At 73.4% G+C, this 114,124-nt stretch carries 102 protein-coding genes, 5 tRNA genes and 3 riboswitches (2 of these 110 cut by a window edge); of the genes, 51 read left to right on the plus strand and 56 right to left on the minus strand.

The genetic code is table 11. The annotated features are described in order from the left end of the window. The 6 genes from mrdA to M3673_RS12485 all read right to left on the minus strand — a co-directional run. Positions 1-90 carry the start of a penicillin-binding protein 2 gene (gene mrdA / locus M3673_RS12460; RefSeq protein ID WP_251534086.1) on the minus strand. Its footprint begins 2,088 nt before the window's first position, so only the first 90 of its 2,178 coding nucleotides appear in the window; it begins with the start codon at positions 88-90; its stop codon lies off the left edge, out of view. Then, positions 87-602: a rod shape-determining protein MreD gene (mreD, locus tag M3673_RS12465; RefSeq protein WP_056863752.1), complete on the minus strand. Its 516-nt coding sequence runs from the start codon at positions 600-602 to the stop codon at positions 87-89. Before mreD ends, mrdA begins: the two co-directional genes overlap by 4 nt. Then, entirely contained in the window at positions 599-1,609 is a 1,011-nt protein-coding gene (gene mreC / locus M3673_RS12470) for a rod shape-determining protein MreC (protein WP_251534087.1), read from the minus strand. The genes mreD and mreC overlap by 4 nt, the downstream gene beginning before the upstream one ends. Beyond that, complete coding sequence (locus M3673_RS12475; RefSeq protein WP_056863751.1) at positions 1,609-2,637, minus strand: rod shape-determining protein; 1,029 nt, start codon at positions 2,635-2,637, stop codon at positions 1,609-1,611. Before M3673_RS12475 ends, mreC begins: the two co-directional genes overlap by 1 nt. Positions 2,638-2,797: 160 nt before the next feature. Further along, positions 2,798-3,205 carry a nucleoside-diphosphate kinase gene (gene ndk / locus M3673_RS12480; protein WP_251534089.1) on the minus strand — a complete coding sequence of 136 codons (408 nt, stop codon included), beginning with the start codon at positions 3,203-3,205 and terminating at the stop codon, positions 2,798-2,800. After that, positions 3,202-3,924 (minus strand): pyridoxamine 5'-phosphate oxidase family protein, encoded by a 723-nt coding sequence (locus M3673_RS12485; protein WP_251534091.1) that lies wholly within the window; start codon positions 3,922-3,924, stop codon positions 3,202-3,204. Before M3673_RS12485 ends, ndk begins: the two co-directional genes overlap by 4 nt. A 21-nt stretch (positions 3,925-3,945) precedes the next feature. Between M3673_RS12485 and M3673_RS12490 the strand changes: the two genes are divergently transcribed. Continuing rightward, entirely contained in the window at positions 3,946-5,331 is a 1,386-nt protein-coding gene (locus M3673_RS12490) for a PLP-dependent aminotransferase family protein (protein WP_251534092.1), read from the plus strand. 12 nt (positions 5,332-5,343) lie between these two features. Here the strand turns inward: M3673_RS12490 and M3673_RS12495 are convergent, their stop codons facing one another. The 3 genes from M3673_RS12495 to M3673_RS12505 are packed head-to-tail and all read right to left on the minus strand — an operon-like array spanning position 5,344 to position 8,138. Then, positions 5,344-5,718 carry a DUF4233 domain-containing protein gene (locus M3673_RS12495; protein ID WP_228942296.1) on the minus strand — a complete coding sequence of 125 codons (375 nt, stop codon included), beginning with the start codon at positions 5,716-5,718 and terminating at the stop codon, positions 5,344-5,346. Next, entirely contained in the window at positions 5,715-7,154 is a 1,440-nt protein-coding gene (locus M3673_RS12500; protein ID WP_193661370.1) for a folylpolyglutamate synthase/dihydrofolate synthase family protein, read from the minus strand. The genes M3673_RS12495 and M3673_RS12500 overlap by 4 nt, the downstream gene beginning before the upstream one ends. A 12-nt stretch (positions 7,155-7,166) precedes the next feature. After that, the gene (locus M3673_RS12505) at positions 7,167-8,138 is read right to left on the minus strand and encodes a GNAT family N-acetyltransferase (protein WP_251534094.1); all 972 of its coding nucleotides are present in this window, start codon (positions 8,136-8,138) and stop codon (positions 7,167-7,169) included. Between the two features lie 90 nt (positions 8,139-8,228). Here M3673_RS12505 and valS point away from each other — a divergent pair, with 90 nt between their 5' ends. After that, positions 8,229-10,877 (plus strand): valine--tRNA ligase, encoded by a 2,649-nt coding sequence (gene valS / locus M3673_RS12510; RefSeq protein ID WP_193661372.1) that lies wholly within the window; start codon positions 8,229-8,231, stop codon positions 10,875-10,877. 79 nt (positions 10,878-10,956) lie between these two features. On the opposite strand, the gene clpX is transcribed toward valS, so the two are convergent. The 16 genes from clpX to M3673_RS12590 all read right to left on the minus strand — a co-directional run bounded on the left by clpX (position 10,957) and on the right by M3673_RS12590 (position 25,923). After that, a complete protein-coding gene (gene clpX, locus M3673_RS12515) occupies positions 10,957-12,240 on the minus strand; it encodes an ATP-dependent Clp protease ATP-binding subunit ClpX (protein ID WP_056863746.1) in 1,284 nt (427 codons plus the stop codon). 202 nt (positions 12,241-12,442) lie between these two features. Next, entirely contained in the window at positions 12,443-13,048 is a 606-nt protein-coding gene (locus M3673_RS12520) for an ATP-dependent Clp protease proteolytic subunit (protein ID WP_056863745.1), read from the minus strand. Positions 13,049-13,052: 4 nt separating this feature from the next. Continuing rightward, the gene (locus tag M3673_RS12525; protein WP_056864552.1) at positions 13,053-13,655 is read right to left on the minus strand and encodes an ATP-dependent Clp protease proteolytic subunit; all 603 of its coding nucleotides are present in this window, start codon (positions 13,653-13,655) and stop codon (positions 13,053-13,055) included. A 149-nt stretch (positions 13,656-13,804) separates the two neighbouring features. After that, positions 13,805-14,293: an SRPBCC family protein gene (locus M3673_RS12530; RefSeq protein ID WP_251534096.1), complete on the minus strand. Its 489-nt coding sequence runs from the start codon at positions 14,291-14,293 to the stop codon at positions 13,805-13,807. Between the two features lie 51 nt (positions 14,294-14,344). Beyond that, positions 14,345-15,529: a triacylglycerol lipase gene (locus M3673_RS12535; protein ID WP_251534098.1), complete on the minus strand. Its 1,185-nt coding sequence runs from the start codon at positions 15,527-15,529 to the stop codon at positions 14,345-14,347. A gap of 136 nt (positions 15,530-15,665) precedes the next feature. After that, positions 15,666-17,084, minus strand: a complete 1,419-nt coding sequence (gene tig / locus M3673_RS12540; protein WP_251534103.1) for a trigger factor — start codon at positions 17,082-17,084, stop codon at positions 15,666-15,668. 60 nt (positions 17,085-17,144) lie between these two features. Continuing rightward, positions 17,145-17,217: transfer RNA gene (locus tag M3673_RS12545), tRNA-Pro, on the minus strand. A gap of 37 nt (positions 17,218-17,254) precedes the next feature. After that, positions 17,255-17,325, minus strand: a tRNA-Gly gene (locus tag M3673_RS12550). Positions 17,326-17,426: 101 nt separating this feature from the next. Continuing rightward, a complete protein-coding gene (locus tag M3673_RS12555) occupies positions 17,427-18,281 on the minus strand; it encodes an Fpg/Nei family DNA glycosylase (protein ID WP_251534105.1) in 855 nt (284 codons plus the stop codon). Next, entirely contained in the window at positions 18,281-18,799 is a 519-nt protein-coding gene (locus M3673_RS12560) for a ribose-5-phosphate isomerase (protein ID WP_251534111.1), read from the minus strand. Before M3673_RS12560 ends, M3673_RS12555 begins: the two co-directional genes overlap by 1 nt. A gap of 42 nt (positions 18,800-18,841) precedes the next feature. After that, positions 18,842-19,771 (minus strand): alpha/beta hydrolase, encoded by a 930-nt coding sequence (locus tag M3673_RS12565; RefSeq protein ID WP_251534113.1) that lies wholly within the window; start codon positions 19,769-19,771, stop codon positions 18,842-18,844. Between the two features lie 8 nt (positions 19,772-19,779). After that, positions 19,780-20,349 carry a hypothetical protein gene (locus M3673_RS12570; RefSeq protein WP_056863738.1) on the minus strand — a complete coding sequence of 190 codons (570 nt, stop codon included), beginning with the start codon at positions 20,347-20,349 and terminating at the stop codon, positions 19,780-19,782. Between the two features lie 18 nt (positions 20,350-20,367). Next, complete coding sequence (metG, locus tag M3673_RS12575) at positions 20,368-22,164, minus strand: methionine--tRNA ligase (protein ID WP_251534118.1); 1,797 nt, start codon at positions 22,162-22,164, stop codon at positions 20,368-20,370. A 37-nt stretch (positions 22,165-22,201) separates the two neighbouring features. After that, positions 22,202-23,563 carry an N-acetylmuramoyl-L-alanine amidase gene (locus tag M3673_RS12580; protein ID WP_251534125.1) on the minus strand — a complete coding sequence of 454 codons (1,362 nt, stop codon included), beginning with the start codon at positions 23,561-23,563 and terminating at the stop codon, positions 22,202-22,204. A gap of 67 nt (positions 23,564-23,630) precedes the next feature. After that, positions 23,631-24,233, minus strand: a complete 603-nt coding sequence (locus M3673_RS12585) for a DsbA family protein (protein WP_251534136.1) — start codon at positions 24,231-24,233, stop codon at positions 23,631-23,633. 76 nt (positions 24,234-24,309) lie between these two features. Beyond that, positions 24,310-25,923, minus strand: a complete 1,614-nt coding sequence (locus tag M3673_RS12590) for a CHAP domain-containing protein (RefSeq protein WP_251534142.1) — start codon at positions 25,921-25,923, stop codon at positions 24,310-24,312. 170 nt (positions 25,924-26,093) lie between these two features. Here M3673_RS12590 and pepN point away from each other — a divergent pair, with 170 nt between their 5' ends. Next, a complete protein-coding gene (gene pepN / locus M3673_RS12595; RefSeq protein WP_251534146.1) occupies positions 26,094-28,637 on the plus strand; it encodes an aminopeptidase N in 2,544 nt (847 codons plus the stop codon). 101 nt (positions 28,638-28,738) lie between these two features. Here the strand turns inward: pepN and M3673_RS12600 are convergent, their stop codons facing one another. Then, positions 28,739-29,125: a DUF5130 family protein gene (locus M3673_RS12600; protein WP_056864551.1), complete on the minus strand. Its 387-nt coding sequence runs from the start codon at positions 29,123-29,125 to the stop codon at positions 28,739-28,741. Next, positions 29,112-29,477 carry a hypothetical protein gene (locus M3673_RS12605; protein ID WP_056863732.1) on the minus strand — a complete coding sequence of 122 codons (366 nt, stop codon included), beginning with the start codon at positions 29,475-29,477 and terminating at the stop codon, positions 29,112-29,114. The genes M3673_RS12600 and M3673_RS12605 overlap by 14 nt, the downstream gene beginning before the upstream one ends. Before the next feature lie 167 nt (positions 29,478-29,644). Here M3673_RS12605 and M3673_RS12610 point away from each other — a divergent pair, with 167 nt between their 5' ends. The 4 genes from M3673_RS12610 to M3673_RS12625 all read left to right on the plus strand — a co-directional run bounded on the left by M3673_RS12610 (position 29,645) and on the right by M3673_RS12625 (position 33,731). Further along, positions 29,645-30,670, plus strand: coding sequence for a mechanosensitive ion channel family protein (locus M3673_RS12610; RefSeq protein WP_251534147.1), 1,026 nt, complete (start codon positions 29,645-29,647; stop codon positions 30,668-30,670). Positions 30,671-30,704: 34 nt separating this feature from the next. Further along, a complete protein-coding gene (locus M3673_RS12615) occupies positions 30,705-31,076 on the plus strand; it encodes a globin (protein ID WP_156697838.1) in 372 nt (123 codons plus the stop codon). Positions 31,077-31,837: 761 nt separating this feature from the next. After that, a complete protein-coding gene (locus M3673_RS19670) occupies positions 31,838-32,392 on the plus strand; it encodes an RNA polymerase sigma factor (RefSeq protein ID WP_056903599.1) in 555 nt (184 codons plus the stop codon). 160 nt (positions 32,393-32,552) lie between these two features. Then, positions 32,553-33,731 carry a hypothetical protein gene (locus M3673_RS12625; protein WP_251534149.1) on the plus strand — a complete coding sequence of 393 codons (1,179 nt, stop codon included), beginning with the start codon at positions 32,553-32,555 and terminating at the stop codon, positions 33,729-33,731. A gap of 14 nt (positions 33,732-33,745) precedes the next feature. Here the strand turns inward: M3673_RS12625 and M3673_RS12630 are convergent, their stop codons facing one another. Together M3673_RS12630 and M3673_RS12635 are read right to left on the minus strand one after the other, a co-directional pair. Beyond that, the gene (locus M3673_RS12630; RefSeq protein ID WP_251534151.1) at positions 33,746-34,648 is read right to left on the minus strand and encodes a thioesterase family protein; all 903 of its coding nucleotides are present in this window, start codon (positions 34,646-34,648) and stop codon (positions 33,746-33,748) included. Between the two features lie 25 nt (positions 34,649-34,673). Then, positions 34,674-34,853, minus strand: coding sequence for a hypothetical protein (locus tag M3673_RS12635; protein WP_193661387.1), 180 nt, complete (start codon positions 34,851-34,853; stop codon positions 34,674-34,676). A 151-nt stretch (positions 34,854-35,004) separates the two neighbouring features. Here M3673_RS12635 and M3673_RS12640 point away from each other — a divergent pair, with 151 nt between their 5' ends. The 3 genes from M3673_RS12640 (at position 35,005) to M3673_RS12650 (ending at position 37,494) form a co-directional block, all read left to right on the plus strand. Further along, positions 35,005-35,595, plus strand: a complete 591-nt coding sequence (locus M3673_RS12640; protein WP_251534153.1) for a TetR/AcrR family transcriptional regulator — start codon at positions 35,005-35,007, stop codon at positions 35,593-35,595. Between the two features lie 73 nt (positions 35,596-35,668). Next, the gene (locus tag M3673_RS12645; protein ID WP_056903595.1) at positions 35,669-36,883 is read left to right on the plus strand and encodes an acetyl-CoA C-acetyltransferase; all 1,215 of its coding nucleotides are present in this window, start codon (positions 35,669-35,671) and stop codon (positions 36,881-36,883) included. 92 nt (positions 36,884-36,975) lie between these two features. Further along, positions 36,976-37,494, plus strand: a complete 519-nt coding sequence (locus M3673_RS12650) for a MarR family winged helix-turn-helix transcriptional regulator (RefSeq protein ID WP_251534161.1) — start codon at positions 36,976-36,978, stop codon at positions 37,492-37,494. A gap of 36 nt (positions 37,495-37,530) precedes the next feature. Here M3673_RS12650 and ettA read toward each other — a convergent pair whose 3' ends face one another. The 5 genes from ettA to M3673_RS12675 form a co-directional block, all read right to left on the minus strand. Then, a complete protein-coding gene (gene ettA / locus M3673_RS12655) occupies positions 37,531-39,213 on the minus strand; it encodes an energy-dependent translational throttle protein EttA (protein ID WP_056863723.1) in 1,683 nt (560 codons plus the stop codon). A gap of 58 nt (positions 39,214-39,271) precedes the next feature. Beyond that, on the minus strand, positions 39,272-39,694 hold the full coding sequence (locus M3673_RS12660; RefSeq protein WP_251534165.1) for a single-stranded DNA-binding protein: 423 nt from the start codon (positions 39,692-39,694) through the stop codon (positions 39,272-39,274). 142 nt (positions 39,695-39,836) lie between these two features. After that, entirely contained in the window at positions 39,837-41,477 is a 1,641-nt protein-coding gene (locus M3673_RS12665) for a GTPase (RefSeq protein WP_251534166.1), read from the minus strand. Positions 41,478-41,556: 79 nt separating this feature from the next. Beyond that, positions 41,557-43,323 (minus strand): dynamin family protein, encoded by a 1,767-nt coding sequence (locus tag M3673_RS12670; protein WP_251534167.1) that lies wholly within the window; start codon positions 43,321-43,323, stop codon positions 41,557-41,559. Beyond that, entirely contained in the window at positions 43,320-44,441 is a 1,122-nt protein-coding gene (locus M3673_RS12675; RefSeq protein WP_193661390.1) for a PrsW family intramembrane metalloprotease, read from the minus strand. The genes M3673_RS12670 and M3673_RS12675 overlap by 4 nt, the downstream gene beginning before the upstream one ends. 56 nt (positions 44,442-44,497) lie before the next feature. Here M3673_RS12675 and M3673_RS12680 point away from each other — a divergent pair, with 56 nt between their 5' ends. The 6 genes from M3673_RS12680 to M3673_RS12705 all read left to right on the plus strand — a co-directional run bounded on the left by M3673_RS12680 (position 44,498) and on the right by M3673_RS12705 (position 50,293). Next, complete coding sequence (locus tag M3673_RS12680) at positions 44,498-45,934, plus strand: aminopeptidase P family protein (protein WP_251534168.1); 1,437 nt, start codon at positions 44,498-44,500, stop codon at positions 45,932-45,934. Positions 45,935-46,041: 107 nt separating this feature from the next. Next, positions 46,042-47,385 carry a hemolysin family protein gene (locus tag M3673_RS12685; RefSeq protein WP_193661392.1) on the plus strand — a complete coding sequence of 448 codons (1,344 nt, stop codon included), beginning with the start codon at positions 46,042-46,044 and terminating at the stop codon, positions 47,383-47,385. Beyond that, a complete protein-coding gene (locus tag M3673_RS12690) occupies positions 47,382-48,419 on the plus strand; it encodes a hemolysin family protein (protein WP_056863719.1) in 1,038 nt (345 codons plus the stop codon). Before M3673_RS12685 ends, M3673_RS12690 begins: the two co-directional genes overlap by 4 nt. A gap of 13 nt (positions 48,420-48,432) precedes the next feature. Next, entirely contained in the window at positions 48,433-49,494 is a 1,062-nt protein-coding gene (locus M3673_RS12695; RefSeq protein WP_251534169.1) for a zinc-binding dehydrogenase, read from the plus strand. A gap of 67 nt (positions 49,495-49,561) precedes the next feature. Then, a tRNA-Arg gene (locus tag M3673_RS12700) sits at positions 49,562-49,635 on the plus strand. Between the two features lie 40 nt (positions 49,636-49,675). Next, positions 49,676-50,293, plus strand: coding sequence for a hypothetical protein (locus M3673_RS12705; RefSeq protein ID WP_251534170.1), 618 nt, complete (start codon positions 49,676-49,678; stop codon positions 50,291-50,293). Here the strand turns inward: M3673_RS12705 and M3673_RS12710 are convergent. The 3 genes from M3673_RS12710 to M3673_RS12720 all read right to left on the minus strand — a co-directional run bounded on the left by M3673_RS12710 (position 50,224) and on the right by M3673_RS12720 (position 53,413). Next, entirely contained in the window at positions 50,224-51,933 is a 1,710-nt protein-coding gene (locus M3673_RS12710) for a SpoIIE family protein phosphatase (RefSeq protein ID WP_251534171.1), read from the minus strand. The genes M3673_RS12705 and M3673_RS12710 overlap by 70 nt on opposite strands. A 92-nt stretch (positions 51,934-52,025) precedes the next feature. Then, positions 52,026-52,694 (minus strand): response regulator transcription factor, encoded by a 669-nt coding sequence (locus M3673_RS12715; RefSeq protein ID WP_193661395.1) that lies wholly within the window; start codon positions 52,692-52,694, stop codon positions 52,026-52,028. Between the two features lie 71 nt (positions 52,695-52,765). After that, entirely contained in the window at positions 52,766-53,413 is a 648-nt protein-coding gene (locus tag M3673_RS12720) for a response regulator transcription factor (RefSeq protein WP_251534172.1), read from the minus strand. Between the two features lie 70 nt (positions 53,414-53,483). On the opposite strand from M3673_RS12720, the gene M3673_RS12725 reads away from it, so the two are divergent. Further along, complete coding sequence (locus M3673_RS12725) at positions 53,484-54,302, plus strand: PIG-L deacetylase family protein (protein WP_251534345.1); 819 nt, start codon at positions 53,484-53,486, stop codon at positions 54,300-54,302. Here the strand turns inward: M3673_RS12725 and M3673_RS12730 are convergent. Together M3673_RS12730 and M3673_RS12735 are read right to left on the minus strand one after the other, a co-directional pair. Continuing rightward, a complete protein-coding gene (locus M3673_RS12730) occupies positions 54,275-55,348 on the minus strand; it encodes an adenosine deaminase (protein WP_251534173.1) in 1,074 nt (357 codons plus the stop codon). The two genes, M3673_RS12725 and M3673_RS12730, sit on opposite strands and share 28 nt — an antisense overlap. Further along, positions 55,345-56,070, minus strand: coding sequence for a thioredoxin domain-containing protein (locus tag M3673_RS12735; protein WP_251534174.1), 726 nt, complete (start codon positions 56,068-56,070; stop codon positions 55,345-55,347). Before M3673_RS12735 ends, M3673_RS12730 begins: the two co-directional genes overlap by 4 nt. Positions 56,071-56,178: 108 nt before the next feature. Between M3673_RS12735 and orn the strand changes: the two genes are divergently transcribed. The 4 genes from orn (at position 56,179) to M3673_RS12755 (ending at position 58,555) form a co-directional block, all read left to right on the plus strand. Beyond that, entirely contained in the window at positions 56,179-56,805 is a 627-nt protein-coding gene (gene orn, locus M3673_RS12740) for an oligoribonuclease (RefSeq protein WP_251534175.1), read from the plus strand. A gap of 49 nt (positions 56,806-56,854) precedes the next feature. Then, a tRNA-His gene (locus M3673_RS12745) sits at positions 56,855-56,927 on the plus strand. 151 nt (positions 56,928-57,078) lie between these two features. Then, complete coding sequence (locus tag M3673_RS12750; RefSeq protein WP_251534176.1) at positions 57,079-57,750, plus strand: Type 1 glutamine amidotransferase-like domain-containing protein; 672 nt, start codon at positions 57,079-57,081, stop codon at positions 57,748-57,750. A gap of 31 nt (positions 57,751-57,781) precedes the next feature. Next, positions 57,782-58,555 carry a hypothetical protein gene (locus M3673_RS12755; RefSeq protein ID WP_251534177.1) on the plus strand — a complete coding sequence of 258 codons (774 nt, stop codon included), beginning with the start codon at positions 57,782-57,784 and terminating at the stop codon, positions 58,553-58,555. Positions 58,556-58,559: 4 nt separating this feature from the next. Here M3673_RS12755 and M3673_RS12760 read toward each other — a convergent pair whose 3' ends face one another. Next, entirely contained in the window at positions 58,560-58,700 is a 141-nt protein-coding gene (locus tag M3673_RS12760) for a hypothetical protein (RefSeq protein WP_251534178.1), read from the minus strand. A 115-nt stretch (positions 58,701-58,815) separates the two neighbouring features. Continuing rightward, positions 58,816-58,948, plus strand: a riboswitch (cobalamin riboswitch). 74 nt (positions 58,949-59,022) lie between these two features. Between M3673_RS12760 and M3673_RS12765 the strand changes: the two genes are divergently transcribed. From M3673_RS12765 to M3673_RS19675, 3 genes are read left to right on the plus strand one after another with little or no spacing between them, the layout of a single operon-like run. Beyond that, the gene (locus M3673_RS12765) at positions 59,023-59,931 is read left to right on the plus strand and encodes a nitrite reductase (RefSeq protein ID WP_251534179.1); all 909 of its coding nucleotides are present in this window, start codon (positions 59,023-59,025) and stop codon (positions 59,929-59,931) included. Continuing rightward, positions 59,928-60,596 (plus strand): precorrin-8X methylmutase, encoded by a 669-nt coding sequence (locus M3673_RS12770; protein ID WP_251534180.1) that lies wholly within the window; start codon positions 59,928-59,930, stop codon positions 60,594-60,596. Before M3673_RS12765 ends, M3673_RS12770 begins: the two co-directional genes overlap by 4 nt. Next, a complete protein-coding gene (locus M3673_RS19675) occupies positions 60,593-62,182 on the plus strand; it encodes a precorrin-2 C(20)-methyltransferase (RefSeq protein WP_251534181.1) in 1,590 nt (529 codons plus the stop codon). Before M3673_RS12770 ends, M3673_RS19675 begins: the two co-directional genes overlap by 4 nt. Positions 62,183-62,188: 6 nt before the next feature. On the opposite strand, the gene cobM is transcribed toward M3673_RS19675, so the two are convergent. Together cobM and cbiE are read right to left on the minus strand one after the other, a co-directional pair. After that, positions 62,189-62,959: a precorrin-4 C(11)-methyltransferase gene (gene cobM, locus M3673_RS12780; protein WP_251534182.1), complete on the minus strand. Its 771-nt coding sequence runs from the start codon at positions 62,957-62,959 to the stop codon at positions 62,189-62,191. Beyond that, complete coding sequence (gene cbiE / locus M3673_RS12785) at positions 62,956-64,287, minus strand: precorrin-6y C5,15-methyltransferase (decarboxylating) subunit CbiE (RefSeq protein ID WP_251534183.1); 1,332 nt, start codon at positions 64,285-64,287, stop codon at positions 62,956-62,958. Before cbiE ends, cobM begins: the two co-directional genes overlap by 4 nt. Before the next feature lie 17 nt (positions 64,288-64,304). Continuing rightward, a riboswitch (cobalamin riboswitch) is annotated at positions 64,305-64,461 on the plus strand. Positions 64,462-64,483: 22 nt separating this feature from the next. Here cbiE and M3673_RS12790 point away from each other — a divergent pair. The 5 genes from M3673_RS12790 to M3673_RS12810 are packed head-to-tail and all read left to right on the plus strand — an operon-like array spanning position 64,484 to position 70,223. Next, positions 64,484-66,523, plus strand: coding sequence for a VWA domain-containing protein (locus tag M3673_RS12790; protein WP_251534184.1), 2,040 nt, complete (start codon positions 64,484-64,486; stop codon positions 66,521-66,523). Further along, a complete protein-coding gene (gene cobO / locus M3673_RS12795) occupies positions 66,523-67,140 on the plus strand; it encodes a cob(I)yrinic acid a,c-diamide adenosyltransferase (RefSeq protein WP_251534185.1) in 618 nt (205 codons plus the stop codon). Before M3673_RS12790 ends, cobO begins: the two co-directional genes overlap by 1 nt. Then, the gene (locus M3673_RS12800) at positions 67,137-68,504 is read left to right on the plus strand and encodes a cobyrinate a,c-diamide synthase (protein ID WP_251534186.1); all 1,368 of its coding nucleotides are present in this window, start codon (positions 67,137-67,139) and stop codon (positions 68,502-68,504) included. The genes cobO and M3673_RS12800 overlap by 4 nt, the downstream gene beginning before the upstream one ends. Then, positions 68,497-69,543: an Rv2231c family pyridoxal phosphate-dependent protein CobC gene (gene cobC / locus M3673_RS12805; protein WP_251534187.1), complete on the plus strand. Its 1,047-nt coding sequence runs from the start codon at positions 68,497-68,499 to the stop codon at positions 69,541-69,543. The genes M3673_RS12800 and cobC overlap by 8 nt, the downstream gene beginning before the upstream one ends. After that, positions 69,540-70,223 (plus strand): hypothetical protein, encoded by a 684-nt coding sequence (locus M3673_RS12810; RefSeq protein ID WP_251534188.1) that lies wholly within the window; start codon positions 69,540-69,542, stop codon positions 70,221-70,223. Before cobC ends, M3673_RS12810 begins: the two co-directional genes overlap by 4 nt. A 13-nt stretch (positions 70,224-70,236) precedes the next feature. Here M3673_RS12810 and M3673_RS12815 read toward each other — a convergent pair whose 3' ends face one another. Continuing rightward, positions 70,237-70,470 carry a hypothetical protein gene (locus M3673_RS12815; RefSeq protein WP_193661407.1) on the minus strand — a complete coding sequence of 78 codons (234 nt, stop codon included), beginning with the start codon at positions 70,468-70,470 and terminating at the stop codon, positions 70,237-70,239. A gap of 88 nt (positions 70,471-70,558) precedes the next feature. Further along, positions 70,559-70,647, plus strand: a riboswitch (cobalamin riboswitch). Positions 70,648-70,705: 58 nt separating this feature from the next. Here M3673_RS12815 and M3673_RS12820 point away from each other — a divergent pair. The 4 genes from M3673_RS12820 to M3673_RS12835 all read left to right on the plus strand — a co-directional run bounded on the left by M3673_RS12820 (position 70,706) and on the right by M3673_RS12835 (position 73,675). Further along, the gene (locus tag M3673_RS12820) at positions 70,706-70,942 is read left to right on the plus strand and encodes a CbtB-domain containing protein (RefSeq protein WP_251534189.1); all 237 of its coding nucleotides are present in this window, start codon (positions 70,706-70,708) and stop codon (positions 70,940-70,942) included. Positions 70,943-71,035: 93 nt separating this feature from the next. Continuing rightward, on the plus strand, positions 71,036-71,839 hold the full coding sequence (locus M3673_RS12825; RefSeq protein ID WP_251534190.1) for a CbtA family protein: 804 nt from the start codon (positions 71,036-71,038) through the stop codon (positions 71,837-71,839). Continuing rightward, the gene (gene cobT, locus M3673_RS12830) at positions 71,836-72,927 is read left to right on the plus strand and encodes a nicotinate-nucleotide--dimethylbenzimidazole phosphoribosyltransferase (RefSeq protein ID WP_251534191.1); all 1,092 of its coding nucleotides are present in this window, start codon (positions 71,836-71,838) and stop codon (positions 72,925-72,927) included. The genes M3673_RS12825 and cobT overlap by 4 nt, the downstream gene beginning before the upstream one ends. Further along, entirely contained in the window at positions 72,920-73,675 is a 756-nt protein-coding gene (locus M3673_RS12835; RefSeq protein ID WP_251534192.1) for an adenosylcobinamide-GDP ribazoletransferase, read from the plus strand. The genes cobT and M3673_RS12835 overlap by 8 nt, the downstream gene beginning before the upstream one ends. A gap of 5 nt (positions 73,676-73,680) precedes the next feature. Here M3673_RS12835 and M3673_RS12840 read toward each other — a convergent pair whose 3' ends face one another. Beyond that, positions 73,681-74,229 (minus strand): bifunctional adenosylcobinamide kinase/adenosylcobinamide-phosphate guanylyltransferase, encoded by a 549-nt coding sequence (locus M3673_RS12840; RefSeq protein ID WP_251534193.1) that lies wholly within the window; start codon positions 74,227-74,229, stop codon positions 73,681-73,683. Positions 74,230-74,243: 14 nt separating this feature from the next. Between M3673_RS12840 and M3673_RS12845 the strand changes: the two genes are divergently transcribed. Next, positions 74,244-75,179, plus strand: a complete 936-nt coding sequence (locus M3673_RS12845; protein ID WP_251534194.1) for a cobalamin biosynthesis protein — start codon at positions 74,244-74,246, stop codon at positions 75,177-75,179. On the opposite strand, the gene M3673_RS12850 is transcribed toward M3673_RS12845, so the two are convergent. The 7 genes from M3673_RS12850 to M3673_RS19680 all read right to left on the minus strand — a co-directional run bounded on the left by M3673_RS12850 (position 75,130) and on the right by M3673_RS19680 (position 85,673). Beyond that, a complete protein-coding gene (locus M3673_RS12850; RefSeq protein ID WP_193661413.1) occupies positions 75,130-75,855 on the minus strand; it encodes a cobalt-precorrin-6A reductase in 726 nt (241 codons plus the stop codon). The genes M3673_RS12845 and M3673_RS12850 overlap by 50 nt on opposite strands. Beyond that, positions 75,852-77,309: a cobyric acid synthase gene (locus tag M3673_RS12855; protein WP_251534195.1), complete on the minus strand. Its 1,458-nt coding sequence runs from the start codon at positions 77,307-77,309 to the stop codon at positions 75,852-75,854. The genes M3673_RS12850 and M3673_RS12855 overlap by 4 nt, the downstream gene beginning before the upstream one ends. Beyond that, positions 77,306-78,118, minus strand: a complete 813-nt coding sequence (gene cobF, locus M3673_RS12860) for a precorrin-6A synthase (deacetylating) (RefSeq protein ID WP_251534196.1) — start codon at positions 78,116-78,118, stop codon at positions 77,306-77,308. The genes M3673_RS12855 and cobF overlap by 4 nt, the downstream gene beginning before the upstream one ends. Then, positions 78,115-81,738, minus strand: coding sequence for a cobaltochelatase subunit CobN (gene cobN / locus M3673_RS12865; protein WP_251534197.1), 3,624 nt, complete (start codon positions 81,736-81,738; stop codon positions 78,115-78,117). The genes cobF and cobN overlap by 4 nt, the downstream gene beginning before the upstream one ends. 174 nt (positions 81,739-81,912) lie before the next feature. Beyond that, on the minus strand, positions 81,913-82,635 hold the full coding sequence (locus M3673_RS12870; RefSeq protein WP_251534198.1) for a ferredoxin: 723 nt from the start codon (positions 82,633-82,635) through the stop codon (positions 81,913-81,915). 36 nt (positions 82,636-82,671) lie between these two features. After that, a complete protein-coding gene (locus M3673_RS12875; RefSeq protein ID WP_193661417.1) occupies positions 82,672-83,619 on the minus strand; it encodes a pirin family protein in 948 nt (315 codons plus the stop codon). A gap of 44 nt (positions 83,620-83,663) precedes the next feature. Then, positions 83,664-85,673 carry an ATP-binding protein gene (locus M3673_RS19680; RefSeq protein WP_251534199.1) on the minus strand — a complete coding sequence of 670 codons (2,010 nt, stop codon included), beginning with the start codon at positions 85,671-85,673 and terminating at the stop codon, positions 83,664-83,666. Between the two features lie 165 nt (positions 85,674-85,838). Between M3673_RS19680 and M3673_RS12885 the strand changes: the two genes are divergently transcribed. Both M3673_RS12885 and M3673_RS12890 read left to right on the plus strand, forming a co-directional pair. Continuing rightward, entirely contained in the window at positions 85,839-87,443 is a 1,605-nt protein-coding gene (locus M3673_RS12885) for an NAD(P)/FAD-dependent oxidoreductase (protein ID WP_251534200.1), read from the plus strand. A 65-nt stretch (positions 87,444-87,508) separates the two neighbouring features. Further along, positions 87,509-87,584 (plus strand) — tRNA-Lys (locus tag M3673_RS12890). A 62-nt stretch (positions 87,585-87,646) separates the two neighbouring features. Here the strand turns inward: M3673_RS12890 and M3673_RS19685 are convergent. The 3 genes from M3673_RS19685 to M3673_RS12905 form a co-directional block, all read right to left on the minus strand. Further along, positions 87,647-88,783, minus strand: a complete 1,137-nt coding sequence (locus tag M3673_RS19685; RefSeq protein ID WP_251534201.1) for a tyrosine-type recombinase/integrase — start codon at positions 88,781-88,783, stop codon at positions 87,647-87,649. A 1,174-nt stretch (positions 88,784-89,957) separates the two neighbouring features. Next, positions 89,958-90,914 (minus strand): hypothetical protein, encoded by a 957-nt coding sequence (locus M3673_RS12900; protein WP_251534202.1) that lies wholly within the window; start codon positions 90,912-90,914, stop codon positions 89,958-89,960. Positions 90,915-91,928: 1,014 nt separating this feature from the next. Then, entirely contained in the window at positions 91,929-92,948 is a 1,020-nt protein-coding gene (locus tag M3673_RS12905; protein WP_251534203.1) for a helix-turn-helix domain-containing protein, read from the minus strand. Positions 92,949-93,070: 122 nt separating this feature from the next. Here M3673_RS12905 and M3673_RS12910 point away from each other — a divergent pair, with 122 nt between their 5' ends. The 6 genes from M3673_RS12910 (at position 93,071) to M3673_RS12935 (ending at position 98,560) form a co-directional block, all read left to right on the plus strand. After that, entirely contained in the window at positions 93,071-93,391 is a 321-nt protein-coding gene (locus tag M3673_RS12910; RefSeq protein ID WP_148615818.1) for a 2Fe-2S iron-sulfur cluster-binding protein, read from the plus strand. A gap of 15 nt (positions 93,392-93,406) precedes the next feature. Continuing rightward, positions 93,407-94,798: a cytochrome P450 gene (locus tag M3673_RS12915; protein ID WP_251534204.1), complete on the plus strand. Its 1,392-nt coding sequence runs from the start codon at positions 93,407-93,409 to the stop codon at positions 94,796-94,798. Between the two features lie 28 nt (positions 94,799-94,826). Continuing rightward, positions 94,827-96,005: an FAD-dependent oxidoreductase gene (locus M3673_RS12920; RefSeq protein WP_251534205.1), complete on the plus strand. Its 1,179-nt coding sequence runs from the start codon at positions 94,827-94,829 to the stop codon at positions 96,003-96,005. Positions 96,006-96,150: 145 nt separating this feature from the next. Beyond that, positions 96,151-96,834: a transglutaminase family protein gene (locus M3673_RS12925; RefSeq protein ID WP_251534206.1), complete on the plus strand. Its 684-nt coding sequence runs from the start codon at positions 96,151-96,153 to the stop codon at positions 96,832-96,834. Between the two features lie 94 nt (positions 96,835-96,928). Then, entirely contained in the window at positions 96,929-97,957 is a 1,029-nt protein-coding gene (locus tag M3673_RS12930) for a BtrH N-terminal domain-containing protein (protein WP_251534346.1), read from the plus strand. Positions 97,958-98,005: 48 nt separating this feature from the next. Continuing rightward, positions 98,006-98,560 (plus strand): PaaI family thioesterase, encoded by a 555-nt coding sequence (locus M3673_RS12935; protein WP_251534207.1) that lies wholly within the window; start codon positions 98,006-98,008, stop codon positions 98,558-98,560. A gap of 12 nt (positions 98,561-98,572) precedes the next feature. Here M3673_RS12935 and M3673_RS12940 read toward each other — a convergent pair whose 3' ends face one another. After that, the gene (locus M3673_RS12940; protein WP_148615813.1) at positions 98,573-99,205 is read right to left on the minus strand and encodes a TetR/AcrR family transcriptional regulator; all 633 of its coding nucleotides are present in this window, start codon (positions 99,203-99,205) and stop codon (positions 98,573-98,575) included. Between the two features lie 193 nt (positions 99,206-99,398). On the opposite strand from M3673_RS12940, the gene M3673_RS12945 reads away from it, so the two are divergent. From M3673_RS12945 to M3673_RS12985, 9 genes are all read left to right on the plus strand, one after another. Further along, a complete protein-coding gene (locus M3673_RS12945) occupies positions 99,399-100,577 on the plus strand; it encodes a cytochrome P450 (RefSeq protein ID WP_251534208.1) in 1,179 nt (392 codons plus the stop codon). A gap of 80 nt (positions 100,578-100,657) precedes the next feature. After that, the gene (locus M3673_RS12950; protein WP_251534209.1) at positions 100,658-101,140 is read left to right on the plus strand and encodes a hypothetical protein; all 483 of its coding nucleotides are present in this window, start codon (positions 100,658-100,660) and stop codon (positions 101,138-101,140) included. A gap of 692 nt (positions 101,141-101,832) precedes the next feature. Then, a complete protein-coding gene (mobF, locus tag M3673_RS12955) occupies positions 101,833-104,391 on the plus strand; it encodes a MobF family relaxase (protein WP_374108199.1) in 2,559 nt (852 codons plus the stop codon). Between the two features lie 467 nt (positions 104,392-104,858). Further along, positions 104,859-105,143, plus strand: coding sequence for a hypothetical protein (locus M3673_RS12960; RefSeq protein ID WP_251534210.1), 285 nt, complete (start codon positions 104,859-104,861; stop codon positions 105,141-105,143). 52 nt (positions 105,144-105,195) lie between these two features. After that, positions 105,196-105,417 (plus strand): helix-turn-helix domain-containing protein, encoded by a 222-nt coding sequence (locus tag M3673_RS12965; protein WP_251534211.1) that lies wholly within the window; start codon positions 105,196-105,198, stop codon positions 105,415-105,417. Further along, positions 105,414-105,665 carry a helix-turn-helix domain-containing protein gene (locus tag M3673_RS12970; protein ID WP_148615808.1) on the plus strand — a complete coding sequence of 84 codons (252 nt, stop codon included), beginning with the start codon at positions 105,414-105,416 and terminating at the stop codon, positions 105,663-105,665. Before M3673_RS12965 ends, M3673_RS12970 begins: the two co-directional genes overlap by 4 nt. Before the next feature lie 775 nt (positions 105,666-106,440). Beyond that, positions 106,441-108,168, plus strand: coding sequence for an HNH endonuclease signature motif containing protein (locus M3673_RS12975; protein WP_251534212.1), 1,728 nt, complete (start codon positions 106,441-106,443; stop codon positions 108,166-108,168). An 84-nt stretch (positions 108,169-108,252) separates the two neighbouring features. After that, on the plus strand, positions 108,253-109,356 hold the full coding sequence (locus M3673_RS12980; protein ID WP_251534213.1) for a C4-dicarboxylate ABC transporter: 1,104 nt from the start codon (positions 108,253-108,255) through the stop codon (positions 109,354-109,356). 157 nt (positions 109,357-109,513) lie between these two features. After that, on the plus strand, positions 109,514-110,068 hold the full coding sequence (locus M3673_RS12985) for a type 1 glutamine amidotransferase domain-containing protein (RefSeq protein ID WP_056863687.1): 555 nt from the start codon (positions 109,514-109,516) through the stop codon (positions 110,066-110,068). Positions 110,069-110,146: 78 nt separating this feature from the next. Here the strand turns inward: M3673_RS12985 and M3673_RS19280 are convergent, their stop codons facing one another. Next, positions 110,147-114,124, minus strand: the 3' portion of a protein-coding gene (locus M3673_RS19280; RefSeq protein WP_285839329.1) for an Ig-like domain-containing protein. It continues 171 nt past the right edge of the window; 3,978 of the gene's 4,149 nt are visible here — the last part of the coding sequence; its start codon lies off the right edge, out of view; its stop codon occupies positions 110,147-110,149.

A 114,124-nucleotide genomic window follows, 5' to 3' on the forward strand; every position in this document is an offset into this window, starting at 1 on the left:
GACCACGAGGCGCAGCCGGCTGCGCCGGGTGCCGGCCTGCTCCTCGCCGTTGACGGTCAGGCCGGTGGGACGGCCGGGGCGCACGCTCACAGCAGGGCCGCCCGGCCGGGCTCGAGGCGGCGGAAGGCGGCCATGAGGGGAGGCAGCACGAAGGGGGTGAGCAGGACGTCCCAGACCAGGGCGACGCCGATGACCTGGATCATGTCGCCGACCCCGAGCACCGGGTCGCGCAGCAGCAGGCCGCTGATCGCGAAGACCGACGTGCCGACGAAGGACGAGGCGGCGACGGTGCCGACCACGGTGACCGCGGTGGGTCGCACGTCCTGGCGCACGAGCCCGGCGACGTAGCCCACGACGAGCAGCGCGAGGGCCCAGCGGCCGGCGACGTGGTCGGCCGGCGGGGCCAGGTCGAGCAGCAGGCCGGCGGCGAAGCCGAGCACCATCGCGAACTGCGGGCCCCGCGTCAGCGCCGCGGCCACGACGACCAGCAGGCACAGGTTGGGCACGATGCCCTGCCAGGCCAGGTGCGGGAAGAGGGCGACCTGGAGGGCGAGGGCGACCAGCACGGCCAGGCCGGCCACCGCCGCGCGCAGCGCGCTCATCGCAGCTCCCCCTCGGCGTCGATGACGGCGCGGTCGCTGTCGGTGCCGGCGGGCACGATGACGCCCACCAGGTCGAGGGAGCTGAAGTCGACGAAGGGCTCGACCACGGCGCGCTGCGAGGTGTCGCGCAGCGAGCTGTAGACCTGGGTGACACGGCCGACCGGGATGCCGGAGAGGTAGGGCGCGCCCGCGTCGCTGCCCCACGTGACGACGTTGTCGTCGCGCGCCGGCACCGACTGGTCGTCGACCAGCTCGAGGTCGAGCCGACCGCCGTCGCCGAAGGAGCCGCGTCCGCGCAAGAAGCCGACCTCCATGCTCTCCCCCGCGCGGGCGCCGACGGTCGACTCGGAGTCGATGACCAGCACGACCGTGGCGGTGGTGCTGGTGACCCGCAGGACGCGGCCCACGAGCCCGTCGTTGTTGACCACCGTCATGTCGGGGGCGAGCCCGGCCTGGGAGCCGGCGTCGAGGGTGACGGTGCTGGAGAAGGACTGGGCGGGCCCGACGCCGACCACGCGCGCCGGGACGAGCGTGTGGCCCAGGTCCTCGGCGGTGCGGGTGAGCCCGTCGTACTCCGCCAGGCGGTTGGCGTCGAGGCCGGCCGTCGCCAGCTCGCCGCGCAGCAGCGAGTTCTCGGCCTCGAGGGCGTCGAGGTCGTCGCGCAGCGATCCCTGCGTGCGGAACCACTCCGGGATGCTCGCGAAGGGGCGGACCACCGCGGTGGCGCCGGTCTCCGCGGGGCCGAGGGCCTCGCCCACGACGCGGCGTGCCGGCTCCAGCGGGGAGTCCTCGCCGCCGGTGCGGTCGAGCACCATCAGGCTGGTGCTGGCCAGCACCAGCGCCAGCAGCAGGGCGCGGGAGGGGCGACGCTGCGGCCCACGGCCCGCGCTCCAGCGACGCTCGCGCTCGGAGCGGGAGCGGACGGTCGACCCGGAGCGGCCGGGCAGGCCGGACGCGCCGGGCTGGCCGGAGCCGTCGGGGGTGCGCACGCGCTCGAGCAGGCTCATCAGTAGCGCCTCGGGTCGCTCACGAGCACCTGCTGGAGGGCCTCGAACTCCTCGACGCACTTGCCGGCGCCGAGGGCCACCGAGGTGAGCGGGTCCTCCGCGACGTGGACCGGCATGCCGGTCTCGTGGCGCAGCCGCTCGTCGAGGCCGCGCAGCAGCGCGCCGCCGCCGGTGAGGACGATGCCGCGGTCCATGATGTCGCCGGCCAGCTCGGGCGGGGTCTGGTCGAGGGTGGCGCGCACCGCGTCGACGATCGCGTGCAGCGGCTCCTCCAGGGCCAGGCGCACCTCGGCGCTGGAGACCACGACGGTGCGCGGCAGGCCGGAGACCATGTCGCGGCCCCGGATCTCGGCCTCGGGCTCGTCGGGCAGCGGGAACGCCGAGCCGAGGGTCATCTTGACCTCCTCGGCGGTGCGCTCGCCGAGCATGAGCGAGTACTCCTTCTTCATCCACGCCACGATCGCGGCGTCGAGGTCGTCGCCCGCGGTGCGGATCGACAGGCTGGTCACGATGCCGCCCAGCGAGATCACGGCGACCTCGGTCGTGCCGCCGCCGACGTCGACCACCATGTTGCCGGTGGCCTGGTGCACCGGCAGGCCCGCGCCGATGGCGGCGGCCATGGGCTCCTCGACGATGTAGACCCGGCGGGCGCCGGCCTGGTAGCCGGCCTCCTTCACCGCGCGCTGCTCGACCGCGGTGATGCCGCTGGGCACGCAGATGACCATGCGGGGCTTGGCCCACGACCGGCGCCGGTGCACCTGCTGGATGAAGTAGCGCAGCATCTGCTCGGTGGCCTCGAAGTCGGCGATGACGCCGTCCTTGAGGGGGCGGATGGCGGTGATGTTGTCGGGCGTGCGCCCGATCATCCGCTTGGCCTCGTGGCCGACCGCGAGGATCTCGCCGGTCGAGGCGTTGAGGGCCACCACGCTGGGCTCGTCGAGCAGGACGCCCCTGCCGCGGGCGTAGACCAGCGTGTTGGCGGTGCCGAGATCCACGGCCATGTCCCGGCCGAAGAAGCTGTTCGCCATGACTCGTGCCTCGCAGTGCGCTCGTGCCGTGCAGGGGAAGGAGGGCACGACGGACGGGTCGACCCTCACCCGAGGGTAAGGACGACCCCGCCCGGTTCGGCGCAGGCACGCCGAGGCGCGTGGTGCGTGTGTGACTCGTGGGGTGGCGACCCCGGTGGGCTCAGAGGGCGGGGAACCAGATCCCGATCTCGCGCTCGGCGGACTCCGGGGAGTCGGAGCCGTGCACGAGGTTCTCGCGGTTCGACAGCGACAGGTCGCCGCGGATGGTGCCGGGGGCGGCCTTGCGGCCGTCGGTGGCGCCGTTGAGGGCGCGCACGACCTCGATGGCCTCGTCGCCCTCGAGCACGAGTGCGACGAGCGGGCCGCTGGTGACGAAGGTGCGCAGCGGCGGGTAGAAGTCGCGCTCGACGTGCTCGGCGTAGTGCTCGTCGGCCTTCGCGGCGTCGATGAGGCGGTGCTCCATGGCCACGATGCGCAGGCCCTTGGCCTCGAAGCGGGAGAGGACCTCCCCGACCAGTCCGCGCTTGACGGTGTCGGGCTTGAGCAGGACGAGGGTGCGCTGGGTCATGCTTCGCACCCTAGCGAGGCCCGGCCCGCCGCCACCCGCCGGAGCACGTCGGCGGGCACCGGGGCGTCGGTGAGGGGGTCGCTGACGGCCTCCCCCAGCCGGCGTACGACGGGCACGTGCCCGCCCCACGTGCCGGCCTCGACGTCGGCCTCGTCGTCGACGGGCCCCTCGGCGCGCACCTTCATCGAGGCCTCGTGCAGCGGCACGGCGAGCACCGCGGTGGCGGCGACCTCCTTGCGGGTGCTGGGCCGCAGCGTGGCCGCGCGACCGGGCACCATGTGGTCCACGGTGAGGTCGAGGGCACGCGCCTTCTCGGCGGGGTCGGTGACGATCCGGGCGGGGCCGACCACGACCACGGAGCGGTAGTTCATGGAGTGGTGGAAGGCCGAGCGGGCGGTGACGAGGCCGTCGACCTCGGTGACCGTGACGCAGACCGTCGCCCCCTCGGAGCGGGTGAGCCAGCGGGCCGCGACCGAGCCGTGCACGTAGAGGGTGCCGTCGCGGTCGGGCCCGTCGAGGTCGACGGCGAAGGCGACCGGCAGCACCAGCGGGTGGTCGCCCACGTCGACGCCGAGGTGGGCGACGAGGGCGTCCTGGAGCAGCGCGTGCATGGCGGCGCGGTCCTCGACCGCGCGACTGCGACCGCGGGTCACGGTGGTGCGCGGCGTGGGCGAGAGCGGGGCGGGCGAGCGCGGGGCGGCAGGGGCAGGCGTGGACACGACGTCCAGCCTCGCCGTTGAATGGCCCTCGCACACGTGCCACTCCTCGACCAGATCGGCAGGCCACTCGTGACGACGACACTGCCCGTGCACCTCGACCGCCGCGCCGCCGACCCGCTCGGGGTGCAGCTGGGCGACCAGGTGCGGGCGCTGGTCGCGCGGGGAGCCCTCTCCCCCGGCGACCGGCTGCCCAGCAGCCGCGCCCTGGCCGCCGACCTCGGGGTGGCGCGCACGGTCGCCGAGCAAGCCTTTGCCCAGCTCGTGGCCGAGGGCTGGCTGGAGGGACGCCACGGGTCGGGCACCTTCGTCACCGCCCTGCACGCACGGGCCGCACCGCCGCCCGCGCGGCCGGCTCCCGCACCCCCCGGCCCGGCGCTGGTGCGCCTCGACGCCGGCACCCCGTGGATCGACCCGCGCCACCGGGCGGCCTGGCGGCGCGCGTGGCGCGAGGTGTCGGCGAGCGTCCCACCCCGCGGCTACGACGACCCGCGTGGCCTGCCGGAGCTGCGGGAGGCCCTGGCCGAGCGGCTCGCCCGCACGCGGGGCCTGGTGCTCGACCCCGACGAGGTGCTCGTCACCGCCGGCACCACCGACGGGCTCCGCCACCTCCTGGGCGTCCTCCCGCCCGGCCCGGTCGGCGTCGAGGACCCCGGCTACCGCGCCGCGGTCGAGACGGTGCGCGGCACCGGCCGCCAGGTGCGTGACCTCCCCGCGCTCGCCCCCGTCGACGACCTCGCCGGCTGCGCCGCCGCCTACGTCACCCCCGCCCACCAGCACCCCCTCGGTCCGCCGATGCCCGCCGCGCACCGGCTGCGCCTGCTCGAGGCCGCGCGGCGCGCCGACGCCGTCGTGGTGGAGGACGACTACGACTCCGAGTTCCGCTACGACGTCGCGCCCATCCCCGCCCTGGCCGCGCTCGACCGCGACCGGGTTGCCTACCTCGGCACCACCAGCAAGACCGTCGCCCCCAGCCTGCGCCTGGGCTGGCTGGTGCCGCCGGCCCACCTGGTCGCGGCCGTGTGCGAGCGCCGGGCCGCCACCCACGACGCGGCCTCCTGGCCCGCCCAGCGGGCCCTGCTCTCGCTGCTGCGCGACGGCTACGTCGACCAGGTCGTCCGCTCCGCGCGCCGCACGTACGCCGAGCGCGCGGCCCGCGTCGTGGCCGCGCTGGCGCCCCTCGGGGAGCCGGCCGGCCCCCCGGCGGGCATGTACGTCACGGTGCCGCTCGACGCCGACCGCGCGCAGGCCGCCCAGGACGCGGCGCGGGCCGCGGGCTTCGACGTGCCGCTGCTGGCCGACTACGCCCGCGGCTCGGGGGCGACCGGGCTGGTGGTGGGCTTCGGCGGCTGCACCGACGCCGAGCTCGACCGGGCCCTGGCCGCGCTGGCGGGTGCGGCCCGGGGGTGACGCCCGGGAGCGCTAGACCGGCTCGGGTCCGCCGTCGCGCTCCAGGGCGGCGTAGGCCGCGGCGCGCTCGCGCTCGATCTTGACCCCGAGGAGGACGGCGGTGCCCCACAGCAGCGCGAAGACCGCGCCGAGGAAGAACATGATCGGCACCACGAAGCCGAGCAGCACCGCGGCCGCCTGCACCACCCAGCCGGCGGTGTAGGCCCACTCCGCGCGCAGCATCCCGGCCAGCAGGACGCAGGCGACGGCGAGCCCCAGGCCGATGGCCAGGCCGACGCCGGTGGAGACGTCGGTCAGGGTCAGCAGCACCGGGGTGGTGAGGCCGAGGGTGATCGCCTCGAGGCTGAGGATCGCGGCGCACATGCCGCGCTTGGGCGAGCGCTTCACTGGTCGTCCTCCTGCTCGAGCTGCTGGTCGATCTCGCGGCGGGCCACCCGCTGGGCCTGCGTGCCGCGCTCGCTGACGAGCAGGCCGCGGGCCTCGCCGGCGGTGACGACCGAGCCGGTCACCAGCACCGCGCCGGAGCCGAGCGGGTCGCCGAAGGCCTCCCCGGCCTCGGCGAGCGCGGCGGCGGCGTCGAGGGCCTCGGCCAGGCGGGGCACGACGGTGACCTGGTCGTCGTCGAAGATGCCGCGCGCGATCTCGGCGAGGTCCTCGGCGGGCAGGGCCCGGTCGGTGGAGCTCTGGGTGCACACGACGTGGGAGAGGTGCGGCTCGAGCGCGGAGAGCAGGCCCTCGGCGTCCTTGTCGCCCATGACCCCGACGACCCCGATGAGCGGGGAGAAGGTGAAGGAGTCGTCGAGCGCGGCGGCCAGGGCCTCGGCGCCGTGGGGGTTGTGCGCGGCGTCGAGCACGATGGTGGGGCTGCGGCGCACGACCTCGAGACGCGCCGGCGAGGTCACCTCGGCGAAGGCCGCGCCGACGAGGTCGGCGTCGAGGGGCTGCTCGCCGCCGACGAAGGACTCGACCGCCGCGAGCGCCACGGCGGCGTTCTGGGCCTGATGGGCGCCGTGGAGCGGGAGGAAGACGTCGTCGTAGCGCGCCCGGAGGCCCTGCAGCGAGAGCACCTGGCCGCCGACGGCCGGGGTGCGGGCGGCCACGCCGAAGTCGAGGCCCTCCTGCACGACCTCGGCACCGACCTCGGCGGCGCGCGCGAGCAGCACCGCCGCGGCCTCCGGCGTCTGCTGGGCCAGCACCACGCGCGAGCCGGCCTTGATGATGCCGGCCTTCTCGGCGGCGATGGTGTCGGGCCGGTCGCCGAGGTACTTGGCGTGGTCGACGGCGACGGGCAGCACCACGGCCACCGCCGCGTCGGCGACGTTGGTCGCGTCCCAGGCCCCGCCCATGCCGACCTCGAGCACCGCGACCTCGACCGGGGCGTCGGCGAAGGCCGCGAAGGCCATGCCCACCACGGTCTCGAAGAACGACAGCGGGTGCAGCTGGTCCTCGTCGACGAGGTGGGTGTAGGGCGCCACGTCGTTGAAGGCGCGCACGAAGGCCTCGTCGTCGAGCGGCTCGCCGTCGATGCTGATGCGCTCGTTCATCCGCTCCACGTGGGGGCTGGTGAAGCGGCCGGTGCGCAGGTCGAGCTTGCGCAGCAGGGTGTCGATCATCCGCGACGTGCTGGTCTTGCCGTTGGTGCCGGTCAGGTGCACGACGGGGTAGGAGCGCTGCGGCTCGCCGAGCAGCTCGGTGAAGGCGGCGATCCGGTCGAGCGAGGGCTCGAGGCGGGTCTCGGGCCAGCGCGAGAGCAGGGCGTCCTCCACCTCGGAGAAGGTCTCGGCGAGGCGGGGGACGTCGGGTGTCGCAGGGGTCTGGGTCATCGCCCTCCCAGTCTAGGAGGTGGCCCCGGTGGGATCGCCGCCCGCCGCGGGCACCGGGTCGGGCCCGCGGTCGGGCTCCACCAGCAGGTTGGCCATGTCGACGACCGGCTCGAACCCCAGGGCGGTGTAGACGTGGTTCGAGACCGGATTGGCCCGGTCGGTGAAGAGGCAGGGCCGGTGCCCGTGGTCCAGCGCCCGTGCCGCCACGGCGGCCACCGCGGCGGCGGCGTACCCGTGGCCGCGGTGGGGGGCCGGGGTGTAGACCGGGCCGATGCGCAGCACCCCGTGCGCCGGGGCGTTGTGGCCGGTGAGGTGGACGACGCGCCCCTCGGCGTCCTCCCAGACCCACAGCAGACCCGCCTCCGTGCGGCGGGCCACCTCGGCGCGGTCGACCACGTCCACCGTGTCGTGCTCGGGCGTGCGGCCCGCCTGCGCCGCCGCGTCGACGTGGAACGCCGCGAACCAGCCCGCCAGCAGGTCGAGGTCCCGCGACGTCGCGGCCCGCAGCCGGCCCACGGGAGACCGGGGCGCCACGAGCTCGCGCAGCTCGAAGAGCCGGGTCTGCTCGTGCACCCGCACCTCTCCCCCGCCCCCGGCCGCCAGCACCTCGCACAGCACCCGGGTCGCCGGCAGCGCACCGTTGGCCGCGCGCACCTCCTCGCCCCGCTCGAGCAGCAGGCCGGCGAGGGCCCGCGCGGCGACCTCGCTCATGGGCAGCACGAAGAGCGGCCAGGGCGCGAGCGGCGCGGTGCGCATCGCGGCGGAGACCACCGCACCGTCCTCGCGCACGAGCGCCCACCAGCACGGCCGGCCGGTCCCGGTCCAGGGCTCGCCGCGCTCGGCCGCCTCGACGGCCCGGCGGGTCACGGAGGCCACCACGGTCGCCACCACCGGGTCGGCGGCGAGCACCGGCTCGGCCGCGGCGAGGAAGGCGGCGGGGTCGGTGAGCAGCTCCACCGTCGTGCGGACGCTCGCGTCGGACATGCCCGGCAGGCTAGGACGGTGCCGCTGACCAGCGCTAATGGTTTCGGGAACCGATTTCAGGGTGACGACCGGCACCCGTAATCTGGGGCCATGACCGAGACCCAGTCGCCCCAGGCCCCCGACACGACGAGCGCGACCCGCGCCGTCGTCGTACCGGACAAGCCTGCCCTGGAGGGTCTCGAGGCCTCCTGGAGCCAGCGGTGGAAGGCCGACGACACCTACGCCTTCGACCGCACCCAGCCGCGCGAGAACGTCTTCTCCATCGACACCCCGCCCCCGACGGTGAGCGGCAGCTTGCACGTCGGCCACGTCTTCTCCTACACCCACACCGACCTGGTCGCCCGCTTCCAGCGCATGCGCGGCAAGTCGGTCTTCTACCCCATGGGCTGGGACGACAACGGCCTGCCCACCGAGCGCCGGGTGCAGAACTACTACGGCGTGCGCTGCGACCCCTCGCTGCCCTTCGACCCCGACTTCGAGCCGCCGGCCAAGCCCGACGCCAAGAAGCAGGTGCCGATCAGCCGGCCCAACTTCATCGCGCTGTGCGAGCGGCTGGTCGAGGAGGACGAGAAGGTCTTCGAGACCCTCTGGCGCACCCTCGGGCTGTCGGTGGACTGGAAGCAGCACTACACGACCATCGGCCCGAAGGCCCAGACCGTCAGCCAGCGCGCGTTCCTGCGCAACTACGCCCGCGGCGAGGCCTACCTGCAGGAGGCCCCCACCCTGTGGGACGTCACCTTCCAGACCGCCGTCGCCCAGGCCGAGCTCGAGGCCCGCGAGTACGCCGGCGCCTACCACCGCGTCGCCTTCCGCACCGTGGCCGCCGACGGCTCGCCCGGCGAGGCGGTCCACATCGAGACCACCCGGCCCGAGCTGATCCCCAGCGTCGTCGCCCTCATCGCCCATCCCGACGACGAGCGCTACCAGCCGCTCTTCGGCACCCACGTCACCAGCCCCGTCTTCGGGGTCGAGGTGCCGGTGCTGGCCCACCCCGCCGCGGAGATGGACAAGGGAGCCGGCATCGCGATGTGCTGCACCTTCGGCGACCTCACCGACGTCACCTGGTGGCGCGAGCTCGACCTGCCGGTGCGCACCGTGGTCGGTCGCGACGGACGCTTCCTGCGCGAGACCCCCGAGTGGCTGGCGAGCGAGCCCGCCGCCGCGGCGTACGCCGACCTGGCCGGCAAGACCGCCTTCAGCGCCCGCGAGGCCGTCGTGGCCAAGCTGCGCGAGTCCGGCGACCTCGACGGCGAGCCCCAGCCCACCCAGCGCATGACGAACTTCTACGAGAAGGGCGACAAGCCGCTGGAGATCGTCGCCACGCGCCAGTGGTACGTGCGCAACGGCGGACGTGACGCCGGCATCCGCGAGGAGATGATCGCCCGCGGCGGCGAGATCACCTGGGTCCCGACCCACATGAAGCACCGCTACGACAACTGGGTCGGCGGCCTCAACGGCGACTGGCTGATCTCGCGCCAGCGGTTCTTCGGCATCCCCTTCCCGGTGTGGTACCCCCTCGACGACTCCGGCGAGCCCGACTACGCCCACCCGCTGCTGCCCACCGAGGCCGAGCTGCCCGTCGACCCCTCCACCGACGCCCCCCGCGGCTACGACGAGGCCCAGCGCGGCCAGGCCGGCGGCTTCATCGGCGACCCCGACGTCATGGACACCTGGGCCACCTCCTCGCTCACCCCGCAGATCGCGGGCGGCTGGGAGTCCGACGACGACCTGTGGCAGCGCGTCTTCCCGATGGACCTGGCCACCCAGGCCCACGACATCATCCGCACCTGGCTCTTCTCGCGCGTCGTGCGCAGCCACTTCGAGCACCACGCCGCGCCGTGGACCCACGCGATGATCTCCGGCTTCATCATGGATCCCGACCGCAAGAAGATGTCGAAGTCCAAGGGCAACGTCGTCGTGCCCGACGAGATCCTCACGAAGTTCGGCGCCGACGCCGTGCGCTGGCGCGCCGCCATGGCCCGCCCCGGCCTCGACTCGCCCTTCGACGAGAGCCAGATGAAGGTCGGGCGCCGCCTGGCCATGAAGGTGCTCAACGCCTCGAAGTTCGTCCTCGGCGGCGTCGGCGCCACGACCCTCAACGCCTTCGAGGTCTCCGAGCCCGTCGACTGCGCGCTGCTCGGTCGCCTCGCGATCGTCGTCGAGCGCGCCACCGAGGCCTTCGAGGCCTACGACTACACCACGGCGCTGGAGACGGTCGAGAAGTTCTTCTGGGAGTTCTGCGACGACTACCTCGAGCTGGTCAAGGAGCGCGCCTACGACGAGTCCGGCGGCGCCGGCGCGGCCTCGGCCAAGGCCGCGCTCGCCCTCGCGCTCGAGGTGCAGCTGCGCCTGCTCGCGCCCTTCCTGCCCTACGTCACCGAGGAGGTCTGGTCGTGGTGGCACCCCCGCGGTGACGCCGACGGCTCGATCCACCACGCGCCGTGGCCCACCGCCCTCGACCTCGGCGCACCGGCCGCGGCCGACCCGTCGACGCTGGACGCCGTGGCCCAGGCCCTGATCGGCGTGCGCGGCGCCAAGTCGCAGGCCAAGGTCTCGATGCGCGCCGAGCTCTCCCGCGTCGAGGTCGTGGGCCCCGAGGCCCTCGTGGTGGCCGCCGAGCGCGCCGCCGACGACCTGCGCCGCACCGGTCGCATCACCGGCGAGCTGGTCTTCCGCAGCGACCCCGAGGCCACCGCGATCTCGGTGCGCGCCGAGCTCGCGGCGCCCACCGAGGGCTGAGCGGGCCCCACGCACGACGAGAACCGCCCCGGACCGACGGTCCGGGGCGGTTCTTCGTGCGTCGGGGTGCGACCCGGGATCAGGCCGACTTCTTCTTCTTGGTCTCGCTCTCGCGGGGCACCAGCGTGGGTGCCTCGTCACCGGTGACGACCGCTCCGGTGACGACGACCTTGGCGACGTCGCCGCGCGAGGGCACGTCGTACATCACGTGGAGGAGGACCTCCTCGATGATGGCGCGCAGGCCGCGCGCGCCGGTGCCGCGCTCCATGGCGTTGTCGGCGATGGCCTTGATGGCGTCGTCGGTGAACTCCAGCTCGACACCGTCGAGCTCGAAGAGCTTCTGGTACTGCTTGACCAGGGCGTTGCGGGGCTCGGTGAGGATCTGCACGAGCGCGGCCTGGTCGAGCTTGTTGACGCTGGCGATGAGGGGCAGGCGGCCGATGAACTCGGGGATCAGGCCGAACTTGGTGAGGTCCTCGGGGCGCACCAGCGCCAGCAGGTCCTCCTCCTTGCGCTCGGCCTGGGTGCGGACCTCGGCGGTGAAGCCCAGGGTCTTCTTGCCCACCCGCTGCTCGATGATGTGCTCGAGACCCGCGAAGGCGCCGCCCACCACGAAGAGGATGTTGGTGGTGTCGATCTGGATGAACTCCTGGTGCGGGTGCTTGCGCCCGCCCTGCGGAGGCACCGAGGCGGTGGTGCCCTCGATGATCTTGAGCAGGGCCTGCTGCACGCCCTCGCCGGAGACGTCGCGCGTGATCGAGGGGTTCTCCGCCTTGCGGGCCACCTTGTCGATCTCGTCGATGTAGATGATGCCGGTCTCGGCCTTCTTGACGTCGTAGTCGGCGGCCTGGATCAGCTTGAGCAGGATGTTCTCGACGTCCTCGCCGACGTAGCCGGCCTCGGTCAGCGCCGTGGCGTCGGCGATGGCGAAGGGCACGTTGAGCATGCGGGCCAGGGTCTGGGCGAGGTAGGTCTTGCCGCAGCCGGTCGGGCCGATGACCAGGATGTTGGACTTGGCGACCTCGACCGCCTCGTCCTTGCTGTGCTTGCCCGAGACGGGCTGGAGGCCGGCCTGCACCCGCTTGTAGTGGTTGTAGACCGCGACGGCCAGCGACTTCTTGGCCTGCTCCTGGCCGATCACGTAGGAGTTGAGGAACTCGAAGATCTCGCGCGGCTTGGGCAGCTCGTCGAGGCTGACCTCGGCGCCCTCGCTGAGCTCCTCCTCGATGATCTCGTTGCACAGGTCGATGCACTCGTCGCAGATGTAGACGCCGGGGCCTGCGATGAGCTTCTTGACCTGCTTCTGCGACTTGCCGCAGAAGGAGCACTTCAGCAGATCGCCGCCGTCACCGATACGTGCCACGGGGTCATCCTCCTCGTTGCCGGCGCCGGGGCCGGGGTCCTACCTGTGCTGTCTGCCGGGTGCTGGGTGGAGCGGTGTGCTGCTGGGTCGGGCGCCGGCCGGGACCGGCCGGGGCGACCCGACGACGGTACTCCCCCGCCGCCGCCACGAGGGCGGTGACACGAGGGTGGCCGTCGGGTCGCTCCGGGTGGAGCGGGGTGGCTCAGGCCAGGGCCGGGCTCTTGAGCGACTCGAGCACCGAGTCGATCAGGCCGTACTCCACCGCGGCCTCGGCGGTGAGGATCTTGTCGCGCTCGATGTCGCGGCTGACCTGCTCGATGTCCTTGCCGCTGTGGTCGCTGATCATCTTCTCGAGCAGCTCGCGCATGCGGATGATCTCGTTGGCCTGGATCTCGATGTCGGAGGTCTGGCCGAAGGTGCCCTCGGTGTAGGGCTGGTGGATCAGGATGCGGCTGTTGGGCAGCGCCATCCGCTTGCCCGGGGTGCCGGCGGCGAGCAGGATCGCGGCCGCGGAGGCGGCCTGACCCAGGCAGACCGTCTGCACGTCGGGCTTGATGAAGCGCATCGTGTCGTAGATCGCCGTCAGCGCGGTGAAGGAGCCACCGGGGCTGTTGATGTAGATGCTGATGTCCTGGTCGGGGTTCATCGACTGCAGGCACAGCAGCTGGGCGATGACGGCGTTGGCCACGTCGTCGCTGATCGGCGTGCCGAGGTAGATGATGCGCTCCTCGAACAGCTTGCCGTAGGGGTCGATGCGGCGGAAGCCGTAGGAGGTGCGCTCTTCCCACTGCGGGATGTAGTAGTTCATGTCGTCAGTCCTTCTGCCGGGCCGGGCGGCCGTCGTCGGCGGCTTCGCGAGCGCTCTTGATGACCTGGTCGACCAGGCCGTACTCCTGGGCCTGGTCGGCGGTGAACCAGCGGTCGCGGTCGGCGTCGGCGATGACCTGCTCGACCGGCTGGCCGGTGTGCTCGGAGATGAGGTCGAGGAGCACCTTCTTGATGTGGAGCGACTGCTGGGCCTGGATCTTGATGTCGGAGGCCGAGCCGCCCATGCCCGAGGAGGGCTGGTGCATCATGATGCGCGCGTGCGGCAGGGCGTAGCGCTTGCCCTTGGTGCCGGCGCAGAGCAGGAACTGGCCCATCGAGGCGGCCAGGCCCATGCCGACCGTCGCCACGTCGTTGGGGATGTAGTTCATCGTGTCGTAGATCGCCATGCCGGCGTCGACCGAGCCACCCGGGGAGTTGATGTGGAGGAAGATGTCCGCCTCCGGGTCCTCCGCCGAGAGCAGCAGGAGCTGGGCGCAGATCGCGTTGGCGTTCTGGTCGCGCACCTCCGAGCCGAGGAAGACGATCCGCTCGCGCAGCAGGCGCTGGTAGATGTGGTCGTCGAGGACGTTGAGCCCGGCCCCGCCCATCGTGGGGCCGTGCGCCGAGGAGCTGGAGTTCTGGTTCACGTTGGCGACCCTAGCCCGTGCCACGGACACATCCACGCCTTATCCACCCCTGTTCGCCGACAGCGGATTTATGACCACCCGACGGGGTCCTGCGGGGTCCGGCGGGGGCCTCAGCCGCCCTCGGCGGCGACCCGGAGCAGCTCGACGCCCTCGCGCATGCCGGCCTCCAGCTCGTCGGCGTGCCCGGCCGCGCCGCCCAGCAGGGCACCCGCGAACAGCCCGCTGACCCGGGTCAGCGCACGCGGCACGGGCCGACGGTGGACCACCCGGGTGCCACCCGCCTCCGGGGCCAGCTCCCAGATCCAGCGCGCGCCGCTCGACGGGGTGTCCCAGGCGAGCACGCGCGGCGCCTCGACGGTGGCGACGACCGACCGGGTGGGCCACACGACGGGGCCGCGGCGGTTGACGCCGACGTACCACTGACCCGGGCGCAGGCCCCCGGGCTTGAGCGGCAGCATCCTGACGAGCTCGGGACTGCGCCGGGCCATGGCCCCGAGATCGGTCAGCAGCGCCCAGACCCGCTCCGGCGGGGCGGCGACGAGGGCCTCCGCGCGCAGCTCGCGGGCGGCGCCGGTCGCGGTGCTGGCCTCGGCATCCATGACGCGCAGCCTGCCACGCCGGCGGTGCCGGCGTCAGCCCTCCGACCGGGGCTACGACAGCCAGGTGGCGAGAGCGCCGTGGACGTCGGGGTGGTTGAGCAGTCCCCAGTGGTCGGTGCGCCCGACGTGGAGCACGTCGGCGTCGGGGAAGAGGGTGCGTCCGCGGGCGTCGCGGCCGTAGGCCGAGCGCGGGCGCACGAGCAGGTCGCCGACGAAGCGGCCCACCGGGTGGCCCTCCGACCCGCTCAGCGTGGCGGCGACGAGGTGGTAGCGGGCGTGCGGCAGCGGCGGCACGTCGTCGGTGAGCCCCGCGACCAGGTCGTGCACGCCCGAGGAGCGCCAGTCGAGGATCCGACCGAAGGCGGCGGTCTCGGGCAGCAGGCCCAGCCCGCGGCTGCCGTGGCCGACCCCCTTGGCCACCGGCGCCCCCAGGTGGGGGGTGCCGAGGGTGACCACGTCGCTGACCAGGCCCGTCCACGGCTGCGGGTGGTCGGCCGCCACCGCGCCGGCGGCGCGGATGACCAGCCCTCCCATGGAGTGGCCCACCAGGGCGATCCGCGTCACCGGCACGGGCCACGCCTCGACGAGTCGCTGGAGCAGCGCCGTCATGGCCACGCCGTTCTCCCGCAGCGGCAGACCGGTGTTGGCCCGCAGCACGATCGGGGTCCACCCGGTGGCGGCCAGCGCCTCCGGGTAGGTCTGGCGGCCCTCGTCGCGCCCGCGGTCCCAGTAGGAGTCGTCCTCGCACAGTCCGTGGAGGAACACCACGAGGCGCCCGGTGGCGTCGGGGAAGGCCGCCGACAGCCCGGCCTCGTCGACCTCGACGTCGCTGCCGTCGCGGCGCACCGCGAGCGGGATGGCCATCTGCGGGCGCTCACGCAGCAGCTTGTCGCCGATGAGGCCGTTGACCGCGGCGCTGAGGAAACGGCCCTCGGGCCGTGACTCCAGGCGCGGCCCCGCCCCGGTGGCGGCGACCCGGTCGAGCCCGGTCGACGCGGCGCGCAGCCCGGCGCTGAGGCCGCCGTAGATCCCGCCGGCGATGCCACGGTGGGCCCGCTCCACGACCCCCGGCCCGCCCTGGGTGACCGCACGGCCGATGCCGTGGACCCGGTCGAGCACGGCCACGTGGGTGTCGCGGACGCTGCGCACCACCAGCTCGTCGGCCACCTCGCACAGCAGCGAGGCGGCGTCGAGCACCGAGGGGCCGGGCGCCGGTGTGACGGGGACGGGGCTCATGGCGCCCATGCTACCCGTCAGTGCACACCTGTGCACTCTCCTGGGGGGACGGGGGTACGCCGAGAGCCCGCCGGTCGCGACCGGCGGGCTCTCGGGGTGCAGCGGGTGGTGCCGTCGCCGGGCGACGGCGTCGGCCTCAGGCCTCGGACTTCTCCGCGTCGGCCTCGGTGACCTCGGGGGCCTCGTCGTTGGCCTCGTCGGTGGCCTCGACCTCGGCCTCGGGCTCACCGATGGTGCCGTCGGGGCGCAGGTTCTTCAGCTCGACGGTGTTGCCGGAGGCGTCCTTCACCACGGCCGACTCGACCAGGGTCGCGAGCGCCTTGCCGCGCAGGATCTCCTGGACCAGGTCGGGGATGTGGTTGTGCTGGAACATGTGGTTCGCGAACTCCTGCGGGTCCTGGCCGGACTGCTGGGCGCGGCGCACGAGGTGCTGGGAGAGCTCCTCCTGGTTGACCCCGAGCTCCTCCTTCTTGGCGATCTCGTCGAGCAGGAACTGCGCGGCGACGGCGTCGCGCACGCGGCGCTCGAGCTCGGCCTCGAACTCCTCCTGGGTCTGCTCCTCGTCCTCGAGGTAGGAGGCCATGGTGATGCCGGCCATCGCGAGCTGCTGCTCGATGTTCTGCCGGCGCGCGGTGAGCTCGTCGGCGACCAGGCTGTCGGGCAGCGGCACCTCGACCTTCTCCAGCAGGGCCTCCAGCACGGCGTCGCGGGCGGCGGCGGCCTGCTCGAGGCGCTTGCCGCGGCCGAGCCGCTCGCGCACGTCGGCGGTGAGCTCCTCGGCGGTGTCGAACTCCGAGGCCTCCTGGGCGAAGTCGTCGTCGAGCTCGGGGAGCTCCTGCTCCTGCACCTGGGTCACGGTCACCGCGACCTCGACCTCCTCGCCGACGAGGTCGCCGCCGACGAGCTGGGAGGAGAAGGTCTTGTCCTCGCCGGCCGACATGCCGGTGAGCGCCTCGTCGAGGCCCTCGAGCATGCCGCCGCGACCGACCTGGTAGGACATGCCGGACACCTCGGCGCCCTCGAGCACCTCGCCGTCCTTGGTCGCCTTGAGGTCGATGACCACGAAGTCGCCGTCGGCGGCCGGGCGCTCGACGTCGCTGAGGGTGCCGAAGCGCTCGCGCAGGGCGGTCACCTGCTCCTCGACGTCCTCGTCGCTGACCTCGACGTCGTCGACCTCGGCCTCGAGGCCCTCGTAGGCCGGCAGGTCGATGGCGGGCTTGATGTCGACCTCGGCGGTGAACTCCACCAGCTCGTTGTCCTCGAGGCGGGTCACCTCGATCTCGGGCTGGGCCAGCGGCTCGAGGGAGTTCTCCTGCAGCGCCTCGACGTACTTCTTCGGCAGGGCGTCGTTGATGGCCTGGTCGAGCACCGCGCCACGGCCGACCTGACGGTCGATGACCATCGGCGGGACCTTGCCGCGGCGGAAGCCGGGGACGTTGATCTGCTGGGCGATCTGCTTGTACGCCGCGTCGAGGCTCGGCTTGAGCTCCTCGAAGGGCACCTCGACGGTCAGCTTGGCCCGGGTCGGGCTCAAGGTCTCGACGGCGCTCTTCACAGGGTGTCTCCTCTATCAATCGGGGGTCTGCTCACCGGACGGTGAGGGGTGTGGCTGTCGTCGGGGCGACAGGACTCGAACCTGCGATCTCCTGCTCCCAAAGCAGGCGCGCTAGCCACTACGCTACGCCCCGCCAAGAGGCGCCCCGGCGGACCGTGACGCTCCCTGAGAGCGGATGACGGGAATCGAACCCGCGTAATCAGTTTGGAAGACTGAGGCTCTACCATTGAGCTACATCCGCGTGGCCGTGACGCCCTCTGCTGGGCAGGGTGGAGCGCCGTCGGACCGGGCCACATCGTGCCACACCGCGCCCGCCACGCCCCAACCGCCGTTCGCCCGCCGCTAGCCCGCCGCGGCCGCGCGTGAGCGGAACCGTCGCTGGCACCCCGGGCACCAGAACAGGTTGCGACCGGCCAGCTCGGTGGTCCTCACCCGCGCCCCGCACACCAGGCAGTCCTGGCCGTGACGGCGGTAGACGTAGACCTCTCCCCCGTGGTCGTCCACGCGGGCGGGACGCCCCATCGCCTCGGGGGTGTGCTCGGGTCGCACGGTGTCGATGCGACCGGTGCGCACGCCCTCGGCCATGAGCACGACGAGGTCGTCCCACATCGCCTGCCACTGCCCCACCCGCAGGGTGCTGCCGGGCCGCAGCGGGTCGATGCGGTGGCGGAAGAGGATCTCGGCGCGGTAGACGTTGCCCACGCCGGCGAGCACCGTCTGGTCCATGAGCAGGCCGCCGATGGGGGCCCTGCTGCGGCGGATCCGCTGCCAGGCGCGGTCGGGGTCGGCGTCGGGGCGCAGCGGGTCGGGCCCCGAGCGCTCCACGACCGCGTCGCGCCCGGCCCGCGTCAGCAGCTCGCACGTCGTGGCCCCGCGCAGGTCGGCGTACGCCGCGCCGCGCGCGTCGTCGGCCACCAGGCGCAGGCGCACCTGGCCCACGGGGTCGGGCACGTCGGCGACGTCGGGGTGCACGGCGAAGGTGCCGTAGAGCCCGAGGTGGACGTGGACGAAGACCTCGCCGGGGAAGGCGACGAAGAGGTGCTTGCCCCACGACTCCGCGCCCGCGAGCACCCGGCCATCGAGCAGGGTGGCCGAGTCGGCGAAGCGCCCCTGGGGGCTGCCCACCGCGACCACGCGCCCGGCGAAGGCCGCGCCGAGGTCGGCCGCCAGGCGGTGGAGGGTGTGGCCCTCAGGCATCAGTGCGCGGCATCGGAGGGGCCGAGGCCCTGCGCCGACTCCGGCAGCGGGGGCAGCTCGCGGGTCTGCTCGTAGGAGCCGAGCTGACCGATGCGGCGCACGTGGCGCTCGTCGCCGCTGAACGGCTCGGCGAGGAAGACCTCCACGAAGCGGGTCATCTCCTCCAGGGTGTGCATCCGCCCGCCGACCGAGACGACCTGGGCGTCGTTGTGCTCGCGCGCGAGCCGGGCGGTCTCCTCCGACCACACCAGCGCGCAGCGGATGCCCAGCACCTTGTTGGCGGCCATCTGCTCGCCGTTGCCGGAGCCGCCGACGACGACGCCGAGGCTGTCGAGGCCGCGCTCGCGGTCGGCCGCGACGCCCTCGGCGGCGCGGAGGCAGAAGACGGGGTAGTCGTCGAGGGCGTCGTGGACGAAGGGGCCGTGGTCGACCGGCTCGTAGCCGTGGTCGCGCAGCCACGCGACGAGGTGGTCCTTGAGGTCGAGGCCGGCATGGTCGGAGCCGAGGTGCACGCGCATGGGCCGCATCCTCCCAGAGCGGCTGCCGGCCCCGTCGCCGGGCTAGCGGTGCTGGTCGGGGCGGTGCTGGTCGGGGCGGTGCTGGTCGAGGAAGGCGGCCACCTGGCGCATCAGCGGCTCGGCGGCGTCGAAGACGTCGACGTGGCGCCAGAAGCCGTGGACCTGCCCGAGGTAGCGCGTGGCGACGACCGCCACGCCCTCGGCGGCCAGCCGGCGGGCCAGCTCCTCGCCCTCGTCGCGCAGCGGGTCGTGCTCGGCGGTGACCACCAGCGTCGGCGGCAGGGCGCCGAGGCCCTCGGAGCGCAGCGGTGCGAGGTCGGGGTGCTCCAGGTCGGCCGGGGTCGCGGCGTACTGCTCCCAGTACCAGGCCGCCTCGCGGGGGTCGAAGCCGTCGGCGGCCGTGGCGTAGCTGTCGAAGGACGCGGTCGGGTCGAGGAAGGGGTAGATCAGCGCCAGGGCCGTGAAGCGTCCCGGGTGGCGCAGCGCCGCGACGAGGGCGAGGTTGGCGCCGGCGCTGTCGCCGTGGCCGTACGTCGGGCCCGCGACCCCCAGCGGGTCGCCGGGCCGCGCGGCCTGCTCCTCGAGCCACGCCAGCGCGGTGCTGACGTCGTCGGGCGCCGCGGGGAAGGGGTGCTCCGGCGGTCGGCGGTAGTCGACGCTGAGCACCGCGGTGCGCGACCGGTCGGCCAGGCGGCGGGCCACCGCGTCGTGGACGTCGACGTCGTGCATCACGAAGCCGCCCCCGTGCACGTGCACCACGACGCCCGGGCGGGCCCCGGCGGGTCGGTAGAGCCGGCAGGGCACGCCGCCGGCGTCGACGTCGAGCACCTCGGCGACGTCCTCGCGCGGCTGGGCGGCGGCCAGACGGCGGGCCTCGAGCCGGGCGGCAGCGACGTCGAAGCCGGCCTCGAAGACGCGCGGCTGACCGGCGGCGGCCTCGACGGCGCGCCGCGCCTGCGGGAAGAGCACCACCGCGGGACCTACCGCTGCATCAGGGCGTCGAGGCCCACGGCGACGGCCGCGGCGACCCGGAAGTCGACGCGCTGGTCGGGCACGTGCACGGTGTACTTGTCGCGCACCGAGCCCTGGCGCTCCACGCCCAGCAGCGGCTGGCCGTCGGCGGTGGTGAAGTCGAAGTGGATCGGCAGGAAGGGGATGTCGGTGAAGCGGCGGATGAGCGCGATGGCCTGGCTGCGCTCCTGGCCCGTGCCGGCGTAGCCCGGGCCCTCGATCTGGAAGGTGGAGCGCATCAGGCTGGCGCCGAAGTCCTTCTTGAAGAAGCCGAGCGGCTGGCGGGCCTCGTCGACGATGTCGTAGCCCGAGCCGAGGTCGATGCGCTTGCGCGCCTTGAAGCTGAAGACCGCCCGCGACTTCGAGGCGTCCTCGTAGAAGGTGACCTCCTCCTTGAAGGCCATCCGCTTCTGCTCCGCCAGCCCCATCAGCTGCCCGAAGGAGCCGTCGGGGCCGGCGGCGTAGAGCTCGTAGCGGTTCGTCGTCATGGCGAACTTCTGCTTCACGAAGAAGGTGGGGAGGTACATGCCCGCGGTCATGCCCGGAAACCTAGCGGCTCACGCCTGCGCGAGGCGCCCGAGCTCCTCGTCGACCACCGACGGGTCGAGCTTGGTGAAGATCGGCGAGGGCTTGGCCACCGGTGTGCCGACCGCGATCGGGTGGCGCCGCCAGGTCGGCACGCCGGTGTAGTCGCCGGTGAGCACGGGGTAGCCCGCGCCTCCGTCGAGGTCCTCGGCCTCCTCCAGGCGCGGCATCGGGGCCACGGTGCCGGCGCCGCCGAGGGCCTTGTCGACCTCGTTGGCCGAGAACGGCAGGAAGGGGGCGAGCACGAGGTTGAGGTCGGCCACGCACTGCGCCACGACGTGGAGCACGGTGGCGAGGCGCTCGCGCTGCTCCTCGCCCTTCAGCTTCCACGGCTCGGTGTCGGAGACGTACTTGTTGACCTCGGCCACGGTGCGCATCGCCTCGCCGATGGCCTGCTTCTGGCGGTGCCGGCCGATGAGGTCGCCCACGACGCCGAAGGCGGCCTCCACCGAGTCGAGCAGGCGCTGGTCGGCCGGCTCCAGGGCCCCGGCCGCGGGCAGCTCGCCGAAGTTCTTCGCGATGAGGGTGGCGGTGCGGTTGACGAGGTTGCCCCACCCGGCGACGAGCTCGTCGTTGGTGCGGCGCACGAACTCCGACCAGGTGAAGTCGGAGTCCTGGTTCTCCGGCCCCGCGGCGGCGACGAAGTAGCGGAAGGCGTCGGGCTGGTAGCGGCTGAGCAGGTCGCGCACGTAGATGACCACGCGCTGGGAGGAGGAGAACTTGCGGCCCTCCATGGTGAGGAACTCCGAGCTCACCACCTCGGTGGGCAGGTTGAGCTCGCCGTACTCGCGCGGCTCGCCGCCCCTGCTCCCCTTGCCGGAGTAGGCCAGCAGCTCGGCGGGCCAGATCTGGCTGTGGAAGGTGATGTTGTCCTTGCCCATGAAGTAGTACGACAGCGCCTCCGGGTCGTTCCACCAGCGGCGCCAGGCCTCCGGGTCGCCGGTGCGCCGCGCCCACTCGATCGAGGCCGAGAGGTAGCCGATGACGGCGTCGAACCACACGTAGAGCTTCTTGGTGGGGTTGTCGCGCCAGCCCTCGAGGGGCACCGCGATGCCCCAGTCGATGTCGCGCGTCATGGCGCGGGGGCGGATCTCCTTGAGGATGTTCTGGCTGAAGCGGATGACGTTGGGCCGCCACAGGCCCGTGGCCTCGCGGCCGTCGAGCCACTCCCCCAGGGCCTCGGCCAGGGCCGGCAGGTCGAGGAAGAAGTGCTGGGTCTCCACGAACTCCGGGGTCTCGCCGTTGATCTTCGAGCGCGGGTCGACGAGGTCGTGGGGGTCGAGCTGGTTGCCGCAGGTGTCGCACTGGTCGCCGCGGGCCCCGCCGGCGCCGCAGATGGGGCAGGTGCCCTCGATGTAGCGGTCGGGCAGCGTGCGGCCGGTGGACTGCGAGATGGCGCCGTAGGTGGTCTGCTCGACGAAGTAGCCGTTGGCGTGCACGCCGAGGAAGAGCTCCTGCACCACCGCGTGGTGGTTGCGGGTGCTGGTGCGGGTGTAGAGGTCGTAGCTGACGCCGAGGGCGCAGAGGTCCTCGGCGATCACGCGGTGGTTGCGGTCGGCGAGCTCCTGGGGGCTCACCCCGGCCTCGTCGGCGGCGATGAGGATCGGGGTGCCGTGCTCGTCGGTGCCGGAGACCATGAGCACGTCGTGGCCGGCCATCCGCATGTAGCGGGAGAAGACGTCGGAGGGCACGCCGAACCCGGCGACGTGGCCGATGTGGCGGGGGCCGTTGGCGTAGGGCCAGGCGACTGCGGACAGCACGGTGCTCATGGGGTGATCCTAGGGAGCACCCGGCCCGGGGCCGGGGTCAGGCCCCGAGGGTGCCGTCCTTGAAGCGCGCGATCCGCTTGCGGGTGCGCTTGCGGATGAGCGGCAGCTGGGCGTAGAGGAGCGAGCCGGGGCAGGCGGTGTCGTTGGTGTCGCGGTGGCCGTCGATCACCGGGAGCTTCACCGTGGCGCCCGCGGAGTAGCGGTCGCTGCCGGTGGAGCGCACCGTGGCGGTGCCCGCGGGCTTGCGTCCGTGCATCTCCAGCTTCCAGGCCGCGACCCGCGTGACGGCGAAGACGACCGCCTTGGAGGGCCGCGCGGTCTCGAAGTTGCCGATGACCGAGACGCCGGTGGAGGTGTCGTTGAAGCCCAGGGTGTGCGCCCCGCGCACGTTGCGGCCCGGGCCGCCGGCACGGCCGACCCAGATCCGGCCGAAGCGGTCGACCAGGAAGTTGTAGCCGATGTCGGACCAGCCCAGCGACTTGGTGTGGTAGCGGTACATGCCGCGCAGCAGGGCCGGGGTCTCGGCCTTGGAGTAGTCGTTGGCGTTGACGGTGTGGTGCACGTGCACCTGCTGGAGCGTGGCGTTGCGCGTCGGCGTGCCGCTGCGCCAGGACTCGTCGGCGCCCCAGGTCTTGCGCGAGTAGAGCTTGGGCCACAGCGTGGCCGTGCTCGCCGCGGGCACCACGCCCGCGTCGTCGGCGGCGTCGTCGGTGGCGTCGTCGGCCCGCGCGGAGACGGTCGACGAGACGGTCGCGGAGACGGTGGAGGCGCCGGAGGACCCGCCGGAGGCGGTCGTGGGCGGCTCGTCGGGCACGACGGTGGCGTCGGTCGGGCGACCGGCGGGGTCCAGCAGCACCAGGCGCAGGTCCTCGGGGCGGGGGCCGTCGACGGCCACCTCGACCCCGTCGCAACGGCCGACCCAGGTCACGTCGGTGGCGCGCAGCGAGCTGTCGCCCTCGACGCCGGCGTCGGGGCCGTCGGCCAGCGCGGGGGTCGAGCGCCAGGGGGCCCAGGCACCACCGCTGCGGGTCCGCACCCGCAGCACCGGGTCGCTGCCGCGCCAGGTGAGGCCCAGCATCGCGAACGACGTGGTCTCCAGCGGGCCGGTGCTCCAGGTCTCGGCGCCGGCGACGCGGCGTCCCGAGGGAGCACCGCCACCGCCGTCGTCCTGCACGACGCGCCCCGAGGCGTCGACCGGGCGGAGCCGGCGGTCGTCGAGGGCGACCTCGAGCTCGCCGACGTCGGAGCCGTCGTCGGCCGAGAGCATGAGCCGTCCGTCTGGGGTGGTCGGCTCCTGGCCGGGGCCCCAGCGGGCGAGGGCGGCGATGGCCGGCACGGCCACCACCCCCGCTCCGGCGGCGATGAGCAGCTTGCGTCGACCTGCATCAGCGTGAGACATCACGAAACATCATGCGTCACACGCGCACCACAGGTCGAGCCGACAGGCCCAACGACCCGCCGGACGATCAGCTGAAGTCGAGCTCCGCCGTCCGCGAGCGCTTCAGCTCGAAGAAGAAGGGGTAGGACGCCATCGCGACGGCGCCGTCCCAGATCTTCCCGGCCTCGTCGCCGCGCGGGATCGACGACAGGACGGGCCCGAAGAAGGCCGCGCCCTCGATCGCGATGGTCGGCGTGCCGACCTCGTCGCCGACCTGGTCCATGCCCAGGTGGTGCGAGGCCTTGACCGCCTCGTCGTAGCCGGCGTCGTCGAAGGCCTCGACCAGCTCGGCCGGCAGCCCGACCTCGGCCAGGGCCTCGGAGACGACCTCCTTGCTGACGCCGCGCCCCTCGTTGTGGATCCGGGTGCCCATCGCGGTGTAGAGGGGCAGCAACTGCTCGCGACCGTGCGCCTGCTCCACCGCCGTCACGACGCGGACCGGGCCCCAGGCGTCCTTGAGGGCCTCGCGGTACTCCGCGGGGATGTCCTTGTCCTGGTTGAGGTAGCCCAGGCTCATCACGCGCCAGGTCACCTCGATGTCGCGCACCTGCTCCACCTCCAGGATCCAGCGCGAGGTGATCCAGGCGAAGGGGCACAGCGGGTCGAACCAGAAGTCAGCCTTGGTGGTCATGACGGGCCAAGGCGCCGGGCGCCCGAAACATTCCGCCGCGCTGCGGCCGCGCGCGGCCGCAGCGGGCTCAGCGGGCTCAGCGCGTGACCCGCACGGCGTCGACCACGCGGCGCGCCTCGACGACGGGCGTGCCGGAGTAGAGGACACGGACCCGCTTGCGCCCCGCGCCGAGCCCCGTCAGCACCAGCCTGGCCCGCCCGGCGACCAGCCGCGCCGACTCCTCGTGGGTGCCGATCCTCACCGTCACCCGCCCGCCGGGCCGGGGCACGCCCGGGGCGGCCACGCGCACCGCGACGACCGCGCGGCGCGGGCCACCGACCGGGTCGACGTCGACCCCGGGTCGGGTGGTGATGCGCGCGGGCGCCGGCAGGGTCAGGGTGCGCGGCTCGTAGCCGGGGCGGGTGATCCGGGCACGGACCGCCAGGGTGGCCCCGGCGTCGGCCGCACGCACGGCGTACGACGCGCCCTTGCCGCCGTCGATCGGGCGGCCGTCGCGCACCCAGGTGTAGGTGACGTCGGCGTCGCGCGGGGTGGTGGCGCCGCGCTCCACGCGCAGCCGCTCGCCGACCCGCGTGGTGCCGGTGACCGCGAAGGTCCCGTCGGTCCCGATCCGGCCGCGCTGCACCGTGGTCGGGTCGGCGGCCACCACCAGCGGGCGGTAGCCCTCGCGCACGGCCCGCACCTTGGCGGTGACCGTGCGACCGACCAGGCCGGGGCGCAGCTCGAGGCGCCCGGTGGTGGCGTCGGCGAGCGGCTTGCCGTCGGCGTACCACTGCACGGTCGTGGCGTCGGGGCGCGGGGAGAAGGACCCGCGCACCGCGGCCAGGGTCTCCCCGACCCGCGGCGTGCCCGCCAGGTCGGGCGCGGAGGGGTTGGCGAGGATGCCGCGGCGCACCTTCATCGTCGACCCCGACCGCACGACACCGGTCTTGTAGCCGCGCTTCTTCGCGGTCACGCGCACGCTGAGCCGGTGGCCCAGCACCGCGGGGGTCGGGGTGAAGGTGCGCGAGGTGGCCCCGGCGATCGCCTTGCCGTCGCGGAGCCACTGCACGGCCACCGACGCCGCGGGCTTCCACGTGCCGGTCCGGGCGGTGAGCCGCTCCCCCACCCGTGCAGCCCCCTCGGTGTCGACGGGGGTGGTGGTCTCCACGGCCTTGTCGGCCAGGTGGATGAAGCCCGAGGGCCACCCGGTGCCCTTGGTCATGCGACGCCAGTGGAAGTCGCCGCCCCAGCTGTCCTCGGAGATGACGATCTCGGTGGCGGAGATGACCCGCTCGACGTAGGCCACGTGGCCGGCCGACCCGGCCCCGGGCACGTCGGCCTTCCACCACGCCACGGCGCCGACCATCGGGGTCTGGTCGGTGCGCCCGGCGAGGTGCTCGCCCCAGTACTCCGCGTTGCCGCCGCCGACCCACGGCCGTGTGGTCGACATGCCGGCCTGCACCATCCGGTAGGCGACGTAGTTGGTGCAGTTGTGGCCGGAGTACATCTGCCACCACATCTTCTTGCCCTCGGTGCGGTAGCCGTGGTGGGAGTAGCCGGCGTCCTTGCACGCGGCGTAGCCGGTGCACAGGTACGTCGAGGCCGCCGCGGCCGGTGGCACCGAGACCGCAGGGAGCACGACCAGGGCCGCCGCGAGCGCGACGAACCCCACGAGGACGGGTCGGAAGTGGTGCAGCAGCCGAGTCACGGGGCGCTATGTAACACCACGTCAAGCACCGACACGCCGGTACGTCACAAATTTTCACATTCGTCCCACGCGTCCCGGCGGCCTCTCAGGCCCCTCCCGCGTCGTGGTGGAGCACCCTGCGGCACGGTGCGATGCACGTCACCCCGCGCGCCGGTGGCAGGATGCAGCGCATGCCTGGAACCAACCTGACCCGGGACGAGGCCGCCACCCGCGCCGCCCTCCTGGACGTCTCGTCGTACTCCGTCGACCTGGACCTCACGACGAGCGAGACCACCTTCGCCTCCACCACCACGATCGAGTTCACCTGCTCCGAGCCCGGTGCCGAGACCTTCGCCGACCTCGTCGACGCGACGGTGCACAGCATCACGCTCAACGGCGAGTCGCTCGACCCCGCGACGGCCTACGCCGACAGCCGCATCGCGCTCAGCGGGCTGGCGGCGACCAACACCCTCGTGGTGGTGGCCGACTGCACCTACTCGCGCACCGGCGAGGGCCTGCACCGCTTCGTCGACCCCGTCGACGACCGGGTCTACCTCTACTCGCAGTTCGAGGTGCCCGACGCCCGCCGGGTCTTCACGACCTTCGAGCAGCCCGACCTGAAGTCGGTCTTCACCTTCGTCGTGCGCGCTCCCGAGCAGTGGAAGGTCGTCTCCAACTCCCCCACGCCCGCCCCCACCGCCCTCGGCGACGGCACGGCGCGCTGGGAGTTCGAGCCCACCAAGCGCATGTCCACCTACATCACCGCGCTCGTGGCCGGTGAGTACCACGAGGTCCAGGACGTCTACCAGGGCAAGCACGGCGACATCCCGCTGGGCCACTACTGCCGCCAGTCGCTGGTCGAGCACCTCGACCGCGAGGAGCTGGTGAAGCTGACCAAGCAGGGCTTCGAGTTCTTCGAGGAGGCCTTCGACTTCCCCTACCCCTTCGGCAAGTACGACCAGCTCTACGTGCCGGAGTACAACATGGGCGCGATGGAGAACGCCGGCTGCGTGACGCTGCGCGACGAGTACCTCCCCCGCAGCCGCCAGCCGCGCTCGTTCTACGAGTTCCGCTGCTCGGTGATCCTGCACGAGATGGCCCACATGTGGTTCGGCGACCTCGTGACCATGAAGTGGTGGGACGACCTCTGGCTCAACGAGTCCTTCGCGGAGTGGGCCTGCTACCACGCCGAGGTCGAGGCCACCGAGTACACCGACTCCTGGACCGGCTTCGCCAACGCGCGCAAGCAGACCGGCTACCGCCAGGACCAGATGCCCTCGACCCACCCGATCGCGGCCGACAACGTCGACCTGCAGGCCGTCGAGGTCAACTTCGACATGATCACCTACGCCAAGGGCGCCTCGGTGCTCAAGCAGCTGGTGGCCTGGGTCGGGCTCGACGACTTCATGGCCGGTCTGCGGCAGTACTTCAAGGACCACGCCTACGGCAACTCCGAGTTCAAGGACCTGCTCGCCGCGCTCGAGAAGGCCTCGGGCCGCGAGCTGGCGGGCTGGGCGAAGGAGTGGCTGCAGACTGCGGGCGTCAACACGCTGACCCCCGAGTTCGCGCTCGACGGCGAGGGCGCCTACACCCGCCTGGCCGTGCGCCAGAGCGCCCACCCCGACTGGCCCACCCTGCGCCGCCACCGCCTCGGCATCGGCCTCTACGACGACCGCGACGGTCGCCTGGTGCTGCGCCGCAGCGTCGAGGTCGACGTGGAGGGCGAGCTCACCGAGATCCCCGAGCTCGTCGGCGAGACCCAGCCCGACCTGCTGCTGCTCAACGACGGCGACCTCACCTACGCCAAGATCCGCCTCGACGAGCGCTCCCTGGCCACCGTGGTCGACGGGCTCTCCAAGCTCGACGACTCCCTGGCCCGTGCGCTGGTGTGGGGCGCGACCTGGGACATGACCCGCGACGCCGAGATGGCCGCGCGCGACTTCGTGACCCTGGTCCTGGCCAACATCGGCGCCGAGACCGACGCCTGGGGCGTCAGCCGGATCCCCACCTACGCCGCCCAGGCCGTGTCGACCTTCTCCGCCCCCGAGCACCGCGACGAGCTGCGCTCGCGCTGGGAGTCGGGCCTGCGCGAGCTGGTGCTGGCCGCCGAGCCCGGCAGCGACGCCCAGCTCACCTTCGCCCGCTCCTACGCCGCGGCGGCCCGCTCCGAGCAGGCCGTCGGTGACGTCGAGGCCCTGCTCGACGGCGGCCTGGAGATCGACGGTCTCGCCGTCGACCAGGACCTGCGCTGGTCGCTGGTCACCTCGCTGGCCGCCTCCGGCAACGCCGGGGAGCGCATCGAGGCCGAGCTCGAGCGGGACCGCACGATCTCGGGCCAGGAGCACGCCGCCGCCGCCCGGGCCGCCCGGCCCACCGCGGAGGCCAAGGCCGAGGCCTGGGAGGTCGCGATGGTCTCCACCGAGACCCCCAACGAGACGCAGCGCTCGGTGGCCATGTCGTTCCAGCGCTCGGGCCAGGACGACGTGCTCGCGCCCTACGTCGAGCGCTACCTCGCCGCCGCCGACGACGTGTGGGACCGCCTGGGCAACAAGCGCGCGTCGACCGCGCTCGAGGCGATGTTCCCCCGCCAGCTGGCCAGCCAGGAGCTGCTCGACCGGGCCGACGCCTGGCTCGCGCGCACCCCGGCTCCCCCGGCCGCCAAGCGCTACGTCGCCGAGGGCCGCGCCGACGTCGCCCGCGCCCTCGCCGCCCAGGAGCGCGACGCCCGGGGCTGACCCCCGGCCAGCGTGCAGAAGGCCCCCACCGCGTCGCGGTGGGGGCCTTCTGCGTGATCAGGTGCTGCTCGAGCCGTGCTCGAGCCGTGCTGGAGCGGCGCTCAGGCGCCGGCGTGCAGCGTGTTCTGCGGGCGGGCGTAGTCGGCGAGCATCCGGATGCCGGCGCGCAGACCGCCCACGAGGTCGCCGGTGGCGAAGTCGGCCTGCATGTGCAGCGCGACCAGCTCGACCTGCTTGTCCGACAGCGTGCGGCGCACGTAGCCGCCGGTGACGATCTCCAGCACGCGCAGCGTCGGGTCGACCATGATCAGCACGCTGCGCGAGGGGGCGACCAGGGAGTTGTGCAGCCGCGTGGCGAAGGCCCGCGACTCGCCCTCGACGTTGCCGACGAAGACCGAGAACTCGACCCGGCTCAGCTCCTCGGCACGACGCACGGCCTCGTCGAGCGCCGCGCGCTCGGCGTGGGAGAACGGGTCACCAGCGGGCACGTGCGCCACCGGCCTGCGACTCGTCGGTGTCGGGGGCGGCCAGCTCGGCGGTGGTCTTGCGAGGACCGCCGATCCACTGGTTCTGCACCGGCGGGGCCCCCGGGGCGATCCGCTCGCCCCGCACCAGCGGCGGCACGTAGATCATCGCCACGAGGGCGATCAGCATGAGGAGCGGGATGCCGCCGAGCACGAGGATGGCGTGCAGCGGGTCGACCGCGTCGGGGTCGGACCAGCCGACCGGCACGTCGGCGGAGGCCGGGCCGGCCAGGGCCACGCCCCCGAGCACACCGACGAGGGCGGTCGTGCCGACCACGGCGGACCGACGGAGCAGGGCGGCGAGGTGATGCGTCACACCACGAGGATATCGGCTCGCCGACGCCCACCCGGACGCGGACCGGGTCGACTGGGTCACATCCGCCGGCGGCGCGGGCCGCAGGCACGGCGTACGGGTGGGTGGGGTGGTGACGAGCCCCCTCCGCCGGGTCGAGGACTCCCGGTGGCGTGTGTTTACTGGGCGCCATGTCCGCTCTTGCCACGTCCCCCTGCGAAGCAGGCCAACAGGTCTGCGACTTCGTGCTCGACCAGACCGACAACGACACCCTGGCCCGGATCTCCGACCTCGTCATCGGCAAGCCCTCGGCCCTGGTCGGCCTCTTCGTCCTCGGCCTGGTGATCCGCTGGCTGGCCCACCGCGCGGTCGACCGGATCGTGCTGCGCGCCGCCGACGGCGTGCTGCCCGACCGGGTCGGGCGCCTCTCGCGCATCCACGGCCGGGGCGGCAAGGCGGGTGGCGCGCCCACCCGCACCGACGTGGCCGCGAGCACGCGCCGGGTGCAGCGGGCCAAGACGATGGGCAGCCTGCTCAAGTCGATCATCACCGGGCTGGTGCTCGCCGTCGTCGGCACGATGATGCTGAGCGAGATCGGCGTCAACATCGCCCCCATCATCGCCAGCGCCGGGATCCTCGGCGTCGCCATCGGCTTCGGCGCCCAGTCGCTGGTCAAGGACTTCCTGTCCGGCATCTTCATGATCTTCGAGGACCAGTACGGCGTGGGCGACGAGGTCGACCTCGGCGAGGCCGTGGGCGTGGTCGAGGCGGTCAGCCTGCGGGTCACGCGACTGCGCGACATCAACGGCACCGTCTGGTACGTCCGCAACGGCGAGATCCTGCGCGTGGGCAACATGAGCCAGAACTGGGCGCGCACGGTGCTCGACATCCAGGTCGGCTACCAGGAGGACCTGGTCAAGGTCCGCCGCGTGCTCGAGGACGTGGCCCACGACGTGTGGGAGGACGAGGACTTCACGGGGCGCGTGATCGAGGAGCCGTCGGTCTGGGGCGTCCAGGACCTCGGCATCGACGGGATCTCGGTGCGGGTCGCGCTCAAGACCGCCCCGGGAGAGCAGTGGGCCATCGCCCGCGAGATGCGCCAGCGGATCAAGGCCCGCTTCGACCACGAGGGCATCGAGATCCCCTTCCCCCAGCGCGTGGTGTGGCACCGCGAGGAGCAGAAGGCGGCCGCGGCGGGCCAGCAGGCCCCCGAGTGAGCCGCCCGCCGGCCCGAGGCGCGAAGATGGTCCCGTGACGTTCTACGACGAGATCGGCGGCCTCGAGACGATGCGGCGCATCGTGGCGACGTTCTACGAGGGCGTCGCCGAGGACGAGGTGCTGCGCCCGCTCTACCCCGAGGAGGACCTCGGGCCGGCGGAGGAGCGCTTCCTGCTCTTCCTCGTGCAGTACTGGGGCGGCCCGACCACCTACTCCGACACCCGAGGTCACCCGCGCCTGCGCATGCGCCACGCGCCCTTCGCCGTGACCCCCGAGGCCCGCGACCACTGGCTGACCCACTTCCGCGCCGGGCTCGACGCGGTCGACCTCACCCCGGAGCAGGACGCGCAGTTCTGGGAGTACGTCACCCACGCCGCCCAGTTCATGGTCAACACCTTGGAGTGACGTCCAACGCGGGAGCGCACCACCGATCTAGGTTCGGGGACCGCACCGTGTAACGCCGCCCCGTCGCCGTGACAGGTAGGGGGTGCCGGCGCACCACCCAGCCCGAGCCGAGGAGGCGAGATGGACCGACGCGACCTGCGGGTCCCGGCGCCCGACCTCGAGCCCGAGGACTGGTTCGTGGAGCAGCTGGCCCTCCTCGCCCGGGAGAGCGGGGCGACGGGCACGAGCGACCTGCCGCGCAGCGGCTGGCGGGTCGCGGTCGTGACCGCCCTGGCGGCCGCGGTGCTCACCGCGACCGCCTGGCTCGCCGGAGCGCTCCCGGGTGGCTCACCCCTCGGCGACCCGGACCCCGGCCCGTCCCCGTCGCCGAGCGCCCCGGGCACGCCCGGCACCACGCCGTCCCCGTCACCGACCACCGGCGGGGCGACGCGCCCAGGCGGTCCGGCCGGACCTGGGAGCGGGAGCAGCCCGGCGCCGCCGTCTCAGTCTCAGGACGACGGCGCCGGGTCGCCGCAGTCGTCGGGGCCGACGTCATCGGGCGGGTCCCCCGGCACGTCGGTGCCCGGCTCGTCGGTGCCGACGCCCAGCGACCTCCCCACGCCCTCCGACATCACTCCCGGAGCCGGGAGCCGCACGCCGGGTGGGAAGACGACCGGGAAGCCGTCGATCGGCGCCTCGGCCAGCGCCTCGGTCAGTGCCTCGGTCAGTGCCTCCGTCCGAGGCTCCCTGCGGGCCTCCGTCGGCGACGCGGGGCCGCTCGGGTGACGACCCCCACCGACGACCTCGTCCGGCGTGCCCGCACGGGCGACGCCGAGGCCTGGCGTGCGCTCTACCGCGCCCACGCCGGGCGGCTCGTGGTGTGGCTCGGCACCCGCCCCACCGGCGACGCCGCCGTCAGCGCCGACGACGTCGCGGCGGAGGCCTGGCTGGTGGCCGCGCGCCGGATCGCGGAGTTCGACGGTGACGACGAGGAGTTCGCCGGCTGGCTCTTCGGCATCGCGCGCCGGGTCGGGTTGAACCTCCACCGGCGCAGCGCCCGCCGCGGCACCACCCCCACCGAGGCCCCGCCCGAGACGAGCCACCACGAGGGTCCCGAGGAGTCGCGCGTGGCGATCGACTGGGCGCGGCAGGTGCTCCAGCGGCTGCCGCCGCGCGAGCGCGACGTCGTGGCCTGCACCGAGGTCGTCGGTCTCGACGTCGCCACCACGGCCCAGGCCCTCGGCATCAGCGCCGTCGCGGTGCGGGTGGCCCGCCACCGCGGGCTGCGCCGGCTGCGCGACCAGCCCGACCTCGCGGGCGTCCGCCCGCGCCCCTGACCCACCCGTCACCCCGGGCGCGACCCCGGCCGGGGGCTGTGCCCGTGAGGCCGTGAGGCCGTGAGGGAAACGTGACGGGGGCCGGCCACGGGCGAAACACCCGGGCGGCGGCACGGGTGGTCGACTGCAGGTCCACCGACCGCCGGACCGAGGGGCACCCATGACCGACCTGTTCTCGCCGTACGCACTGAAGGGCGTGACGCTGCGCAACCGCATCGTGATGTCACCGATGACGATGTACAACTCCGTCGACGGCCGCATGGACGACTACCACACGATGTACCTCGGCGCCCGGGCCGCCGGGGGCTTCGGGCTGGTCTTCCCCGAGCAGGTCGCCATCACCCCCGACGGCCGCACCACGACGTCGTGCGCGGGCCTGTGGAGCGACGAGCAGGTCGAGGGGCACGCGCGGGTCACCGCGATGATCCGCCGGATGGGGGCGGTGCCCGGGATCCAGCTGGGCCACACCGGACGCAAGGGCAGCGAGCTGCCGCCCCACAAGGGCGTCAACGAGCAGGGCTCGTGGAAGGCGCTGCCGCCCGACCACCCCGACGGCTGGACCTGTGTGGCCCCCGACGCGATCCCCTACGGCGGCGACCACTCCTACCCCGTCCACCCGCTCACCGTCGCCGAGATCGCCGACCTGCACCGCAGCTACGCCGACGCCGCGCGGCGCGCCCTCGACGCCGGCTACCAGTGGCTGGAGATGCACTTCGCCCACGGCTACCTGGCTGCGAGCTTCTTCTCCCCGCTGGCCAACCAGCGCACCGACGAGTACGGCGGCAGCGTGCGCAACCGGGCGCGCTTCCTGCTCGAGGCCCTCGACGCCGTCCGCGAGGTCTGGCCCGAGGAGTACCCGCTCACCATGCGTCTGGGGGTCGACGACCTGCACCCCGACGGCATCCGGCTCGAGGACTCCATCGAGGCGATCGGCTGGATGAAGGAGCACGGGCTCGACCTGGCCGACGTGAGCATCGGCTTCAACACCGACGACATGGTCGAGCCCCCGCTCGGTGACAGGGGGTTCATGCTCGAGCGGGCCGCCCGCATCAAGCGCGAGGTGGACATCCCCGTCGCCACGAGCTGGAACCTCGGCGTGCCGCAGAACGCCGCGGCCGCGATCGCCAGCGGGGCCATCGACCTGGCCTTCCTGGGCCGGCCCGCCCTGTCGAACCCGCACTGGCCGGTCTGGGCCGCGCGGGAGCTGGGCCACGAGGACCCCTTCGGCCTGGTGCCGGCGGACTGGGCGTGGTGGCTGCGCAACTTCCGCGGCCACGACGCGAGCATCGGCCTCCCCGCCCCCTCGGCCCCGGCGCCCGACCTCCGGGCGGCCGGCTGAGGGCCCGGGCGGACTCAGCCGGTCGGGCGCGCGGTCCAGGAGCCGTCGAGGGCGGCGAGCAACGGCGCTCGCACCTCCTCGCTCGGCTGCACCGAGCGACCGGTGGCGGTGTCGAAGAAGACCAGCACGACGCGGGCCCGGGCCAGCACGGTGTCGCCGTCGCGGATCTCGCTCTCCACCACCGACGAGCTGCGTCCCACGTGGGAGAACCAGCTCCACACGTCGTAGGGCTGGGGGCGGAAGAGGATCGGCACGCGGTAGTCGACGTCGATCTGCGCGACGACCAGGCTGGCGCGCGAGTCCTCCCCCGGCGCGGCGCCCCACAACCGGGCCAGCACGGCGATGCGCGACTCCTGGAGGTACTCGAAGTACTTCACGTTGTTGACGTGGCCGTAGACGTCGACGTCGCTGAAGCGCACCTGGAGCGGGAAGTGCCCCAGGTCCTCCTCGCGCGCCGGGGTGCGGGCCGGACGCTCGACGGCGTCGCCCTCCTCCCGGAAGCCGGCCAGCACCTCGCGCTCGGCGGCGGTGAGACGGCGGGGTCGCTCCTCGGAGAAGACGAACGGCGTCAGCACGGTCGTGGCGCGCACGTAGACGCGGCGCCCCTCGGGCGTCTCGTCGAAGACCTCGTAGGCCATCGTGAAGGTGGCCGCGCGGACCTCGGTGACCCAGCACTCGATGCGCACGGGGGTGAAGCGGAAGGTGAGCGGCTCGACGTAGGTGACCCGGTGGCGCACCACCACGAGTCCCTCCACGAGGCCCGCGGTCGCGTCGGCGCCGTCCTCCCGCGCGGGGCGGTGGGTCCGGAGCATGTCGACCCGGGCCTCCTGGAGGTAGTCGACGTAGACCACGTTGTTGACGTGGCCCAGCAGGTCCAGGTCGGCCCAGCGCAGCTGGCACTCGTAGAGGTGACGCACGGGGCGACTCTGCCAGACGCGGCGCTCAGTGGCTGAGCACGAGCCCGCCGTAGTACTCGCGCAGGCCCAGGTGGCGGGCGACCCGCACGTGGCGGTGGCGCAGGACGGTCTGGCCGAGCACGCCCACGGCGAGCAGGCCGCCGAGGACGCCGACGGCGACCACGGCCCACAGGACGGCGACGGCGGCGGGGCTGAGCAGTTCCATGAGGACTCCTTCTACAGGTGTAGAACTTCTACTGATGTAGAAGGTACGCCGCAGCCCCGAGGCCCGCAACGGTGCCGGGTAGTGTCGCCGCTCACCCGCCACACCCACCCGTCGTACCCACCCGCAGCAACCACCCGCCGCAGGAGCCGCCATGCCCGACCCGACCCCGCGGCGTCGGCAGCTGGCCGAGGCCGCGACCGCCGTGGTCGCCCGCGAGGGCCTACGCGGCCTGACCCACCGGGCGGTGGACCGGGAGGCCGGGATCGCCGAGGGCAGCTGCTCGGCCTACCTGCGCACCAGCAGGGCCCTGCGGGACGCCCTCACCGAGCACGTCGCCGGCAGCATGGCCGCCGACGTCGAGGACCTCGCGGCGCAGGTGGCCGCACTGCCCCCGCGCGCCGAGGGCGCACCACCCGGACCGGCGCTCGACCTGGCGATGGCCCTGATGCAGCGCTGGGTCGAGCGGCGCGACCTCGTGGTCGTCAGCCTCGAGCTGTCCACCGCCGCCACCCGCGACCCCGCGATCGCCGAGCAGCTCGCGCCCTGGCGCGCCCGCCTCGTCGACGTGGTCGACGCCATCCTGGCCGCGGCGGGCCGCCCCCACAGCACCGAGCGGGCCGACGCGCTGGTCGCGGCCTACGACGGGATCCTCGCCGCCGCCCTCCTGCGCCCCGACGACGAGCGCCGCGCCTGGCTGGCCCGCACCCTCACGCTGGTCACCGACGCGCTCACCTGCGCGTGAGCGCTGGACGAGGGGTCTAGGGTGGATCCGGCAGCATTACCCGCCAGTAACCCACACCAGACCGGAGTCCCGCATGCCCGAGGCCGTCATCGTTTCCGTCGCCCGCAGCCCCATCGGGCGCGCCAACAAGGGCTCGCTCAAGGACTTCCGTCCTGACGACCTCAGCGCCCTGATCGTCAAGACCGCGCTGGACAAGATCGAGGGGCTCGACCCCAACACCGTCGACGACCTCTACCTCGGCTGCGGCCTGCCCGGCGGCGAGTCGGGCAACAACATGGGCCGCGTCGTCAACGTGCTCAACGGCATGGACGCCGTGCCCGGCGCCACCGTCACCCGCTACTGCGCCTCCTCGGTGCAGACCACCCGGATGGCCTTCCACGCCATCAAGGCCGGCGAGGGCGACATCTTCGTCTCCGCCGGCGTGGAGACCGTCTCCCGCTTCGCCAAGGGCACCTCCGACCACATCCCCCACACCGTCAACCCGCGCTTCGACGACGCGCAGTCGCGCACCGCGAAGACCGCCGAGGGCGGCGTGGACTGGCACGACCCGCGCGAGGACGGCCTGCTCCCCGACGCCTACATCGCGATGGGCCAGACCGCCGAGAACGTCGCCCGCCTGCGCGGGCTGTCGCGCCAGGAGCTCGACGAGTTCGGCGTGCGCTCGCAGAACCTCGCCGAGAAGGCGATCGACAACGGCTTCTGGGCCCGCGAGATCACCCCCGTCACGACCCCCGACGGCACCGTGGTCAGCACCGACGACGGCCCCCGCGCCGGCGTCACCTACGACGCGATCAAGGACCTCAAGCCGGTCTTCCGCCCCGACGGCGTGGTCACCGCCGGCAACTGCTGCGCGCTCAACGACGGCGCCGCCGCGGTCGTCATCATGTCCGACACCAAGGCCGCCGAGCTCGGCCTCACCCCGCTCGCGCGCATCGTCTCCACCGGCGTGAGCGGCCTGTCGCCCGAGATCATGGGCCTCGGCCCCGTCGAGGCCACCCGCAACGCCCTGAAGTACGCCGGCATGAGCATCGGCGACATCGACCTGGTCGAGATCAACGAGGCCTTCGCCGCCCAGGTCGTGCCGTCCTACCAGGACCTGGGCATCGACATCGACCGCCTCAACGTCAACGGCGGCGCCATCGCCGTCGGCCACCCCTTCGGCATGACCGGGGCCCGGCTGCAGAACACGATGATCAACAGCCTCGACTGGCACGACAAGACCACCGGCCTCATCACGATGTGCGTCGGCGGCGGCCAGGGCATGGCCCTCATCCTCGAGCGCGTCTGACCCGCCCCGGTCCGCGGCACCCGGCCGGCTCGTGCGTCACGAGTCGGTCTCGGGTGCCGCGGCCGCGGTGCGGCTCTCCTAGACTCCGTCGAATGACGACCGAGCACCGCACCGCGCCCGACAGCGATCCCGCGACGGCCGAGCCGCGCTGGCTCGACCAGTCGCAGCAGCGCTCGTGGCGCGCCCTCCTCGTCGGCCACACGCTGCTCATGGCGCGGCTCGACGACGACCTGCGACGCGGCTTCGACCTGTCGCTGACCGAGTACGAGATCCTGGTGCGGCTCTCCGAGCGCGACGGACGCCTGCGCATGGCCCAGCTCGCCGACGCGATGGCCCACAGCCGCAGCCGGGTCACCCACACCGTCGCCCGGATGGAGCGCGCCGGGCTCGTCGAGCGGGTGTCCTCGCCCGAGGACGGCCGCGGCATCCTCGCCTCGCTCACCGAGCGGGGCCTCGACGTCCTGCGCCAGGCGGCCCCGATGCACGTCGCGGGCGTGCGCGAGCACCTGGTCGACCTCGCCGACGCCGACGACCTCGCCGCCGTCGGGCGGGTCATGAACGTCGTCGCCGACCACCTGGTCGCCGGGCACCCGGAGATGGACATCCGCTGAGCCCGGCGACCCGGTGGGTCGCGCGTCAGTAGCTCGTCAGTCGCGCGTGAGGCGGCGGTGAGTGACCCGGTGGGGCCGGGCCGCCTCGGCGCCGAGACGCTCGATCTTGTTCTCCTCGTAGGCCGCGAAGTTGCCCTCGAACCAGAACCACTTCGCGCTGTCCTCGTCGTCGCCCTCCCAGGCGAGGATGTGGGTGGCGATGCGGTCGAGGAACCACCGGTCGTGCGAGGTGACCACGGCGCAGCCGGGGAAGTCGAGCAGGGCGTCCTCGAGCGAGGACAGGGTCTCCACGTCGAGGTCGTTGGTGGGCTCGTCGAGCAGCAGCAGGTTGCCGCCCATCTTCAGCGTCAGCGCGAGGTTGAGCCGGTTGCGCTCCCCACCGGAGAGCACGCCGGCCTTCTTCTGCTGGTCGGGGCCCTTGAAGCCGAACGACGCGACGTAGGCGCGCGAGTTCATCTCGAAGTTGGCGACCTTGACGAAGTCGAGGCCGTCGGAGACGACCTCCCAGACGTTCTTGTTCGGGTCGATGCCGCCGCGGCTCTGGTCGACGTAGGACAGCTTGACCGTCGTGCCGACCTTGAGGGCGCCCTCGTCGGGCTCCTCGCCGCCGGTGATCATGCGGAACAGCGTCGTCTTGCCCACGCCGTTGGGGCCGATGACGCCGACGATGCCCGCGCGCGGCAGCGAGAAGGAGAGGTCGTGCATGAGGGTGCGCCCCTCGAAGCCCTTGGTGAGGTGGTCGGCCTCCAGGACGATGTCACCCAGCCGCGGGCCGGCGGGGATGTTGATCTCGGAGGTGTCGATCTTGCGCATCCGGTCGGCCTCGGCCGCCATCTCCTCGTAGCGCGCGAGACGGGAGCGGCTCTTGGTCTGGCGGGCCTTGGCGTTGGAGCGGACCCACTCCAGCTCCTTCTCCAGCATCTTGGCGCGCTTGGCGTCCTTCTGCCCCTCGATCTTGAGACGTTCCTTCTTGGTCTCGAGGTACTTGGAGTAGTTGCCCTCGTAGCCGTGGGCCTGGCCGCGGTCGAGCTCGAGGATCCACTCGGCGACGTTGTCGAGGAAGTACCGGTCGTGGGTGATGGCCAGGACGGCACCGGGGTAGTCCTTGAGGTGCCCCTCCAGCCACTGCACCGACTCGGCGTCGAGGTGGTTGGTGGGCTCGTCGAGCAGCAGCAGCGAGGGCTGCTGGAGCAGCAGCTTGCACAGCGCCACCCGGCGGCGCTCGCCACCGGAGAGGTTGTCGACGATCGCGTCCGGCGGCGGGCACCGCAGGGCGTCCATGGCCTGCTCGAGCCGGCTGTCGAGGTCCCACACGTTGGCCGCGTCGAGCTCGGTCTGCAGGTCGCCCGCCTCGGTCGCGACCTTGTCCTGGTCGGCGTCGGGGTCGCCCATCATCATGTAGAGCTCGTCGAGCCGGGCCATCTTGGCCTTGGTCTCGGCCACCGCCTCCTCGACGTTCTCCAGCACCGTCTTGCCCTCGCTCAGCGGCGGCTCCTGCTGGAGCATGCCGACCGTGGCCTGCGGGTCGAGGATCGCGTCGCCGTTGTTGGGCTGGTCGAGACCGGCCATGATCTTGAGCAGCGACGACTTGCCCGTGCCGTTGGGCCCCACGACGCCGATCTTGGCCCCGTGGAGGAAGGAGAGGGTGACGTTCTCGAGGACGACCTTGTCGCCGTGGGCCTTGCGCACGTTGCGCAGGGTGAAGACATATTCCGCCATGGTCCCCGAGCCTACGGGGTCGCCCGGGCGTCCGGGCACCCCGGGCCCCGCCGGCGGCTCAGGCCGCGACGCCGTCGCCGGCCGCGGCCTCCTCGGCGCCGGCGGCGCCCGAGGCCGGGCGGGGCGTGCGGGCGAAGCTGCTCGTGCCACGGGTCAGGTCGTGGCCGACGAGCACGGCGTCGACCTCCATCGAGGTGACCTCGACGCCCGCGGAGTTGACCCACGACGACGTGGTGAGACGCCCGTGCACCACGACCGGGTCGCCGCGGCGCACCGAGGTCGCGACGTTGTCGGCCAGGCCGCGCCAGGCGTTGACCGAGTACCACACCGTCGGCCCGTCGCCCCACTCCCCCGACCGGCGGTTGAAGCGTCGCGGGGTCACGGCGAGCCGGAAGCCGGCCACCGGCGCCTCACCGGCGTGGCGCAGGGTCACCTCGCCCCCGACCCAGCCCTGCAGGGTCAGCATGGTCTCGTTCAGCACGGGAGTCTCCTCGTCCCTCGGTGGCCGCCGCCTCGGGGCGGCCCGTGGGGACAAGCGAACGCCGCGGCGCCGACCGCCGCAGCGCCTCGGGCCGGGCCTGGGGACGGACGGACCGTCACGCGCCCGTGTGGACGACTCGTGGTCAGCGCTGGGCCGCGTCGAGCCCGTGGCGCAGCCGGGTGTAGGCCGCGAGCTCGGCCTCGACCGGGCGCACCACCAGCTCGGTGGAGACCCCCGAGACCGCCTCGCGCAGCCGCCGGTCGGCGGCCTCCGCGCGACTGCGGGCCGTGCCGGCGACCAGACCGCGGCAGCCCAGGGCGAGCAGCACGCCCAGGGCCACGCCACCGATGAGGAGCACGAGGGGCAGGGCGATGCCGGCGACGGCCACGGTGTCGGGCAGCGAGCCCGACAGCCCGGCGGCCACGCTCCACACGAGTCCCACCCCCGCGGCGAGGAGCAGGAGCCACTGGAGGGCCCGCACCGCCCCGGCCCATGCGGGCATCCGGGCGGCGTCGAGGTCTACGGAGCCGACCGCGGCGTCGAGACGGTCGCCGATCTCCGGCAGCCGGGCCACCGAGGCGCGGCGGATCGACTCCGTCCAGGGCTGCGGGAGCCCGGTCGACACGTCGTCGACCAGGGCGCGCACCTCGTTGTCGACCCGGGCCCGCTGGACGGCGTTGGCCTCCGGCACCGCCCGGCGGCTGCCGCGCAGCGCCGCGGCGTCGGCACCCAGCTCGAGCCCGAGCCGGGCGAGGGGGTCCTTGCGGAAGCGGTGGGTCCAGGAGACGACCGGCCAGCCCGCCGCGGCCGCGGCGCGCAGGCGGGTCGAGCGCTCGACGGCGTCGACGACGGTGGTGACGCCGGCGGCCTCGGCGAGGGCCGACTCCATCGACTCCACGCGCGCCGCGGGCAGGGCGCGCGTGCGACCGCTCCCGCCGGCGGCCTCCAGCCGGGCCGCCGCGGCGCGCACGTCGGCCTCGAGCCGGGTGCGGGTGGCGGCCTTTTCGGAGACCCGCCGACCGATCTCGGCCTTCAGCTCGTCGACCCCCAGGCCCTCGCGGGCGCTGATGCCGATCACGGGCACGCCGGGCAGGCCGTCGGCGTCGAGGAGGCGCCGTACGTCGTCGAGCATCGACTGGCGGCGCTCGACCGGCACGCTGTCGATGTGGTTGAGCACGACGACCATGACGCCCTCGTGGGTGGCGAGCGGGGCGAGGTAGCGGTCGTGGATGGCGGCGTCGGCGTACTTCTGCGGGTCGAGGACCCACACCAGCATGTCGGCCAGCTTGACCAGGCGGTCGACCTCGAGGTGGTGCGCGACCTCGGTGGAGTCGTGGTCGGGCAGGTCGAGCAGCACCACGCCGTCGAGGGCGTTGGACTCGCGCCGCGTGTCGAGCATGGAGTCACGCGTCGTCTGGTGGCGCGGCGGGATGCCGAGCCACGACAGCAGCTCCTCGGCCCCGTCGCTGCCCCACACGCAGGCGGTGGCCCAGGAGGTGGTGGGCCGGCGGACCCCGACGGCGGAGAGCTCCAGCCCGGTCAGGGCGTTGAAGGTGGAGGACTTGCCCGACCCGGTGGCCCCTGCGATGCCGACCACGGTGTGGGTGGCCGAGAGGCGCAGCCGGCCCGCGGCGCGCTCGACGACCTCCTCGGTCTCCCGCACCAGGGTGTCGTCGAGCCTGCCGCGCGCGGCCTCGGCCGCCTCGGCGAGACCCTCGATCCGAGCCCCGATGTCGGTGCCCCGGGTGGCCAGCTTCTTGGCCCCCTCCAGCAAGGACGTCATCTTCTCCCACTCACCCGCACGGTCTCGTCGAACTCCGCCACCACCCTAGGGGGTCGCACCCGCCCGCGTGCGGAGTAGGTCAGGACCGGGGCTGCGCCGCGGAGTAGCGCACGTCGTCGACCCGGCGGGCGGCGACCCGCAGGCCCTCGCCGGCGCCCGGCACGAGCTCGAGCCCGTCGAGCACCGCGACCCAGCGCGCCCGCTCGCCCTCGAGCAGCGTGCGCACGCGCTCCTCGAGACGGCGGCGCGCCCGCTCGGCGAGGCCACGCACGGCCTGCTCCCCGAAGACGGCCTCGAGCAGCTTCTGCCCGAGCACCGCCGAGCCCGAGGCGATGCCGGCCTCGGCCCCCGTCACGCCGCCGGTGCTGGAGAAGACCACGACCATGAGGGCCACCGACAGCCCGTTGACGCCGAAGGCCAGGAAGCGTGCCGTCGAGCGCTTGTCGGCGCCCTCGGCCCGCACCATCGCGAGCACCTCGTCCTGCCACTCGCGCACCGACACCTCCGCGCGACGCCGCAGGTCGCGCGAGGCGCGGCCCAGGTCGACGTCGGGCCGGTCGAGCAGGCCCTGACCGGCGTTGAGCTGCTTCCAGGCGGTCTCGGCGCGCTCGGCGGCGGCCTCGGCGTGCTCGAGCACGAGCATCTCCAGGCCCGACTCCACCGCCACCGTGACCCGCTCGGCCTGCTGGGGCTTGCCCTTGACGGCGTTGACGACGCGGTCGCGGATCCACCCGACGCGGTTCTCCAGCGAGCGCAGCAGCTCCCCGGTGCCGACGAACTCCTGCCAGCGCGCGAGGATCTCGCCGCGCAGGAGGGTGCCGTCGGCGGTGGCGGTGGTGGCCGCGAGCACCGCGGCGTCGTAGGCGCGGTCGACGTCCTCGCGCAGGGTGCGGGCGGCGGCGAGCTGCTCGGCGGCGGCGTCGGCCACCGGGTGCACGCGGTGCGTGAGCGCCCGGATCGCCCCGTCGAGGGTCTTCTTGACCACCGCGGCCCGGGCCTCGGAGTCGTGGGCCAGCGAGTCGAGCCAGCCGCGGATGTCGGCCACGTGCGCCGGCGGGAGCAGACCGGCCTCGTCGACCGGGCCCTCGTGCACGATGAACATCGGCGAGTCCTTCAGACCCCGCGAGGCCAGCATCCGGGCCAGGTGGGCCGCGACCGTCTGCACCGCCTCGGGCGGGGTGCGGTCGAGCACGATGGCCACCGCGGTGGCGCGGTCGGCCGCGCCGCGCAGCGAGTCCCACGGCACCTGGTCGGCGTAGCGGGCCGCGGAGGTCACGAAGAGCCACATGTCGGCCGCGGCGAGCAGCTGGGCGGCCAGCGTCCGGTTGCGCTCCTCGACCGAGTCGACGTCGGGCGCGTCGAGGATCGCCAGGCCCGAGGGGATGAGCTCGGAGGGCACCAGCTGCAGCGCGTCGGGGTCGTCGGTGCTGTGGGCGACCCGGGCGAGGTCGGGCAGGAGGCGGTCCTGGCCGAACCACTCGGCGTCGTCGGGGTGGTGCACCAGCACCGGCGAGCGGGTGGTCGGGCGCAGCAGCCCCGGCTGGGTGACGCGGGTGCCGACCAGCGAGTTGACCAGCGTCGACTTGCCGGCGCCGGTCGAGCCGCCGACGACGGTCAGCATCGGCGCGTCGATCGTCATCACCCGCGGGATGACGTAGTCCTCCAGCTGGTCGACCATCTCGCGTCGGGCCGCCCGCTGCGCCTCCACACCGGGCACCTCCAGGGGCAGCTCGGCGGCCTGGAGGGCACCCCGCAGGCGCACGAGCGCGGTGAGCATCTGGGCGTCGTCGGATCCGCCGCGGCGGGGGCCGCCGGGCGTCGCGCCGGGGTCGGTCGGGGCTGTCATCGGGTCGGAACCACCTGTCCTGGAAAGGCGATGAACGGCCTGACGGCGCCGATGCGGGCGACGTAGTGCTGTCCTCGTGCTGCGAAGTCTGGCGGTGGGGTGCCGCGCAGGAAGCGGTGATGGAGGAAACCGAGCTCGATCGCCGCCTGCTGGTAGTCGCGCATGGCCCGCTCGGCCTGCGCTCCCCCGCGCCGGCGGGCGAAGGCGCGGGCCTCGCGCCGGGCCCGCAGGTCGACGACCCACCCGATGTCGGTGGCCGGCACCAGCCCGCGGCTCGCGGCGTCGCCGAGGGCGGCGGCGAGCATGCGCGACTCCCGGCTGCGCGCCCACACGGCGAGGACCAGCAGGCCGACGAGCGCCGGGAGCATGAGCACGACGTAGACCACGACGAACCCGCCGAAGCCGTAGAGCGTCGAGCCGTTCCACACGCCGTGCGCCACGACCGCCAGCGAGAAGCCGACCACCGGGGCGACCACACGCACGGCGCCGTGGCGCGAGCCAACCGCGAGCCCGACCCCGATGCCGGTGAAGGCGGTGAAGAGCGGGTGGGCGAAGGGGCCGAAGAGGCAGCGCAGCACGAAGGTCGTGGTCAGCGCCTCGGTGCCGCCGGGGCCGGTGCCGTCGGTGCCGTCGTAGGCCGCCGCGAGGTAGAGGATGTTCTCGACGAAGGCGAAGCCGACGCCGACCATGCCGGCGTAGACGATCCCGTCGAGGACGCCGTCGAGCTCCGCGCGGCGCCACCACAGCAGCAGCACGAGGAAGGCGCCCTTGGTCGCCTCCTCGGTCAGCGGAGCCACCACCGCCAGGCTGGCGACGTCGGTGAACCCGACGACCAGCCCGCCGACGCCCTGCACCAGCAGCGCCGCCGCGGTGGCCACGAAGCCGCCCCACAGCAGGCCCAGGAGCAGCAGGGCCCGCGGCTCGGGCTCGTAGCGGTCGAGCCAGAGGTAGCAGGCCACCAGGGGCACCACGGGCAGGGCCGCCAGCGCGGTGGCCAGCACGAGCGACGAGGGCGCTCCCGACAGGGCGATCACCAGCAGCACGGGGAGCGCGCCGAGCACCACCAGCACGGTGACGAGCACCGTGAAGGCGACACTGTCGCGACGGGCTCCGGGCATGGCCCGCAGCCTATCGGGCAGCCGCTCCGCCCTCCCTCGGCGCGTAGGGTGAGCCCATGAGCGAGGAGACCACCAGCCCCGAGCAGACCGCGACCGCGACGCCCGCCACGGAGTCGCACGACCCGGCCGTGCCCGAGGCCTACGCCGCCTTCATGCGCACCGGCTGGGGCGACCGCGAGCTCGACCTGCCGCTGCACCCCGTGGCCGCCCTGGCCGCCCAGCGCCGCACCCGGCTGGCCGAGGCCTTCCCGGGCGAGCGGCTGGTGCTCCCGGCCGGCGGCTTCAAGGTGCGCTCCAACGACACCGACTACCGCTTCCGGCCCGACACCGCCCACACCTACTTCTCGGGCAACCAGACCAGCGACGCGGTCCTGGTGGTCCACGACGACGAGCACGTGCTCTACGCCCGCCCCCGCTCCTCGCGGGACACCGACGAGTTCTTCCGCGACCGGCAGTACGGCGAGCTGTGGGCCGGGCGCCGCCCCTCGCTGCACGAGATGTCGTCGTCGCTGGGCCTCGAGGTGCGCCACATCGACCGTCTCCAGGGCGACCTGACCCAGGGCACCACGAAGACCCGGGTGCACCGCGGGGTCTCCCCCGCCGTCGACCGGATGCTGGCCGCCGAGGCCGCCCTCGAGGACGACCTGGCCCGGGTGGCCTCCGAGCTGCGGCTGGTCAAGGACGACTGGGAGGTCGCCCAGCTGCAGGAGGCGTGCGACATCACCACGCTCGGGTTCGAGGACTCGGTGCGCGAGTGGCCCCAGGTCAGGGAGTACGGCGAGCGCTGGATCGAGGGCACCTTCTTCCGCCGTGCCCGCGCCATGGGCAACGACATCGGTTACGACTCCATCGTCGGCGGCGGCCGCCACGCCACGACGCTGCACTGGATCGAGAACTCCGGGCCGATCACCCCCGGCGAGCTGGTGCTCCTCGACATGGGCGTGGAGGGGAGCAACCTCTACACCGCCGACGTCACCCGCACCCTGCCCGTCGACGGCCGCTTCACCACCGTGCAGCGCGAGCTCTACGACCTCGTCTTCACCGCGCAGCAGGCCGGCATCGACGCGCTGCGCCCGGGAGCGCGCTTCCTGGTGGCCCACGAGGCCGCGATGGACGTGCTGGCCCACGGCCTGGAGGACATGGGCCTGCTGCCGGTGAGCGCCGAGGAGGCGCTCGACCCGCAGAGCAAGGTCTACTCGCGCTGGACCCTCCACGGCACCAGCCACATGCTCGGCATGGACGTCCACGACTGCGGTCGCTCCTCGGTCGACGTCTACCCCCGCGGCGACCTGGCCGAGGGCATGGTGCTGACCGTGGAGCCGGGTCTGTACTTCCAGGAGGACGACCTCCTCGTGCCCGAGGAGCTGCGCGGCATCGGCATCCGCATCGAGGACGACATCCTCATCACCGCCGACGGCTCGCGGAACCTCTCCGCCGCGCTGCCGCGCTCCTCGGGCGACGTCGAGGACTGGATGGGCGGCCTCATCGGCTGAGCCGCCGCGGCCCGTTAGGCTGGGCCCACCATGGATGACACACCACGAAGTCCGAACCCTCCTGACGACCATGTCCCGAGCCCTGGGGATGTCAGGAGGTGGAGCGCGTGAACGAGTGGTTCATGCTGGGCATCGGCCTGGTCCTGACCGTGGGGACCGGGCTTTTCGTCGCCTCGGAGTTCGCCCTGGTCAACCTCGACCGGCACGACCTCGAGAAGCGCCAGGCCGGCGGTGAGCAGCGCCTGGGCACCACCATCAAGGCCCTGCGGATCACCTCGACCCACCTGTCGAGCGCGCAGCTGGGCATCACGCTGACGACGCTGCTGACCGGCTACACCTTCGAGCCGGCTGTCAGCTCGCTGCTCGAGGAGCCCCTCGGCGGCCTCGGGGTGCCCGACGCCGCCGTCGTCGGCGTCGGCGCGGTCATCGGCATCCTGCTCGCCACCCTGTTCTCGATGGTGATCGGCGAGCTCGTGCCCAAGAACTTCGCCCTCGCGGTGCCCCTGGCCACCGCGAAGGCCGTCGTGCCCTTCCAGGCGGCGTTCACCACCGTGTTCAAGCCGGTGGTCATGCTGCTCAACAACACCGCCAACGGCCTGATCCGCTCCATGGGCGTGGAGCCGCAGGAGGAGCTCAGCGGTGCGCGCAGCGCCGACGAGCTGACCTACCTGATCCGTCACTCCGCCTCGGCCGGCCTGCTCGAGGAGGACGACGCGACGCTGCTCGACCGCAGCCTGCGCTTCACCGAGCGCGACGCCTCCGACGTCATGACCCCGCGCATCCGGATGTCGTCGGTCGAGGCCGGGGCGAGCGCCGCGGAGGTGATCGCGGTGGCCGCGGCCACCGGTCACTCGCGGCTGCCGGTCATCGAGGAGGGCCCCGACGACATCGTCGGCTTCCTGCACGTCAAGGCGGCCTTCGCCGTCGACCTCGAGGCCCGCGGCTCCACCACGGCCGCCGACCTGATGATCGAGCCGCTGCGCGTGCCCGAGACCCTGGGCGCCACCGCGCTGCTCGACCAGCTGCGCGGCGGCGGGCTCCAGATCGCCGTCGTCACCGACGAGTACGGCGGCACCGCCGGCATCGTCACCATGGAGGACCTCGTCGAGGAGCTCATCGGCGAGCTCGAGGACGAGCACGACCGCTACCACTCCGCCCTGACGCGGCGCGGCCGCTCGATCACCTTCGACGCCACCTGGCGTCCCGACGAGCTGCTCAGCCGCGCCGGCGTGGCCGTGCCCGAGGGCGAGGACTGGGACACCGTCGCGGGCTTCCTGTCCGCCGAGCTGGGCCGCATCCCCGAGGCCGGCGACGAGGTCGTCGTCGACGGCGGCCTGCTGCGCGTCGAGCGCGCGGAGGAGAACAGGGTGACCCGGGTGCGCTACGTGCCCGACGACCCGGTGCCCGCCGACCCGGTCCCCGCCGACCCGATCGCCCAGGAGCACGCATGAGCGAGTACCTCCCCGGCCTGGTCTGGCTGGTCGTCCTGCTGGCGGGCAACGCGTTCTTCGTGGGCGCGGAGTTCGCCGTGATCTCCGCGCGCCGCTCGCAGATCGAGCCGCGCGCCGCGGCCGGCAGCCGTGCCGCCAAGACCACCCTGTGGGCGATGGAGCACGCCACCCTCATGCTGGCCACCAGCCAGCTGGGCATCACCGTGTGCTCGCTGCTCATCCTCAACGTCTCCGAGCCGGCGATCCACCACCTGCTGGAGTACCCCCTCGGCCTCACGCCGCTCACCGCCGACGTCATCAGCGTCGTGGCCTTCGTCATCGCGCTGCTGCTGGTGACCTACCTCCACGTCGTGCTCGGCGAGATGGTGCCCAAGAACCTCGCCTTCTCCGTGCCCGACCGCGCCGCACTGATCCTCGCCCCGGCGCTGGTCTTCGTCTCCCGCGTGGTGCGGCCGCTGATCTGGACGCTCAACGCCATCGCCAACGGCGTGCTGCGCCTCTTCCGGGTGGAGCCGAAGGACGAGGCCACCAGCACCTTCACCCTCGAGGAGGTCGCCGGCATCGTCGAGCAGTCGCGCCGCGAGGGCACCCTCGACGACGCCCCCGGCCCGCTCACCGGTGCCTTCGAGTTCACCGACAAGCTGGCCGCCGACATCGAGGTGCCGTTGGCCGACCTCGTGCTCCTGCCGCCGTCGGCGACCCCGCTCGACGTGCAGCGCGCCGTCGTCCAGCACGGCTTCAGCCGCTACGTCGTCACCGACGAGTCGGGCGAGCCCGTGGGCTACGTGCACATGAAGGACGTCATGGAGCTGCCGCTGGACGACTTCGAGGTGCCGGTGCCGGCCAAGCGCCTGCGCCGCCTCGTGGCCATCCCCCGCGAGGTGGAGCTCGAGGACGCCCTGTCGCGCATGCGTCAGCACGGCTCGCACGTCGCCAAGTCGGTGGACGCCGACGGCCGCACCCACGGCCTGCTCTTCCTCGAGGACGCCATCGAGGTGCTCGTGGGCGAGATCAACGACATGACCGCGGCCTGAGGCGGGCCGCCCCGTGACCTCGCCGGACGTCCCCTCGATGCGGGCCGCCGTGATCACCCACCACGGCGGCCTCGACGCGATCGAGCTGCGCGAGGTCGAGCTGCCGCGACCCGGCCCCGACGACGTGCTGGTCCGGGTCGCGGCGGCCGGGTGCAACAACACCGACCTCTGGACCCGTGAGGGCTTCTACGCCGCCTCGGCCGAGGACCCCGACGCCCGCGGCGGCTGGCTGGGCCCGCTCGACTTCCCGCGCGTGCAGGGCGCCGACGTGACCGGCACGGTCGTCGCGGTCGGCAGCGGCGCCGCCCCCGACCTCGTGGGCGCACGGGTGCTGGTCGACCCCGCCCTCTACGCCGACCCGGGCCCCGACGCCGCCGTGGTCGACGTGCTGGGCAGCGAGCGCGACGGGGGCTTCGCCGAGCACGTCGTGGTGCCCGCCGCGTGCGCGCACCGGGTCGACGACTCGCCCCTGTCCGACGTGGAGCTCGCCGCGCTGCCGATCGCCTACGGCACGGCCCTGGGCATGCTCGAGCGGGGCGGGGTCGGCGAGGGTCACACCGTGCTGGTCACCGGCGCCTCCGGCGGGGTCGGGCTCGCGGCGGTGCAGCTGGCCCGCGCCCGCGGCGCGCGCGTCGTCGCGGTGTGCAGCGGCAGCAAGGCCCAGGCCGTCCGCGCCGCCGGAGCCGACGTGGTCGTCGACCGGGGGCGCGGGGAGGTGCTCGCCGACGCCGCGGCCGCCGCCCCCGAGGGCTACGACGCCGCGATCGACGTGGTCGCCGGGCCCTTCCTCGCCGAGGGCCTCGACCTGCTGCGCCGCGGCGGCCGGTGGGTCGTGGCGGGCTCCCTCGACGGCTGGGCCGTCGGGCTCGACGTACGCCGGCTCTACCTGGCCGACCTGTCCCTGGTCGGCTCGACCATGCACACGCGGCGGGTCTTCGCGGCCCTGGTCGACATCGCCCGGCGCGGCCTGGTGCGACCCGTCGTCGCCGAGACCTTCGCCCTCGAGGACCTGGCCCTCGCGCAGGCCCGGCTGGCCGAGCGCGGCCACGTCGGCAAGATCGTCGTCGTGCCCTGACCCGGTCGCGACCGGGTGGCCGCGCCGGTGCGGCATACTGACGCCCGACCGGCCCGGGCCGGTCCACGCCTCCGTAGCTCAGCTGGATAGAGCAGCGGCCTTCTAATCCGCCGGTCGCAGGTTCGAGTCCTGCCGGGGGCGCCCCGTCCACGGACCCGACCCACCCCTCTCGGAGGCCACGGTGCTGCGCACTCCCCCCGCCGTGCTCGTCCCTGTGCTCCTCACCGCGGTGCTCGCTGGCCCCGTGGCGCCCCCGGTCGGCGCGCTGGCGCCGCAGCCCACCGCCGTGTCGCGGCAGGACCCGGCCGGCGACCTCGCCCAGACCGCCGCCGGCGACACCGTGCTGCGCCCCAGCGTCGACGTGCGCCGCGTGGGCTTCCGGGCCGCCGAGCAGCCGAGGGCCCTCGTCGGGCGCGTGCGCTTCGAGGACCTGCGCACGCTGGTGCACCCCGGCGGGCGCCGCTACAGGCAGTACCTCAGCGTGCTGGTCTCCGGGGTCGCCCCCTCCGACATCGCCTACGTCATCACCCGCACCCCCTCCGCCGAGGGCCCCAGCGCCACGCTCGTGGCCGGCGACGCCGCCGCCGACTGCAAGGGCGACACCGTCACCGTCGACCTGGCCGCCGACACGATCGGCTTCCGGCTCCCCGTGCGGTGCCTCGCGCGCGCGGCCGACGGGGCCGACGTCGACCAGGTGCGGCTGCGGGTGTGGAGCCGCGGGGTGAGGGCCTACGCCGACGGCGAGGACCCGGTCGGCCTCGACGTCACCCGGCGCACCGCGGCGCTCTCGCTGCCCTGACCGGCCTGCACCCGCACCACCAGCACGACCACGTCGTCCTCGGTGTGGCGCTCCGACCCGGCCACCAACCGGTCGCAGAGGGTCTCCACGTCGAGGTCCTGCTGGCCGTGCAGCAGGTCGGCGAGGCGTCCCAGACCGACGTCGAGCGGCTGACGTCGGTGCTCGACGAGGCCGTCGGTGCACATGACCAGCGTGTCGCCCGGCGCGAGCAGTACCTCGTGGTCGGCGCGCGCGGCGGCCGGGTCGAGGCCGAGCAGCAGGTCGCTGCGGTGGTCCAGCAGCCGCACCCGGCCGTCGGCGCCGAGCAGCAGCGGCGGCGGATGTCCGGCGTTGGACCAGCGCAGGGAGCGGCCCTGCACGCCGTCGTGGTCGACGGGGGGCCCGAGCCGCGCGACGACGGCGGTCGCGGTGGTGTCGAGGCCGAGCCCCTCGAGCGCCTCGTCGAGCAGCGACAGCACCCGCGACGCCGCGGCCTGCGTGGCGTAGGCGATCCCGCGCAGCAGGTTGCGCGCCTGCCCCATGAGGGCCGCGGCGTCGCGGTCGTGGCCGGCGACGTCGCCGATCGCGACCACCAGGTCGCCGTCGGGCAGCACGAACGCGTCGTACCAGTCCCCGCCGATGCTGGCCTGCTCGCCCGCGGGCTCGTAGCGCACGGCCACCGCCACGCCCGCGGGCTGGGCGGGCGGGGTCAGCAGGCTGTGCTGGAGCACCTCGGAGAGACGGCGCTCGTCGGCCACCGCCCGACGCTCGGCCTCGAGGACGGCGACGGCGTCGAGGGCGCGCTCGACCGCGCGCGCCACGAGGGCCAGGAAGGCGAGGTGGTCGGGGTCGGCGGCCAGCGCCGGGGGGAGGCGTACGACGAGGTGGCCGCCCCGCTCGCTGCGCGCGCCGGTGACCCGCACCGGCAGCCAGGCGAGCACTCCCCCGTCGACCGGCTCCAGCAGCGGACGGTCGCCGTCCCACGGCGCGGAGGGGGCGGCCGGGAGCACGGGCGCGCCGGCGCCGGCCTCGTCCACGGCCTCCGCGGCGGGGGTCGAGCGCGGCAGCCGCAGCGCGAGCGCGGGCAGGTCGGCGGGGTCGCCGGCGAGCTCCTCGGCGGCGCGCTGCGCGACCTGGGTCGCCGAGGCGGAGCCGCTCAGGGCGATGCCGAGCTCGGAGAGCAGGGCCAGGCGCCGGGCGTCGACGACCTGGCGGGTCGTCTCCACCGAGATGTCGACGACCCCCTCGATGACACCGGCCGCGGAGCGGACCGGCGAGTAGGAGAAGGTGAAGTAGCAGTCCTCGAGGTGGCCGTGGCGCACGAGCGGGATGAGGGCGTCGGCGCTCCACGTGGCCTCGCCCCGCGTCGCCTGCTCGAGCAGCGGCGCGATGCCGTCCCACGCCTCCGGGAACACCGTGCGGGTCCGCTCGCCCAGGGCGGCGGGGTGCTTGTCGCCGATGAGGGCGACGTAGGCCTCGTTGTAGAGCAGCACGAGCTCCGGGCCCCAGATCAGCGTGATCGGGAAGCGGCTGCTCCACGCCGTCTCGAGGGCCTGGAGCAGGGTCGGGCTCCACGTGGACGGGTCCCCGACGGGCGAGCGCGACCAGTCGACCGCGCGGTAGGCGTCGGCCAGCGCACCGGCGTGGGCGAAGGGGTCCATCGGCTCAGGCTAGGCAGACGCGCGGGCGTCCCGGCCATCGTCCGGTCGAGGTGGTCTGGACCGGTCTCACCGCCGAGCGCCGGGGCGGCAGGTCAGGAGGCGCGCGTGCCCGTGGGCTGGCGGACCATCTCGGCGTCGCCGAGGCCGTGCTGCAGGCCCCAGGCGACGGCCTGGGTGCGGCGCTCGACGTCGATCTTGCGGTAGGCGCCGCGCACGTAGGTCTTCACCGAGTTGATCGACAGGTAGAGCCGCTTGCCGATCTCGACGTTGGTGTAGCCCTGGGTGATGAGGGCCAGGATCTGCGCCTCGCGCGGGGTGAGGCCGTTGTCGGCGGCGCCGCCGCGGGCGACGACGGCGGCGTGGGCCGCCCGGTCGACGGTGGGGCGGGGGCCCGGCGGGGGGCCGACGTGGCGGTGGACCGCCTCGATGCCGGCCACGAGCTGGGCGCCGGTGAGCGACTTCGAGAGCCGGCCGACGACGGGCCCGGCGGGCGCGCCCTGGGCGCTGTGCTCGCGCCAGGTGTAGACGACCGGACGCGCGCCCGAGGAGGCGGCGAGCGAGCGGAGCATCGAGTGGCTGCTCTGCGAGAGCCGCACCGGCTCGTAGAGGATGACGTCGACCGCCCTCGGCTCCACCAGCGCGTCACCGAGCTCCACCAGCACCACCCGCGAGCGGTAGGGCTCGAGCAGCGCACGCACGCCCGGCAGGACGACGTGGAAGTCGTCGACGAGCGTCGCGACGACGGGTGCGGAGGGACTCACGCCGTCGAATGTATACAGACGCCGTGACGTAAAGCACGACGCCCCTGCAGTCCTCACCCGATCGGGTGAGGTCAGCGGAGCACCCGGGCGTGGTCGGGCGAGAAGCCGTGCTGCATGCCCCACGCCACCGCCTGGGCCCGGCGGGAGACCCCGATCTTGCGGTAGCCGGTGCGGATGTAGGTCTTCACCGAGTTGATGCTGAGGTAGGACCGGTCGGCGATCTCCTGGTTGGACAGGCCCTGGGTGATCAGCGCGATCACCTCGGCTTCGCGCGCCGACAGGCCGTGGTCGCGACCCGGCCACGCGCCGCGGTCGTGCTCGTCGAGGTCCTCGATCTCACCGGGTCGCACGGTCTCCCCGGCGCAGACCCGGGTGATGGCCTCGACGATGTCGCGCGCGTCGGACTGCTTGGACAGGTAGCCCGACGCCCCGCGGGCGATCGTGCGCTCGACGAGGTCGGCCTGCACGTTCCAGCTGAAGACCACGACCTTGGGCGAGCCGTCGGCGACGAGGTCCTCCAGCTCGATCCCGTCGCCCTGCACCTGGCCGAAGGTGTCGTAGAGCACCACGTCGACGTCGCCGACCACGCCGACGCCGATGTCGAGCTCCACCACGTCGACGCGCGAGCGGTAGGGCGCGAGCAGCGCGGCGACGCCGGCGACGACGATCTCGTAGTCGTTGACGACCGCGACGCGCACGGGGCCGGCCGGGTTGCTCATGGCACGACAGTATTCACCCGGCGGGAGGAAGTGCCCACGGGCCGCCGGAATCTAGGTTCTGTCGGTGACGATGACGTCGGACCGGGACGGGGAGCGCGCGCACCCGTCGAGCGCCGGCGACCGTGCCGGCGACGCCCCGGCCACCTCGTCGGTCGTCGACTGGCAGGCCCATCCCCGCTACGGCGCCGTGCCGCTGCTGCGGCTGAGCCACGGCGAGCGGGCCTGCACCCGGCTGGTCGTCGTCAGCGCCCACCCCGACGACGAGAGCCTCGGGGCCGCGGGCCTCATGGCCACGGCCCACCGCCAGGGCGTCCCCGTCTACGTCGTGCTGCTGACCGCCGGCGAGGCCAGCCACCGCCCCTCGCAGCTCATGACGCGCCACGCGCTGGCGACCACCCGGCTGGCCGAGATGGAGAACGCCCTGGCCCGTCTCGCGCCCGAGGCCCCCCTGGTGTTCCTCGGCGCCGCCGACGGCGAGGTCGCCGCCCAGGAGCAGGCCGTCGCCGCGAGCCTCGCCGGCCTGGTGGGCGACGGGTCCAGCACCCTGCTGGCCGCGCCGTGGCGCCACGACGGGCACCCCGACCACGAGGCCGCCGGGCGTGCCGCGGCGGTGGCGGCGCAGCGCAGCGGTGCGCGGCTGCTGGAGTACCCCGTGTCGCTGTGGCCGACCCGCGGCCCCGAGGACGCGCCCTGGGAGCAGATGGTGCGCCTCGACCTCGACCCCGACCTCGTCGCGACGAAGGCCCGGGCGCTGCAGAGCCACGTCAGCCAGCTCTCCACCCTGCCCGAGCGGGTCCTGGCCCACTTCCGCGGGCCGGTCGAGCACTACGTCGAGACGCCGGCCGAGGTGCCGGTCGAGGGTCAGGCCGAGGACGCCGGTCCGGCGTAGGCGTCGATCTCGGCGAGCACGCGCGCCCGGGTGGTGTCGTCGGCGAACGACGCGCGCACGCCGGCGCGGGCGAGGTCCTTGACCCCGGCCTCGTCGAGGTCGAGCAGGTCGGCGGCGATCTCGTACTCGCGGTTGAGCGTCGTGCCGAACATCGGCGGGTCGTCGGAGTTGATCGTCACCACCACCCCGGCGTCGCGGAAGGCGCGCAGCGGGTGGTCGGCCAGGGTGGCGACGGCGCGGGTGGCGACGTTCGACGACGGGCAGACCTCCAGCGGCACCCCGGTCTCGGCCAGGTGGGCCAGCAGGGCGGGGTCCTGGGCCGCGGAGGTGCCGTGGCCGATGCGCTCGGCCCCCAGCAGGCGCAGCGCGTCCCAGACCGTCTGCGGCCCGGTGGTCTCGCCGGCGTGGGGCACGCTGTGGAGGCCCGCGGCGCGCGCGGCGGCGAAGTGGGGCTCGAACTGCGGGCGCGGCACGCCGATCTCCGGACCGCCGAGCCCGAAGCCGACCAGCCCGTCGGTGGGGTGGCGCAGCGCGAGGTCCAGGGTCAGGTCGGCCGCGGGCAGGCCGGCCTCGCCGGGGATGTCGTAGATCCAGCGGAGCACGATCCCGAAGTCGCGCTCGGCGGCGACGCGGGCGTCCTCGATGGCCTCGTTGAAGGCCCCGATCGCGACGTGGGGCTCGCCCCGCAGCGCCTGCACCGAGGTGTAGGGGGTGCAGGTCAGCTCGGCGTAGCGCAGGGACTGCGTGGTGGCCATCTCGCGCGCGATCTCGTAGGTGAGGAAGCGGATGTCCTCGGGGGTGCGCACGAGGTCGACCACCGCGAGGTAGACCTCGATGAAGTGGGCGAAGTCGCGGAAGGCGAAGAAGTCGCGCAGCGCGTCGGGGTCGCTCGGCACGGTGCCGGGGTGGCGCTCGGCCAGCTCGCTGACGATGGCGGGGCTGGCCGAGCCGACGTGGTGCACGTGCAGCTCGGCCTTGGGCAGCCCGGCGACGAAGGCGCGCAGGTCGGGACGGGGGCCGAGCCCCGTCGTGGAGGAGTCGCTCACCCCACGGTCTCGTTGATCTGGTCGAGGATCTGCTCGGGGTCGCCGGAGATCTGCTCACCGTCGAGGAGCACCGTCGGGGTGCCCTGCACGCCGGCGTCCTGGGCGGCGGTGGTGGCGGCCTCGACCCAGTCGACCATCGACTCGCCGAGGATGCCGTCGCTGACCGCCGACTCCTCGGCGCCGGCCTCGACGGCCAGGTCGAGCAGCGCCTGGTTGTCGGGGAAGGGGCCCTCCTCGGAGGGCTGGTTGGCGTAGAGCAGGTCGTGGAACTCCTTGGCGGTCTCCGGGCCGCTCTCCTCGAGCACGACGGCGAAGGCGCTGGTGGCGCGCTCGGAGTAGTCGCCGATCCGGCTCAGCAGGTTGAAGGGGCGGTACTCCACCAGCACCGACCCGTCGTCGGCGAGCTGCTGGAGCTCCTCGCCGGTGCCGGCCTCGAGCTGACCGCAGAAGGGGCAGAGGAAGTCCTCGTAGATGACGACCTGGTGCGGGGCGTCCTCCTCGCCGATGGTGACGCCGTACTCGCTCTGGCCGGCCGGGGAGGCGGTGACCTCTCCCCCGCCCCGCAGGCTCTGGACCCCGAAGGCGATCCCGACCACGACGACGAGCGCGAACACGACCAGCGTGATGCTGCGGATCGTGCGGCGGCGCTCCGCGCGCTTCTGGTCCGCGAGGGCGGCGGCGGCGCGCTGCGAGCGCTCCTGCTGACTGGGCTTCTTGGCCATGGGGTTTCCTCGGCGGTGCGGGTCGACGGCTGGCGTCCAGAACTCTAGGGGCCCGACCTGAGCCGTCGCTGAGTCGGGCCGAGCGCCTCGGCGCGTAGGGTGCGCGCCATGAATGATCGACTGGTCTGGATCGACTGCGAGATGACCGGGCTCGACCTCGGTGCCGACGCCCTGATCGAGGTGGCGGCCCTCGTGACCGACTTCGACCTCAACGTGCTCGGCGAGGGCGTCGACCTCGTCGTGCGCCCGCCGGCCGCCGCGCTGGAGCAGATGGGCGACTACGTGCGCGACATGCACGAGAAGTCGGGGCTGCTCACCGAGCTCGACGCCGGGCTGACCATGGCCGACGCCGAGGCCGCCGTCCTGGCCTACGTGCGCGAGCACTGCGGCGAGGGCAGCCGACCGCCGCTGGCCGGCAACACCGTGGGCACCGACCGCGCCTTCCTGGCCCGCGACATGCCCGAGCTCGAGGCCTTCCTGCATTACCGGATCATCGACGTCTCCTCGATCAAGGAGCTGGCCCGGCGCTGGTACCCCCGGGCCTACTACGCAGCCCCCGAGAAGCGCGGCAACCACCGCGCCCTGGCCGACATCCAGGAGAGCATCGAGGAGCTGCGCTACTACCGCGAGGCGGTCTTCGTGCCCCAGCCCGGGCCCGACAGCGCCGCGGCCCGCGCCATCGCCGCCACCCACGGCGGGTCGATCACGGGCCTCGATTCCACCTCCGGGAGCTGAGTCCCCTACACTTCATCGCGCGGTTCCGGCTCCGTCCGGCGCGCGCATGGTGGGTATAGCTCAGCTGGTAGAGCGCTGCCTTGTGGTGGCAGATGTCGCGGGTTCAAGTCCCGTTACTCACCCCGACACCGAGCCCCCGACCTGGTCCCCAGGTCGGGGGCTCGCTGCGTCCGGCGACACGTCCGGCACCAATGAGTCCGGCACCGATGAGTCCGGGTCGCACCGCCGGTCTGCTCCTGTGCCCGGCTCCCCCACCCGCCCTGGAGGCACCTCGTGAAGCTCCTGCTCACCTCCGGCGGCGTCACCAACGCCGCGATCGAGGCCGCCCTCGTCGACCTGCTGCCCCGGCCGGTCGAGGAGTGCCGCGCCCTCCTGGTGCCGACCGCCCAGTGGGGCCACCCGATGTGCGGGCCCGGCTCGGTGCGCGGGGCCGTGGTCGGTGCGGCGCCGCACGACCAGTCGGGCGTGTCCCTGCCCTGGGCCTCGGTCGGGCTGCTCGAGCTCACCGCGCTGCCCAGCATCGGCCCCGAGCGCTGGGAGCCGTGGGTGCGCGACACCGACGTGCTGCTGGTCGACGGCGGCGACGCGACGTACCTGGCGCACTGGCTGCGGGCCTCGGGCCTGCTCGACGTGCTCGCGACGATGCCCGCGCTGGTCTGGGTGGGCACGAGCGCCGGGAGCATGGTGGCGACGCCGCGGATCGGGGCCGACTTCGTGGAGTGGGCCGGCGCCGAGGACGACCGCACCCTCGGCTGGGTCGACGTGTCGATCTTCCCCCACCTCGACCACCCGCAGATGCCGGAGAACACCCTGGCCGCGGCCCGCAGCTGGGCCGCGGGCCTCGACCACCCCTCCTACGCCCTCGACGACGACTCGGCCCTCGTGGTCGACGACGGCGAGGTCAGGGTCGTCTCCGTGGGGCGCTGGGAGCGGCTCGGGGCCTGACCGGGCTGGTGCGCCCGGGGATGCTGGGGGCATGAGGCCCTCCGCCGCGCCCACCGCGACCGCCGTCGTCGGGCTCATCGGCCTGCTGACGGGTGCGCTCACCGGGTGCGCGGCGTCGGCCGACGACCTCGCCGCGCGGGGCGAGCGCTCCCCGAGCGTGGTCGACGTCGTGGTCGAGCCCGACGCCGCCGACGACGGCGCCGGGCCACTCTCCGCAGCCAGCCACCACGTGCGCGCGGTGATGCGCGCCGACGCCACGGCCGAGGAGGTCATGGCCCTCTTCGACGCCTACGACGACCAGGTCGAGGCCGGCGACGTCGTGTCGGTGTCGGTCACCCTGGAGGGGGCCACGGGCGCCTCGCTGGCCTCGGGCGAGGGGGTGGAGGTGTCGCTGCGCGAGGTGGAGGACCTGGTGCGCGCCCAGGCCGACCCGGTGGTGACGTCCTACCTGCTGCAGGACTACCCCGACCTCCCGCTCGTGCAGGTCGGGCTGGCGCCGGTGTCCTTCGCCGAGGTCGTCTCGGTCGCCGACCGCTACCTGCTCCTCGACGACCTCGAGTCGGTCACCGTCTCCTCCGGCGACCTCGTGCTCCGGCGCGAGGCCGTCGACGGCTCGGCCGAGCGGGTCGCCGCCCGCGAGGCCGCGGTGCTGGCCGTCGCCGAGCGCTTCGACCTGCTCGGCGCCGACGTCTCGGGCCGGGGCCCCGACCTCGAGGTCGACGTCGCCGACGGCCAGGAGGCCGCCGCCCGCCGCTTCCTCGCGCGCACCGCGACCGACGACGTCGGGCGGGTGGTCGTGCGCTGAGGACTCAGCGCGCGACCCCGCGCCCCCGGCGTACGCCGAGCAGCGCCGCGCCGCCTGCGAGCGCGGGGCCCCGCGGGTCGCGCGGGTCGCGCGGGTCGGGCCGGGCGACGTCGGTGGCAGCGGGCTCGGACTCGCACTCGGTCACGGGCGCATCCTGCCACCCGCCCGACGCGGACGTGGGGCGCGCGCGGGAGCGGTCGTTGGTAACGTGCGCAGCGCCAGTCGACCCCCGGGTGCGCCGCGAGGCGGGCCCGGAGGTCAGGGAACCCGGTGAGAGTCCGGGACTGACGCGCAGCGGTATGGGTGACGGGCGGGACCTCTGTCTCACGACAGGCCACTGGACGAGAGTCCGGGAAGGTGTCCCGCGCCGGGTGATCCCGAGTCCGAAGACCTGCTGGCCCTTGCGGCAGCCGCCGTGAGGTCGTGACGGGCTTCGCGCACGAGCCCCGGCCTCCGGAGTGACCTCCATGCCCGACCCGACCCTCCCCACCGCGCGCCGGCGGCGCGACCGCTGCCCGGGGGTGACCCGCCCGTGGCTGGCCGACGACGGCGCTCTGGTGCGCCTGCGCCTGGTGGGCGGTGCGCTGCCGGCGCCCGCCCTGCTGCGGCTCAGCGAGGTCGCCCAGCGCTGGGGCGACGGCGACGTGCACCTCACCGCCCGCGCCAACCTGCAGCTGCGGGCGCTGTCCCACGACGGCGACCGCCTCACGCCCCCCGTCGCCGAGGCCCTCGCCGCGACCGGGCTGGTGCCGGCCCCGAGCCACGACCTGGTGCGCAACGTCATGGTCTCGCCGCAGTCGGGCCTGGCCGGCGGGCGCGCCGACCTGCGGCCCGTGGCCGCCCTGCTCGACTCCCTGCTGCGCGCCGACGACGACCTCACCGCGCTGCCGGGGCGCTTCCTGCTGACCCTCGACGACGGTCGCGGCGACCTGCACGAGGCGCCCACCGACCTCGGCCTGGTCGCCCTCGACGCCACCCGGGCCCAGCTGCGCGTCGGCGCCCGGGGCTGGGGCGCGGTGGTCGACCTGCCCCGGGCGCCGCAGGCCGTGCTCGACCTCGCCCGCGACTTCCTGCGCCTGCGCGGCGGGAGACCCGACGCCCCGTGGCACGTCGACGAGCTGGCCGGTCTCGGCGTGCCGCTCGCCCACCCCCTCGCGCGCCCGACCGACCCCGACCCGGCCGCGCTGGTCACCGCCGACCCCCTGCCGGCCGGCCGCGTGCCGGGCGGCACCCACGTGCTCGCCCCCGAGGGCCGCCTCGACCCCGCCCTGGCCCGCGCGCTGTGCCGCACGGGCACCGACCTCGTGGTCACCCCGTGGCGCGGCGTGCTCGTGCCCGACCTCGCCCCCGCCCCCGCCCAGGAGACCACGCGATGACCACGCTGCTGCGCCGGCCCGGCCGCCACTACCCCTACGTCGCCCTCGGCCCGGAGATCTACCTCGACTCCTTCGCCACCATCCGACGCGAGGCCGACCTGTCGGGCGTGCCGGAGGAGGCCGAGAAGGTCGCGGTGCGGATGATCCACGCCAGCGGCCAGGTCGACCTGGCCGCCGACCTGGTGCTCCACCACGACCTCGGCCGCGCCGGGCGCGAGGCGCTGGCCGCCGGCGCCCCGATCCTCACCGACGCCCGCATGGTGGCCATGGGCATCACGGCGGGCCGGCTGCCGGCCGGCAACGAGGTCCGCTGCTTCCTCACCGACGAGCGGGTGCCCGCCCTGGCCCACGACTGGGGCACCACCCGCAGCGCGGCCGCGGTGTCGCTGTGGGAGCCCCACCTCGAGGGCGCGGTCGTCGCGATCGGCAACGCCCCCACCGCGCTCTTCCACCTGATGGAGATGCTCATCGACGGCGCCCCGCGACCGGCCGCGGTCGTGGGCTGCCCGGTGGGCTTCATCGGCGCCGCGGAGTCGAAGCAGGCGCTGGCCTCGCTGGCCGCCGACCACGGGATCGACGTGCCCTTCGCGACCGTGCGGGGTCGCCGCGGCGGCTCGGCGATGGCCTCGGCCGCCGTCAACGCCCTGGCCCAGGAGGCGGAGTGACCAGCCCGGTGACCAGCCCGGCGACCAGCCCGGCGTCCGGCCGCTTCCACGGTGTCGGCGTCGGGCCCGGCGACCCCGAGCTGCTCACGCTGAAGGCCGCGCGCCTCATCGGCGACGCCGACGTCGTGGCCTACCACGCCGGGCCCGGCAAGGAGTCGAACGCACGGCGTACGGCGGCGGGCCTGCTGCGGCCCGGCGTCGTCGAGGAGGTGCTGGTCTACCCCGTGACCACCGGCGCCACCGAGCACCCGGGCGGCTACACCGGCGCGCTCGCGGTGTTCTACGAGGAGTCGGCGCAGCGCCTGGCCGCCCACCTCGAGGCCGGTCGCGACGTCGTGCTGCTCTCCGAGGGCGACCCCCTGTTCTACGGGTCCTACATGTACATGCACGACCGGCTGGCCGAGCGCTTCGAGACCGAGGTCGTGCCGGGGGTGCCGGCCTTCGCCGCGGCCGCCGCGGCCGTGGCCTCGCCGCTGGTGCGCCAGACCGACGTGCTCACGGTGCTGCCCGGCACCCTGCCCGAGCCGGAGCTGGCGCGTCGCCTGGCCGACACCGACGGCGCGATCATCATGAAGCTGGGCCGCACCTTCCCCGCCGTGCGTCGCGCGCTGGCGGCGGCCGGGCGCCTGGAGCACGCGATGTACGTCGAGCGCGCCTCGATGCCCGCGCAGCGCTGGCTCCCGGTGGCCGACGTCGATCCCGCGACGGTGCCGTACTTCTCGCTGGTCGTCGTGGCCGGCGACAGCCGCCACGGACGCCGCACCCGCGACACCGGGCTGCCGGACGTGGCGGCCGCAGCAGGGGTCCCGGCGGCCACCGAGGCGGCGGAGCTGCTGGTGGTGGGGCTGGGGCCCGGCCCCGACCGGTGGCTGACCGCCGAGGTGAGCGCAGCGCTGGCCGAGGTCGACCACGTGGTGGGCTACGCGCCCTACGTCGACCGCGTGCCGCAGCGCGCCGGGCTGACCCGCCACGCGTCGGGCAACAGCGTCGAGATCGACCGGGCCCGCCTGGCCCTCGAGCTGGCCGCGCGCGGCGAGCGGGTCGCGGTGGTCTCCGGCGGCGACGCCGGGGTCTTCGGCATGGCCACCGCGGTGCACGAGGCCGCGGAGGCCGCGGGCGCCGAGGGGCGCGAGGACCTGGCCGGTGTGCCGGTGCGGGTGCTGCCCGGGGTCAGCGCCGTGCAGGCCGTGGCCGCGCGGGCGGGAGCGCCGATCGGCGGCGACTTCGCGGTGATGAGCCTGTCGGACCGGCTCAAATCCTGGGCCGTGGTGGAGCGGCGGCTGCGCGCCGTGGCCGAGGCCGACCTGGTGCTCGCGGTCTACAACCCCGCGTCACGCTCGCGCACCGAGCAGGTGGTGCGGGCCCAGAAGACGCTGCTGGAGGTGCTGCCCGCCGACACCGTGGTCGTCGTGGGGCGCGACGTGGGCCGCGCCGAGGAGTCGCTGCGCGTCACGACCCTGGCCGAGCTCGACGCCGCCTCGATCGACATGAAGTGCCTGCTGATCGTGGGCTGCGCCCAGACCCGGGTCACCTCGTCGGGTCGGGTGTGGACCTCCCGCTCGGTGCCGGACCGGGCCGAGGGCTGAGTCGGCTCAGGAGCGGGGGCGGGTGGCGGAGTAGAGCCACGACTCCCCCGAGGCGTCGGTGTCGCGGGCCAGGGCGCGACCGACGAGGATGACCGCGGCCTGGCGCAGCCCGGCCGCCTCCACCTGCTCGGCGATGTCGGCGACGGTGCCGCGCAGGACGAGCTCGCCGGGCTGGCTGGCCCGGAAGACGACGGCCACGGGGCAGTCGGCGCCGTAGTGGCCGGCGAGCTCGGCCATGGTCTCGCGCGTGCGGGTGACGGCCAGGTGCAGCGCCAGGGTGGCGCCGGTGGCGGCGTAGGCGGCCAGCGACTCCCCCTCCGGCATCGCGGTGGAGCGGGCCTGCACGCGGGTGAGCACCACCGACTGGGCCACGAGGGGCACGGTGAGCTCGCGGCCGACCAGGGCCGCCGCGGCGGCGTAGGAGGGCACGCCGGGGGTGACGTCCCAGGTGACCCCGGCCGCGTCGAGCCGGCGGGTCTGCTCGGCGAGCGCGGAGTAGAGCGAGGGGTCGCCGCTGGTGAGCCGCACGACCTGCTCCCCCGCCTCGTGGGCCGCACGCATCACCTCGACCATCGCGTCGAGGTCGAGGCCCTGGGTGTCGACCAGGCGGGCCTGCGGGCGGCAGTGGCCGAGCACCTCGGCGTCGAGGTAGGTGCCGGGGTAGAGCACCACGTCGGCCTCGGCCAGCATGCGCGCCGCGCGCAGGGTCAGCAGGTCGGCGGCGCCGGGGCCGGCCCCGACGAAGCGGACGGTCGGGGGCGGGGGCTCGGGGCTCACGGGGTGCTCCAGTCGGGGTCGCCCGGCCAGCAGGTCGGGTGGTCGGGCGGGGCGGTCCAGGCCCACTGGGTGACGGCGCGGGCGGGGGTCCAGCCCGTGAACGTGCCGATCGGGGCGGCGGTCTCGACACCGTGGCGGGTCAGCTCGCCCCCGTGCTCGGCGTAGGCGGCGGCGAGCAGCTGCTCGGTCTCGAGCGTGACGCCGTGCACCACGAGCCGACCACCGGGTCGCAGCGCGGCGCGGCAGTGCTCGAGCAGACCCGGCGCGGTGGCGCCGCCGCCGACGAAGACGGCGTGCGGGCTGGGCTGCCGCTCCAGCACCGCGGGCGCCCGGCCCTCGCGCACCTGCAGGTGGGGCACGCCGAGACGGCGGGCGTTGCGCCGCACCCGCTCGGCGCGCCCGGCGTCGGCCTCGAAGGCCCAGGCCTGCAGCGAGGGGTGGGCGCGCAGCCACTCGATGCCGATCGAGCCGGCGCCGGCGCCGACGTCCCACAGCACCTCGTGGGGCCGCGGGGCCAGCCGGGAGAGGGCGCTCGCGCGCAGGTCGCGCTTGGTCAGCTGCCCGTCGTGCTCGAAGGCGTCGTCGGGCAGACCGGTGGTCCACGAGCCCGTCGGCGCCACGTCGCCGCCGGTGGGGCGCACCTCGAGGGCGAGCACGTGCAGGGCGGGCACGTCGGCGGCGGCGACGTCGGCCCAGCCGCCGGCGGTGGCCTCCAGGCGCGACTCGTGGGCCGCGCCGAGGTCGCCGAGCACGGTGAGGTCGCTCGCGGCGTACCCCTCCTCGACGAGCAGGGCCGCCACGGTCGCGGGGGTGCCGGCGTCGGAGGTCAGCAGGAGCAGGCGCACCCCGGGCGCGAGGTGGCGGCGCAGCCGGTCGGTGTCGCGCCCGACCAGGGTGAGCGCCTCGCACTCCTCGTCGGACCAGTGCAGCCGGGCCCGGGCCAGCGCGAGCGAGGACACCGCCGGGTGCACGACGAGCCGCTCGCGCGGCACCAGGGCGCGCAGGGTGGAGGCGATGCCCGAGACGGTGGGGTCGCCGGAGGCGAGCACCACGACCTCGTCGTCGGCGTGGGCGGCCAGGGTGAGGGACAGCGACGCGCCGAAGGGTCGGCCCCACGGCCGGCGGCGCTGGCCCTCGACGGCGGGCAGGAGGGCCAGCTGCCGGGCGCTGCCGAGCACCACGGACGCCTCGCCCACCAGCGCGCGGGAGGTCTCGGTGAGCGAGGACCAGCCGTCGGCGCCGATGCCGACGACGTCGACGCGCCGCGGTGCCGACCCCCGCTCGGAGGCGTGCGGGGGGCCGTCGAGGGGGGACAGGTCGGGGGGCACGCTGCGTGACGCTATCGTGACCGCCACAGCTTCGAGGTGCCCCGAGGTCGCGAGACCGACGGGAGAATCTGGGAAGCCGGTGAGAGTCCGGCACAGGCCCGCTGCGGTGACCCGGGCGATGCGCGAGCGTCGACCCGGGAAGTCCGAAGACCGGCCTCGGGGTTCCTTTCCGATGGCGGACGAGCGGGAGCCTCTCATGCCACAGCACTACCCCTTCTCTGCCGTCGTCGGCTCCGCCGACATGTCGCTCGCGCTCGTGCTGAGCGCGATCTCGCCCGAGATCGGCGGCGTCCTCGTGCGCGGCGAGAAGGGCACGGCCAAGTCCACGATCGTGCGCGGTCTCGTCGGCGTGCTGCCGCCGATCGAGGTGGTCGCGGGCGACGCCTTCTCCACCGACCCCGCCGAGCGGCCCGACGCCCCGACCGAGCAGCGCCCGGTCAGGCTCGTCGAGCTGCCGGTCGGCGCCACCGAGGACCGCGTGCTCGGCTCGCTGCACCTGGAGAAGGCGCTCGCGCAGGGCGCGGCGGAGTACGAGCCGGGCCTGCTCGCCCGCGCCCACCGCGGCATCCTCTACGTCGACGAGGTCAACCTGCTCCACGACCACCTCGTCGACGTGCTGCTCGACGCCGCCGCCACGGGCCGCGCCACCGTCGAGCGCGACGGGGTCTCGGTGACCCACGCCGCTCGCTTCGTGCTCGTGGGCACCATGAACCCCGAGGAGGGCGAGCTGCGCCCGCAGCTGCTCGACCGCTTCGGGCTCACCGTGGAGGTGGCCGCCCCCCGCGACCCGGCGCTGCGCGTCGAGGTCGTGCGACGCCGGATGGCCCACGACGCCGACCCCGAGGCCTTCGCGCGGCGGTGGGCCGCCGCCGAGGCCGACCTCACCCGCCGCGTCGCGGCCGCCCAGGCCCTGCTGCCCGACGTCGTGCTCGACGACGACGTGCTGCTCAAGGTCGCCGAGCTCTGCGCGGCCTTCGAGGTCGACGGCCTGCGCGCCGACCTCGTCACCGCCCGCACCGCGGTGGCCCACGCCGCCTGGCACGGCCGGACCCGCGTCAGCGTCGAGGACGTGCGCGCCGCCGCCCGGCTCGCCCTCCCCCACCGCCGTCGTCGCAACCCCTTCGACGCCCCCGGCCTCGACGAGGATCTCCTCGACGACGTGCTCGGCCCCGAGCCCGAGGACGACCCCGACGGACCGGGTGAGGGGCCGGAGGGCGGGTCCGAGGGAGCGCCCGACGGCGGGCCGGACCAAGGACCCACCGAGCAGCCCCAGCCGGCCGAGCCGCCCGAGCCGGCGAGCGGGGCCGACGACACCCCCGGCCGCCCGGACCCGACCGCGGAGGCGCCCGAGGAGCCGACCGCGCAGCCGACCCCGCAGCCGACCCCGCAGCCGACCCCGTCCCCCGCGGGGGCGGGCACGACGGTGGCGGCGGGCGCGACGTACCGGGCGCGGCTGTTCACGGTGCGCGGCACCGGCCGCGGGGAGAGCGGACGCCGCAGCCGGGCCGAGACCGACACCGGACGCCGCGTCGGCGCGCGGCCGGGCCGCACCGGTGCGATCCACCTCGCCGAGACCGTGCGCGCGGCCGTGCCCCACCAGGCGCTGCGCGGGCGCGCGCCGGGCGCCGGCGGACGGCTGCTGCTCGACGCCGACGACCTGCGGGTGGCGGTGCGGGAGGGCCAGGAGTCCAACCTCGTGCTCTTCTGCGTCGACGCCTCCGGCTCCATGGCCGCACGACGCCGCATGGAGCAGGTCAAGGCCGCGATCCTCAGTCTGCTGCTCGACGCCTACCGGCGCCGCGACAAGGTCGGGCTGGTCACCTTCCGCGGGGCCGGCGCCGAGCTGACCCTGCCGCCCACCCGCTCGGTCGACGTGGCCGCCGCCCGGCTCGAGGTGCTGCCCGGCGGCGGGCGCACCCCGCTCGCCGAGGGCCTCGAGGAGGCCGCCCGGACCCTGGCCACCGAGCGGCTGCGCGACCCGCGCCGCCGCTCCCTGCTCGTCGTGGTGACCGACGGCCGCGCCACCGCCGGGACCGACGCCGTCGCCCGCTCCCGACGCGCCGCCGCCGCGCTCGCCGCCGCCGGCCAGGCCGCCCTGGTCGTCGACTGCGAGAGCGGGCCGATGCGCCTGGGCCTCGGGAGCGTCCTGGCGGCCCACCTGGGCGCCGAGCACGTGCCGCTGGCCGAGGTCAGCGCCGGCGCCCTCACCGCCACCGTGCGCGAGCGGGTCGCCTGATGGCGCCGAAGGGGCAGCCGCTGGCCGTGCCCGACGACGGCCTGACCACGGCCCAGCGGCGCATCCAGCCGCTGCTGATGGTGCACACCGGCGACGGCAAGGGGAAGTCGACCGCGGCCTTCGGGCTCGCGATCCGGGCCTGGAACCAGGGCTGGGACGTCGGGGTCTTCCAGTTCGTGAAGTCGGCCAAGTGGCGCATCGGGGAGCAGACCGTGCTCGAGCGCCTCGGCGAGCTGCACGACCAGACCGGCGAGGGCGGTCCGGTGGAGTGGCACAAGATGGGCGCCGGCTGGTCGTGGTCGCGCAAGGAGGGCTCGGAGGCCGACCACGCCACCGAGGCCGCCGAGGGCTGGGCCGAGGTCAAGCGGCGCCTGGCCGAGGAGCGCCACGACCTCTACGTGCTCGACGAGTTCACCTACCCCATGGAGTGGGGCTGGGTCGACGTCGACGACGTCGTCACCACCCTGCGCGAGCGGCCCGGTCGGCAGTACGTCGTGGTCACCGGCCGCCGCGCCCACCCGGCGCTGGTCGAGGCCGCCGACCTGGTCACCGAGATGACCAAGGTCAAGCACCAGATGGACCGCGGCCAGAAGGGCCAGAGGGGGATCGAGTGGTGACCCGGCTCCCCCGCGTCGTCGTCGCCGCCCCCTCCACCGGCCAGGGCAAGACCACGGTCTCCACCGGGCTGATGGCCGCGCTGCGCCGCGCCGGTCACGTCGTCAGCGGCCACAAGGTCGGCCCCGACTACATCGACCCCGGCTACCACGCCCTCGCCTGCGGCCGACCGGGCCGCAACCTCGACCCGCACCTGGTCGGCGAGGACCTCGTCGTGCCGCTGCTGCTGCACGGCGCCCGCACCCCCGAGCCGGCCGACGTCGCCGTCGTCGAGGGCGTCATGGGCCTCTACGACGGCCGCGTCGGCACCCGCGGCTTCTCCTCCACCGCCCACGTCGCCGCCCTCACCCGCAGCCCGGTCGTGCTCGTCGTCGACATCTCGCGCTCCTCGCGCTCGATCGGCGCCGTCGTGCACGGCATGGCCACCTGGGACCCCACCGTCACCGTGGCCGGTGTCGTGCTCAACCAGGCCGGCTCCCCGCGCCACGCCGCCGAGGTGCGCTCCAGCATCGACCTGCCGGTGCTCGGCACCATCCCCCGCGACGCCGGCGTCTCCGCGCCCTCGCGCCACCTCGGCCTCGTGCCCGCCGACGAGCGCGCCCTGTCGGCGGAGTCGCTGGACCACCTCGCCGACCACGTCGCCGCCCACGTCGACCTCGAGGCCGTCCTCGCCCTCGCCGCCACCGCGCCCGACCTCGCGGAGGACCCGTGGGCGCCGGAGGCCGTCGTACGCCGCCCCGAGGGGGCCGGCCGCCCGGTCGTGGCCGTCGCGGGCGGGCGGGCCTTCACGTTCCGCTACGCCGAGACCGAGGAGCTGCTGCGCGCGGCCGGCTGCGAGGTGGTGGGCTTCGACCCGATGCACGACACGGCGCTGCCCGCCGGCACGGCGGGGGTCTACCTCGGCGGCGGCTTCCCCGAGGTCCACGTCGGGGAGCTGGGCGGCAACGAGGCGCTGCGCGCCGCCCTGCGCGCGGCCGTGCTCGACGGCGTGCCGACGGTGGCGGAGTGCGCGGGGCTGCTCTACCTCTGCGACACCCTCGACGGGGCGCCGATGGTGGGTGCGCTGCCGGCCACCGCGGAGATGACGCCGCGACTGACCATGCGCTACCCCGTGGCGACCGCGGTCGGCGACAGCCTGCTCACCCGGCGCGGGGAGCAGGTCACCGGCCACGAGTTCCACCGCACCCACGTCGAGCCGGTGAGGGGCGACACCGCCACCTGGGAGGTCGACGGCGAGGCGGTCGGCTTCGGCACCGCCAGCCTGCACGCCTCCTACCTGCACACCCACTGGGCCGGCCACCCCCACCTCGCCCAGCGGTTCGCCGACGCGGTGCACGCCCGGGCCCGTGACCTGGCCCATGGCTGACGAAGCCCCGCCCGTCGACCCGCTGCGCCACCACGGCGACGCCGAGGTGCGCGGCAGCGGGCTGCTCGACCTGGCCGTCAACGTCCACGACGGCCCCCGGCCGGCGTGGCTCGACACGGCGCTCCACGCCGCCGTGGACGCCTCGGGCGCCTACCCCAGCCCCACCGAGGCGGAGGCCGCGCTGGCCCGGCGCCACGACCGGCCGGCCGAGGAGGTGCTGGCCACCGCAGGCGCGGCCGAGGCCTTCTCCCTCGTCGCGCGGTGGCGCGCGTGGCGCCGCCCGGTGGTGGTGCACCCGCAGTTCACCGAGCCCCACGCGGCGCTGGAGCAGGCCGGTCACGACGTCACGCCGGTGCTGCTGCCGGAGCCGTTCGTGCTCGACCCGGCCGCGGTGCCCGACGACGCCGACCTCGTGGTGCTGGGCAACCCGACCAACCCCACCGGGGTCCTCCACCCGGCCGAGGCCGTGCAGGCCCTGCTGCGCCCGGGGCGGGTGGTGCTGGTCGACGAGGCCTTCATGGACGCCGTGCCCGGCGAGACCGCGTCGGTGGCCGGGCTGCGCGCCCCGGGCCTGGTGGTCGTGCGCAGCCTCACCAAGCACTGGGGCGTCCCCGGCGTGCGCGCGGGCTACCTGCTGGCCTCGCGCCGCTCGGTCGCCGCCCTGCGCCGCGGGCAGGTGCCCTGGTCGGTCGCCACCACGGCCGCCGCCGCGATGACCGCCTGCTCCACCCCCGCCGCGGTCGCCGAGGGCGCCCGACGCGCCCGCGAGGTCGTCGCCCACCGCGAGCACCTCGAGCGCGGCCTGGCCGACCTCGGCGTCGACCACGTGACCTCCGCGGCCTCCTTCGTGCTCGTGCGCGCCGGCCGCGGCGCCCACGAGCTGCTGCGCGAGCGCGGGATCGCCGTACGCCGGGCCGACACCTTCCCCGGCCTCGACGACGCCTGGGTCCGGGTCGCGGTGCGCGCGCCCGCGGTCAGCGACCGGCTGCTCGCCGCGCTCGCCACGCCCGCCACACCACCCACGGCGGTGGAGCGGTGATCGCCTTCCACCGCCGCCGCGACTGCCCCCACCCCGCCGCGGCCCCCGAGCCCGACACCCGGCTGCGACGCCGGGACGGGGAGCCCTACCCCCACGTCAGCCAGTACGCCACGCCCGCCCTCATCCCCCGGCTGGTCGACGGCAGCGCGCGGGCCGAGGACGACCCCGCCTGGGCCACCACGGGCGCCTGCTGCCCGGCCGGCTACGCGTTCTGGGCCCACCGCATGTGCGGCGTCGCGGCCCTGGCCGGGCTCGTGGAGCACCGCCGCGGCGAGCGGCTCGAGCTCGTGCCGACCGCCGAGGACCTGCTCGAGGTCGGCGGCTACGTCCTCACCCCCGAGCGCGTCCACGGCCTGGTCTACGCACCCCTCGTCGAGCTGCTGCGCACCCGGTGGGGCATCGGGGCGCGGGTGGCCGTCGACCTCCCCGCCGCCGACCTGGCCCGCGAGGTCGCCGCCGGCGCGCTCGCGATCGCCTCCGTGCACCCGGCCGTCCGCCGCGCCCCCGAGCCGCCGCCCGCGCGCGGCGGCCACCTCGTGACGCTGTGGGCGGCCGACGACGACGGGGTGCGGCTCACCAACCCCTCGGGCCTGCCCGGCCACAGCCAGCACGCCCGGCTGCCCGTCGACGTGCTCGCTCGCTACTACGCCGGCCGCGCCGTCGTGGTCGAGCCGGCCTGACCCGCCCGCGGGCTCAGCGCTGGCGCGACTGGAGCACGTGCAGCCGCCACCCGACGCCGACACCGAGCAGCCCCATCACGCCGGTGCCGATCGGCACGGCGTCGATCGGGCCGACCACGGCCAGGAGCACGGCGAGCACCAGCAGCACGACGCCCATGCCCGCGACCAGCCAGGCCGTGGGGTCGCGGCGGGCGGTGCTGGCGGGAGTGCTGCGGGGCGTGCTGCGGGAGCGGTCGCGGGGGTCCACGGCACCACGCTAGCGACCGCCCCGGAGCCCGGGACGGGACGGCCCCCACGCGGGGCCCCGATGGCCTAGGGTGAGCCCGCGGGCACGAGGAAGCCGGTGGGAATCCGGCACAGTCGCGCTACTGTGACAGCTCCTCCGCGGTCGACCACGGTCGGTCCGGGCGAGCTGGAGTCAGACCCGAGTGTCCGTCATCCATCCGCTTCGTCAGGGACGCACGCATCCCTCAGGAGGACACATGTCGCAGTCGTCTGCACCCACCGCTCCCCTCTCCCCGGGCCTCTCCCCGGCCGTCGAGGTCCCCGCGATCCCGCTCGGCCGGCTCGCCCCCTGGGCCCTCTTCTGCGGGCTGCTGTGCAGCCTCGTGCTGTTCTTCGTCAGCACCGACCAGGGCGCGGTCTCGGTCTTCTCCGGCACCGCGCTGCACGAGCTCGTGCACGACGGCCGCCACCTGCTGGGCTACCCCTGCCACTGAGCCCGTCCGGGCCTGCTCGCCACCACCCCTCACCTCCTCGGTGCCGGGGCCCGCTGAGGTGCGCCCCGGCGCCGGCACCCGAACGGAACCCTCATGTCCCCAGCCACCACCCGGATGACCCCGCGCGCCTTCCTGGTCAGCGGCCTGCTCGTCGGCCTGCTCGCGGGCTGCGCCGCCTTCCTCGTCGCCACCTGGGCCGGTGAGCCCGCGGTCGAGGCCGCCATCGCCCGCGAGGGCGGCCACGACCACGCCGCCGGCACGCCGGAGCACACCCATGACCCCACCGCGGGCGACGGCGCCGAGGAGGAGGTCGTCTCGCGCAGCACCCAGCGCACCTGGGGCCTGCTCACCGGCTCGGTCGCCGTCGGCGTGGCCCTCGGCGGTCTGCTCGCCCTGGGTGCGGCCGCCGCGGTGGGCCGCCTCGGCCCGCTGCGACCGGGGCCGACCGCGGCGCTCGTGGCCGGCGCCGGCTTCGTGTCGGTGGCCCTCGTGCCGTTCCTGAAGTACCCCGCGCTCCCGCCGGGCGTGGGCAGCGCGGAGACCATCGGCTCGCGCACCGCGCTCTACTTCACCTTCGTCGCCGTCTCGGTGGCCGCCGCCGTGCTCGCCGTGCTCGTGGCCCGTCGCCTGCTCCCGACCCAGGGCGGGTACGCCGCCGTGCTCGTCGGCACCGCCCTCTACCTGCTGGTCGTCGTGGGCGCCGCCGTGCTGCTGCCGGGCCCGGCCTCCGCGGGCGACGTGCCGGCCGACCTGCTGTGGAGCTTCCGCCGCGGATCGCTGCTCACGCTGCTCGCCCTGTGGGGCGTGCTCGTCCTCGGCCTGGCCGGTGCCGTCGACCGGCTGGGCCGCCAGGAGAGCGCCCTGCGGGCCCGCCGCGAGCTGGCGGCCAGCCTGTGACCGGCCCGACCGGCCCGACCGGCCCCGCCGCGCCGTCGGCCGCCGCGCGCGCGGCCGCGGCCGAGCGGCTGGCCGGCCTGGCCACGCCGGCGGGTGCGCTCGGGCGCCTGGGCGAGCTCGGCGTGTGGCTGGCCGCGGCGCAGGACAGCGTGCCGCCGCGGCCGCTCGAGCGGGTGCGGCTGGTCGTGCTGGCCGGCGACCACGGGGTCGCCGGCCACGGGGTGTCGGCGTACCCGCCCGCGATCACCGGGGCCATGGTCCGCACCTTCCTCGCCGGACGCGCCGGGGTCTCGGCGCTGGCCGCCGCCCACGGCGTGCACGTGCGGGTGCTCGACCTCGGCGTCGACGACGACCTCGACGGCCTCGCGCCCGAGGTGCACGCCGCGCTCACCGCCCACAAGGTGCGCCGCGGCAGCGGGGCGCTCCACCTCGAGGACGCGCTCACCCCCGAGCAGACCCGCGCCTCCCTCGAGGCCGGGCGCGCCGTGGCCCGCGAGGAGGTCGCGGCCGGGGCCGACCTGCTGCTCACCGGCGACATGGGCATCGGCAACACCACCCCCGCCGCCTGCCTGGTCGCCGCCGGCCTCGGGCTGGGCGCCGACGAGGTCACCGGCCGCGGCACCGGCGTCGACGACGCCGGCCTGGCCCGCAAGCGCGAGGTCGTGGCCCAGGCGCTCGCCCGCGCCGGCGACCGCGTCGCCGACCCCGTCGAGACCCTCACCGCGCTCGGCAGCGCCGACCTCGCCGCCACCGTCGGCCTGCTCACCGAGGCCGCCCGCAGCGGCGTGCCGGTGCTGCTCGACGGGCTGATGTCGGTGGCGTGCGCGCTCACCGCGGAGCGGCTCGCGCCGGGGTCCGCCGCGTGGTTCGTCGCCGGTCACCGCTCCCCCGAGCCGGCCCAGTCGCTGGCGCTGGCCCACCTGGGCCTCGAGCCGCTGCTCGACCTCGGGCTGCGCCTGGGCGAGGGCAGCGGCGCGGTGGCGGCGGTGCCGGTGCTGCGCAGCGCGGTGGCCCTGCTGCGCGACGTCGCGCTGCTGGCCGACCTGATGCCCGCCCCGGGGCTCGATCCAGGGCCGTCCGGTGCGTGACGCCTGGCGCCTGGCCCTCGGCACGCTGACCGCGATCCCCGTCGCCCCGCCCGGCCACGTCGACCGCTCCACCGCCGCGCGCGCGATGCTGCTGGCGCCCCTGGCCGCGGCGCCGCTCGGGCTGCTGGTGGCTCTCGTCGGCTGGGCCGGCGCCGAGGCCGGTCTCGACCGGCTCGCGGTGGCCGTGGTCGCCGTGGGCCTGCTCGCCGCGGGCAGCCGCGCCCTGCACTGGGACGGCCTGTCCGACACCGTCGACGGCCTCACCGCCTCCTACGACCGCGAGCGGTCGCTGGCGGTGATGCGCACGGGCACGTCGGGCCCCGCCGGCGTCGTGGCCACCGTGGTCGTGCTCCTCGCCCAGGTCGCCGCCCTCGCCTCGCTGCTGCGCCTCGACGGCGGCTGGTGGCTGGCCGGCCTCGCCGTCGCGGTCTCGCGCTGCGCCTTGGTGCTGACCTGCCTGCGCGGGGTGCCCGGCGCGCGGGGCGACGGGCTCGGGTCGGGCTTCACCGGCACCGTGGCGCCGCTCGCCGCGGCGGTGTCGTGGCTCCTGGGCACGGCCGCGCTCGTCGCCGTCGCCGCCGCGGTCGGCCTCGAGGCGTGGCGCGCCCCGGTCGCCGCGCTCGCCGCCGTGGCCGTCGTCGGCCTGCTCGTGCGGCGCACCACCCGGCGCCTCGGCGGGGTCACCGGCGACGTCTTCGGCGCCGCCGTCGAGCTGGCGCTCGCCGCGCTGCTGGTGGCGCTGTCGTGAGCCGCTCAGAGCATGAGCACGCGCCCGGCCACCACGAGGTGCACCGCCTCGCACTCCGCGGCCAGGCGCTGGTTGGCCAGGCCGAGCAGGTCGCGGAAGACCCGGCCCGAGCGGTGCGCGGGCACCACGCCGAGACCGACCTCGTTGGTCACCAGCACCACGTCGCCCGCCGCCCCGGCCAGCGCCGCGGCCGCCTCGTCGAGCCGCGCCCCGACCAGCGCGTGCAGCGCCTCGCTCGGCTCCTCCCAGGCCTCGGCGTCGTCGAGCAGCCGGGTCAGCCAGGTGCCGAGGCAGTCCACGAGCACCGCGCCGTGACCAGCGCCGTGACCAGGGCCGTGCCCGGCGCCGGCCAGGGCGCCGGCGAGGTCGCCGGTCTCCAGCGTGCGCCAGGCCGCCGGCCGTCGCGCCCGGTGGGCGGCCACGCGGGCGGCCCAGTCGGCGTCGTCGAGCACCGGGCCGGGCGCGACGTAGGTGACGTCCTCGCGCCCCGCGAGCAGCCCCTCCGCGTGGCGCGACTTGCCCGAGCGCACTCCCCCGGTCACCAGCACCCTCACCACCGGAGCCTCCCATGACGTGCAGCCGCGCGGTGGGCCTGGCCGTCGGCTTCGCCGCCGACCGGGCGCTGGGCGACCCCGCCCGGTGGCACCCGGTGGCCGGCTTCGGCTCCCTCGCGGGCGCCCTGGAGCGGCGGGCGTGGGCCGACGCGCGGCCCCGCGGCGCGGCGTACGTCGTGGTGCTGGTCGGCGCCACGACCGGCGCCGGCGTCGCGGTGGAGCGCGCGACCCGGGAGCGGCCGGTGGCCCACGCGCTGGCCACGGCGGTGGCGACCTGGGTGGTGCTGGGCGGCACGTCGCTGGGTCGCGAGGCCGGGGCGGTCGACGACCTGCTGCGCGCGGGTCGCCTCGACGACGCCCGGCAGCGGCTGACCCACCTCGTGGGCCGCGACACCCGCGTGCTCGACGCCGACGGGGTGGCCCGCGCGGCGGTCGAGTCGGTGGCCGAGAACACCTCCGACGCCGTCGTGGCCCCCCTCGTGCTCGGCGCGCTGGCCGGGGTGCCGGGGCTGCTGGGCTACCGCGCCGCCAACACCCTCGACGCGATGGTCGGCCACCGCACCCCGCGCCACGAGCGCTTCGGCTGGGCGGCGGCGCGCCTCGACGACCTGCTCAACCTGCCCGGCGCGCGGCTGTGCGCGCTGCTGGCCGTGGTGCTCGGCGACGACCCGCGCGCGGCGGTGCGGGCGTGGCGCCGCGACGCGCGCGCCCACCCCAGCCCCAACGCCGGCCCGGTGGAGGCGGCCTTCGCGGGCGCCCTCGGGCTGCGCCTGGGCGGCGAGACCGTCTACCCCACCCGCGTCGAGCAGCGCCCGCTGCTCGGCGACGGCCGCGCGCCCGGCGTTCACGACCTGCCCCGCGCCCGCGCGCTCGCCGCACGGGTGGGCCTCGGCGCGCTCGTCACGCTCGCACCTCTCGCAGCCAGGCGCACGCGGCCGCGACGTCGCTGACCGTCGCGACCCCGGCCGGCTCCGCCGGGCGGCGTACGACGACCACCGCCAGGCCGCCCGCGGCGGCGGCCTCCAGCTTGGGCCAGGTGTGGACCCCGCCGGAGTCCTTGGTCACCAGGACGTCGGCGCGGTGCTCCTCGACCAGCGCCCGCTCGCCGGCGAGGGTGTAGGGACCGCGGCTGCGCAGCAGCGTCCACGCCTCGGGCAGGGCGACCTCGGGCTCGTCGACGACCCGGGCGAGCACCGCGTGGGCGCGCAGCGGGCCGGTGAACCGGCCGAGCTCCTGGCGGCCCACGGTGAGGAACGGGCGCCGGCCCAGCCGCGCGGTCAGCGCGGCGGCCTCGTCGTGGCCCTCCACCCAGTGCCAGGCCCCGGCCCCCGGGGCGTCGGACCAGCCGGGCCGGGCCAGCCGCAGCAGCGGCACGTCGACACCGGCGGCGCTGTGGGAGATCCGCGCGGCGAAGGGGTGCGTGGCGTCGACGACGGCGTCGTAGCCGCGGGCGTGCTCGCGCAGGCCCTCCGGCCCGCCGAAGCCGCCGACGCGCACCTCACCCACCGGCAGCGCCGGGCGGGCGACCCGCCCGGCCAGCGAGGAGACCACCTCGACGCCCTCGGTGACCAGCGCCGCCGCCAGGGCGCGCGCCTCGGCCGTGCCGCCGAGCAGCAGCACCCTCACGCGCGGGTCCCCGCAGGCTCGGGCGCCCCCGGCGCCAGCACCGGGAGCCCCGCCGGTGCGCCCCGGGTCGCGAGGTCGAGCAGGGCGTCGACGTCGAGGTGCTGCTCGACCAGGTCGCCGAGCAGGTCGAGGCGCCGCTCGCGGGCGGCCGGGAAGGAGGCGGTGGAGGTGACACCGAGGGCCTCGCGCAGGTAGGCCGCGCGGTGGGCGTCGTCCTCGAGCCGGCCGTGCACCATCGTGCCGGTGACGGCGCCGGCGACCCGCTCGCCGCTCGTGCGGCCGTGGTGGATCTCGTAGCCCGCCGGCTCGTGGGTGCGCAGCACCTTGTCGGGGCCGAAGACGGTCTCGAGGTCGAGCAGGCCGAGCCCCTCGACCTCGGCGCCGGGGTCCCCCTCCACGCCGTGGGGGTCGGCGATGCGCCGACCGAGCACCTGGCAGCCGCCGCAGATCCCGAGCACCGGGCGCCCGGCCGCGGCGTGGTCGAGCACGGCCCGGTCGAGGCCGCGCTCGCGCAGCCAGGCCAGGTCGGCGAGGGTCGCGCGGGTGCCGGGCAGCACGACGAGGTCGGCGTCGGCCAGGCCCTGCGGGGTGGTCACGAAGCGCACGTCGAGGCCGGGCTCGAGGTCGAGCGCGTCGGCGTCGGTGACGTTGCTGATCCGCGGGAAGCGCACGACCGCGACCACCGCCCGGTCTCCCCCGGAGCACTCGGAGCGCCCGGAGCGCTCGCGACGCGCCTCCAGGTCGAGGGCGTCCTCGCCGTCGAGCCACAGGTCGGGGCTCCAGGGCAGCACGCCGAAGGTGCGCCGCCCGGTCGCCGCGGCCAGCTGGTCGAGGCCCGGCGCGAGGAGCGAGACGTCGCCGCGGAACTTGTTGACCACGAAGCCCGCCACCAGGGCCTGGTCGCCCGGCGGGAGCAGGGCGACCGTGCCGAGGAAGGCCGCGAAGACCCCGCCGCGGTCGATGTCGCCCACCACCACCGTGGGCAGGCCGGCGTGGCGCGCGAGGCCCATGTTGACGTAGTCGCCGGCGCGCAGGTTGATCTCCGCGGGGCTGCCCGCGCCCTCGGCGACGACCACGTCGACGCGGCCGGCCAGGTCGTCGTAGGCCGCGTGCGCGGCGGCGGCCAGGTGGCGCCGGCCGTCGACGAAGTCGCGCGCCGAGACCTCGCCGGCCGGGCGGCCCATCACGACCACGTGGCTGCGCCGCTCGGAGCCGGGCTTGAGCAGCACCGGGTTCATGGCCACCTCGGGCTCGATGCGCGCGGCCAGGGCCTGCACCCACTGCGCCCGCCCCATCTCCAGGCCGTCGCGGGTGACCATGGAGTTGTTGGACATGTTCTGCGCCTTGTAGGGCGCCACGCGCAGCCCGCGGCGGGCCAGCGCCCGGCACAGCCCGGTGGTCACCACGCTCTTGCCCGCGTCGGAGGTCGTCCCGGCGACGAGCAGACCGCTCACGCCGCCGGCTCCGGGGCGCGCAGCAGGTAGATGTCCATCACCCAGCCGGCCGCCTCCTTGCACCGCGCGCGGGCGGCCTCCACCTCGGCCACGACGTCGCGCACGCGACCGGCCACGAGCTCCTCGCTCGGCGTGCCGAGGTTGCCGCCCCACCAGATCGACCAGTCGCCCAGGTCGAGCTCGGGCCCGGTGAGGTCGACGACGCGGTTGAGCATGACCACGACGTTGTCCTGGCCCTGCCCGTGCGGCGGGGGCAGCACGGCCTCGGCCAGCCGGCGCCGTGTCGTGACGTGGAGGGCCTGGCCCACCTCGTGCAGCACGAGGCGGTGGCGCGCGGCCAGCAGCTGCACCGAGGAGATCCCCGGCACGACGCTCACCTCCAGCGGCAGCCGGCGGCCCACCCGCTCGAGCACGCGGATCGTGGAGTCGTAGAAGGCGGGGTCGCCCCAGACCAGGAAGCCCGCGTCGCCGTCGTGACCGCGCAGGGCGTCCTCGTAGGCGCCGGCCCGCGCGTCGTGCCAGGCCTCGACGGCCTCGTCGTACTCCTCCTGGGTGCCGGTGCGCTCCGGGCGCCGCTCGCGCGAGGGGTCCTCGATGCGCACGACCACGGGGGTGGCGTCGAGGTGGCGGTCGAGCAGCCGCTCGCGCGCCACGACCAGCGGGTCGGGCATGCCGCCGCGCTCGGAGGTCAGCGCGGCGGACTTGTCGGAGACGACGAAGTACGCCGAGTCCCGCATCGCCCGCACCGCCTCCAGCGTGACCTGGTCGGGGTCGCCCGGCCCCACCCCGATCACCCGGACCCGCTTCACGCCCGGTCCTCGGCCCGGTCCTCGGCCCGGTCCTCGAGGTCGCCCTCCAGGTCGAGGTAGACCTCCTGCATCGCGGCCAGCACCTCGGGGTCGGGCTCGGCCCACAGGCCGCGGTCCCTCGCCTCGTGGAGCTTCTCCACGATGCCGCGCAGCGCCCAGGGGTTGGAGCGGCGCATGAACTCCTGGTTGGTCTCGTCGAGCACGTACTCCTGGGCCAGGGTGTCGTACATCCAGTCGTGCACGACGCCGGTCGTGGCGTCGAAGCCGAAGAGGTAGTCGACGGTGGCGGCCAGCTCGAAGGCGCCCTTGTAGCCGTGCCGCTGCATCGCGGAGATCCAGCGCGGGTTGACCACGCGGGCACGGAAGACCCGGTTGGTCTCCTCCTGCAGGGTGCGGGTGCGCACGGCGTCGGGCGTGGTGGAGTCGCCGACGTAGGCCTGCGGCGCGGCGCCGGTCAGCGCACGCACGGTGGCGACCATGCCGCCGTGGTACTGGTAGTAGTCGTCGCTGTCGGCGATGTCGTGCTCGCGGGTGTCGATGTTCTTCGCCGCGACCTTGATCCGGCGGTAGTTGGCCCGCATGTCGTCGGCGGCCGCGGCGCCGTCGAGGTCGCGGCCGTAGGCGAAGCCGCCCCAGGCGGTGTAGACCTCGGCCAGGTCGGTGTCGTCGCGCCAGGTGCCCGACTCCACCAGCTGCAGGATGCCGGCGCCGTAGGAGCCCGGCTTGGAGCCGAAGATCCGGGTGGTGGCCCGGCGCTCGTCGCCGTGCTCGGCGAGGTCGGCCTGGGCGTGGGCGCGCACGTAGTTGCTGGCGTGCGGCTCCTCGAGGCCGGCGACGAGGCGCACGGCGTCGTCGAGCATGGCCACGACGTGGGGGAAGGCGTCGCGGAAGAAGCCGGAGATCCGCACCGTGACGTCGATGCGCGGGCGGCCCAGCTCCTCCAGCGGCACGACCGTCAGGTCGTTGACGCGCCGCGAGGCCTCGTCCCACGACGGACGCACGCCGAGCAGGGCCAGGACCTCCGCGACGTCGTCGCCGGAGGTGCGCATCGCGCTGGTGCCCCACACCGAGAGCCCCACCGAGGCGGGGTAGTCGCCGGTGTCGTCGAGGTAGCGCTGCACCAGCGACTCGGCCATGGCCAGCCCGGTCTGCCAGGCCAGCCGCGAGGGCACGGCGCGGGGGTCGACGGTGTAGAAGTTGCGCCCCGTCGGGAGCACGTTGACCAGCCCGCGCAGCGGCGAGCCCGAGGGGCCGGCCGGCACGAAGCCGCCGTCGAGGGCGTGGAGCACCGCGTCGAGCTCGTCGGTGGTGCGGGCCAGGCGCGGCACGACCTGGGTCGCGGCGAAGGCCAGCACCCGCTGCACCTCGGGGTCGTCGTGCAGCCCCGCCGCGGCGGCGCGGTCCCAGCCGGCGGCCTCCATGCCCTGCACGAGCGCGCGGGCCCGCTCCTCGACGCCGTCGATGACCGTGGTCGCCTCCGCGCCCTCCTTGAGGCCCAGCGCCGCGCGCAGCCCCGGCACCGATGCGGTCTCGCCGCCCCAGACCTGGGAGGCGCGCAGGATGGCCAGCACCAGGTTGACCCGGGCCTCGCCCTCGGGCGCCTGGCCCAGCACGTGCAGCCCGTCACGGATCTGGGCGTCCTTGATCTCGCACAGCCAGCCGTCGACGTGGAGCAGGAAGTCGTCGAACTCCTCGTCGCCGGGGCGCTCGTCGAGCCCGAGGTCGCGGTGCATCTCCGCGGCGTGCATGAGCTGCCAGATCTCCCCGCGCACGGCGGGCAGCTTGGCGGGGTCCATCGCCGCGATGTTGGCGTGCTCGTCGAGCAGCTGCTCGAGTCGGGCGATGTCGCCGTAGGTCTCCGCACGCGCCATCGGCGGGATGAGGTGGTCCACGATCGTGGCGTGGGCGCGGCGCTTGGCCTGGGCGCCCTCGCCGGGGTCGTTGACCAGGAAGGGGTAGATCAGCGGCAGGTCGGCGATGGTCTGGTCGGTGGCGCAGCTCGCCGACAGCGCGGCGTTCTTGCCCGGCAGCCACTCCATCGAGCCGTGCTTGCCCAGGTGCACCACCGCGTGGGCGCCGAAGCCACCGGTCTCCACGTCGCCGCCGACCCAGCGGTAGGCCGCGAGGTAGTGGTGCGAGGGCGCCATGTCGGGGTCGTGGTAGATCGCGACGGGGTTCTCCCCGAAGCCGCGTGGGGGCTGGATGAGCAGCACGACGTTGCCGGCCTGGATCGTGGCCAGCACGATCTCGCCGGCGTCGTTGACGAAGAGCTCGCCGGGCGACTCCCCCCAGGTCGCCACGACGTCGTCGCGCAGCGCGACGGGCAGGTCGGCGGTCCAGCCGTCGTACTGCTGCTTCGTGATCCGCACGTGGGCGTCGGTGAGCTGGGCGTGGGTCAGCCACTCCTCGTCCTGCCCGCCGGCGTCGATGAGGGCGTGGATCAGCGCGTCGCCCGCCTCGGTGTCGTCGTCGAGGTCGAGCCCCGGGACCGCGCCGGCCGGGCCGAGGTCGTAGCCCTCCTCGCGCATGCGCCGCAGCAGCCGCACGGTCGAGACCGGGGTGTCGAGGCCCACGGCGTTGCCGACCCGGCTGTGCTTGGTGGGGTACGCCGAGAGCATCAGCGCCACCCGCCGCTCGGCGGGCGGCACGCGCCGCAGCCGGGCGTGGCCGACCGCGATGCCGGCCACCCGGGCGCAGCGCTCGGCGTCGGCGACGTAGCGGGGCAGGCCGTCGGCGTCGATCTCCTTGAAGGAGAACGGCGCGGTGATGATGCGCCCGTCGAACTCGGGGATCGCGATCTGGGTCGCGGAGTCCATCGGGGTCACCCCGTCGTCGGAGGCCTCCCACTCCGCGCGGCTGCTGGTCAGGCACAGGCCCTGCAGGATCGGGATGTCGAGCGCGGCCATGCGGGCGACGTCCCACGCCTCGTCGTCGCCGCCGGCGCTGGCCGTGGCCGGGGTCGACCCGCCCGCGGCCAGCACGGTCACCACGAGGGCGTCGAGGGTGCCCAGCGCGGCGTAGAGCTCGTCGGGGGCCGAGCGCAGGCTGGAGGAGAAGATCGGCACGCCGACCGCGCGGCCGGTGGCGTCGACGGCGTCGGCCAGGGCGTGCACGAAGGCGGTGTTACCGCTGGCCTGGTGGGCCCGGTAGTAGAGGATCCCCACCCGCGGCAGGTCAGCGGGCAGGTCGGCGGGCCGCTCGGCCAGGCCCCACTCCGGCAGGGCCGCCGGCGCCTCGAAGCCCTCGCCGGTGAGCAGCACGGTGTCGGAGAGGAAGGCGTGCAGCTGGGCCAGGTTGTCCGGGCCGCCCTCGGCGAGGTAGCGGTGGGCCTCGGCGGCCACCCCGATCGGCACCGACGACTGCTCCATCAGCTCCGCGCTCGGCTGCTGCTCCCCGCCGAGCACGACCACGGGCATGCCGGTGGCGCGGATGCGGGCGAAGCCCGAGCAGAGGTCCTGCGGGGAGCCGAGCACCCGGCCCACGACGAGGTCGCAGCCCTCGATGGTCTCGGCCATCGACTGGTGGCCGGGGCGGGCGGGGTTGGCCCAGACCCAGTCGGCGCCGCTGGCGCGGGCCGAGAGCAGGTCGGTGTCTGAGGTGGAGAGCAGCGCGATGCGCACGAGGGCCTCCTCGGGGTTCTCGCCCCGGTGGTAGTGGCGGAGTCCCGTGGCCAGTATCTGGCTGGGCCGTCGGAGGCGCAGGGCCTCGCGACGGCGTCACAGTGGCGGAACCGCCCCGGACTGGGCATCGCTGCCGCACCGGGTTCCTGGGTCCACGAGACGTGTAGCGGCAGCCTAGGCCATCCCGCGCGGCGCGGGGCGGGCCAGCCGCTGGGCGGCGACCGGACGCCCGTCGACCAGGTGCTCGGCGACGATCCGGTCGACCGAGCCGGCACCGACGCGGGCGTACCAGACGTCGTCGGGCTGCACCGCGACCACCGGGGCGTGGTTGCACGGCAGCAGGCAGCCGGTCTGGGTCAGCAGCACGTCGTCGTCGCCGAGCCCGTGGGCCATCAGGGCCAGCACCACCGCCTCGGCGGTGTCGTCGGAGCCGCGCGCGCTGCACCGCGGTCCGCGGCACACCAGCACCTGGTGGCGGTGGGCGGTGACCTCCTCCCACGCCGGCGAGGTCAGCCCCGCCTCGGCGCCGGTCACCGGCGTGGCCGCGGCGACCAGCCGCGCGACCCGCTCCCCCGCGCCGGCGGCCGGGTCGAGGTCGGCCAGCAGCGCGCCGGCGACGCGCACCTGCGGTGCGTCGTCGCCCCGCTCGCGCCACCAGTGGGCGACCACGCGCCGCAGCCACGACGCCCCGGGGGCCAGCGGCCCGGTCGCGACGCCGACCACGACGACGCGGCGTACGCCGGAGCCGGCGAGGCGGGTCAGCTCGCGGGCCGGCGAGGGGTCGCCCTGCTGGAGGTGGGCGACGCTCGCGCCGACCTCGGCGGCGAGCGCGGCCAGCTCCGCGCCGGCGCGCACCTCGCGCACCGACATCGTCACCAGCACGACCTGCTCGTCCACGCGGGGGAACCTAGCAGCGCCCCCGCCTACGCCCGCTCAGCTCGTCGGGTGCCCGAAGCTGCCGCGCTGGAAGGCCTGGTAGGCCTCCATCACCTCGGCCTTGGTGTTCATCACGAAGGGTCCGGCCCACGCCAGCGGCTCGCGGATCGGGCGACCGCCGAGCACGACCACGTCGAGGCGCGGCGAGCGGCTCTCCTGACGGCCCGCGGCCGAGACCGTGAGGTAGTCGCCGGCGCCGAGCACGGCGGCCTGGCCGGTGCGCAGCGGGCGGCCCTCCTCCCCCACGGTGCCGTCGCCGTTGAGCACGTAGACGAGCGCGTTGAAGTCGACGTCCCAGGGCAGGTCGAGGCGGGCGCCGGGCTCGAGCGAGGCGTGCACCAGCGCCATGGGGGTGTACGTCGACCCCGGCCCGGCGTGGCCGTCGACGGTGCCGGCGATGACGCGCACGAGCGCCCCGGCGTCGGCGGAGGTCAGCAGCTGCACCTCCCCGGAGCGGATGTCCTGGTACTTCGGGGTGCTCATCTTGGCGTCGCGGGGCAGGTTCACCCACAGCTGGAGGCCGTGGAAGAGCCCGCCGGACTGCACGAGCCACTCCGGCGGGGCCTCGATGTGCAGCAGCCCGGAGCCGGCGGTCATCCACTGGGTGTCGCCGTTGGTGATCGTGCCGCCACCACCGTGGGAGTCGTGGTGGTCGAAGGTGCCGTCGATGATGTAGGTGACGGTCTCGAAGCCGCGGTGGGGGTGCCAGGCGGTGCCCTTCGGCTCGCCCGGCGCGTACTCCACCTCGCCCATCTGGTCCATCATGATGAACGGGTCGAGACGGGCCAGGTCGATGCCCGCGAAGGCGCGGCGCACGGGGAAGCCCTCGCCCTCGTAGCCCTGGGGCGCCGTGGTCACCTGCAGCACCGGGCGCGGCTGGTCGCCCAGCCCGGGGCCGCGCACCCGGTCGAGGGTGGTCAGGTCGTCGACGGTGATCGCAGGCATGACCCGATCCTAGCCGCGCCTAGTTGAACATTCAACGGCTCGCGTCAGGTGACGGCCGGGAGGTGCACGGTGAAGGTCGCGCCCTCGCCGAGCGCCGAGTCGACCTCCATCCGGCCGCCGTGGCGGGCGACGACGGCGTGGGCGATCGAGAGCCCGAGCCCGCTGCCGGGGATGGCCTGCTTCTGGGCGTTGGAGGAGCGGAAGAAGCGGGTGAAGAGGTGCTCGAGCTCGGCGGCGGGGATGCCGATCCCGGTGTCGCTGACGGTGAGCACGTGACAGGCCTCGCCCGGCCCGGCGCCCGCGACGAGGCGCACGCCCACCCGACCGCCGTCGGGGGTGAACTTCACGGCGTTGCCGACGAGGTTGATCACGACGCGCTCGAGCAGGTCGCGGTCGCCGACCACCGGCAGCGGCTCGTCGGGCAGGTCGACCTCGAGCACGGTCGAGCCCCGCTCCAGCCCGGGCGACACCACGGCGCAGCCGGCGCGCACCACCTCGCCCAGGTCGAGGACCTTCTCGGCCATCCCGAGGCCGTCGTGCTGCACGGTGGAGAGCGTGAGCAGGTCGTCGACGAGGCCGAGCAGTCGGTCGCTGTTGCCGATGACCCGGCGCACCGCGCGGAGCTGGGCGTCCCCCAGGGCGCCGAAGTCGCCCTCCTCGAGCATCTCGAGGTAGCCCACGATGCTCGTGATGGGGGTGCGCAGCTCGTGGCTGACGCTGGAGATGAAGGCGTCCTTGACCGCGTCGACCTCGCGGAGCCGCTCCAGGGCGTCCTGCACCGCCCGCTCGGCCTCGAGCCGCTCGGTGACGTCCTCGGAGATGCTCAGGTAGCCGACCGGACGACCGCGGTCGTCGAGGATCCGGTCGAGGGTCATCGAGTGGGTGCGCTCCGTGCCGTCCTTGCGCACGAAGCCGATGTAGGCGCCGGCCTGACCGGGCTCGAGCATCTGTCCCGCCACGGTGTCGAAGTCGTCGGCCACCCCCAGCTCGGCCGCCTTGGCCCGCACCCCGTGAGGGCTGTGCAGCATGGTGGACTCGCGCCCCATCACCTCCTCGGCGGTGTAGCCGAGCAGCTGCTCGGCGCCGGGGTTGAAGAGCGTGATGCGACGCTCGAGGTCGGCTCCGATGATGGCGTCGGAGGCGCTGTGCACGACCCGCTCCAGGGTGTCGCGCTCGGCGGCGGCGGTGCGGGCGGCGCGGATGTGCTCGCCCACGCGCAGCAGCAGCGGCACGACGATCAGGGCGCAGGTCGCGATGAAGGCCGAGAGCAGCACGCCGCGCAGGTCGGGGTCGAGGTCGAAGCGTCCGGGCGCGTCGGTGAACGGCCCGCGACCGGAGGCACTCATCAGCACCGCGAACGCCAGCACCGCCACCAGCTGGGCGAGGGCCTCGGGGGCGCGCAGCCGCAGGGCGCTCCAGGCCAGCACCGGCACGACGAGGAAGACGATCGAGGGCAGGTCGCTTGGCACGAACACCGCGGGGGCGACGCTCAGCACGGCCGCCCACTGCAGCACGCGCTCGCCGCGACCGGCGAAGGCCGCGTGGTCGGGCAGCCGCGACCACATCGGGGTCAGCACCAGCTGGGAGCCCAGGTGCGAGACGGCGAGGGCCAGGACGACCAGGGCCGGGTCGCCGAAGCCGGTGAGCGCCGAGGTGAGCCCACCCGCCGAGGCGCCGACGGCCGCCCCCGCGAGGCACGCCACGACGTAGCGGCGCAGGTCGGCGTCGTGGCGCAGCCGCCAGCGGCCCTCCTCACCCTGCGACAGGACCGCCCACACCACGACGGTCTCCAGCGCGATGCCGGCGCCGTACCCCACCGCGACGTCGCCGGGGCGCCCGCCGAGCCGGATGGTCAGCACCGCGAGGGCGAGCACGAGCAGCGCGAGCACCGGCACGGCGCGACGAGGGGCGAGCAGCAGCAGGCCGCTGGCCAGGCCCACGGGCCAGATGCCGATGGCGTGGCCGGTGTCGGGCGCTGCCGACACCGCGGCGAGGCCCATGGCGCCGGTGAGCAGCGCGAGAGCCGCGACGGCGAGCAGGCGAAGACCCGGCACGACTCCCCCTCCCGGTGTCGGTCCCGGCCTGAGTGAAGCACGCCCGCCGCGTCGGCGGCGCCGGTTCACCACGACTCGGGCGCCACGGCACGCTGAGAGACGTCTCAGCCGCGGTCGGGCGAGGCGCGTGGCGCGGCTCGGCGCCGCGAGCACTACCGTGGCCCGATGAGCTCTTCGGGTGCGCCCACGCGGTCCTCCTACGACGTCGTCGTGGTCGGCGGCGGCCACAACGGCCTGGTCTCGGCGGCCTACCTCGCGCGCGCAGGTCTCTCGGTCCTGGTGCTCGAGCGCCTCGACCACACCGGCGGCGCCGCCGTCTCGGCCCCCGCCTTCCGCGGCCACGACGTGCGCCTCTCGCGCTACTCCTACCTCGTCTCGCTCATGCCCGAGGCACTGATGCGCGACCTCGACCTCCAGGTGCGCCTGGAGTCGCGCACCACCGCCTCCTACACCCCGACGTCACGCGACGGGAAGGCCGGCGGGCTGCTCGTGGAGCGCCCGGAGGGCCCCGCCACGGCGCGGTCCTTCGCCGACCTCACCGGGGGCGAGGAGGAGTACGCCGCCTGGCGCGAGTTCTACGCCGACGTCGCCGACCTCGCCCACGCCGTCGCCCCGACCCTCCTCGAGCCGCTGCCCGGCGAGCGGGCGCTGCGCGACCGGGTCGACCCCGACATCTGGCGCGACCTGGTCGAGCGCCCGCTGGGCGAGGCCGTCGAGCGGCGCTTCCGCGACGACACGGTGCGCGGCGTGGTGGCCACCGACGCCCTCATCGGCACCTTCGCCTCGCTGCACGACCCGTCGCGCGTGCAGAACCGCTGCTTCCTCTACCACCTGATCGGCAACGGCACCGGCGAGTGGCGGGTGCCCGTCGGGGGCATGGGCGCGATGACCGACGCGCTCGCCGCGGCGGCCGGGCGCGCGGGCGCCGAGCTGCTGACCGGCGCGGGCGTCTCGGCGATCCGTCCCACCGGCAAGGGCGCCGACTCCGGCGCCGAGGTGACCTTCCACGCCGGCGGTCGCGACCACGTCGTGAGCGGGCGCCACGTCCTGGCCAACGTCGCGCCGTGGGTGCTGGAGATCCTCCTCGGCGGCGCGGAGGACGCGGCGACGAAGCCCGAGGGCTCGCAGCTCAAGATCAACCTGCTCCTCGACCGACTGCCCGCCCTGCGCTCCGGTGTCGACCCCGCCGTGGCCTTCGCCGGCACCCTCCACCTCGCCGAGGACTACACCCAGCTGGAGCGCGCCTACGCCGACGCCGCCGGCGGGTCCGTGCCCACGGCCCTCCCCGGCGAGGTCTACTGCCACACCCTCACCGACCCCTCGATCCTCGAGTCGGCCGCCGGCTCGGGCACCCACACGATGACCTACTTCGGCCTCCACACGCCCGCCTCGCTCTTCGCCGACCCCGCTCGCCGCGAGGCCGCCAAGGCCGAGGCGGTCGCCCGGGCCATCGCCTCCCTCGACGAGCACCTCGTCGAGCCGCTCGCGTCGTGCGTGGCCCGCGACGCCGACGGGCAGCCGTGCATCGAGGCCAAGATCCCCCAGGACGTCGAGGCCGACCTGGCCATGCCCGGGGGCCACATCTTCCACGGCGACCTCGAGTGGCCGTGGGCCCCGGCCCGTGCGCGCCTCGACACCCCCGCGCAGCAGTGGGGCGTGCAGACCGCCCACGACGCCGTCCTGCTCTGCGGCTCCGGCGCCCGTCGCGGCGGCGCCGTCTCCGGGATCGCTGGCCACAACGCCGCCCAGGCCGTCCTCGCCTCCCGCTGACCGGTCCCCCTCCGTCGATTTCGCCGCCCGGTGGCCCGCTGGTAATGTTCTTCTCGCTTCACCGCGCGGCATTAGCTCAATTGGCAGAGCAGCTGACTCTTAATCAGCGGGTTCGGGGTTCGAGTCCCTGATGCCGTACCACCACCGCCCCTGACCTGCACAAACAGGTCCGGGGCGGTTCTGTGTCCGGGCGGGTTACCCGTTTACTCCCCTAATATGTCCATAGGCGCCACGCCCATCACGCCGGCCAGGACGATCGACGCTCCGGCTGCAGGCTGGCGGCGGTCGCTGTAGCGGTCGTAGGTCATCGAAGGTCGGGCGTGCCCCAGCACGTTCGCGGCCTCGGTGCCGCTCAGGGTTTTCGTCACCAGGTCACCGACGGTGGTGCGGAACGTGTTGGCGCTCGCCCACGGCATCCCAGCGTCGTCAAGGACACGACGCAGGTGTCGGCCGACGTTGCGTCGGTCTCGGACCGTCTCTCGACTCGCAGAATCCCACCGACCTGGCGTATGAAAAACGAATCCGTCCGTCCCGTATCGCTCGCTGCGCACCTGCAGGCGCGACGTAAGCCAGGCAGGCATCGGGACCCGACGGTCGGCGCCGGTCGTCTTGGTTCCCTTGATCCGCACCACACCCACGTCGAGTGACCCGCCGTCGGCATCAACGAGGCACAGGTCTGCCCATCGGATGTTCAGCGCCTCGGAATGACGGGCGCCCGTGCCGGCGAGGAAGTGCACCAGGTCCACCAGGTCGTAGTCCTTGGCCGTTTGATGTTCCCGGGTCACTTTGAGCACGTGGCTCAGCTCGGCGAGCGTGAACGCACGGTCTGCGTCGCGCGTCGTCTCCCTGGGGGCGACAGCTGGGTTCTCGACATCGCGCATGCGGTTGCCGTCGAGGACGTCGTGGCGCACACCCAGGGTGAGGATGCTCGAGACCACAGATCGTGCGGTCTTGGCTGACCCTTTCCCGTGGCCATCGGCGACCGTCTGGAGGTACCGCTCCAGCACCGGCACCCGGTTGACCTCGCGCAGCGACAGGTCGGCGATGCTGCTGCTGAGCACCAGGCGCTCAAACGAACTGCGGTACTGCTTGATCGTGTTCGGACTCAGCTTGCCTCCGGGTCGCTCGATACGTTCGAGCCACCACTCGCCTGCGGCCGCCAGTGTCATCTCAGGCCGCAAGCCGACGGCTTTGGCCGGAGCCTGCCGATCCACTAGGGCGGCCTTCAGCGCGGTCTCGGCCTTGGCTCGCGTCGTCCCGAACTTCGTGACGTCTCGGACAGTGCCATCGGAGTCCCGGAACTTTGTCCGTGCCTTCCACCGCTGCGCCTTCGTGCCCACCGGCGCGGTCTCCCAGCGACCCGTGTCCGACACAACCTGCGGAGTAACCGCGATCCGTCCTGAGGTTCCGAGCGTCAGCCGAGGACGTCCCATCCCCAGATGCTATCAAGATGAGGGATCAGATAACGGGGTTGGAGACCCCAATCTCGACCTGCGCAACAGCGCGATCAGACCTCGCCCTCACCAGCAGTGCGTGACGCTCTGAGCCCAAGCAGCGGCAGAGAGACAACGCGGTGCGGGACCGGCTGGACCGGCTGGACCGGCTGGACCGAATCACTGTCTTTGACGGCCAGACTGACAGGGTCTCGCAGTGCTACCGGTTGGCCTGTTGAGAACAGCCAAGCCTCCGTCGGCGCGAATGTAAATTCAGTCTGGGGCGCGCTCAGGGCGGCCCCTGCTTCCTAACTGTGCTGCTCGACCGGCGCGTCCGCCACGAACTTGCGGTTATGAGGCACTGGGAGGGCGGACCCGACGGCGGCCAGGTCCTCGACGGGTGGTGCCGTTCCCGGGTGCCACACCGTCGGCGCTGCCCTGAGCGAGGGGTCTCCGCCGCCCTCACCGCCAAAGGAAACCGCTGTGCTGTTTCAGGTTGCCCGTTGAGCTGTACAGGCGGGCGGCAAGCTCTGGGCGGCATAGAAAGACGTTCTAGGCAGCCGTCGGGCGGGTCGTACTAGACGAAGGAACGTCCCCCTGGTGCGGTATCCGGGCCTGGTGTCTCAACCCCACCGAAGGCGGACGTTGATGAAAAACGCTAACGCCATGGCTTGCTGGGGTGGAGTCTTGCTCAACGACCGCAACAGGAACGCGCGGCTGGGCCAGCTGCGCGCGGCAGTCTCAATAGGTAACGCGAATCGTCGTCGGGATCGACTTGGCCGATGAGAAGCAGATGGTTGCTGTCTGTGATCACGACTCGCGAGTGCTCGCACGAGGCACGTTCCGGTGCCAGGCTTAAAAGGTGGGCCAGGCCCTGGACTGGCAGCCGGTCACTCCGCGGACGCGGCAGCGTGCGAGTTCGCGACCCCGACTGACGAGCAACTTGAAAGTTAATCAAAGATTGAAGGGATTGATACCTCGTTCACAAGCCCTACCCGGAGATGTTCTGTTGGCGGGACCGCGACTCGTTGGATCGCGCGTTGAATTGCCTTCGCGGCCGCCATCCCGCCTGCCGCACTCTTCAACGGACAGTGTCATCGAGCGAGTTGACGAACGACAGCACGGCCCGTCGTACGGCCGGCGCCTGCTTCTCCAGCGGCAGAGCGCTTCCAGCGCCGGCGAAGCTGCGCCGCTCCAGGCGGGCACCGCCGGTGGCAGTGATGCCGTCGCCATCACGGCTCGCGTCAGCGCGACCGGACAGCACCAGGGTGGGTACGTCGACCGCCTGGCCCTGAGCGGCGAGGACCGACGACGGCAGACTGGCGACGTCGCCGCACGGGGTGCTGTTGCGCAGACGCACGGCAGCTCGCTGGACGCCGACCGGGGCCGACGCGAACAGCAACCGGCGGAAGGAGCGGGCGGTCTTGCCGTACGGCGCGAAGCCGGCGCCCTGGGCGCAGACCATGCCCTGGCCCCGCAGGGTCTCTAGCGTCAGCCTCGACGGGCTCGTCGAGACCGGCGACATCAGGACCAGGGCCTGGACGTCGCTGTAAGTCGCGGCCTCCAGCCGGGCGACGGTCGCGCCGGTGCCATGGCCGTGAAGGACGATGTGAGAAGCGTGCGGGGTGGCTGCGCGCGGACGGCCGGAAACCTCGTAAAGGCCGGCGTACAGCGCCTGCACAACGCGCCCGAGCATGGTGGCTTGGGCCCCGAGGCAGGTGGCGTCGCCGTCGCGCAGCGGGCTGCGATCGTATCCGAGACGGTCGAGGACCACGATGGTCTTACCCTTCTCGGCCAGGCGGGTGGCATAGTCCTGCTCGCGTCCCACGCGGCGGCCCTGCAAGTTCCAAAACCAACTGCCGGTTCCGGCATCGTGGACGAGCACGTGAAAGGTCTCGGACCCGTTGCGACCCTCGATCACGCGGGCCGGGCCGATTAGCCGGGCGCGCAGCGTGTGCGGACGGCCATCGGGAGCGGGCAGGCAGGCGACCTCAGTCTCGTTGTGGTTGACCACATCGAAACTAATTTCGCGGCTCATGACGCGTCGGCCAGCAAAATCACGGTCCGACGCTGAGGCAGTCACCGCGGTCGACCCGGTGGTGGGGGCGCCGGCGCTCGCGGGGGGGGCAACGGCGGTTAAGACCATAACCAGGGACAGTACGAAACCGAGCGCTGAGTGCGTCATGCTGGGCACTCTTCCAAGGGCGCCTGATGCGTCTCGGCGTCGTGCCAAACGAACGTAACCACTGCCATGACCAACTCCACTGTTGAGATCTGTGAGCTTGTCACTCTTGTCGCATCAGTCCGTCGTGGCCATGTTCACCCGAACCCGATTTGATGTGAATTCGGCTCACGGGGAGGTCCGAGGGTGGTGAAGGAACACGGGCGGGAACCGGGTGTCCCCTACACCGCGTTCGCGCAGCTGCTCGAGAGCGGCGCGATCTCGGCTGACCACAAGGCCAGATTTCTCGCCATCATGGCCCGTGAGGGTGCCGAGGAGGAAGTGCTGTCGAGGCCGGACGGGCAGGCGCCGGCGCGGTGGTTCAAAGAGGTCTACCCCGAACTCGACATCGACCAGGCAACGCGACTAGGTCAAGACTTCGCAGAGCACGTCCAACTGACGTCCTTCGGCCCGTTAAGCCTCCCGCTCATCAGCGCCGGTTCGGTGGCAGAGGTCGTAGAGCTTTTCGCATATCTTCCGCTCATCACGACTGCTGTCGCCACGCGGGTCCGTCCGCAACAAGACGGCCCTGGTTGTTGGCCTGGTGGGGAACACGGGCGATTCGGAGCAGGGCCGCTTAGTCGTCACCTACTTGTTCGTGGCCATGAAAAAGTACCCACTGGTGGCCAAGTAGCGGTCCCCAGTGGTGGCCAGAATTGAGTCCCCATCTTCGTCGTGTCGTAAGAGCCCGCGAGGTCCTGCGTGGTGACGGGGGCGGTTCCTCACCAGCCGACCGCCACCACGAGGGAGACCTCCATCGAAGAGCGCGAGGGAAGTTAATTTACTGAACTCAAGCTGCCTGAGCTCAGCAGGTTCTCAACTAGAGGACGTTTAGCCGTCAAGGCGCGGACGGAACTGGCGCGGTGATTGTCCGGTCCAACGCTTGAATGCGTGAGAAAAGTTTGTCGCATCGCTATAGCCGAGATCGGCGGCGACTTGATTAATCGATATAGATGGGTCGAGGAGCTGAAGTTTGGCACGCTCCAGCATCGAGGTGTGGAGTAGTTCGCGGAACGTGGTGCCCTCGTCGTGGAGTCGTCGTTTCAGGGTGCTGACGGACACGGACAGTTCGGTGGCGACAGTGGCGATGCGTTTCGATCCAGGCCCGTCGTCCAGTGACATTCGAACCTGCTCGGAGAGTGAAGGCGTTTTCGTCCGTTGGTCCAAAGCCTTCTCCAGATCTGCGATCGCAAGCCGGTACGCGGTGGGGTCCGAGAAGCGGCATACGTCGTCTAGCGTCTTGGCTGGTACGTGCAGGTACGTTGCCGGGGCGCCGAACATAAGGCGCGGGCCGAGCCCGGGCAGGTCACCGTCCTTCGACGCCGGCGACGGCCAGCCGCAGTGAAGCGTCATGTCCGATGTGTCGCCGACGAGTACGTGGATCAATCGGGCGAGGGCGTAGCCGCAGTACGTGACGACGAGGCAGTCCAGCTCCGAATCGCCCGTGTTCCCCACCAGGCCAACAACCAGGCCGTCTTGTTGCGGACGGACCCGCGTGGCGACAGCAGTCGTGATGAGCGGAAGATATGCGAAAAGCTCTACGACCTCTGCCACCGAACCGGCGCTGATGAGCGGGAGGCTTAACGGGCCGAAGGACGTCAGTTGGACGTGCTCTGCGAAGTCTTGACCTAGTCGCGTTGCCTGGTCGATGTCGAGTTCGGGGTAGACCTCTTTGAACCACCGCGCCGGCGCCTGCCCGTCCGGCCTCGACAGCACTTCCTCCTCGGCACCCTCACGGGTCATGATGGCGAGAAATCTGGCCTTGTGGTCAGCCGAGATCGCGCCGCTCTCGAGCAGCTGCGCGAACGCGGTGTAGGGGACACCCGGTTCCCGCCCGTGTTCCTTCACCACCCTCGGACCTCCCCGTGAGCCGAATTCACATCAAATCGGGTTCGGGCGAACATAGCCACGCCTGACTGCTGCGGCAAGAGTAGCGATCTCACCGATCTCACCGATCGCAGCAGGAGTTGGTCATGGCAGTGGTTACGTTCGTGTCGCACGACGGCGACACACATCAGGCGCCCCTGGAAGAGGGCCGCTCGCTCATGCAGGTCGCCACGGAGAACGCAGTACCCGGGATAGACGGCGACTGCGGCGGGGAGGCCGCGTGCGGGACCTGCCACGTGGTCGTCGACCCGGCATGGGCCGAACGCGTGGGGTCCTCCGAGGCCGGCGAGGAGGGGATGCTCGCCATGAACCCAGAGCGTGAGCCAACCTCACGGCTGTCCTGCCAGATGGTGCTCTGCGAGGCATGGGACGGACTCACCGTCCGACTCCCCGAATTCCAGATGTGACAACGAGGAGCTGACGTGACGAATATCCGCGAGGCCATCACCGCCAAGGTCCAATCCACCATCCCGATGGAGCGGCAGATCCAGGGCGCCCACCTCTACGACAAGACTCGGAGGTGGGTGACGGGGACGAACGGTCAGAAGATGTTCGTCGAGAGTCCGATCCCCCCTGTCGACGAGCTCGAGATCGGGGAGATTGATCTCAGCAACCCGTTCCTCTACCGACAGGGCCGTTGGCAGTCCTACTTCGAGCGCCTCCGAAAGGAGGCTCCGGTCCACTACCAGGCCCACAGCCCCTTCGGGCCCTTCTGGTCGGTCACCCGACACGCGGACATCATCGCGGTCGACAAGAACCACGACGTGTTCTCGGCCGAACCCTTCATCGTCATCGGCGTGCCACCTCGATTCATGGACATCGAGATGTTCATCGCCATGGACCCACCGCGGCACGACCTGCAGCGCCAGGCTGTGCAGGGCGTCGTGGCTCCGAAGAACCTGCGCGAGATGGAAGGCCTCATCCGGTCGCGTGTCCGAGAGGTGTTGGATGACCTGCCCGTGAACGAGCCGTTCGACTGGGTGCAGAAGGTGTCCATCGAGCTGACCGCTCGCATGCTGGCGACCTTGCTGGACTTCCCCTACGAGCAACGACGCAAGCTGGTCCAATGGTCGGATCTCGCGGCTTCGATGGAGCAGACCAACGGGGGTCCGTCGGATAACGACGAGGTGTTCGCCGAGATGCGGAACACGGTGCGGGAGCTCAGCGCCCTCTGGTACGACAAGGCGGCCCGACTTGCCGGCGGTGAGGAGCCTGGATTCGACCTCATCACCATGCTGCAGAGCAACGAGAACACCAAGGACCTGATCGACCGCCCGATGGAGTTCCTGGGAAACCTGACGCTGCTGATCGTCGGGGGCAACGACACGACCCGGAACTCGATGAGCGGCGGTGTCCTGGCGCTCAACCAGTTCCCCGAGCAGTTCGAGAAGTTGAAAGCCAATCCGGAACTGATCCCAAACATGGTCTCCGAGATCATCCGCTGGCAGACCCCGTTGGCCTACATGCGCCGGATCGCGAAGAAGGACACCATCCTAAACGGCCAGTTCATCCGCGAGGGCGACAAGGTCGTCATGTGGTACGCCTCGGGCAACCGAGACGAGGCCGTGTTTGAGCGACCCGACGAACTCATCATCGACCGGCCCAACGCCCGCAACCACATTGCCTTCGGCTTCGGCGTGCACCGATGCATGGGCAACAGGCTGGCCGAGATGCAGCTGCGGATCCTCTGGGAGGAGCTGCTCACACGCTTCGAGGACATTGATGTGGTCGCTGACCCCGAGTACGTGCAGTCCAACTTCGTGCGCGGGATCAGCCGGCTGATGGTCCGCCTGACCCCGAAGGCCACCGGGTGACCGGGTGACCGGGCGGCGGGCCGTGGTCGTGGGCGCCAGCCACGCCGGCGCCCAGCTCGCGGCCAGCCTGCGACAAGGCGGTTGGAAGGGCGAGATCGTCCTGGTCGGCGACGAGGGGACGCAGCCCTACCAACGCCCACCGATGTCGAAGGCGTACCTCGCCGGTAAGAACACGCTCGACCAGCTCGCCATCCGTAGCGCAGCCTTCTACGCGAAGCAGGAGATCACGCTCCTCGACGACACGGTGCAGGCTGTCGACCGGACGGATGGTCGCGTCACGCTCAGCCGCGGCGGGTCGCTGGCCTACGACGAGCTGGCGCTCTGCACGGGTGCCCGCGTCCGCCGGCTCGCTGCCCCCGGTGCTGACCTCTGCGGCGTCCACTACCTGCGCACTGCCGCCGACGTCGAGCTGATTCGCGAGGCCGCCTCCCCGGGGCGACGGGCTGTGATCATCGGCGGGGGCTACATCGGACTCGAGACCGCCGCCTCACTGAGCGGGTTGGGTCTGCAGGTCAGCGTGCTCGAGGCGACCGAGCGCGTCCTCGGACGCGTCACCGCGCCGGAGGTCTCGGCGTTCTTCGACCGCATCCATCGCGAAGAAGCCGTCGATGTCCGTACCAAGGCCACCGTCGAAGAACTGGTGGGCACCGATCGGGTCCAAGGGGTCGTCCTCGCCGGGGGTGAGACCGTCCCTGCGGACCTCGTCATCATCGGGATCGGCGTCGAGCCCAACACAGAGCTCGCCGCAGCGGCTGGACTGCAGGTCGACGACGGTGTCGTCATCGACGACCACGCGCGGACGAGCGACCCCGCCATCGTGGCCGCCGGAGACTGCACGAGCCATGACATGGCACGGTACGGGCGCCGTATCCGCCTGGAATCCGTGTCGAGCGCGGTGGAGCAGGCCAAGGTCGCCGCCGCCACCGCGTGCGGCAAGTCCCAGCGGATCACGGCACTTCCGTGGTTCTGGTCGGACCAGTACGACGTCAAGCTCCAGATCGCCGGCATCAACACCGGCTACGACGAGATAGTCCTCAACGGCGACCCCGCTGAGGGCCGCGACTTCACGTGCTACTACCTGCGACGAGGCGAGCTGATCGCAGCTGACTGCGTCAACCGTCCTCGGGACTTCATGTTCAGCAAGCAGGTCATCACCCGCGGGGGCCAGGTCGGCCGCGACGAGCTCGCTCTCCAGGCAGTCGGCTGACCGGTGCGCCCCCTAGGTCGGCTTGCGAGGATAATGTGACAGCGATGTACAGCCCGAACCACCAAGCCGACGACGCGTCGTCCGGGCTACGAGCCTCGGCCATGTCGGATCCCAACCCGACGGTCCGCGACAGATTGGCACAGCGATGAGCGAGACGATGTCCTTCCTCGAACCGACCGCCTTCCTCGACAGTGTCCATGAGGACGTCCGGGCGTTCACAGCCGACACCGTCGGCGAGGCCACCACCGATCGCGAGAAGGCCACTCGGCTGTTCGCCGCGGTCCGCGACTGGGTCTGGTACGACCCGTACACCGTCTCCGAAGACCCCGCCCACTACAGGGCGAGCCATGTGTTGGGCGCGGGCCGCGCCTATTGCGTGCCGAAGGCCGTGCTGTTGACGGCCGTTTGTCGCGCCGCGGGGATCCCGGCGCGTCTGGGCTTCGCCGACGTGCGCAACCACCTGCAGACCGAAACGCTCAGGGCGCGTATGGGTGGTACGGATCTCTTCGTCTACCACGGCTACAGCGCCATCCTCATCAACGGCCGGTGGCTCAAAGCGACGCCCGCCTTTAACAGCGAACTGTGTGCTCGGTTCGGCGTACCTCCCGTGGAGTTCGACGGTGAGCACCACGCGCTCATGCACGCCTTCACCGCCGACGGAACGCAACACATGGAGTACGTGCAAGATCGCGGTGTCTTCGACGACCTTCCTCTGACAGCGATCCTCGACGAGCTCCGCGTCACGTACGGACCGATGATCGCTGCGTCCGCGGACGTCGCAGACGATGCCTTCACGACCCGGTCCGAGGTCCCACCGGAGCTTGGTTAGCAGGACCACGTTCCTGCCGGCCCCGCGAACTGCAGCATCGACGACAAGGAACTACATGCCCCCCGCACCCCTGATCGAGGACTACCCCCATCGGATGGGGGGACACTGCGGTTCCGGTGCATTGCGCGATCTCATGCATTGGCACGGACTGGGTTGGGACGGCCCACCCGACGAGGGGCTTGTCTTTGCTCTCGGGGGAGCTTTGAGCCTGTCCTACATGCGGTCGGACGACCTCGTCCCCCCGCTGTACCTCGTAGGGCGAGGCGCCGACTTCGAGATCGATCTACCTGCTCGTCTCGGCGGCCGAGTGGAAGTCCTCGCCACCGACGATCCCGCGGAGGGGTGGGCGTGGGTGCGGGACGAGGTGGACGCGGGCCGTCCCAGCCTTGTATGGGCCGACATCGCCGAGCTGCCATACCTGCGGGTCCAGCTGCGCATGAGCCGCCACGACATCGTGGTCGTTGGCTACGACGACGATGAAAAGATCGCGTTCGTCGTCGACAATGACCGCGCGGAGGTACAGAAGGTGCCGTTGCACGCGTTGGCCCGAGCACGCTCCTCAACAGCGTTCCCCCAGCCGACCCGCCACTGCACCTACCGAGTCGACTGGCCGTCCTCGCTGCCGCCAGTCCAAGAGGTCGCGGCCGACGCCTTCCGCCAATCTGCAGCCACCATGCGCGGTGCGTCGCACCGCAGCATCGCAGGTGCCGACGCGACGACGGCCAGCGCCGCCGAGGGTCTCGCCGGAGTCGCTCACTTCGCCGCCGACGTCGCGACCTGGGCGTACCTCACCGAGGACGAACTCGAGATCTTCCTCTTCAGCCTCGGCGCCTTCATCGAGAAGGCAGGAACCGGCGGCGGTCTCTTCCGGCGACTGCTGGCCGACGGCTGCACCGAGATCGCGCGGCTGACCGGCGACTCCGCGACCGCGGAGCTGGCGAGCAGCGCCGATCGATGTGCGCAGGCCTGGACCGACGCGGCACGCGCCGCCGTCCAGCGTGACGCGCCGCTGCGGTCGCGGCTGACGAACGTGACCACGATTGTTGCTGGATTGCCGGACCTGGAACTGCGCATGGTCGGGGCCCTCGAACGTGCTGCCGGCTCGTTGGTGACGGCGCGTTGACCATCCGCACCACCACGAGCACCCGGACAGACGAGACAGGAGACCGGCATGCATGACGACCACGGACTAGGCGGCGTCGCCCACGCGGGCGACGAGAGCGGAGAACGTGAAGTCACCCACGATGACGTGATCTCCCGTTGGACGACGCACCTCGCCGGTCAGGAGACCGCGAAGGTCGGCCAGGCCCTACCCCCGCACTCCCCGGAGTGCGCCGGATGCGGGCCACTCAATCCCGCCGGCCTGCAGCTGCAGGCGGTTCGTACCGCAACGGGCGTGGAGGCGGTCCACGTCTTCTCGAAGACGCAGGTGGGTGCACCCGGCATCGCACATGGGGGTCTGGTCGCTCTCGCCTTCGACGACCTCTGCGGGTTCGCCCTCTACACAGTCGGGGCTCTCGCCGTCACCCGCAGCCTCACCATCGACTACCGAGCCCCCTTCCGGCTTCACCGCCCTTACACCTTCCGGGCCCGAGTAGCCGAACACGAAGGGCGTCGACTTTCAATCCGGGCTGACGCGTTGGACGCCGACGGTCATGAAGCCGGGTCGGCCGCAGCCACCTTCGTGACGGTCGATCTCGAGCACTTCAACCGGTCGATTCTGTAGCCGACCTCGGACCTAGACGCGAGGTGAGTCCTCCGAGACCCCAATCTCGTCGCCGGCAGCGCCTAGTCCGTCAAAGATGAGTCCGCAGATCGCGGAAGAAAGCCGCGCTGCGTCTGCGGCCTGATCAAGAGATGGTCCCTCAACTGCCCTGCTGAGGCCGGCCACGGTGATCGCGCCGAACACGCTCAGAGCCACCACGCTCGGATCAGCTACCCGGCGAAGCGACCCGTCGGACACGCCATCGGTCAGTAGTTGCTCAATCGGTTCGTAGAAAGCAGCGCGCAGGGCCACCGCCAGCTCGGGGAGCCGGGTCGCCCGTCCGAGATCGCCGACAAGGGCCCGGCACAGAGACGGGTACTCAAGCATCACTCCCAACTGCGCAGCGACAGCCGCCTCGAGCCGAGTACGGGCGTTCTCGTCACTCGACACCGCCACGCCGACTGCGCCGGCGATCATGTCCAACAGGTCGCTGAGGAGGAACTCCAGCACCGCGTTCTTGCCGTCGAGGTGGTAGTAGATCGTGGCCTTCGGAATGCCCGTTGCTTCGGCGATGTCTTCGATCTTGGTCCCATCCAAGCCACGCTCCGCGATCAGGTCGGCCGCGCCATACAACTGACTGGCCAGCTTCGCAGGCAGCTTTCGCATTCCTCTTACCTCGCTTCTCAAGTCACCAGAGGCGGTGTGTCAGCGCTCGACACCCTCGACGCAGAGACCATCGTATGTTGTACTGCAAGTACAAACTGTGAATTTAAGCCGCTGTTCTCCAGCTTTGGAGGAGAGAGCCGGGGACTGCCCCCGAGTTGAAGCCGCACCCGTGACCGGAGGACCAAGAGAAGTAATGAGCACCCGCCAGCTGACTTACAGTCCGTTCGACGCCGAGGTGATCGCGGACCCTTACCCCGTCTACCGACAGCTGCGCGAAGGCGCCCCTGTCTTTTGGTCATCAAGGGCTGGCACTTGGGTGCTCAGTAGGCACGTCGATGTGTCCGCCGCACTGGGGGACCCCGCGACGTACTCCTCCGCCTCGGGGATCTTCCCGACCCCACCGGGCGTGGACATGACCGAGCTGTTCCTGCCCATGCTCATCATGAGCGACCCACCCCGGCACACCCAGCTTCGCCAACTCGTCAGCAAGGCCTTCACCCCTCGTCGCATCGCCGGACTCGGGGCACAAATCCAGACCCTCGTCGACGACCTCCTTGACGAGACCCCCGAAACCGATGCCTGGGACTTCGTCTCCGGGTTCGCCGGCCCACTCCCGGCCATCGTCATCGCTGACATGCTCGGCGTGCCACGCGAAGACCGAGACCGCTTCAGGGCCTGGTCCACCACTCTCATTCAGTCCAACCCCGCTCGAGGCGAGTTCGGGGCTGGGCTCGACGCCGCCGCAGCCCTCTACAACTACTTCGCCGCCTTTCTTGCGGAACGACGGGCGCACCCCCAAGACGACCTCATGACCGCGCTGGTCCAAGCCGAGGTGGAGGGCGAACACCTCAGTGAGGATGAACTCCTCGGGTTTTGTCTCCTGTTGCTCATTGCCGGGCACGAAACAACCACCAACCTGCTCGCCAACAGCGCCGTCATCCTCGCCCACCACCCCGAAAGCCGCCGGGAGCTGGCCGATAATCGCAACCTCGTTCCCGCTGCTGTCGAGGAGCTGCTCCGCTACGACTCACCGGTCCAGGGCCTCTCTCGCACCCTCACCCGACAGGTCGATCTGCACGGGAAGACCATGGCCACAGGCGACACCGTGCTGCTGCTCTTCGGGTCGGCCAACCGCGACGACCAGGCGTTCCCCGACGCCGACCGCTTCGACATCCACCGCACCCCCGAACGACAGGTCGCCCTCGGACGCGGCATCCACTTCTGCCTCGGCGCGTCACTGGCCCGCCTCGAAGCACGCATCGCCTTGCAAGCACTTCTCACCCGCCACCGTGACTTCGATGTCGACCTCGACGCAGCGATCCGACTCCACTCCGGCCCGATCCGGGGATTCGCCTCACTGCCCATTCAGTAAGAGGGCCGACATCGGCGACTAGATGAGGAGACCACGTGAAGGTACGGCCTAAGCCAACCCGCGCCAGCGTCCTCCACGCTGTGATGGAGGAGATCCTCACTCGTAACGACGGGCGAATGCCCACCGCCATCGAAGGCATCAACATACATTTCAGCACCATCGACGACCTCGCAAACGCGGTGCTACTTCGCTGGCATACCCGCCTGGTCGCATCCCTCGAACGCGGCCTCGTGGACGACCCCGAGGACCGGGAGGAAGCAGTCATCGAAGCCTGGCGCCACGCCGCACAGATCTACTCAGGCGTGCGCAAAGTCATCGACGAGCTCGCAAACAACCCACCGACAGACGTCGTTCACCACGCCGTCGTGGCCACCGCCCGCCATGACTGGGCCATCATGGCCATCACAGCGGGACTCGCCAGCGGCGCCGACGGTGCAGGAGTTCGGGTCGGCCACCGACTCGAACTTGAAGCGCGACGACGGGACCTCGCTCAAGAGGGCACGGTGAGCCGCCTGGGGGTGCGCCCCCTGTTTGGCAAACTCAGGGCCAAACGTGCCGGGTGAGCAACCCCAGGCATGTACCGACTTACCTCAACCGTGGGCTAATGTCCGGCCCTGACGGGGTAGTTGCGCCGCGCAACCCTGAGACACCTGCAGATCAACCTTGGTCGGGCCGAACGCCGCCGGGTGCCTCGGCTTATGGGAATTGATCAAGCGCCTTTGGGCCGAGCTCGACAGCAGCCCTCACAGCCGCAATCCCTACCCCTGCTTAAGACCATGCCCCCTCGTCAGAGCGATGGGCACAACGCACTTGACGACGAGTGACGAACCTCAGAGCCCAGGCCCCGTAACGCTTGTGAGCCTCTAGGAACTCTGCGGCACGCATGCTACGAAGGTCCGTAGATCGATCAGCTCGGCCCGTCCCCCCTGGGACGGGCCGAGCGTCATTTCCAGGCTAAGTGACGACCAGTGACGAGCAATCGGCGGGCGCTCGAGGGGCGGTGAGTGCGGGTGCATGGCGGGGTGAAGTTCTACCGCGGCTCAGCTGCTGCGGCACGCACCTATGTCGAGGCGGACCGGTCGCGCGTCGATGACTACTACCTGGCCGAAGGCACCGGCGTTGCCACGCTCTACGTCGCCGGCCCGGAGGGTCTCGGAACGAGGGGGGAACGCGCCAAGGGCCACGCGGGGGGACGCCTCGAGGGGAGGGGGAACGCAGTGACGGGAGGGGGGAACGCAGCCTGGAACGGGGCCCTGTGGTGGTCCGGGATCGGGGGACGCTCGACGGGGACGCCTACGAGCGATGGGTCGCCGGGTACGACCTCGACGGTGCCGCGAAGGGCCGGTTGCGGAACGATGAGCACGGGCTGCGGTTCGTGGAGTTCACGGTCAACGGTCCGAAGACCTGGTCCCTGGCTGCGTCGCTGCACCCGGAGGTCGCGGCGGCTTATGACGCGGCGCAGGACCGTGCTGCGGGTGAGGTGATCGGGTGGCTGGCCGAGCACGCCACCACCCGGGTCGGACCGCGGGGCCGCCAGGTCCAAGTACCAGTCGATGAGCTCGAGGCCGCAGTGGTGCGGCACTACACCTCGCGTGCCGGTGACCCGCACAGCCACCTCCACGTCCAGATCAACGCCCGGGTCCGAGCTGGCGGCGTTGAGGCGGGCGGGGTGTGGAGGGGTCTGCATTCGGTCGGAGTCGTGGACTCGATCGAGGCAATCAACGGCATCGGACACACCGCGGTCGTGTGCGACCCCCATCTACGCCAGACGTTAGCTGCGCACGGGTTCACCCTGGACCCGGAATCCGGGGAGGTCCGCGAACTCGCCGACTACGCCGGCGCATTCAGCGCCCGGGCGTCACAGATCAGCAGGAACGTCGACCGCTACGAATCCGCCTGGCGTCGTGAGCACCCCGGCACCGAACCCGGCCCGAAACTCCGGCGGTCGTGGGACCGGCGGGCGTGGGCCGATGCCCGCCCCGACAAGGTCATCCCCGAGTCCGGGACCGATCTCGCACGACGGTGGGTCGAGGAGCTCCATGACCTCGGCTACCGGAACCCGATCGGACAAGCACCGCTCGCGCCGACACCGGTCGGGGCTATCAACCGCAACGCCGTCACCCATCTCGCCCTGTCTCGGCTAGGTGCCCGACGGTCGGCGTGGAACGCCGCCGACATCCGCGGCGAGGTCGAGAAGATCATCGCCACCCTCGCCGCAGCCGGGTCCGACGGTGTCGTGGTCGACCCGGTGGTGCGGCGCGAGCTCGCCGAGGACCTCACCGCCCGCGCTGTCGAAGCCTGCACGCCGCTGCTGGACCGGCCCGACGTCCCCGGGCACGTCCGCGCCCTGACCTCATCGAACGTCCTTGCGGTCGAGGCGGACTTGGTGGACCGGCTCGCCGCCCGTGCCACCACCCCCGGCACGCCCGACTCGGTTGGTCCATCCGTGGCCCGGGGGCGCCTCGACGAGGCGCAGCAACGCACCGTTGCGATCCTGGCCGGCACCGCCCAACTGGCTGTCGTCGAGGGAGCTGCGGGTGCCGGGAAGACCACCACCCTTGCCGCGGCACGGGTCGTCCTCGAGATGCGCCACGAGCAGCTCGTCGTGGTCGCGCCCACCTTGAAGGCCGCCCAGGTCGCCGGACACGAGCTCGGCACGCCAGCGTTCTCAGCCGCCTGGCTCATCCACCAACACGGCTACCGGTGGGACGAGGACGGCCACTGGACCCGCCACCACGTCGACCGGCAGACCCTGGATGTCGGTGCGCGGCTGATCCGGGGGGACCTGCTCCTCATCGACGAGGCCGGGATGCTCGACCAAGACACCGCCCTCGCCTTGCTCACCATCGCTGACGAGACCGGCGCCCGGATCGCGTTCCTCGGCGACCGCCACCAGCTCCCCGCCGTCGGCCGCGGCGGCGTCCTCGATCACGCTGCCCGGTGGGCCCACCCCACCGACCAGGTCACCCTCGACGCCGTCCACCGCTTCACCGACCCCGCCTACGCAGACCTCACCCTGAAGATGCGCACCGGCACCGACGCCGGCACCGTGTTCAACCAGCTCTACGAACGCGGCGACATCGTCATCCACCCCACCGACGTCGAACGACACGCAGCCGTCGCCGACCTCGCCGCCGACTCGCCAGGCGACCTGGTCATCGCCGACACCCGCGAACAAGTGGCCGCGCTGAATGCCACCATCTGCGACCAACGACCTCCGAGCACATGTGACGACCAGCAACGGTCGGCTTTCGACACCAACACCGGCGACCAGCTGACTGTCGGTGACCGGGTCGCGACCCGCCGCAACGACCGCGACCTCGACGTCGCCAACCGGGACCAGTGGGAGATCACAGCGATCGACGAGCACACCGGGGACCTCAGCATCGCTGGCCGCCGTGGCACCCGGACCCTGCCCGGCGACTACGCCGCCCGCCACGTCGAGCTCGCCTACGCCACCACCGTCCATGGCGCCCAGGGCGAGACCGTCGGCGCCGCGCACTTCCTACTCGGTGAGACCACCGGCGCCGCATCGGCTTACGTCGCGATGACCCGCGGCCGCCAGTCCAACACCGCGCACCTCGTCGCCGAAACCACCGACGACGCGAGGGCACAGTGGATCAGCACCTTCACCCGCGACCGCGCCGACCTCGGCCCCGCCCAAGCCCGCGAAACCGCAACCGAAGCCATCGACACCTACGGGCCTCTCACGCCCCCACCCGAGCAGTCGCTGGAACAGCCTCGCGGGCAGCGCCGTCCACCAGCCTCTGTGCCCGCCTTGTCGCCGGGCCAGCGTCCCGGCGTCCGGCGCTGACGCCCCAGGGCCCCACTCAGACAGCCAGGAGTCCACGTCCCCGCACCCGTCAGGACGACGCCAATCACCCGCGGTCTTTACGTCAAAGGCGAATTCATCGCCGCACATTGATCGCCAGCGACCCTGTTTTCGCCTTATGAGAAGTAAGAGAACTTCTCTCGCATCGACCTCGGAGACACCCCGATGACCGAACACCCACCCACACCCCGCCGCGGCGACGACACCAACACCACCCCAGACGTCGACCGCGTCGACCCCGTCGGCCTCATCGACTGCGCTCGCCACGCCGAAGACGCCCTCCGACAACTCGCCCGGCTGACCTACCCAGGGCCCCGGGCGCCCGGCCTGACACCGGCTGAGGTCGACACCGTTTTGAGTCATCTCGCCGAGGCGATCGCCGCAGTACCCAAGTCGCCTCACAGCTCGGCGCCATCCTCGACCAGTCGCGTCACACGCACCTACTCGGCATGGACCACATGACCGCCACCACCGACCCGGACCTCGCTGTCGACGCCGCCCGGTGTCACCTCGACGAGCTCCGCAGCCCCGCCGTCCAGACCTACCGCCACCTCAACGCCGCCCGCAACGAAGCCGCCCACATCTGCGCCCACCCGTTACACCCCGCCGACCGCGTCGTCCACGACATCGCCGACGAAACCTACCCGCCGTCAGGCATCGGAGGGGCATGGCGCCGCGAAGAACGCGAAGCACCCCGCCCCTCGGGATCACACCGCTCCGGGCCTGCCCGCTGAACCGACACAAGCACCCCAACCCGAGCACCTACCGAACCATCAAGGACACGACATGCAGCCCATCCACATCCCCAGGGAATGGCACGACGACGACCTGCTGACCTTTAACCAGTTCTGCGACCTCGTTCAGATCCCGTCGCGCACCGTCCGCGACTGGCGCCGCCGCGGCATCGGCCCCACCTGGGCCCGCTTCGAGGGATGCGGTCGCCTCTACATCACCGCTGCCGAAGTCCGGCGATTCGTCAGCGCCGCAGCCCCGGGCAGGTCAGCATGATTGATGACAGCACCCACGTCAGCGCCGCCGACACAACGCGACGCGACCTCCTCACCCCGGCGCAGCTCGCCGACCGGTGGCACGTCAGCACCGGCCACTTGGCCAACCTCCGCCACCAAGGCGAAGGCATCGGCTACGTCAAGATCGGCAGCCGCGTCGCTTATCGCTACAGCGACGTCATCGCCTACGAGAACCAGCACTACGTCTCACCGGTTGGATCGGCCTCATGGCCCGCCACCACAGCCTGAGCTCAGGGGACATCAAGATCGCCTGTCGCGCGGCCTCCAAAACTCCCCGTTTACTCCCCTAATACGGCATGGCTAAGGCTGATCTGGCGTGAACCGGCGCAGACAGAAGAGTGCTCAATCCGGCTCTGTTGAGCGGGATTGAGGATTTCGGATGACCTGCCATGAAACCCATCGGCCTACTCAGCGGGTTCGGGGTTCGAGTCCCTGATGCCGTACCACCCATGAGAGGCCCTCCCGGTTCACCGGGAGGGCCTCTCGCCATTCCCCGCCCTGCCGCTCCCCCGCCGGGGGCGAGCCCGCACAGCCCACGGCGGCCGGGCGGGAGTCCCCAGCACCCCGGTGGCCGAGCAGGGAGCGCCAGCACCCCGGTCGTCGAGGAGGGAGCGCCAGCACCCCGGTGGCCGAGCAGGGAGCGCCAGCACCCCGGTCGTCGAGGAGGGAGCGCCAGCACCCCGGTCGTCGAGCAGGGAGCGCCAGCACCCCGGTGGCCGAGCAGGGGGCGCCAGCACCCCGGTGGCCGAGCAGGGGGCGCCAGCACCCCGGTGGTCGAGCAGGGAGCGCCAGCACCCCGGTGGTTGAGGAGGGAGCGCCCGCGACCCGGTGTCGAGCAGGGAGCGCCCGCGCCCCGGTGGCGAGCAGGGAGCGACCGTGCCCGGTGGTTGAGGAGGGAGCGCCAGCGACCGTCTCGAAACCACCCTCACGCGACAGCGCAACCCCCTCCACAGATCACCCGCTGCCTCTAGTCATCGAATGCGTGTTCGAATAAACTAGGCGCATGCTCCTCGACCTCGACACCACCGGCGCCGTGGTCGACGTGGAGTCCCTCGAGGCCGATGACGTCCTGGAGTACGCCGCCGACACCGCCCGCTCCGTGCGCGCCGCCGAGCGTCGCACCCTGCGCGTCATGGCCCGCTGGGGAGCACTGAACCCCGACCGGGCCTACGCCTGGTCGGTGCCCGGGATGATCCGCCACGGCCTCGACGAGTTCGCCGCCGAACCCCTCGCCCTGGCCCTGGACATCTCCCCGGTCAACGCCGGCTGCAACCTCGCGGAGGTCATGGAGCTGGTCCACCGCCTGCCCCGGGTGTGGGCGATGGTGGAGGACCTCACCCTCCCCGGCTGGCGTGCCCGGCGCATCGCCTCCCAGACCCAGGTCCTCAACGACACCGGGGCTGCGTACGTCGACCGCAAGGTCGCCGCCCTCGGCCCCCGCGCGCAGAGCCTGGGTGCGCGGCGCATCGAGTTGTTCGTCGCCGAGGCCGCCGCGAAGCACGACCCCCATGCCCAGGCCGCGCTGGAGGAAAGAGCCCGCGGCGGGTGGAACGTCCGGGTGACCCACGACGTCGACCGCGGCTCCGCGTCGGGCACCTCGTGGTTGGAGGTGCTCGGTGACACCCAGGACCTCACCCGGTTCCACGACCTGATCTGCGCCACCGCCGCCGAGCTAGGCCGCCACCAGACCTCGACCGGAGCCGTGGTCGAGTCGTTGGAGGTCCGCAAGGCCCGAGCCATCGGCGTCATCACCGACCGAGCCCAAGGACTGACCGCACTGGACTCGGTGGAGCCCACGACTGCGAAGGAGCGGGTGGTCTACGTCCACCTGCGCCCCGAGGACCTCGCACACGCCGACACCATCGCCGCCCGAGACGCCACCCGCATGAGCGGAGAAGGACCCGCGCTGGAGGAGCCCCCGCCGCCCACCGAGGCCCCGGCCGACCAGCCCCCGCCCGACCCGCGGGACCTGCCCACCCCGGGTTCCGAGGACGACTCCGAGCCCCCTGCAGCAGCGCCCGCAGGCCCCGCAGCGACCCCGATGGCCGAGGAGCGAACGCAGCGAGCGTCTCGACGCCAGGCCGCGGGCAACGACCACGAGACCAACGCCGGACAGGCCCCGGCCCCGGTGGCTGAGGAGCGAGCGCAGCGAGCGTCTCGAAGCCACCCCACCCCCGGGGAGCAGCCCGCGGGCGACCCGTATCGCACCACCGGACCCGACCTGCGCCCCACAGCGGTCCACCGCCATTACGAGACCAGCCACCTGTCCCAGATCGACCGCACCGGCCCACCACCCGGCACCGCGGTCGTCGAAGGTCTCGGGGTCGTCTCCACCACCACCCTGCGCCGCTGGCTCACCCACGCCAAGGTGTTCGTGAGACCCGTCATCGACCTCGACCCCACCACCGCCGGCGCCGTCGACCGACACGACCCACCACCCTGGATGCGCGACCACGTCACCATCCGCGACCCACGCTGCGTCTTCCCCGGCTGCACCGTGCCCTCACGCCGCTGCGACCTCGACCACATCACCCCCTACCGACCCCTCGACCACGGCGGACGCCCCGGCCAAACGCACCCGTCCAACCTCGCCCCGCTGTGCCGCCACCACCACCGGCTCAAGACCACCGGCTCCGACGGGAGTCGACCGTGGACCTACCACCGGCACCCCGACGGCACCTACGCCTGGACCAACCCCCACGGCTGGACCACGCTCGTCCGCGCCGGCTGAGCGCACCGACCCACAGGCCACGCCTGTGTCGGCACAGCGCCGTGCGGGCTACCGCCGACCGCGGCGTCCGCCCACCCTGGGTGGGTGACCACGACCGCGACGTCCCCCACCGAGACGACCCCGAGTCGATCCGACCTCGCGACGCCGGCCGCAGGCCCGATCGGACCCAACTGGTTCGCGTCGGTCATGGGCACCGGCATCCTCGCGGTCGCGCTCACCGCCGTGCCCGCGGCCGTCCCGGGGCGCGGCCTGCTGGCCCTCGCGGCCTGGCTGGTGGCGGCGACGCTGCTCGTCGTGCTCATGGCGGCGACCATCGCCCAGTCGCGACGCCACCCGGGCAGCGTGCGGGCCCACCTCGCCGACCCGGTCATGGCGCACTTCTTCGGCGCGCCCGCGATGGCCCTGATGACGGTCGGCGCGGGAGCGCTCCTGGTGGGTCACCGCGTCCTGGGCGTCACGCCGGCGCTGACCGTGGGCGCGGCGCTGTGGGTGGCCGGGACCCTCATGGGCCTCGCCACCACGGTCGTGGTGCCGACCGTGGCCCTCGTCTCCCACCGCGTCGGGCTGGACGACGCGACCCCCAGCTGGCTGATGCCCGTCGTGCCCCCCATGGTGAGCGCCGCGACCGGCGCGCTGCTGGTGCCGCGGGTGCCCGCGGGCGACCTGCGAGCGGCGTTCCTGCTCTGCTGCTGGGGCCTGGCCGGCGTCGCGCTGGTCGCCACCCTCGTGGTCCTCCCCCTGGTGCTGCGCCGGCTCCGACGCCACGGCATCGCGGCGACCGCCGCCCCGACGCTGCTCATCGTGCTCGGCCCGCTGGGCCAGTCGGTGACCGCGGTGCACCACCTCGGCGACCTCTCCCCCGCCGTCCTGCCGCGCCCGTGGGGAGCGTGGGCGGCCGGCGCGGTGGTGCCGTACGGCGCGCTGGTGCTGACCCTCGCCGTGGCCTGGCTGATCGTGGCGGGCGCCCTGGTCGTCCGCGCGGCTCGGCGCGACGGCGGGCTGCCCTTCAGCCTGGCGTGGTGGGCCTTCACCTTCCCCGTCGGCACCGTGGTGACGGGCTCCGCCGCCCTGGCCGAGGTGACCGGGAGCATCGCGCTGCTCGACCTCGCCGTCGTCCTCCTCGCCGCCCTCGCCACCCTCTGGCTCGTGGTCGCCGTGCGCACGACGACCTGGCTCCTCGCCCGCTGACACCGGGACACCGGGACACCCGGGCGTCGGGACGCCGGTGCGTCCTCACCCCGTCAGGCGGTGGTGCGCCCGAGTCGGCGCGGCAGGCTGGGGAGACGGGCCCCGACGGCCCCGGGGCGAGCGCACCGCCGCCCCGCACTCGACGAAAGGTCCCGACATGCCCCAGCTCGACGGCAAGCGCATCGCCTTCCTGGTCGCCAACTCCGGCGTGGAGCAGGTGGAGCTCACCGAGCCGCGCAAGACCATCGACGCGGCCGGCGCCACCACCACGCTCATCGCGCCCGAGAAGAGCACCATCCAGGCCTTCGAGAACGACGTGGACAAGGCCGACACCTTCGAGCCCGACCTCGCCGTGGCCGACGCGTCCGTCGACGACTTCGACGGCCTGGTGCTGCCCGGCGGCACGACCAACCCCGACGCCCTGCGCCTCGACGAGAAGGCCGTCGCCCTCGTCAAGGCCTTCGCCGACGCCGGCAAGCCGATCGCCGCGATCTGCCACGGCCCCTGGACCCTGGTCGAGGCCGGCGTGCTCGGCGGCAAGACCCTCACCAGCTGGCCCAGCCTCAAGACCGACATCTCCAACGCCGGCGGCAGCTGGGTCGACGAGCAGTCCTTCACCTGCCCGGCCAACGGCTGGCAGCTCGTCACCAGCCGCAACCCCGACGACCTCCCGGCCTTCGGCGAGGCCGCCGTGGCGGCCTTCGCGGGCTGACCCACGCACGTCGACGGCGGCGGCAGGACCTCGGTCCTGCCGCCGCCGTCGTGTGCGGGTCGTGCGAGGGTCAGCCGCTCACTCCTGCGAGCCGGCCGCGGGCCCGACCACCAGGTCGTCGAGCACCGAGCCGGTGGCGCGCTGCGCCCAGATCCCCACGTGGCCACCGCGCCCGACGAACGCCGTGGCGTCGCGGCCCTCGAGCACGAAGGTCGCCACGACCACGCCGTCGCGCAGCACCTCGACCCGGTCGCCGACGGTGCGGGCGCCGAGCACGTCGCCCTCGGCGAGGTCCACCCTCGGACCGACCGAGCGGGTCCAGGCCGAGGCCACCGAGCGCTTCACCGCGATACGCACGCGCTGGGTCTGGGGGTTCCAGGTGACGGCCAGGCCGCGTCGGAAGCCGTCCTGGCCCTGGGCCTCGAGGAGCAGGCCGAGCGAGCGGGCGCCGGGGGCGACGCGCTCGAGGGTGACGGCGGCCTGCTGGTCGGCGCCCTGGCGGGACCCGGTGTGCAGGATCGGGCCCCCGCGCCCCACCCGCAGACCGCGGGGCGTCACGCGGTAGTCGGCGCGTGAGGTGCTGCCGACCCAGGCGCCGTCGAGACGACCGGGCTCCTCGAAGCCGTCGACGAGGACGGGCTCCGGCTCCGGCTCGGGGTCGACGGGCGGCTCGACGGTCTCGGTGATCACGACGGTCCGCTCGACCTCGGGCGCCGGGGCGTAGGTCGCGTCGCCGGCCTGCGAGGCGGTGACGGTGCACGCGCCGACCCCGGTGGCCCGCAGCCGGTCGACCGTCACCGTGCACGGCCCGTCGGTGCGGAAGGAGACCCTGAGTCCGGAGGTCGCCGTCGCGAACAGCCGCTGCTCGGGATCGCCGACCTCCATGTCGGAGGGCTTCGCGAAGATGATCGTCTGCCCGGCGGGCTGCGGGTCGGGGTCGGTGCCCGGAGCCTGGAAGGTCACCGCATAGGTGCGGGTCGCCGAGCCGTCCTCGCTGGTGACCACGACCCGGGCGGTGCGACCGTCGCCGGCCTGCTGGACCTCCACGGTGGCGAAGGGGTCGGCGGCGCGGGCCGCGACCTGCTGCACCTGCGTGGAGGTGACGGTGTAGGACTCGCGGGCGGGGTCGAAGCCGGGCAGCGGGGTGCCGGCCACACGCAGCTCGGCGAGGCCGGCGTCGGAGCCCTCGGCGGCGACCTGACCCAGCACCTGCAGCTCGCTCATGGTCAGGTGGGTGTTGTCGCGAGCCGTCATCACCAGGCGGGCCCGGTCGACCTCGACTCCGGGGAAGCTGACGGTGACGACCGGCGAGGCGAGCCCGGCGGCCATCGTCGTGGTCTCCCCGACCTGTCGCCACCCACCGTCGCCGGTGGGCACCTCGACGCGCACCGAGGCGGGGTAGCTGTCGCTCGCGCCGTCCTTGAAGAACACACCCCGCAGGCCGGTCAGCGTGCGGGCGGCGGGGAACGTCAGCGTGAGGGTGTCGGAGGTGTTCTTGGCCGACGACCTCCAGTTCGACCACGCCTTGTCGCCCAGGTCTCCGTCGAGCAGCCCGGCGGTGCCGTAGCCGGGCTCGGTGAAGGTCGCGGCCACGGTGGTGCCCTCCGGCGTGGGCACCACGCCGGGCACGGGCTCGGTCACCCGCACCGCGACGGTCGCGGGCAGGGTGCGCCCGGCCCCGGCGTCGGCCACGCCCTCCAGCTCGACCACGCCGGTCCGGTCGAAGGCACCCGCGGGCGCGGCCTCCCAGGTGACGGACCGCTCGACGGTGGCGCCCGACTCCCCCACCGCGGTGACGGTGGTGGGCAGGGTCGGGGCCTGACCGACGTACGTCGCCGCGCGCGCCGGGCGGGTGGACACCAGGGTGTCGACGGTGACCTCGGCGGTCGTGGTGAGGCGCTGCCCGTCGGAGGTGGTCACGGTGCCGGGCACGACGACCGTGCCGGGCTGCTGCCACGCGGAGTCGGCCGGCAGGTCCCAGACCACGGGCAGGCCGTCGCGGTCGCCGCCGGCGTAGATCCCGGTGACGGTCGCGGGCAGGGAGGGAGCGACCCCGACGGGGGTGACGACGGCGGTGGGCCGGACACCCTGCACGGTCTCGTCGAGGATCCGCCAGCGCTGGTTGTCGCCCGAGGTCGGCGTGTAGAACGCCACCCGGGTGCCGTCGGCGGTGGCCCCGCCGGGCACGTCGAGGAGCTGACCGGTGCCGGCGTTGACGACGGTGTAGGTGCCGTCACCGGTGGTGGAGAGCATCCACTGCGCGCTCTCGGCCGGGGTCGACCCGGCGTCGGCGGCGACCAGCGTCGGGTCGTCGGCCCCGGCAGCGAGCAGCAGCTCACCGTCACCGGTGCCCAGCGTGTAGCGCTGCCGGTTGCTCACCGAGTCGGCGAGCGGCCGCAGCCGCCAGACCTGGTCGGGGGCCGAGGCGCTGTCGGTGCGGATCACGACGCCCGACCCGGTCGCGGCCGGGGCGAGCGACTTCCCGCTCTGCACGCCGCGCAGGCGGTAGACGTGGTCCTCCTGCACCAGTGCGGCGTCCTCGGCGACGCCGGAGACGTCCGAGACCAGCAGCGTGGTCACCGAGCGGGCGGGCAGGCGCAGCGTGGCCTCGCCGTCGCGCACCGCGGTCGGTGTGCCCGTGCGCAGCGCGCCGGCGGTGCTGGTGACCACCGGCGTGACGGTGGCGCCGTCGGGCACCGACGCGAACTTCGCGAGGTCGAGGGTGACGTCGCGGGCGGCGTCGGAGTCGTTGACGTGCACGACGGTGACGCCCTCGTCGGTGAGCGCCGCGGTGGAGTCGGTCGAGTCGGTGGCGACCAGGCGGTCGCCGGGCTCGATGTAGTGCGTGTAGTTGCGCACGGTGTCGAACTTGGTGTTGGTCTTGATCCGGCAGGTGCCCTCGGCGGGCGGGGCGGCGGGGTCGCGCACGAGCACGTCGCCGTCACCGCAGTCGAAGTCGAGCTGGATGCTGCCCCAGTTGGCCCCGGCGGCGCTCTCGCCGCCGGGCTCCATGTTCTTCAGGTCCTCGACCGGCTGCCAGAAGACCCAGGCGTCGGGCTCGAGCTCGCGCAGGTCGTCGGTGATCCGCTCGGCCATCCCCAGGCCGGGCGCCATGTCGGTGAAGCTCTGGCCCGCGCCCCACGAGCCCTCGACCTCGCTCATCCACAGCGGCTTGCCCTCGCCCTTGGCGAGGTCGCGCGCCGACGTGCGCTGGCCGGTGCCGTAGGTGTGCACGTTGAGCTGCTCGACGAGGTCCTGCGTCGGCTGGTCGTAGGCGTACCAGTTGCGCACGAAGGTGCCGGGGTTGGTCTCGTCCATGGCCGAGATCGGGGTGTCGAGGTCGCTGGCCGCCAGCGCCTCCTCGAGGGCCGTGATGACCCGGGCCTGCATGGCGGGGCCGGCGTGCGCGCCCTCCTGCCGTCCGCCGGTCGGCTGGCCGTCGGCGCCGAGCTGGGTGCCCCAGTAGGGCGTGTTGGGCTCGTTGAGGGGGTCGACGGTGTCGAAGGTGATGCCGTGGGCGGCCTCGAGCCGCTCCATGGCGCCGACGAGGTAGGCGGCGAAGTCGTCGACGGTGTCGGCGCGGATCTGCTCGGCGCTGGGGTCGAAGCCGCCCGAGACGTAGCCCGAGACGGTCTGGAACCACGGCGGGGAGTTGTTGAAGGCCTCCCAGTGGGTGATGTCGGCCTTGATCGCGTCGATCCACCAGCGCTGGGTGGCGTCGGCGTCGTCGTTCCACAGTGCCGGGTCGGCGGGGTCCCACCAGTTCTTGTCCTGCGGCGTGAGCTGCGGGCCCGCTGGCGCCTTCCACCAGCCCTCGACCGCGCCACCGGGGCGCAGGTAGTCCTCGACCGACGGAGCGTTGCCGCCGCCGATGTTGTAGCGCGCGATGTTGAGGTCGAGGCCCTCGTCGCCGAAGACCAGGTCGCGCAGCTCCTGGCGGATCGCGTCGGGGTAGTCGCCCGTGGCGTTGGCGAACCACACCAGGCTGGTGCCCCAGCCCTCGAAGGGTCCGCCCTGGTACGACGGGTCGGGCGTGACGGTCACGTCGGGCACCCC

Origin of the sequence: Nocardioides sp. P86, assembly GCF_023712465.1 — a bacterium.
GTDB lineage: Bacteria > Actinomycetota > Actinomycetes > Propionibacteriales > Nocardioidaceae > Nocardioides > Nocardioides kribbensis.

Excerpts from the sequence above, each read along its gene's own strand:
- cobO (WP_251534185.1), top strand. The coding sequence starts at position 66,523 with ATGGCGCCGAAGGGGCAGCCGCTGGCCGTGCCCGACGACGGCCTGACC.
- M3673_RS12645 (WP_056903595.1), top strand. The coding sequence starts at position 35,669 with ATGCCCGAGGCCGTCATCGTTTCCGTCGCCCGCAGCCCCATCGGGCGC.
- pepN (WP_251534146.1), top strand. The coding sequence starts at position 26,094 with ATGCCTGGAACCAACCTGACCCGGGACGAGGCCGCCACCCGCGCCGCC.
- ettA (WP_056863723.1), bottom strand. The coding sequence starts at position 39,213 with ATGGCGGAATATGTCTTCACCCTGCGCAACGTGCGCAAGGCCCACGGC.
- M3673_RS12535 (WP_251534098.1), bottom strand. The coding sequence starts at position 15,529 with ATGAGCCCCGTCCCCGTCACACCGGCGCCCGGCCCCTCGGTGCTCGAC.
- M3673_RS12635 (WP_193661387.1), bottom strand. The coding sequence starts at position 34,853 with ATGGAACTGCTCAGCCCCGCCGCCGTCGCCGTCCTGTGGGCCGTGGTC.
- M3673_RS12765 (WP_251534179.1), top strand. The coding sequence starts at position 59,023 with ATGCCCGACCCGACCCTCCCCACCGCGCGCCGGCGGCGCGACCGCTGC.
- M3673_RS12490 (WP_251534092.1), top strand. The coding sequence starts at position 3,946 with ATGGCCCTCGCACACGTGCCACTCCTCGACCAGATCGGCAGGCCACTC.
- M3673_RS12520 (WP_056863745.1), bottom strand. The coding sequence starts at position 13,048 with ATGAACTACTACATCCCGCAGTGGGAAGAGCGCACCTCCTACGGCTTC.
- M3673_RS12925 (WP_251534206.1), top strand. The coding sequence starts at position 96,151 with ATGAGCGAGACGATGTCCTTCCTCGAACCGACCGCCTTCCTCGACAGT.
- M3673_RS12650 (WP_251534161.1), top strand. The coding sequence starts at position 36,976 with ATGACGACCGAGCACCGCACCGCGCCCGACAGCGATCCCGCGACGGCC.
- M3673_RS12625 (WP_251534149.1), top strand. The coding sequence starts at position 32,553 with ATGACCGACCTGTTCTCGCCGTACGCACTGAAGGGCGTGACGCTGCGC.
- M3673_RS12530 (WP_251534096.1), bottom strand. The coding sequence starts at position 14,293 with ATGGATGCCGAGGCCAGCACCGCGACCGGCGCCGCCCGCGAGCTGCGC.
- M3673_RS12555 (WP_251534105.1), bottom strand. The coding sequence starts at position 18,281 with ATGCCTGAGGGCCACACCCTCCACCGCCTGGCGGCCGACCTCGGCGCG.
- M3673_RS12985 (WP_056863687.1), top strand. The coding sequence starts at position 109,514 with ATGCCCCAGCTCGACGGCAAGCGCATCGCCTTCCTGGTCGCCAACTCC.
- M3673_RS12500 (WP_193661370.1), bottom strand. The coding sequence starts at position 7,154 with ATGACCCAGACCCCTGCGACACCCGACGTCCCCCGCCTCGCCGAGACC.
- M3673_RS12885 (WP_251534200.1), top strand. The coding sequence starts at position 85,839 with ATGAGCTCTTCGGGTGCGCCCACGCGGTCCTCCTACGACGTCGTCGTG.
- M3673_RS12845 (WP_251534194.1), top strand. The coding sequence starts at position 74,244 with ATGACGTGCAGCCGCGCGGTGGGCCTGGCCGTCGGCTTCGCCGCCGAC.
- metG (WP_251534118.1), bottom strand. The coding sequence starts at position 22,164 with ATGAGCACCGTGCTGTCCGCAGTCGCCTGGCCCTACGCCAACGGCCCC.
- M3673_RS12825 (WP_251534190.1), top strand. The coding sequence starts at position 71,036 with ATGTCCCCAGCCACCACCCGGATGACCCCGCGCGCCTTCCTGGTCAGC.
- M3673_RS12640 (WP_251534153.1), top strand. The coding sequence starts at position 35,005 with ATGCCCGACCCGACCCCGCGGCGTCGGCAGCTGGCCGAGGCCGCGACC.
- M3673_RS12610 (WP_251534147.1), top strand. The coding sequence starts at position 29,645 with ATGTCCGCTCTTGCCACGTCCCCCTGCGAAGCAGGCCAACAGGTCTGC.
- M3673_RS12975 (WP_251534212.1), top strand. The coding sequence starts at position 106,441 with ATGCTCCTCGACCTCGACACCACCGGCGCCGTGGTCGACGTGGAGTCC.
- orn (WP_251534175.1), top strand. The coding sequence starts at position 56,179 with ATGAATGATCGACTGGTCTGGATCGACTGCGAGATGACCGGGCTCGAC.
- M3673_RS12940 (WP_148615813.1), bottom strand. The coding sequence starts at position 99,205 with ATGCGAAAGCTGCCTGCGAAGCTGGCCAGTCAGTTGTATGGCGCGGCC.
- M3673_RS12900 (WP_251534202.1), bottom strand. The coding sequence starts at position 90,914 with ATGAGCCGCGAAATTAGTTTCGATGTGGTCAACCACAACGAGACTGAG.
- M3673_RS12755 (WP_251534177.1), top strand. The coding sequence starts at position 57,782 with ATGAGGCCCTCCGCCGCGCCCACCGCGACCGCCGTCGTCGGGCTCATC.
- M3673_RS12875 (WP_193661417.1), bottom strand. The coding sequence starts at position 83,619 with ATGCCTGCGATCACCGTCGACGACCTGACCACCCTCGACCGGGTGCGC.
- M3673_RS12710 (WP_251534171.1), bottom strand. The coding sequence starts at position 51,933 with ATGGACCCCTTCGCCCACGCCGGTGCGCTGGCCGACGCCTACCGCGCG.
- M3673_RS12675 (WP_193661390.1), bottom strand. The coding sequence starts at position 44,441 with ATGCCCGGAGCCCGTCGCGACAGTGTCGCCTTCACGGTGCTCGTCACC.
- M3673_RS12965 (WP_251534211.1), top strand. The coding sequence starts at position 105,196 with ATGCAGCCCATCCACATCCCCAGGGAATGGCACGACGACGACCTGCTG.
- M3673_RS12720 (WP_251534172.1), bottom strand. The coding sequence starts at position 53,413 with ATGAGCAACCCGGCCGGCCCCGTGCGCGTCGCGGTCGTCAACGACTAC.
- mreD (WP_056863752.1), bottom strand. The coding sequence starts at position 602 with ATGAGCGCGCTGCGCGCGGCGGTGGCCGGCCTGGCCGTGCTGGTCGCC.
- ndk (WP_251534089.1), bottom strand. The coding sequence starts at position 3,205 with ATGACCCAGCGCACCCTCGTCCTGCTCAAGCCCGACACCGTCAAGCGC.
- M3673_RS12910 (WP_148615818.1), top strand. The coding sequence starts at position 93,071 with ATGGCAGTGGTTACGTTCGTGTCGCACGACGGCGACACACATCAGGCG.
- M3673_RS12960 (WP_251534210.1), top strand. The coding sequence starts at position 104,859 with ATGGACCACATGACCGCCACCACCGACCCGGACCTCGCTGTCGACGCC.
- mreC (WP_251534087.1), bottom strand. The coding sequence starts at position 1,609 with ATGAGCCTGCTCGAGCGCGTGCGCACCCCCGACGGCTCCGGCCAGCCC.
- M3673_RS12505 (WP_251534094.1), bottom strand. The coding sequence starts at position 8,138 with ATGTCCGACGCGAGCGTCCGCACGACGGTGGAGCTGCTCACCGACCCC.
- M3673_RS12680 (WP_251534168.1), top strand. The coding sequence starts at position 44,498 with ATGAGCGAGGAGACCACCAGCCCCGAGCAGACCGCGACCGCGACGCCC.
- M3673_RS12820 (WP_251534189.1), top strand. The coding sequence starts at position 70,706 with ATGTCGCAGTCGTCTGCACCCACCGCTCCCCTCTCCCCGGGCCTCTCC.
- valS (WP_193661372.1), top strand. The coding sequence starts at position 8,229 with ATGACCGAGACCCAGTCGCCCCAGGCCCCCGACACGACGAGCGCGACC.
- M3673_RS12525 (WP_056864552.1), bottom strand. The coding sequence starts at position 13,655 with ATGGGCGGGGCCGGGCTCAACGTCCTCGACGACCACATCTACCAGCGC.
- M3673_RS12475 (WP_056863751.1), bottom strand. The coding sequence starts at position 2,637 with ATGGCGAACAGCTTCTTCGGCCGGGACATGGCCGTGGATCTCGGCACC.
- M3673_RS12930 (WP_251534346.1), top strand. The coding sequence starts at position 96,929 with ATGGGGGGACACTGCGGTTCCGGTGCATTGCGCGATCTCATGCATTGG.
- M3673_RS12580 (WP_251534125.1), bottom strand. The coding sequence starts at position 23,563 with ATGTCTCACGCTGATGCAGGTCGACGCAAGCTGCTCATCGCCGCCGGA.
- M3673_RS12770 (WP_251534180.1), top strand. The coding sequence starts at position 59,928 with ATGACCACGCTGCTGCGCCGGCCCGGCCGCCACTACCCCTACGTCGCC.
- cobC (WP_251534187.1), top strand. The coding sequence starts at position 68,497 with ATGGCTGACGAAGCCCCGCCCGTCGACCCGCTGCGCCACCACGGCGAC.
- M3673_RS12665 (WP_251534166.1), bottom strand. The coding sequence starts at position 41,477 with ATGACGTCCTTGCTGGAGGGGGCCAAGAAGCTGGCCACCCGGGGCACC.
- M3673_RS12560 (WP_251534111.1), bottom strand. The coding sequence starts at position 18,799 with ATGCGCGTGCACCTCGGCTCCGACCATGCCGGCCTCGACCTCAAGGAC.
- M3673_RS12945 (WP_251534208.1), top strand. The coding sequence starts at position 99,399 with ATGAGCACCCGCCAGCTGACTTACAGTCCGTTCGACGCCGAGGTGATC.
- M3673_RS12935 (WP_251534207.1), top strand. The coding sequence starts at position 98,006 with ATGCATGACGACCACGGACTAGGCGGCGTCGCCCACGCGGGCGACGAG.
- M3673_RS12790 (WP_251534184.1), top strand. The coding sequence starts at position 64,484 with ATGCCACAGCACTACCCCTTCTCTGCCGTCGTCGGCTCCGCCGACATG.
- M3673_RS12670 (WP_251534167.1), bottom strand. The coding sequence starts at position 43,323 with ATGACAGCCCCGACCGACCCCGGCGCGACGCCCGGCGGCCCCCGCCGC.
- M3673_RS12970 (WP_148615808.1), top strand. The coding sequence starts at position 105,414 with ATGATTGATGACAGCACCCACGTCAGCGCCGCCGACACAACGCGACGC.
- M3673_RS12725 (WP_251534345.1), top strand. The coding sequence starts at position 53,484 with ATGACGTCGGACCGGGACGGGGAGCGCGCGCACCCGTCGAGCGCCGGC.
- M3673_RS12690 (WP_056863719.1), top strand. The coding sequence starts at position 47,382 with ATGAGCGAGTACCTCCCCGGCCTGGTCTGGCTGGTCGTCCTGCTGGCG.
- M3673_RS12735 (WP_251534174.1), bottom strand. The coding sequence starts at position 56,070 with ATGGCCAAGAAGCCCAGTCAGCAGGAGCGCTCGCAGCGCGCCGCCGCC.
- M3673_RS12585 (WP_251534136.1), bottom strand. The coding sequence starts at position 24,233 with ATGACCACCAAGGCTGACTTCTGGTTCGACCCGCTGTGCCCCTTCGCC.
- M3673_RS12570 (WP_056863738.1), bottom strand. The coding sequence starts at position 20,349 with ATGACCGCGGGCATGTACCTCCCCACCTTCTTCGTGAAGCAGAAGTTC.